This window comes from Psychrobacillus sp. FSL H8-0483 (assembly GCF_038637725.1).
Lineage (GTDB): Bacteria > Bacillota > Bacilli > Bacillales_A > Planococcaceae > Psychrobacillus.
Genome location: NZ_CP152052.1, coordinates 3,699,892 through 3,815,234, shown reverse-complemented (window position 1 = coordinate 3,815,234; position 115,343 = coordinate 3,699,892). Strand labels below are relative to the sequence as shown.

Sequence of the window (115,343 nt, the reverse complement as noted above, 5' to 3'; positions counted from 1 at the left end):
GATAAAGTTAAGGGCCAAAAAGGAGGATGCAGATATTGAAAATTAATGATGTCATCCTACGTACAGTTACTAGAATTGTCGTGTTTATCATTTTGACCTTTGGTGTGTATTTATTCCTGTCCGGTCATAATACGCCTGGTGGGGGATTTATCGGCGGATTAGTGTTAGCATCAGCCATTGTACTTTTATATTTATCAAATGATATTGAAACGGTTCAAAAAAGTCTACCATTAGATTTCAAGCTAGTTGCAGCTTTTGGTGTGCTATTAGCTACATCTACAGGCTTTGGTTCACTATTTTTCGGTGTCCCATTCATGTCTCAAACATTTGCTTATTTTGAACTACCTATATTCGGTGAAACAGAGCTAACAACAGTAACTATCTTTGAAGCAGGGGTAGCTTTGGCTGTCGTTGGAGTAGTGGTAACAATAATTTTAAGTATAAGTGAGGATGTATAGCCTATGGAAACGTTAATTGTAATATTAATAGGAATATTAGTTGCCGTTGCTACCTATTTAATCCTCTCTCGAAATATTATACGAGTAATACTAGGGACGGCTGTACTTTCTCATGCGGTCCACCTACTTATATTAACAATGGGTGATTTGAAAAGAGGAAATGTACCATTGTTAAAGGAAGCAGATGCTCCTTATACAGATGCACTGCCACAAGCGTTAATCTTAACTGCTATCGTTATTAGTTTTGCAGTAACAGCGTTTATCCTTGTGCTTGCGTATCGAGCGTATCAAGATATTGGTACGGATGATCTTGATGCATTGAGAGGAACAAATGATGAATAATATAATTGTTTTACCTTTAATAATTCCCATTATGGTGGGAGTTTTCCTCGTATTTCTTCGACCATATGTGCGTGTGCAACGTGTTATAAGTTTATTGACGATGATTGGAATTGCAGGAATCAGTGTATATATTTTAAATGCAATTCAACAAGAAGGAATTCTACGATTGGATTTTGGTGGCTGGGAGCCTCCTTTTGGCATACTCTTTGTAGCAGATTCCTTTGCTATGCTATTCGTGTTAACTGCTAGTATAGTTACGGCAATTTGTTTGATCTACGCTTTTTCTACTATTGGAGAAGACCACGAAAAGATGTTCTTTTATCCATTTGTTTTATTTTTAGTAGCTGGAGTAAATGGTTCATTTTTAACGGGAGATTTATTTAACTTATTCGTATGCTTTGAAGTGATGTTACTAGCTTCTTATGTCTTAATAACATTTGGTGGAAAGAAAGCGCAGTTAAGAGAATCTATTAAATATGTAGTTATTAATGTACTTTCGTCATGGTTTTTCTTAGTTGCACTTTCTTATCTGTATGGTACTGTTGGTACGTTGAATATGGCCCACTTATCGGAGAGGGTTGCAGAAGCGGGACAAGGTCCGTTGCTTACTACAATCAGTATTTTATTTTTAATTGTCTTTAGTTTAAAAGCAGGGTTGTTACTGTTCTACTGGCTTCCTGGATCTTATAGTGTTCCTCCAACAGCTATTGCTGCATTGTTCGGAGCGTTGTTAACGAAGGTAGGTATCTATGCACTTTTCCGTACATTTACATTAATTTTCTATCATGAACCAGCTATTACCCACACGTTAATCGGAATAATGGCCGGAATTACGCTCATTGTCGGATGTATTGGAGCGATAGCATATAAAGATGTTCGAATAATTGCTTCCTATAATGTAGTCATTGCAGTCGGGTTTATTTTAATTGGTTTAGCGGTTGCTACACCAGTATCGATAGAGGGATCGATTTACTATGTGATTCACGACATGATTGCGAAGGCTATGCTGTTTTTACTAGCTGGAACAATGATCATATTAACAGGAAAAACAAAAATTACGGAAATGAGTGGGCTAATACGAAATTACCCCTTATTTGGTTGGATGTTTTTCATTGTGACTTGCTCTCTTGCGGGTATTCCACCGCTTAGTGGGTTCGTTGGAAAAATATTAGTAGGACAAGGTGCAATAGAGTCGGGCTCCTATGTTTTATTAGCCCTTGCGTTTATCTCCAGTATTGTGGTGTTGTATTCGCTCCTTCGTATTTTCTTAAACTCTATTTTTGGGGAAACGATCATTAGTCCAGAAGATGAAGTTCCATTGAAGGCAGGAATGATTATACCAATTGTGCTACTTGGAGTAGGGACAATTTTTCTTGGACTTGGTGCAGAATTTATATCAGGTTATGTAAGTAATGCTGCACACACACTATCCAATCCAACTGTTTATATTGATGCAGTTTTAGGTGGAAATAAGCAATGGGAGAGGTGAAAATCCATGTCAGCACAGTTTTTACTTAATTTGTTTATTGCATTCCTTTGGATGCTTTTAAAGGATGAAGACGAGCTGAAGCTTACCACCTTTTTCAGTGGATTCATTGTTGGGATAGTAATTGTCTTCTTAATGCACCGTTTTTTCGGTAGTCAATTTTACTTGAGAAGATTATTTTCCATTATTAAGTTAGTTTTCATATTTATTTCGGAATTAGCTACTTCGAGTGTGCTTATCAGCAGACAGATTTTAAGTCCAAAGTTAAATATAAAGCCCGGTATTTTTACATATAAAACAGAACTACGGGGTGATTGGGAAATAACGACTCTTGCGATGTTACTTACATTGACACCAGGATCAGTAGTAATGGAAGTAAATCCTGAAGGTAATATGTTTTATATTCATGCAATGGATATAGAAAAGTCAAAAGCAGATGTCTTACGATCTCTTACAAAGTTTGAAAAAGCGATTATGGAGGTGACTCGTTAATGGTAGAAAAAATACTTTTGATCTCCCTCGCATTGTTTTCTTTATCTATAGCAATTGCCCTTTATCGAATTATTAAAGGACCTTCTATGCCAGACCGAGCAGTCGCCTTGGATGTGATAGGCGTAAACTTAATCTCGATAATTGCTCTTGTATCGATTGTATTAAAAACAAAAGCCTTTTTGGAAGCAATTCTTATTTTAGGAATTCTCGCTTTCATCAGTACAATTGCTATATCAAAGTATATTGAAAGGGGGGTTATCGTTGAGCGTAAGTCAGATAATTGAGATAGTGGCAGCTCTTACTGTATTGTTAGGAAGTATAATGAGTGTCATTAGTGCTTTTGGGATTATTCGACTTCCTGATGTGTATACTCGCTCACATGCTGCTACAAAAAGCTCTACGGTGGCAGTGCTATTATCCCTTTCAGGAGCATTTGTATACTTTTGGGTTCATGAAGGATTTATAAGCATTCGATTAATACTTGGTATATTATTCGTATTCTTAACTGCACCAGTTGCGGGACATCTTCTTATACGAGCGGCTTATCGCTCCAATGTAAAGCTTACTGAAAATTCATCTGATGATTCCCTATAAAAACCTTTTTTCAGATGAGAAATAGGTATTGAAATCAGCTAGTTACTTGGATGTAATTCCAGTAGTTGGCTGATTTTTTATGTTTTATTATTTTAATTAAAAAAATGTTCAATTAATTTAGTTTAATATATTGCATTCTACTAAATTCCGTAGTATTATCAGTTTTGATATATTGTATACAAAAGTGATGATAGAAAATCATTGTATAGCGCATGTATTTAAAACAACTAGAACAAAATACAAGAAATGATTATTTCTTATATCACAGGAGGCAATAAAATGAACAATAAATTATCATTTTCCAATCATTTAGTGATTGGAGTAATGCTATTTGCATTGTTTTTTGGAGCGGGTAATTTAATTTTTCCTGCAAGCTTAGGACAAAATGCAGGAACAAATGTATGGATAGCAGTAATTGGGTTTTTAATTACGGGAATAGGATTACCTTTTTTAGGGACACTTGCAATGGGGTTTTCCGGAAGCAAAAACTTGCAGGAGCTATCGAGTAGAGTTCATCCTAAATTTGCAGTTATCTTTACATCATTGCTGTACTTAACAATCGGGCCATTTTTTGCAATGCCAAGAACAGGTGCGGTTTCATTTGAAATAGGTATTTTACCATTTATGAATCCAGATTATGCACAGATTGGATTATTGGTATTCACCATTATTTTCTTTGGAGTTACGTTATGGTTATCATTGAATCCATCTAAAATTGTAGATAATGTAGGGAAGTATTTGTCTCCTGGTATTTTAATCGGTCTATTCTTCTTATTATTTTTTGTAGTGATAAAACCAATGGGAGAATTTGGACAACCTCAAGGAAACTATGTAGACAATGCGTTTATGACAGGGTTCACAGATGGTTACAATACAATGGACGCTTTAGCTTCCTTAGTTTTTGGGATTATTGTTATTAATGCAATACGTTCGATGGGTGTGACGTCAACGAAAGGTATTCTTGTAGCAACAGCTAAATCAGGTGCGATTGCCGTATTTTTCCTTGGTGTAATCTATGCTGGTATTGGTTATCTAGGAGCAACAAGTGTAAATCTCTTTGGTCTGTTTGACAATGGAGGTCCTGTTTTAAGTAGTGCTTCTGAGCATTATTTTGGATCCTACGGAGCGGTACTTTTGTCCGTTATTATTTTGCTAGCTTGTTTAACAACTAGTATTGGTTTATTGACTGCTTGCGGGGAGTATTTTCATACGTTAATGCCGAAGATTAGCTATAAAGCATTTGTTATTTTTTTCAGTGTATTGACTTGTGTGATTGCAAACTTCGGTTTATCTAATATTATTACGTATTCCATCCCAGTATTAATGTTGTTGTATCCTTTAGCAATCGTTATAATCTTTTTAACATTCTTGTCTCCACTGTTTAATCACGCGAGAATAGTATATGTTACTGTGGTATTCGTAACCTTTTTAATAAGCGTTGTAGATGGATTTAAATCTCTTTGCGATTCACTTGGAATAGAGTATTTCAGCTGGTTAAAACCTATAGTATCTTTTTATGATGGATTCTTACCGTTTTATGGAGTTGGTTTAGGGTGGTTAATTCCCTTCATCATTTTAACCCTTATTACTGGCTTGTTTGCAAGAATTCAAAAAGCATAATGCTAAACTTGACATTACAAACAGAAACTTGCCCTTTGACTCAACGTCAAAGGGCAAGTTTTTTAATAGCCTTCAATTGAATAAATCCAGTTAGAACGCATTACTTCTGTTAATTTTTGTGTGTCTTTTTCTCTAAATAAACGAATAATCTCCGCGTGCTGGACGATTGAGTGTTCTCTTAAGATATTACTTTCGTAATAAAATAATCTACGTACATGTGCTTGAAGCATTTCAACCATAGAAATTATGTATGAGTTGTTTGCACGGTCAACGATTATCTTATGGAATTCCTCGTCAAAATTCAGAGCAATTATATATTGTTTAGCATAAATTGCATCAGCAAACTCCTTGTTTTTTTCTTCTAATAATTGTAAAGTAGCCTCATCCATATTTGGAGTAGCAAGCTCTGCCGCAAGCGCCTGTAATACTGCTAATGGTGGTAATAAATTATGAATATCCTCTTTTTCTACTGTTGTTACTTGTGTAGCTCTCCCTGGTTGCATCGTAACAAAACCTTGGGATTCTAAAAGTTGTAGTGATTCACGAATAGGAGTTCTACTGACCCCTAATGCTTGTGCAAGTTCAATATCATTAATTTTCTCATCCGGTTGAAGTGTACCATCTATAATCCACTGTTGTATTTGATTGAACGCATGGAGCTTTGCGGTAGTACGGACAGGTTTTGTGTGATTAACTGGTATAGGCATGAAACAACCCCCCCTCAATTATCTTAATAGTTTAACAATATTATACACTAAGTTATATAATATATTGCAATTTTATAAATAAAAACTTACTCCACTAAAATTTGTAAAGTGATGGATTTTACATCTATCACAGAGTCTTCTGCCATAATGTCTTGAAGCATGACATCTTTGAAATAAGATATACTTTTTTCAAGAGGGATGTGAAGAATTTTTCTTAATGCATTCTCATACATTTTCACAAATTCAGCATCCGTATTGCCACGTTGCAGCTCTGCAAAAGCTTCATATACTTGATCTAGCTTATCAGCAAGTTCTAGTAAGCGCCCCTCAATTGTCTCGTCTTTACCCTCTTTCATACGGTCAAAAAATACAGGCTGGAACTCTTTTGGAATTTCATCTAAAATAAATTTTTCCATCATTTTTTCTTCTACATGTGTAAGCATTAGTTTCAGTTCTGGGGATGCATGTTTAACGGGTGTTTTTATGTCACCGATAAAAATTTCGGCAAAGTCATGGTTAATCGTCTTTTCGTAAAGAGACTTCCAGTTAACAGTCGCACCATTATTCTCTTCGATCGTTGCAAAAAACATCGCATATTGTGAAACCTTCCATGAATGCGCAGCTACATTATGGTCCTCAAACTTAAAACGTCCTGGGGCACGTATAATTCTTTCTAAATCGTTCATGCTCATAAAAAATTTATGAATACCCATGAATAACCACTCCTTTTTATTTTATCATACTTGAATTTACGAAAATAATGTAATGATAGTTATATTGTAAGTTAACCAAAAAATAAGGTACTATGAATGAAAAATGAAAGTAGGGGAAACAAATGTCTGAAATTCATCCGATATTAAAAAAACTTCAATGGAAAGAAACGGGAAAAGCTGTACTTGTTTTGAATGCTCCATCGTCATATGAGGAGACTACTACTACTTTTGAGGGAAGAGTTGACAAAGAAGTTGTAGAGGAAAAGTATGGGTTTGTTCAAGTATTCGGAACTTCCAATGAAGAAGTTTCAACACTTTCAAAATCAGTTGTGAATGTTTTAGAAGAAGATGGCATTTTGTGGTTATGCTATCCCAAAAAGTCCTCAAAAGCTTACAAAGGATCAGACTGTAGCAGAGATACAGTTGCAAAATTACTTGCAAATGAAGGATTTGAACCAGTTCGAAATGTAGCAATTGATGAGGACTGGTCTGCCCTTCGATTTAGAAAAGTGGAAAACATCAAAAAGATGGTTAGAAAATTTGCTCATACAGAAGCAGGAAAAAAGCGCACGAATGATCAATGAAGCGTTAAAGTAATTACGGATTGTTTGAGAAACAAACTGGATGCTATGTCAGTATCTCCTCATTTACTTGTGAACAATATAAAGTTTGATTTACATATAGGATTCAGGAACTCATTAAAAATATCGAGTTATTGTTTCTAAATCAAGATGTACATTTTGTTTTATTTCGCTGAAATGTGGGAATCCTTATATTTATGAAGGAGGAATTCTTATGACGAAATACGACAAATTAAAAGATACGTTACAAAAGCGTTTAGATGAATTGGAACATAGTATAGAGAATGATGAAGAGTTTGAAACAACCGAGTTATCCAACTACGATAATCATCCTGCAGATAATGCAACCGATTTAGCGGATAAACATACACGACTAGCATTACGAAAACATTCTGAAGATGAGATAGAAGATATTAAAGATGCTTTAACAGCAATGGATAATGGGACATACGGCAAATGTACGGAATGTGGGGCAGAAATTCCTATAGCTAGATTAGAAGCTGTGCCGAGTACATTAACTTGTGTAGAACATGCACACCAAGAGGTAGACGAGTCGATTCGCCCAGTGGAAGAATCTATTTTAAATTCAACGACGGATCAACCAGTGGAAAATGAAGATTCTAGGCTTCGCGATTATTCAAACAGCTTCGAAATTTTAGAAGAAGTTGGTTCTTCTGATACACCTTCAGATAAACAGTAATTTGGATGTCCTTTAAGTTATTTTTGACTTTTAGGACGTCTTTTTTGATGTGGCACTATTAACCCACATTGCTGTTATTTGGTGGAATTCGCTTGCTTTTCACGGGCGAACCGACAAGCCTCCGCATCAAGAATTCTCGATAAGGTGTGTTATCACAATTTTAATAAGCAATTTACTGGGTACTTTTGGTTAATCAACACGTGTGTGTGCTAAAACACAACAGTAAAATGTAACAGCGCCTTTCATATAAGATAAGAATCAACAAATGATTCGTTCTGTAGTAAACTGGAAGAAAGGGGGATTCATATGGCTGCAATTGTTTTGTTTGACGGAGAATGTAATTTTTGCGATGCAAGTGTCCAGTTTATTATTGCAAGAGATCCACTTGGGTATTTTCATTTCGCAGCTTTGCAAAGTGAAATAGGGGAAGAGCTTCAAAAGAAGCATCAAATACCCGCAAATTTTGATGGCGTTTTGGTCATTGAAAACAATACAGTATATCATTCCTCTGATGCAGCATTGTACATTTGTAAGCATTTAAAAGGAATGTGGAAGGTTTTTTATATCTTCAAGATTGTCCCAAAGACATTCCGAAATGCCTTATATAAAATTTTTGCTAATAATAGATACAAGTGGTTTGGGAAAAAAGATAGCTGTATGATTCCATCACCAGAAGTCCGAAATCGATTTTTGTAAGAATCAAATGACTATTTTGTTTAGATTCCAATAAATCTCATTAAGCCAAAGCACAATCCAAGCATTTTGGAAGTAGTGAAATAAAAAAATCCCATGTCACTAAGTAAGCGACAGGGATTAGTTCTTATTTAAAAAATGCTTTATCGATGTTATATTTTGCTTTTAAAGTATTAATTGCATATGTTTCATAAATTTCACGATCCATTGCTTCTTCCACGATACTTACGCTGATTTTGTAAACTTCATCACGATGTTTAATCATCGGTGAAACATTGTCTTCAAAATGCTTTTTAATACGTTGTCTAATTTTACGTGCTTTTCCTACGAACAATAGCTCATCATTTTTGTTGAAAAACATAAAGATGCCGCCTTTATCACGTGGGATTTGGTGGAAGTCAATAAATCCATAAATTGATGGGATTTCAAGGTCACCTTCGTTGCGTACTTGTTCACGTTGGGTAATGGTTACAGTTGGTTTTGGTAATTCAATTTTAATCAATTCGCTCACGTCCTCTTATTGTCTATCCTGTAGTCTACCATATTTGTGGATTAATATCTATTCAGAAGAAAATTGTTGGAAAGCAGGATTTCACATATGAAATAACGAAATATAACTTATAATCTAAATGGAGGAATTAACATGATAAGAAAACTGGAAGACTTTTTAACGAACTGGAAACACGAAAGTGACTCTACATTTAAAATTTTTAATACATTAACAGATGAATCATTAAAACAAAAAGTATATGAAGAAGGTAGAACATTAGGGAAACTTGCGTGGCATCTAGTTGTTACTATCGATGAAATGATTGGAAAAACAGGATTACAATTCTCTGCAACTCCTCATGACGCACCTCAACCAGCAACTGCTCAAGAAATGGCAGAAGCTTATAAAGAGTCTAGTAATGCGATGGTTCAAGCAATAAAGGAACAATGGACGGACGAAACACTTCTAGAAGAAAAAGATATGTATGGTCAAACGTGGACGGTTGCAAATATTCTACACATTCTAACATCCCATCAAACACACCATAGAGGACAGATAACTGTACTTATGCGTCAAGCAGGATTAAATGTTCCAGGAATGTATGGACCGTCGAGAGAAGAATGGTTGGCTTTTTCTGGAGAAGCACCTGAATAATGTTTAAGATTGAACCGGACACTCTTTGATAAGAGTACCGGTTTTATTTGAGGAGGACAAAAATTTGAAAGTATATGATTTGCATTGTGATGTACTGTACAAATTAGCTAGAGCAGAGTCTCCATTATCTTTTACGAATTCTTCTTTGTTACAAGCAAATAAAATTGCTTTAGAGGCAGGAGAAGTGGCTCTTCAATTGTTTGCAGTGTTTGTTTCGGAGGGCTTTCCGAAAGAAAAGCTATTTCTAGAGGCTATGCGTCAGATCGAGTTTTTTCATACAGAGATTATAGGGAAGCATGAAAATGTTGTTGCGATTTACGAGTGGGAACAGCTTGAAACATTAAAAGAGGGACAAATTGGAGCTGTATTATCTTTAGAAGGTTTAGATATGATTGACGGAGATATGCTAAGGCTTAAGTTTTTATTAGCTCATGGCGTAAAATTAGTGGGGCTAACATGGAATGGAGCAAATGAGGTGGCAGATGGTGCTTCGGAGATTTCTGGTACTGGCTTAACCTCTTTTGGAGAAGAAGTAGTAGAGTTTTTGAACGAACAAAACATTATTATTGATGTCTCTCATTTGAGTGAAAAGTCTTTTTGGGATGTGCTGCCAAAAGCAAAGTGGTTGATGGCAAGCCATTCGAATGCACGTGCAATATGTGATTCATCAAGAAATTTAACGGATAAACAAATAAAAGCATTAATCGAAAAAGATTCCCCTATTCATGTCGTGTACTATCCACAGTTTATTAACCATTTTAAAAAGCCTGTAGAAATTCAAGACTTAGTGGAGCATATTGATCATATCACTTCTCTTGGGGGGAAACATCTGATAGGATTGGGTTCAGACTTTGATGGAATCGGAGAGTTTATCACAGGACTTGAGGATGCTTCTAAAACGCAAAATTTAGTGAAGCAGCTAATAAAGACCTATTCTACGAAAGAAGTAGAAGGATTTACAGCGCAAAATTTTGGACGATTTGTAAAGCGAATTAGCAAGGAGGAACAAAATTGAGTGGCTTACCAGAATGGTTTTTTGCAGTTGCGATTGCAGTAGTTATTTGCTTCATCATTGTTTCTGAATGGTGGACTCGAAGAGGGTAGAGAGTATGGTATACTAGACAAATGAAAAACAACGTAAAGAAAGAGGAATCACATGCTAACATTTGAAGAAAAAGAAGCAATTATTCAAGAATTTCCAGAGTTAACTCGTAAAGAAGTATCCCTGAAACGAGTGAATTACCATTATGAAAAGAGTTTATATGAAAAAACAACGGTGATTTATCATCTTCATCCAAATGGGAACGGGTTTGTATATGTTGGAGATCTTCCACAATATGAAGAAGCCGATGACAAAGGGCTTTTGAATATCCGTGAAGCTTCTGCTGATGAATTAAGAAAATTGATTAAAGACTCCATTGCTTATTTAGCTACAGAGGAAGAAGAACTTGTAGATGAAGAGATTGAAGAAGAGTGGAAAAACAAAGAAGATTCGAAGTTAACATTATTACAAGAGGATACGTTATGGAATATCTATCATGGCTACAACCTAGAAGAAAGCTTTGGTTCATATGATGAAGCAAAGGCATATCTATTAGCAGAAGGTTTCCGCCGAGTTGGTATAAGATAAGGAGGTTCCAGTATGAGAGGGAAATACACTGTAGGAATAATTTTAGCAGTTCTCTTCATTGCTATTGGATCCACGTTTTATTTTATTATGCAGTTTTTCGAAGACAATCCAACCCAAGCTCAGCCGACTGGCTACATTACAGGTCTTATTGTAGATATGGAAGATAACGGAAGTATTTTAGTCGTGAGTGATTTGACGGTAGAGGAAGCAAAAGACCTTTCAGTCCAAGAAGCAATTGACACTGGAAAAGATGCAACTTGGTTTTCATTGACGATGGATCAACGGAATAAGTTAGAGCTTTATGATGAAGTGAAAGTAGGGTATGAATCACTTGCAGAGTCTTATCCAATGCAAGGGTCAGCAAAAACGCTTGAAAAACTAAATGAATAATAGTAAAGGAACCGAAATAACGGGATAACTCATTCTTGTTACTTCGGTTCTTTTCATTTATGCGCTGTTAAACGATCATGTTGTTATGGACGAAAACCTACTTGCTTTCCGCAGGAGTCTTGCGGATCTTCGTCACAAAATATATTCTTCTAAAAACAACAGCCTAATTTAACAGAGCCTACATTTAATCTATGAATACTTCTATTATTTGTGTAACGTAAGAACTAGTTAGATTTTTTTGGAGTAATAGGCGTTAGATTGTTGTTAAGAGCGTAAAACCATGTTACTCTGTTCCAAGCATGTTAGTTTTTTGAATAGGAGTAGTTATATGACAAGTGATCAAAGAAAGAAATTGTTTATACTGATGATCAATATGTTTATTGCAGTGGCGAGTTTTGGGATTATCATTCCAATTCTGCCTGCTTATCTAAAATCAATTGGGCAAGGCGGGACTGCTGCCGGGCTTATGATAGCGATATTTGCTGGAGCCCAGCTAGTAATGTCACCAATTGGAGGGAAGTGGGCAGATAAATACGGAAGAAGAATCATGATTATTGCAGGTCTAAGTGGGCTCGCCTTATCTATGTTTGTTTTTTATCTCTCCGATACGGTCAGTATTTTATATATATCACGTGTAATAGGTGGTGTTGGAGCAGCATTATTAATTCCCGCTATCTTTGCTTATGTAGCAGATATTACGACAATGGACCAACGTGCAAAAGGAAATAGTTATATTTCTGCTTCGATGTCACTTGGTATTGTTATTGGTCCTGGAATAGGTGGATTTTTAGCAGAGTACGGATTGAAAATGCCGCTCCTTATTTCGGCCATTGTAGGAGTTGCGGCTGTAATCTTTTCGACTTTCTTACTAAAGGAAAGTAAACCGGAAGACAGTCTAGTTACTGAAACTAAACCAGAGCCAATGGTAAAAGAGATCGTTCAATCATTTAAAAAGCCATATTTTATCCCGCTAGTGATTACATTAGTGATGAGTTTTGGTTTAATGGCATATGAATCGGTTCTTGGACTGTTTGTAGATAATCAATTTGGAGCGTCTCCACAAGACATCGCTTTGATGGTTACAGCTACTGGAATTGTCAGTGTAATTGTGCAGCTATTTGCTGTTGATTGGGCTGTTCGTCGATTCGGCGAAGCAAATGTATTAAGAATATTTTTAGGTATCACAGCTTTTGGATTTTTACTTTCCATTTTAGCTTCTAGCTATACATTTTTCTTTGCTATTACAATGATTATCTTCCTATCCACTTCTATTTTACGCCCTGTGCTTACGACGCTAATATCGAAGTTAGCAGGGAAGGAACAAGGATTTGCCATGGGAATGAATAATGCGTATATGAGTATTGGAAATGTATTAGGTCCATTACTTGCTGGACTATTATATGATGTGCATATTATTTATCCGTTTATTTTAGGATTAATTGTCCTGGTTATTACGATGATTGGATCGATAATGTGGAAGGGTACGAAGAATATAATATAAAAAATGGGGTTGCTTATAAAAGTCGGTGTACATTGATTTTTGTGAACAGCCCTTTATTTATTCGTCACATTTTTATCACATTTTTCTGAATGTTATACTGGTGTCTTAAAAATACGAAAAGTTATAATAGAAGTATGAATTAAGAAGGGAGAATTTATGATGGTATACCGTAAAACGCGTGTAGCCAATTTAGCTATTGCTTTTCTTCTTCTAGTACTTGTAACTAATTTTCTTTTGTATCAATCAAGCGTTCCAGACTTTTTATCTCTTCAAGTAACAAGTAGTGCTGCGATTGGCTCCCTAATAGACTTAGCAATTATAGCACCACTCCTCTTTTATGCTGCATTTAAAATCTCTATTAAACAAACGATCGGACTAATGGTCGCTTGGTTAGTAATTGCTCGGTTCTTAATTCCGTCCGAATTGTTTGCACCTTTTGCAGGAATCCTTTATGCAGGAATTGCAGTGGAGGTTTTACTGGTACTAGCAGAACTTGGGTTGTTATTTTTAGTCATTTGGAAAGTCCCGCTAATTCGAAAACAAATGACAGAAATGAATGAGGGCGCTATATACAGTCTGCTACCTACCGTAGAAAAAGTAGTAACGAAAAATATTTTTATTCGAATTGTCATGTCCGAATTTCTAATGATGTATTATGCATTTTTTACTTGGAAAAAGAAAGCACCGAGCCACGCTGGTGTAGTAACCATGCATGTAAAGACTAGTGCTGTAGCGTTCAACATAATGCTAATCCACGCAATTGTAATTGAAACAATTGGTCTTCATTGGTGGCTGCATGAAAAATCAATCGTCCTATCAATTATTCTACTTATATTTAATATATACTCGGTCTTTTTCTTTCTAGCAGGTATTCAAATTACTAGACTGCACCCATTAGAAATAAAGAATGGAAAACTCTACATTACCCAGGGTCTTACAGCTCGAATGGTTGTTCCACTCAACATGTTGAAAGAAGTAGAGTGGGGGGCGGCACTTCCAAGTAAAGATACACTACAATTTATGTACCGAGATTTTGAAGATGTAGTACCACAAGCGATTATCCATCTACATGAACCAATAGAAGCAACGATATTCATGGGAATGAAAAAAAGCGTAACAGAATTTGCTATTCGTGTGGATGAACCTCAGAAACTGAAAGAACTTCTTGCAAATAGTTGAGTCCTCTTTAATTGACCTAGAAAATGATTCACGTTATAATTATCTCAAATTCAAGATAATTAAAAGGGAGTTTTAACATGAAGCATGTTTTCTATAAAGGCCAAGATTCAACACGACCAACATTATTGCTTTTACATGGCACAGGTGGGAATGAGCATGATTTAGTAGGATTGGGTAAAGAAATAGACGGAGCAGCGAATATTTTAAGTGTTTGCGGAAACGTATTAGAGAACGGAATGCCACGTTTCTTTAAACGTCTGGCTGAAGGTGTATTTGATATGGAAGATTTGAAGTTCCGGACAGAGGAATTGAAAAATTTCATTGATGAAGCGGCAGAGAATTATGAGTTTGATCGCGATAATGTAGTAGCCATTGGTTATTCTAACGGTGCAAATATTGCTGGAAATCTTTTATTCGAATATGAGCATGTGTTAAAAGGTGCGATTTTACATCACCCAATGGTTCCGAGACGTGGTGTGGAAATCCCTGCACTTTCAGGGTCTCCTGTATTCATTGGAGCTGGGAAAAATGATTTCATGTGCCCTGCTGCAGAATCTGAGGAATTGCGTGATTTACTACAAAACGCTGGAGCAGAGGTAGAGTTGTTTTGGCATGCGTTCGGTCATCAGTTAACGCAAGATGAAGTGCAAGCAGCAAAAGACTGGTACAAAACGAAATTTTGATAATTGGGATATCCAATAAGTCGAGGAATCGCTGACTTATTGGATATTTTTTGATATCGGATGATAAACTCGCAAAATCGGATAATAAATAGGAATAATCGGATAAAAAGGGATGATAATCGGATGATTTCCTCGACGTGAATAACAAAACAGCCAAGCAGAATATCATTTCTACTTGGCTGTTCTCTATTTAATGCCATTTACTAGCTTTATATGGTCCTTTTCTAAATGGCAACCACCAATTCCATTTGCCGAGTAGCTTCATTAGACTCGGAACTAATAACAATCGAATAATGGATGCATCAATAGCAACTGCAATAGCGATGCCAATACCAATTTGCTTCACGGGCATCACATCTGTAAACGCAAAAGCCCCTGTAATCACAATCATAATCAACGCTGCTGAAGTAATGATCTTACTTGTAGAGGTAAGTCCATCAATCGTTGCGGCCGTATTATCTAGATGCTTCGAATATTCTTCTTGAATACGTGATATTAAGAACACCTCATAGTCCATACTTAATCCGAATACTAAGCTAAATACAATGACCGGTATGATCAACGCAATTGTCGTTTCCTCTATTCCAAAATGTCCATATTGAAAAATGTACACAAGTATACCAAAAGTAGAAGCAAGCCCAATCACATTCATCAGAATGGCCTTCAAAGGTATTAAAATGGAACGGAACGCAATCATTAGAATAACGAAAGTGGAGCCCAAAATGATTGCTAACAATAAGCCTACTTTATTAAAGATTTCATCGAAAATTTCTTGATTAAATTTCGGTTGACCACCAACCAAGATCTCGACACCTACATCTTTTCCCGACCATTCCCGAGCCCAATCCTGTGCTTCAGTAGAAGAACCATTTAAATTAAGTGTCACTGGAACAAGCAATTTATCTCCCTGCACAAACGATTCCATTAAAGGTGTTAGCTGAGCTTTTACTTCAGGAACTTGCATGCTCTGCTCCCATTGTTCGACAGAAGAAATTTTACTGGCAGTAAAAATGCTGTTAACCGTGTCCACATCTTTATCTGCTAATAACTGTACCTCTAATTTTTTTATTTCTTCTAGGCCTTCTGTATTGTCCCAACCTTCTTTTCGTTCCGCGATAATATATACAGTCGATTTTTCGCCTAACCCAAACTCTTTGTCCATTAATTCATACGCTTGACGAGAATCGTACGTAATTGGTAATGAATCTACTTGCGGAATAGCTAGTTCCATATCTTTAATAGGAATAATCCCAATTCCTAAAATAATAAGTGCCACAACAATTAATGTCACAGGTCGTTTCATCACAAATGCGGCAAAATTCCGCCATCTAGTAGTACCACCTGGTTTTACGCGTAGAATAGTCCATTTATTAATACGATCTTTCAATATAAGCAGGATGGATGGCAATAACGTGATAGACGCTAGCACAGCCATGAATACGACAAGCATACCACCTAGTGCAATGTTTTGGAAAATCTCCACTTTCATGACAAGCATGGCACCTAGTCCGATAAATACACAAATTGCAGAGAAAATAATAGAACGTCCTGCAGTTTGGATAGCTGTTGAAACAGCATCGTGTACGGATTGCTTCAAAAGCTCTTCTTTATAACGGTTGATCAGAAGTAGGGCAAAATCGATACTTAGTGCAAGGCCAAGCATGGGAACAATATTCATGACGAATATGGATAAATCCATCGTACTACTAAACAATGTCATCATTCCAAATGTAGAGACAACTGTTACAATTCCCACTAGTAGGGGAACAAAAGCAGCTACCACACTTCCAAAAGCAAGTAAAAGTACAATAACTGCAATGGGTAAACCGATTGTCTCAGCATTTACTAGATCTTTTTGACTTGCGCTATTAATGTCTTTATTAATTGCAGCACCGCCAGTTAATATGACTCCTTTTTCGTTATCAATTGTTTCACGTAATGTATCTACAACACCTGGCATATCCTTTGTATCGGCATTAAAATGCAACATGGCGTATGCTATATGATCTTTATATAGAGAAGGATCATCCAAAGGGGATTGAATGGATTCGGCAATATTTAGTCGCTCAATGTTTGCTAAAGTCTTTTCTATTGTGTCATCTGTTGTTTGGTCAAACACTACGAATAATGTTTCAGCTGGGAGATCAAATGTGTCTGTTAGCTCTGCCATCACTTGTTGATGCTCGCCATCTACTTTAAAACCGTCCCCTTCCAATAAACTAGGTAAACGAATAGCAAAAACGGCTAAAACAATGAACAATATTAGCCAAGCAAGAAGTATTGCTTTATAATAACGCAACACTATATTAGATAAAAACTTCACGATATTCCTCCTTAAGTGAACCTATTTATATTGTAATGCAAAAAGGAGTTAACATACTAATATAATGCTAGAATGGAATCATGATAAAAGTGGGGGGAATACACAATGAAAATAACGGCACCTAAACTATCCAGCTCTTTAATGGAACTAAATATTAGTGAGGCACTTCTAGAAGACAATTTCGTTTCTGGAGGAATCGTGACATCTTTACATTTAGACGCAGAACAAGAGGATAAAATTATGTTTGACCAAATACATTTTCAAAATATTTCAATGGAAGGGGTTCGTTTTCATCAAGTTGAATTTATTGATTGTTTGTTTGAAAAATGTGATTTGTCTAACGTAGATTTTGGAGATGCTGTGTTTCACCGAGTAGAAATCCGTGGGTCAAAGTTGTTAGGTACAAATATTTCTCAAAGTAGACTAACAGAGGTGAAAATAGAAGACTCTGTTGCAAATTATGTAAATATGAGCTTTTCTAAACTCAAAAAAGTAGCGTTTAAACAAGTAACATTAAATCGTTCTGATTTCATCGAAGCTACTTTTGACAAAGTCAGTTTGGAAAAGTGTGAGCTAGATGGCGCAAACTTCACCGAAACCCCTTTAAAAGGAATAGATTTAAGCACCAACACATATGAGCAAATCACGGTTTCTCTGGACCAACTCACAGACTGTAAAGTATCTACCGAGCAAGCGATTGGCTTTGCAAAATCTTTAGGATTAATCATAGAATAATAAAACCCCTTGTCCAAAAGACAAGGGGTTTGCTATTTAAAAGAATAAGTTAAGTACTTGGAAGATGACTCCTGCAACTAAAGCAGAAATTGGTAAAGTAATAATCCATGTTATCACGATTTTTTTAGCTACTCCCCATTTCACACCTTTCACACGTTGTGCTGATCCAACCCCCATAATTGCGGAAGAAATAACATGTGTAGTGGAAACTGGTAAATGAATGGTTGTAGCACCAAAAATAATCATGGCAGATGATAAATCCGCTGCAGCTCCGTTGATAGGACGAATCTTCATGATTTTACCGCCAACTGTTTTAATGATTTTATAACCGCCAATGGAAGTACCTAGTCCCATTGCAGTTGCAGCAGCAATACGAACCCATAACTGAATGTCGTCAGTAGCTTGCAGTTGTGCTGCAATTAACGCCATTGTGATAATTCCCATGGCCTTTTGTGCGTCGTTTGTACCGTGAGTAAATGATTGGAGTGCCGCAGTACCAATCTGGAATATTCTAAAGCGCTTATTTGTTCCGTATAAGCTACCGTTTTTAAAGACTATCTTAAATAGAGACATCATTAAGAATCCGACAGCAAATGCTAAAAATGGAGAGATGATTAGCGCTTGAATTATTTTAATGAATCCTTCCCAGTTTAATACGGAAAAACCAGCAGCAGATACAGCAGCACCGGCAATAGATCCGATTAGTGTATGTGAAGAACTGGAAGGAATTCCATAATACCAAGTGGCTAAGTTCCAAATAATAGCGGAAAGAAGGGCAGCTAGAATAATAAGCGTTCCATTTTGTAATGTAAAGGGATCAACAATATCCTTTGTAATAGTTTTAGCAACTCCAGTAAAAGTTAGAGCCCCTACAAAGTTCATAATTGCAGCCATTAATACAGCAACTCTTGGTTTTAAAGCTCTTGTAGATACAGAAGTAGCAATTGCATTAGCCGTATCATGAAACCCATTGATAAAGTCAAATACAAGGGCAAAAATTACTACTAGAATCGTTAGAATTAGAATAGAATCCATAATTACGAACTCCTATGCATTTCGCATGATAATTGTTTCAAGCGTATTGGCTACGTTTTGACAATAATCTGCGATGTCTTCTAATTGTTCATATATGTCTTTAAATTGAATAATTCGAATTGGGTCTTTTTCGTTTAAAAATAATTGCTTGATAGATGAACGAAGAACTTCATCACATTTACGTTCATATTCTTTAATTAGAATGGAATGTTCATGCATTTTTAGAAGTTTTTTCTGTGAAAGAAGTACCATTGCCTTCACGATTTCATCTGTGCTCTTTACGATATATCCCAAGAATGTGCGCATTGATTCATCAATTTCGATTAGCGAGAACATTTCTAAATGAGCAGTAAAATTGTCGATGCCATCTAAGATATCATCCATGCGAATTGCTAATTGAAGTATATCTTCCCGTTCGATTGGTGTCATAAAAGATTTATTTAACATAACGATTAATTCATGAATTAATGAATCTCCCGCCGTTTCATAATTTTTTAAATGAACACTAATTTCCTTTAAATCTGAAACAGTATTAATACGGAAGTCATCTGCATAATGAGCGCCATCACGTACGTTTTCTGCAATTTTTAATAAGGACAAGAAAAATGGATCTGGTTTTTTTGAACTAATCATAAAAGCCTCCTGGACTCTGAGAAATGTTTTTCATCGTTTTTCCTCAAATAGCATAACAAAAAAAATACAAAATCTACACACTTTTTACTCTAAAATTACGAAATTTACAATCCTGTAACATTTAATCCTAAAATAAGGATAGAAATTAACTAATTTAGGTAGAATTATGTCGATATTTATCGAAAATTGAAACAACAATGTCGTTTTTAATAGAAAAACCTTCAATTATCTAAAAAAACAAAAAATATGAAACTTTCTAACTGATTATCCGTATATATAGGTAGATGCAAAATAAGGGGTAAAGGGGTGAGAAAAATCGAGCAAATCTTTTTGTATGGATTAATAGTCATTGGGTTAATTACAATTTTATATGTGTTGTTTGCGGATGCAATAGAAGGAATAGATACAGGGATATTAAATCCGACAACAATTCTTTCCTTCTTATTATTTATATGTGCCTCCGGTTTTATACTTCTTAAGTCAACAAATTGGAATGAACAAATAGTGATTATAGTAGCACTTATTACTTCCAGTCTATTAACATTTTTACTATATTTCTTTGTACTTGTTCCAATGGCTTCGGCAGAAGTTTCGACAGCATACACAAATGAGTCGCTACAAGGCCAAGTTGGAAGAGTGATTGTCCCAATACCTACAAATGGTTTTGGAGAAATTGTGATTGAGACAGTGAATGGACTTATTTCAAAAAGAGCTGCTGGTTACGATAATGAAGAAATTGACTATGACAAGCAAGTTCTGATTATTGATATCAATAATGGCACTTTTTTAGTGAAAGAATATGTACCTTTAACATAAATTATAGGGGGTTTGACCATGGAAATGGAAATGTGGATCGTTATTGGAATTGTAGCATTTGTTTTAATAGCTATATTAGCGGTATATGTAACTAAATACAGAACAGTGGGACCAGATGAGGCACTTATCGTTACTGGTAGTTACTTGGGGTCGAATAATGTACATACTGACGACTCAGGAAACCGTATTAAAATTATTCGGGGTGGAGGTACTTTTGTATTTCCGGTATTTCAACAAGGAGAACCACTTAGCCTTTTATCTAGTAAATTAGAAGTTACTACTCCAGAAGTGTATACCGAGCAAGGTGTCCCGGTAATGGCAGACGGAACGGCGATTATTAAAATCGGCGGCTCTATTTCCGAAATTGCCACTGCAGCAGAGCAATTTTTAGGAAAGTCCAAGCAAGACCGGGAGAACGAAGCGAAAGAAGTATTAGAAGGTCACCTACGTTCGATTTTAGGATCTATGACAGTAGAAGAGATTTATAAAAATCGAGATAAATTCTCTCAGGAAGTACAACGTGTAGCTTCTCAAGACTTGGCTAAAATGGGATTAATCATCGTTTCCTTTACAATTAAGGATGTTCGTGATAAAAACGGATACTTAGATTCACTAGGAAAGCCGAGAATCGCACAAGTAAAACGTGATGCAGACATTGCAACAGCAGAATCAGAAAAAGAAACACGTATTAAACGTGCAGAAGCTTCTAAAGACGCACAACGAGCGGAAATTGAGCGAGCAACTGAAATTGCAGAAGCAGAAAAGGACAATCAGTTGAAGGTTGCTGAATATCGCCGGGAGTCTGATATCGCCAAAGCACGTGCTGACCAAGCATATGAACTGGAAACTGCACGCTCGAAGCAAGAAGTAATGGAACAAGAAATGCAAATTCGAATTATTGAACGTCAAAAGCAAATTGAACTGGAAGAAAAAGAGATATTACGTCGTGAAAAGCAATACGATTCCGAAGTGAAGAAAAAAGCGGATGCAGATCGTTATGCAATCGAACAAAATGCAGCAGCGGCGAAGTCTCGTGAAATTGCCGAAGCAGACGCAGAAAAGTATCGAATTGAAGCAAAAGCAAAGGCTGATGCAGAAAAAGTACGTTTAGATGGACTGGCAAAAGCGGATGCTCAGAGAGCGCAAGGGGAATCAGAAGCTGAAATTATACGCCTAAAAGGTCTGGCGGAAGCGGAAGCAAAACGTAAAATTGCAGAAGCATTTGAACTGTACGGTCAAGCTGCAGTATTAGACATGGTTGTTCGTATGCTTCCTGAGTATGCAAAACAAATTGCAAGTCCACTTTCCAATATCGACAAAATTACAGTGGTGGATACTGGAGGAGGAGAAGGTGGAGGAGCAAACAAAGTAACCTCGTATGCAACAAATCTGATGTCTACTTTACAGGAAACGCTAAAAGCATCTTCAGGAATTGATGTCAAAGAAATGCTTGAAAACTACTCAGGGAAAGGGAATATTCGTCCGAGCATTGAGCAATTAACAGAGGAAGTAAGAAAAGGTATCAGCGTACCATAAATAAACATATGAAAAAAGGTAGCCAAATTAATTCATTTGGGCTACCTTTTTAGGTTTAATTGTAATTACCTTAAGGATTGTATAATATAAGAATATTATGTGAAATGCATTTGAAATGCATGGAGGACAATTGATGCTTACAAAAGAACAGGTACAGGACATAAAGAAAAAGCACTATTTACCTAGAGTTGTGACAGATCAAACGATAACTTCTTATATTGGAAGTGCAAATAATATTTCTTATTCTCTTTATACATTGCTTCCTAAAAGTACTTCATGGATTTATTATAATCCAAATGATTACATAGATTATTGTGAACGTTATACGATTCTCAGTGGGACATTACAAGTTGACTGGCCGAGTGGCAAGGATGTCCTATATCCAGGTGATTACATTGATGCAAAAGTATATAATGCTTTATTGACCTGTTATGCAAAAGAAGAAGTGGAGATATTACTAGAAATGACAACTCCCTTTTTTGAGCGAGATTTTACTGAGCGGGAAATTATTCATCTTGATGCAAAGAAAATTCAAGAAGTAGATGGTTACACATATCATCATTGCTCACGAATTAGAGATTACTCGATTGGACTATGGAAAAGAATGAAGCCACAAGGTGAAGGAGTTTCTACCTTAAGTACTGGCTCCTATTTTCATGACATTGGCAAGCTTGCAATTCCAATTGATATATTAAATAAAGAAGGAAAACTTTCAGAAGATGAATGGAAAATCATTAAAATGCATACAACTTTAGGTGCTGAAATGATGCGAAATCATGAAATTGAAAAAATTCGTCACGCCGCTTTTATTGTAGAAGAGCATCATGAACGGTATGATGGAAAAGGATATCCATATGGACTAAAGGGGGAAGAAATTTCATTAGAAGCTTCCATTGTTTCTGTTGTAGACGCTTTTGATGCGATGACAACTAATCGCGTGTATCGAAGTGCAATGAAGATTGAAAATGCTATCCAAGAAATAAAAGGTGGAAGAGGCACTCAATTCAATCCGAAAATAGTGGATGAGTTTTTGAAAATGCTAGAAGAACAAAATAACGAGTGGTATTAATAAATTTGCTGGCAAAGCCAGAAAATAAATAAAAAGGAGCAAGGAAATATGTCGTATCGTATTGAGCATGATTCTATGGGAGAAATTAAAGTTCCACAAGATAGTCTTTGGGGAGCGCAGACACAAAGATCAAAAGAAAACTTTAAAATCGGAAAAGAAAAAATGCCAATTGGCGTAGTACATGGACTTGCTCTATTAAAAAAATCTGCAGCAATTGTTAGTCATTCTCTTGGCAATCTATCTGAAGCAAAAAAAGATGCAATCTTCGCCGCAGCGGATGAAATTTTAGCAGGTAAGTTAGATGCACACTTCCCGCTAGTCGTTTGGCAAACTGGTAGTGGTACACAATCCAATATGAATGTAAATGAAGTAATCGCACATCGTGGCAATCAAATCCTTGATGAAAAAGGAAGTGAAGAGCGTCTTCATCCAAACGATGATGTAAATAAATCACAAAGCTCAAATGATACATTTCCAACAGCACTTCATATTGCAGGAGTACTTGCAGTAGAAAAGCAACTATTACCAGCAATCGATGTGCTAAAGGGAACGCTTGGAAGTAAATCGGAACAATTCATGGATATCGTGAAAATCGGTCGTACGCATTTGCAAGATGCAACACCTCTTTCACTTGGACAAGAGTTTAGCGGATGGCATAGAATGCTTGAAAAATCGGCAAAGATGATTTCGCAAAGTGTGCAAGACATGAAGGAACTTGCAATTGGTGGGACGGCAGTTGGAACAGGCCTGAATGCGCCAAAAGGTTTTGGTGATTTAGTTGCAGCTGAGATTTCTAATGCATTAGGGATTGAATTTACTTCAGCTAAAAACAAGTTCCATTCCTTAACAAGCTATGACGACGTCGTGTACGTTCATGGAGCAGTAAAGGCACTTGCCGCAGATCTAATGAAGATCGCAAATGATGTTCGTTTACTTGCAAGTGGTCCACGTTCCGGTATAGGAGAAATCTCGATTCCAGAAAACGAACCAGGAAGTTCTATCATGCCAGGTAAAGTGAACCCAACACAAAGTGAGGCAATGACAATGGTCGTAGCTCAAGTGATGGGGAATGATACAACGATTAGTTTTGCAGCAAGCCAAGGGAATTATCAATTGAATGTATTTAAACCAGTAATCATTCATAATTTCCTTCAGTCTGTTGGTTTACTAAGTGATGCGATTATCAGCTTTAATAATAACTGTGCTATTGGAATTGAACCAAATCTAGAAACAATTAAACATCATGTGAACAACTCGCTAATGCTCGTAACTGCATTAAATCCATTTATTGGATATGAAAATGCAGCGAAGATTGCAAAACATGCACATAAAAATGGAACAACATTGAAGGAAGCAGCTGTCTCACTAGATTTACTAACTGCTGAAAAGTTCGATGAAATCGTACGACCAGAGAAAATGATCTAATTCGAAAAGGAAGTATATAAATGAAAAAATTAATATTTATATTGGTAAGTGCTTTACTTGTACTTTCTGCATGTGGAAAAGAAGCTACAAAAGAAAATCACGAAGGACAAAATGACCATACTGAACATATAGAAAATGGGGACATACAAGAGACAACAGCATCAGCAGATGTATTGCCAACATTTTTAGACAATCAATCCGAGGATATGAAACTTGTCTACCAAGTATCTGCAAAAGCACATGATGTGCTGAAATGGATGCCTTGTTATTGTGGTTGCGGAGATAGTGCTGGGCATATGAGTAACTTTAACTGCTTCGTTCAAGAGATTAAAGAGAATGGTGAAGTTGTTTGGGATGACCACGGAACACGCTGCGCAGCTTGTTTAGAAACTGCTGTTATGGCAATCAACATGACACAACAAGGCAAGTCCCTTGAAGAAGTTCGCAATGCTATTGATGAAGCATTTAAAGAAGGCTATGCAGCACCAACAGATACGCCAATGCCGTCATAAAAAAGTCATCCTACATTTCCCTGTAGGATGACTTTTTTATGGGGCTGTCCAATAAGCCCGTAAATTGAAGCAGGTGTAGAAAAAGGAGTCTTTTTCTACACTTGTTTTTTGTAGGCAATTGATTGTAGTGGAAGACGGCGACTCCCTTTTTTATGGGAGAATAAGCCTGAAGGCAAGATAGCATGAACGCGACAAATAACCCGTTCAAAACGACATTTCAACAAAAAGAAGCCCTTTGACTTCAAACGTCAAAGGGAAATAACTTATTTTATATAATAATCACTAATTAAATGAGACTTAATCACTTCGGTTGGAATCTCAAATGTAACGACGCCCATATAACCAGGAGCGACTTCGTATTTATCAAAAGAAATTGTCAGCTTGTGATCTTTTGTAATAGAGAAAGTTTGATCTGGACGGATAGCTTCGAATTCGAAACCTATTTCTTCCTTATCATCGATCCAATATGTTTTATCAGAATCATTTGCCATTTGTTTTGCCATTTCATCTTTTAAATAAGTAGAGATAGCTTCGATATACGAATCATCTTTAAACAAGCTAGGCAATGTAATTAAAATTTCATTTTTCTTATCAATCGTATCTGTACGCATTGTAGTAGAAGATGACCCAACTGTATTTACATTATAACGACTAATGGAAAGGATATTGTCTGTATCTGTAACAATTTCATACGTAGATGCTACACCTACATGCCCTCCACCTGCTTCTTTCATTTCTTTCATTTCTTGTTGGAAGCTTTCATAGAGCGCTTCGTTTTCTGTAATATACTTTTCGTTTAGCATTTGTTCTAATTCTTTATTTTCAAGTCCAGTTACATTAGGTGTTTTTAAGTTTGCGTTGTAGTATTCTTCCTCAACGTTTATTTCTTGTATTGTCACAACTTGAACAATTGAATCAAGCACCGGTACAGTAGAGAGTGATTGTGCTAGTGCAGGACTTACATTCACACTTGCAATAAATAGGGATGATGCAGCTGCCACACCGATTCCCCATTGTTTAAATGGTGCATTTTTTTTCTGTTTTCTTCTTGCCTCTTGAATAGACTTTTCTACTACACTTTGTAACTCACTTGGAATTTCAATATCATCATATTGTTTTTTTGCGTGTTTTAACCTCTTCATGCCTCCACCTTCTCTTCCATTTTTATTCGCAGTTTTCGAAGCGCTGCGTATAATCTCGTTTTAATCGTATTGGTGTTCTCGTTTTGAATTTCAGCAATTTCCTCGATTTTTAAATCCTCGAAATAACGTAGGACAATAATGGTTTTATAAGGCTCTTTCAATTGATCGATTGCCTCATATAAGTCATAGTCTCTTTCAACATCTCTTTGTTCTGGCATGAACGAATGAAGTACATCATCGTCCATTGCTTGCATGCGTCCATGCTTTTTGATGAAATCTAATGAAGTATTAATGACTATTCGATAAAGCCAAGTTTTCAAATAACCGATTTCATTTAATTGATCAATGGACTTCAATGATTTAAAAATACTCTCTTGTACAATATCGAGTGCGTTTTCTTTATTTTTCACATAGCTGTATGCAAGTCGATATAATGTATTTTGATTTTCAATTATATAGTTTTCAACTAGTTGATATTTTTCCTTTTTAGTCATGACATGGGTATGCTCCTTTTTTCTGTACCGTACCGCGATTACGTAACACTTATTTGACGGACAGTCTTCGTGGAAAGTTTGCATAAATAAAAATATTATTTTGCTATGTTAGTTTCTTAAGAAATTCTTCATTTTTATCCTTCCAAAATGTTAAGAAACAATGGTTACACTATGAAAGTAGCAAAACGGAAGGAGAAAACAAATGATACAAGTTCAGAATGTCAATCATACATTTCTAATAGGAAAAAAAGGGAAAGAAAAGAAGGTGCCTGTTTTAAAAGGATTATCCTTTGAAGTTGAAAAAGGTGAAATCGTTGCAATTGTAGGGAAAAGTGGATCAGGTAAGTCTACTTTACTTCATACAATAGCAGGCTTTATGACCCCGGAACAAGGCTCTATTACAGTGAATGGCCAAGAAACTGCTTTTTTAAACGAAACCGAAAGAGCGAAGTTTAGACTAAATAATTTTGGGTTCATATTTCAAAATTTTCAACTCATGCCAGGTCTAACGGCATTTGAAAATGTAGAACTGCCATTGAAATTAAAAGGAGTATCTTCGAAGATAAGAAAAGCTAGTGTGAATCAGTTACTGATGAAGGTAGGATTAGCCGACGTTGCCGACCATTATCCGAACGAATTATCAGGCGGACAACAACAAAGAGTTAGTATTGCACGAGCGCTAATTACGAATCCACCTATACTTTTTGCGGATGAGCCAACTGGCAGCTTAGATTCGGAAACAGAGCAAGATATTTTGTTATTGATTCAAGACCTCAATCAATCACTTGGAGTAACGTTTGTCATGATTACGCATGATGAAGAAGTTGCTAGTATCGCTCATCGAAAGTTCCGAATGCACGATGGAGAACTAGTGAAAGGAGATGTAGGATATGTTATTTAAAGACCAAGTAGATTTTGTACGTCAACATATTAAGAAAAACAAATTACGTGTGTTTATGACGGTGCTAGCTGCAACAATGGGGTGTGCATTTTTAATCGTACTTGCTTCGATTGGATTTGGCATACAGGACACGATGCGAAAAGAAATATTAGAAGATCAAGCCATTACCGAAGTGGAAGTTTATACAAATGATGGGGAAGAATTCGATATTTCCAAAATTGGAGCAGTCGAGCATGTAAATGCAATTGTGCAAAGAACAAATATGGACGCAATGGCAGTTTCTCAAATAGAGAATCGTTCGCTTGAAGGGAATATGCTACTTACTAACTTTGCAGAAGAAGAAAAATCAAATCTTAAACTATCCGAAGGGCGTATGCCAAAAAAGGAAAATGAAATCGTTGTAGGCTACCAGTTTGCAGAAAGCTTATTAACGGATGCGGAACGTAAAGAAATGGAACAAAGTACGGAAGAAGATGCTAAACCTATAGGAGGTTACAAAGAATCTTTAATCGGGAAAAAAGTTTCCATGTCACTTCAATCTTACGAATCGGAAGAAGCTTTCTCAGAAACATGGGATTTCACAATTGTAGGGGTAACGGAGAAACCGGCAAAGGATTGGTTTGTCGATACGAATATGTTGTTAGACGAATCATGGAAGGACAAGTTTCAAGAAGTGTACGAGGCGAATGTGGGGGGAGAGAATACTGACTTATTCTTCTCTAGCACAAAAATCTATACTTCTAGCTTAGAACATGTTAAATCGGTAACGGAAGAGTTAAAAGAAATGGGGTATAGTGTGTATTCTGTTTCAGAACAATTAGAGCAGCTAGATGTCTTTTTCATGGCATTTAAAATCGGACTTATCTTTGTTGGGACAATCGCAGTATTAATCTCATCGATCGGTATTTTTAATACGATGACAATGGCGGTAACAGAAAGAACTCGTGAAATCGGTGTGATGAAAGCGATAGGAGCTAGTCCTAAACTGATCCAACGTTTGTTTTTGATGGAAAGTGCATGGATTGGTATTATCGGAACGGTGCTTGCAGTTATCATTTCATATGCAGTGAGTTTCCTGGCGAACTGGATATTACCGATGGTAGTGGGAGCGGCACTAGATGAGGATGGATTCCAAGATTTATCGATTACCTTCTCCTTAATCCCTTGGCAGCTTGTTGTTATTGCATCTGTAATAAGCATTGGGGTTGCGATGATTTCCGGATGGAAGCCGGCGCGGAAAGCAACGAAAATTGATGTAATTCAGGCATTACGTCAAGAATTATAAAAGGTCGTCCCAATTGGGGACGACCTTTTAGTTTGCAATTGTAAAATAGGCGATAAATAGAACAAACACAACAAGTGCATTTAGTAGATTATATTTCGTTCTCGAAATTACTTGATCAAATTTCCCCGATTTATTAATAAATGTAATTCCTAAGTAAGTAATAAGAATTGCTAATAACAAAGCGAAAATCGGTAGCATTTTATATATCTGTACATTGATAAAATGCACGATGATGATAGCAATAGACATTGCTACACCATAAGCTACTTTTTTCAGTGTCGGTTCTTTCAAAATATTTTGCTCCAATCTGGTATTTAATTAAGAAAAGTATTCTTTCAATTCTTTTTCCAAAAAAGGGTTTGCATGAAGCATTTGCTTAAACTGTTTATAGCCTTCTAATTGTTCAGGTGTTGCTTTTTTTCCCGTTTTATAAGCACGTATTAAAATGTTTTTCGGTGTGTTTTCGATGTCGATAAATTCAACTAGCTGTGCTTCATAACCTACCATGTTTAATATTTCAGCTCTGATAGAGTCCGTTGCAAGTGCTGCAAATCGTTCCTTAATAAGACCATGCTTTAACATAATATCTAGCCCAGGTGCATTCAGCTGTGTATTCAGTTCATGCTGACAGCAAGGCACGCTTAAAATAACACTCGCGCCCCATTTTACCGCGCGACCTAACGCTAAATCTGTCGCCACATCACATGCATGAAGCGTTACGACCATATCAACAGAAGCTTCATCGTTGTAATCACTAATATCTCCTACTAAGAACTCTAGCTGATCATAGCCTAGATCATTTGCGATATTGGCACATTCCTCAATAACTTCTTTTTTCAGATCAAGACCGGTTACCCGAATATCGAGTCCCTTTTCAATTTTTAAATAATGATAAAGTGCAAACGTTAAATACGATTTTCCTGATCCGAAATCGAGAATTCGAACAGGTTGATTCTTTGGTAAGTGGACAAGTGTATCATCAATAAATTCTATAAAACGATTAATTTGTTTAAACTTATCATACTTTTGCTTTTTCACTTTCCCTTCCGCTGTTTGGACACCTAATCGAATTAGGAAAGGATAAGGCGTATTTTCATCTAAAAGGTAATTCTTTTTTCGGTTATGTGATAGGTCTACTGTTTTGGTAGAGATTGTTTTCTCTGATTTCCACATTACTTTGTTTTTCTTGGATAGCTGTACATGTACTTTTTCCGATGTGAAATCCGCATGAACTTGACGGAATTGCTCTAACAACTCATCCAGTGTTTTTGTGAATTCTTCTAATGGTATATTTTCATGCTTTAAAATACGTTCGTATTGATATTCTAGTTGAATATGATACATATTTTTTATTTCAATAGGCTTTAGTTTCACACGCTTTACTTCATTCGATTTAGCACGTGTTTGACTAATTGTTGCATGGATTAATTGTTTGTTTAGGATTTGCTCTAGTAGATATTCTTTCATTTCTTGAAACTCCATAAAATTCGCCTTCTTTTTCGTAAGATACTTGGAAATAGTGTATCACAACAACGCCATTTTGGAGTAGAAGAAGGAATTGACGTTTTACGTATGGAATGTTTGGAGTGTAGATAACAAATATTGTACGCAAAAAGGAAGGGAATATATGATTAGACACTGTCAAGAGAAGGACCTAAACGATATTTTGGAGATTTATAATGATGCAATAATAAACAGTACGGCTGTTTATACCTATTCACCAAGCACACTAAAAGATAGAGGTTCATGGTTCAAACAGAAAATGGAAGATGGGTATCCAGTTTTAGTGTTAGAAGAGAATAATAAAGTAATTGGGTTTGCCACATTTGGCCCTTTTAGACCTTGGCCGGCATATAAATATACAATTGAACATTCAGTTTATGTACATAAAGATTATAGAAAAAAAGGTATTGGAACTGCGTTGTTAAAAGAAATAATTGAGATTGCAAATAAGGAGAACTATGCCACACTTATTGCGGGAATAGATGCTACAAATGTTCAAAGTATTAAAACACATGAACGATTAGGTTTTACCTTTTCAGGGACGATACAAAAAGTGGGGTTCAAATTTGATAGATGGCTTGATCTCTCTTTTTATCAACTGGAACTTAAAGGTCCAGAAACGCCAACAGAATAGTAAAATAAAAAGCCTCATTACTTAAATAAATAGAATAAGTAATGAGGCATTAAATGTACAAGGCATTATTTTTCTTCGATGTAGGTCAATGTTTTTCCAGTAATACCAGTTAAAATAGTAAGTATTGGACAGAGTAAGCAGAAGAATGCAAATGGCAGGTAGTCGAACGTTGGAACAGCTAATACATTCGTGATAAATATACCGCACACACTCCACGGAACAAGTGGATTAACGACAGTACCTGCGTCTTCCATTACACGTGCTAAGTTTTTATTTGCTAAACCGACTTTTTGAAACTGTGCTTGGAATGCTTCACCGGTCAATAAAATCGATAAATACTGCTCACCTACTAAAGTATTTACTCCTATTGCAGTAAGTGCGGCTGCTGTAATGACAGATCCCACACTTTTCAATAAACTCTCCACTTTCATCAATAAGCTTTGTACAATACCAAGGGTAAATAAAAGCCCACCCATACTTAAAGCGAGTATAACGAGCCCTATTGTAAACATCATGCTATTAATACCACCTCTTGAAAGTAGGGAGTCAATTACTTCAATGCCTGTATGAGATGTATAGCCGCTAAATAATATGTTTAACACTTCTCCAAAAGTAAAGTGTTGATGGAAATAGGAAACGATTATGCCGGCAATAGATGTTAAAGCCAGAGCTATAATAGCAGGGGTCTTTTTGATTGATAGCACGATTAGTAAAACAAGCGGGAGCAATGTGTACCAATGAATCATCCCTGTTTCAAGGAGTCCTTCTTGAAAGACAGTGATCTGTTTCAGATCATGTACTTCTTTATTAGGCGATAAAATACCGTATCCAATTAGGGAAATAAAGAATGCAGGTATCGTTGTCCACCCCATATTCTTGATATGATCGAATAGATCCACATGAACGATGGCGGATGCAAGACTAGTAGTATCGGATAGTGGAGACATTTTATCTCCGAAAAAAGCACCTGAAACAATGGCCCCAGCTGTAATAGCTAATGAAATATCCATGGCACTCGCCATTCCAATAAATGCTACACCAATTGTTGCGACTGTTGTTAAAGAGCTTCCGATGGATAAACCAATGACACAGGTCACGATAAATACAATGGCGTAGAAAAAGTGTGGAGAAATAAACTGAAAACCAAGGTAGATAAGTGTTGGTATCGTTCCACCCATCATCCAGCTACTAATCAAAATTCCAATAAAGAAAAAAATGAAAATTGCTCCAAGACCTGCCTTGGATCCTTCTACGAGTCCTTCTTCTAATTTCTTGAAAGGTACTTTTTTAAAAAGCCCATAAGTGATGAGTAGAAGTATTGCCAGTAAAATAGGCATATGTGGAACTGCATTAAATTTAATGATACAAACTGCCATTAAAGTGATAATCATCAAAGTAAGCAGCACAGCCTCCAAAAATGAAGGCGTTATCGTCGACCGAATACGAAACATTGTAAATCCTCCTAATAATAATTTTTAGGAATGAAAAAAATCCTTCCAATCCCTATAGATAGGGACGAAGGAAACTCCGCGGTACCACCCTATTTGTTGAACGAATTATCTGTTCAACCACTTCATTAAAAATGAGCTTTTCAAATTGTTGTAATTCATCCGACACACTACCTGAACTTTCACCAACCGTTCAGTCTCTTTTTACTGTACACATGTGGATTACTGAGACAATCACTCATATATTCCGCTTTCGCGATTCAACGCTTTGAAGCGCTGAAGTAATTAGAATTTTACCATGTTCCAGGGATCTGTCAAGAGTGAAATTCATTTTAGAAGACGTAAAATTAAACGTCAAAATTATTTGAATATCAAGATAAAACGATGTTAAATAGTCAATCGAAAAGGGGTGGATTGGTTTGTTAAACGAAAAAACAGTTGGAGAAGTTATGAAAGAAGCAGCGAGTAAGTTTCCAGAACAAGAAGCGTGTGTATATCTAGAGCATGATATTCGAAAAAAAATATTAGAAATTTGATGAAGAAACGGGTTAAAGCCTATTGCAAAGCTAAAATATCCTTTCATAAAATATCGAATTTATCGATGCCTGCCAATGAAAAAAATTCCAGCAAAATTCAAAAGTTCCTTTTACGGGAAATGTCGAAAGAAAAGGTAGAGGTTTAACTAGTAAACGACATATTTCCTGGGAAATAGACAACGTGGATGGCGAGTAAACTCGTCATCCATTTTGCAATTGTTGTATAATAGAGGTAAAGGTAAATTATAGATATATTGAGAATTAGAGGTGCGGGCATGTACTTGGATCATATTGTTCATCACATAACCAAAAAACCAATAGAAACAGCAGAAGATTGGAAAGCCAAAGGATTACATGCAGTTGTTGGAGGACAGCATACTCACTGGGGTACGTATAATGCACTTCTGTATACAAAAACTAGCTATATTGAATGGCTTGCCCTTGAGCATGAAGAGGTTGCAAACCATGCTAATCATCCACTCGTAGATTTATTATTACATGATTTGAAGACTGGTCCAGGGTTTGGAACAATCTGCATTCGGACGACGACAATTGACGAACTATGCAAGCAACTCGAAGAAAAAGGTATAGAAACATCCGGAGTTTTACATGCTGAAAGAAAAACAACAAGTGGCTTAGTACGTAAGTGGAAAATGCTTTTCGTGAAAGAAGAAGTAAGGGATGCGTTGCCTACTCCATTTTTTATTGAATGGCAAGAAAGTGACGAAGAGCGATATCGACTGCTACGAGAAGATGGCACAATCGAAGCGAGTAATTTGGAATTGACCATCTCTTCCTGTGAGTTTCATGTACATAACCCAAGGGAAGTGATGGATAAGTGGCAAGGCTATTTTGGTATGAAAGAACATGATGGGCAAACATTGCTATTATCTAATACACAATTAGTATTTAAACAGCTAGAAACTGGAACGAAAGAAAGGCTTGCAAGCATTTATATTAGTGGATCCGATAAAGAAGAGGATATCATTTACGAACAAGCAGTTTATCGTTTTCGTTAAGAGGGGGAATCATTTTGGACGAATTAATAGAAAAAGCCGTAGTTGTTGCAGTCAAGCTTCAACAGGATGAGCATTTTGAATATGAATTAGAGGAATTGCACAACTTAGCAGAAGCACTAAATGTTCAAGTTGTTGGGGAAGTGACGCAAAATTTAACGAGAGTCACTTCCTCTCACTATGTTGGTACTGGGAAAGTGGAAGAGATTAAAAACTTCTACGAGGAAGCTGGTGCAAACCTTGTCATATTCAACGATGAATTGTCTCCTTCGCAAATTCGCAACTTAGAAAGAGATTTGGATTGCAAGGTAATAGACCGTACGATGCTAATCCTCGATATTTTCGCACGTCGCGCAAAATCGAATGAGGCGCAAATGCAAGTAGAACTTGCCCAACTTCAATATATGTTGCCACGTTTAGTCGGACTTCGTGCATCACTAGGTCGACAAGGTGGGGGAACAGGCGGAGGATTTAAAAACCGTGGTGCTGGGGAAACGAAGCTGGAGCTAGATAGACGTAAAATCGAGGACCAAATTGCCAAACTAAAACGTGAACTAGAGCATGTAAAGGACCAACGAGAAACGCAACGAAAGCAAAGAAAGAAGAGTGCTATACCAGTAGTCTCACTCGTTGGATACACGAATGCAGGGAAATCGACCATAATGAATCAGTTGCTTCGCAAAGTGGGCCAAGAAGATTCCAAGCAAGTTTTTGAAAAGGATATGCTATTTGCGACATTAGAAACATCGGTTAGACAGATTAAGCTTCCGGATCAAAAAGAGTTTTTATTAACAGATACAGTAGGATTCGTTAGTAAGCTTCCTCATCATCTGGTAAAAGCATTCCGTTCGACTTTAGAAGAAGCACGTGATGCGAATTTGCTCCTTCATGTTGTCGATGTTTCTAACGATGAGCATCGTTACATGATGGATGTGACGAATGAAACATTGCTTGCAGTTGGAGTGGAAGATGTACCGACTATCTATGTATACAATAAATCGGACCTAGCAGATTTGAAATATCCGCATGTAACAGGAGATAATATATGGATTTCTGCAAAAGAAGATGCTGGTTTAGATGAACTGCTAGACATGATCAAAAAGCATATTTTCTCTAATTACGTACATTGTTCCCTGCTCGTGCCATTTGAACGAGGAGATATTGTGTCCTATCTAAATGAGCACGCATCTGTTTTGTCTACTTCATACGAAGAAGAAGGTACGCTTGTCAAAGTAGAAGTGAAAAAAGCCGATTACGATCGTTTTCAACATTTTGTATTTGTTCAATAATAATGGAAGGCTACCCAAGTCGAAATTACATTTTCGATCTGGATAGCCTTTTATTTTTGGAAGTAGCTTCTGTTACGAGTGAGTATCGGTGCTATCCGAGGGCAATTGCCGTCATTACGAGAGCAATCACTCCAGATGCGAGAGTACATCAAATCTAAATACAGAAAAGCTGCTTCGCGTATCAGACGCGGAGCACTCTTCGAATTTAAACCTCTTGAAACTGTATATTGTGTAATCTTGCAAAAATACCATCTTGTGCAACTAACTCGCTATACGAACCATCTTCTGCGATTCCGTCTTCCGTTACGACAATTACTCTATCCGCATCACGAATAGTAGCCAGTCGATGTGCAATAATAAGTGTTGTTCGATTTTCTGCAAGCTCCATAAGTGACTGCTGAATAATTTTCTCTGTCTCAGTATCGAGCGCTGAAGTAGCCTCGTCCAATATTAAAATAGGCGGGTTCTTTAAGAACATCCGTGCAATTGCTAAGCGTTGCTTTTGTCCACCTGATAGTTTAAGTCCTCGTTCGCCAATTTGTGTCTCATATCCATCTGGAAGTGACGTAATGAATCCTTCAAGATGCGCTTTTTTCGCTGCATCACGAATTTCTTCCTCTGAAGCATTCTTCTTACCGTACGCAATATTTTCACGAACAGTTCCTGTAAATAGAAACACGTCTTGTTGCACAATCCCAATTTGAGAGCGTAATGACTTCGTGGTAATGTCTTGAATATTTAAACCGTCAATTGATATTGCCCCTTCATCGACGTCGTAAAATCGAGGGATAAGTGAGCAAATGGTTGTTTTCCCGGCACCAGATGGACCAACAAATGCAACGGTTTCACCAGCTTTGATGAATATATTAATATCTTCTAAAACGGATTTATGCTCATCGTATCGGAAACTAACATCTTCGAATGAAATGTCTCCTTTTAAATGCTGAACTTGTAGCGCATTTGGGCGATCCTTAATTTCTGGCTCCTGCTCTACAAGCTCTAGGAATCGTTTAAAACCAGCCATTCCTTTAGGATACAACTCGAGAAGTGCAGTGATTTTGTCAACTGGTTTAATCAACACGTTCACATAGAGAATAAAGCTTACAAGCTCTCCGTTAGAAAGCTTTTCTTGAAATGAAAACCAAGCTCCCACAACAAGCACGATCAGCGTCACTAATCGAGTCATCATATAAATGCTTGAATTGGTTCTAGCCATCACTTTATATGCAGCAAGCTTCGCTAACCGGAACTGTCCATTATCTGCTTGAAAACGAGCCATTTCAAAATTTTCATTTGTAAATGATTGTACGACGCGAACACCGGATACACTATCTTCGACACGCGCATTTACATCTGCAATTTTGCCGAACATGTTTTTCCATGCTTTATTCATCATGATATTCCCATATGTAGCAACAATCGATAAAAACGGCACCATAATAACTGCAATAACCGCAAGTTCTGGATTGATATTGAACATAATGATAAATGCTCCAATTAAGGTCATAATTGCGATGAATAAATCCTCTGGCCCATGGTGAGCAAGTTCGCCGATATCAAACAGGTCATTCGTAATTCGGCTCATAATATGACCTGTTTTCGTATTATCAAAAAAGCGAAAGGATTGTCGTTGTACATGGTTAAATAATTGCTGTCTCATATCCGTTTCAATATTTATGCCAAGTTTGTGACCTTGATAACTCACAACAAAATTCAGAAACGTACTTAAAATATAGACGAATAAAAGTAAAATACTAACTTGCACGATCATGTTCCAATTTCCAGTTGGCAATAACTCGTCGATAAACCATTGAACCGTTACTGGAAACGCAAGCTCTAAAACGGCTACAAACACGGCACTACTAAAATCGATGATGAATAGACGTTTATGTGGTTTATAAAATGAGAAAAACTTTTTTAGCACATTTTGCACCCCTTTCCTTTTTCCTAACGTCTAGACTATTATAACTAAAAATTTTCGAAGTCGATATTAATCAAATTCGCCAGGCTTATTTTCGCTTAGATATTATTAAGTTTGCTCGATAAACGTCTAAAAAACTGTGGCATGTACCGGAGCATTAACTTTATTCAACTGGGATTATAGAAGAGGAAGAATTCTATTCCTGTAATTTCTAATTGCAGAAAATTTAGGCTCCTGCGCAAGTTTGTCACAGAAAGTAATTGCTGAATTAAGTTAAATGGTTTTTGACATCAAAAAGAGGGAAGTAGTATAATATACTTTCTATTTAGAAAAGAGGTAAAAGTATGGTGTCAAGAGAAGAAGTAGTTAAATCGGTTCCGCAAAAGGGATTTTTTGGGCATCCCAAAGGATTATTATCATTATTCTTCACAGAATTTTGGGAGCGTTTTTCTTATTATGGAATGCGGGCAATATTAATTTATTATATGTACTACGAAGTGACCGCAGGCGGACTAGGGATGGAGCGTTCAACAGCTAACTCCATCATGGCTATTTACGGCTCGTTGGTTTATATGTCTGGGATTATTGGTGGTTGGATTGCCGATAGATTGCTTGGTACTACTAAAACCGTATTTTACGGTGGTGTCCTTATTATGTTTGGACATATCGTACTAGCGTTTCCTGGTGGAACGACGCCATTATTTATTTCGATGGCTTTAATCATTATTGGGACAGGTTTATTAAAACCAAATGTTTCAAGCATTGTCGGTGATTTATATTCAGAAAGTGATGTTCGTCGTGATTCAGGGTTTAGTATTTTCTATATGGGTATTAATATGGGGGCATTTATTGCACCTTTAATCGTAGGAACTGTGGGACTTGAGTACAACTTCCACTTAGGGTTCGGAATTGCAGCTATAGGTATGGCGTTTGGGTTAATTGTATTTTTAATTACAAAGAAAAAATACCTAGGCTTAGCAGGTTCATTTGCTCCAAATCCATTGGGGAAAGAAGAACGCAAAAAAGTTATAACCCGAATTAGTATTGCAGTCTTAGTAGTGCTAATCGTTGGTTTCATTTTGGTTCAACAAGGAATTATGACGTTCGATGTATTTACGATGACTGTTTCGATTTTAGGGATAGTTATACCAACCCTTTACTTCATCGTTATGTATAGAAGTGAAAAAACAACTGCAGATGAAAAATCAAGATTACTTGCGTATATTCCGTTATTCGTAGCAGCGATGATGTTTTGGGCTATTCAAGAACAAGGATCGAGCATCTTAGCTCAATACGCAGATGAACGTGTCGATTTAATGATCGGTTCGTTTGAGATTTCTCCTGCTTGGTTTCAATCATTAAATCCATTGTTCATCATTGCATTTGCTCCAGTTTTTGCTTGGTTTTGGGTCAAGCTTGGGGATAGACAACCATCCACACCGAAAAAATTTGCGTATGGTCTATTCTTTGCCGGTCTGTCGTTTATTGTTATGATTATTCCTGCATATGTAAATGGCACAGAATCACTGGTTAGTCCATGGTGGCTTGTGTTGAGTTTCTTCTTAGTTGTACTTGGTGAATTATTATTATCACCAGTTGGTTTATCTACTACAACTAAGCTTGCACCTGCTGCATTTGCTGCACAAACAATGAGTTTATGGTTCTTAACGAGTGCTTCAGCTCAAGCAATCAATGCACAAGTAGTTAAATTTTATTCACCAGAGAATGAAATTCTTTACTTCGGAGTCATTGGTGTCATCGCGCTTGGATTAGGATTTGTACTATTCATCTTTACTCCGCTTATCCAAAAATACATGCGAGGAGTAAAATGATTTAGCAAATAACTGAAACTTTTCTGAAATTTCTTCGTAAAGTTACTATCTGAAAAGAAGGGATGGAACTAATATGAAGAAATGGACAACGCTATTAGCAGTAGCCACATTAACATTAGGTTTAGCAGCATGTAATGAGACAGCTGCCCCAGCAAATACAGAAGTAACGGAGAAAAGCGAGCTAACGCTTAAAGAAGTGTATGAAAAATCGCTTAAAGTATCAGAAGAATTAAAAAGTGTAAAAGCACAAATTGATATGAAGCAAACGATGCATATGCCCACAGAAGATTTAAGTATAGATATTAACTCTATAATGGACATGGAATATGTAGTAGCGCCGATGCAAATGCACCAAAAAGGAACTACTTCCATGAAATCTTCTGATGAAAGTATGCCAGAAGAAGCAATGGAAATAGAAACATACATTGCAGAAGACGCCTTTTATATGTTTGAAGGAACAACTGGTCAATGGATGAAATTTCCTCAAGAAATGATGGATCAATTAATGGGTGCGACAAATCAATCTAACCCTTCCGAGCAATTAAAAATGATTCAAGAATATTTGAAAGACTTTACATTTGAACAGGACAATGAAAATTATATCCTTCGGCTAGACGCCTTTGGCGAAGAATTTACGAAGCTTGTTCAAACCCAAATAGATGAAGCAATGCAAAGCATGATAGGTGAAGGCGAAGAGTTGGATTTGGGCTTAGTTATTAACTCCGTAAGCTATTTAATTCATATCGACAAAGAATCGTTCCAAACAAATAAAGTAGATGTAGTGCTTGATATGGATATGGAAATAGACGGAGAAAAAATGAATATGAAGCAAAATGTAAAATCCGACTTCTCAAACTTCAATGAGGTTGATGAAATTGTCATTCCGCAAGAAGTTATTGATAGTGCTATGGAAATCTAAACAAATATCCTTAAAAAGACTGCTGTAATTGTTGCGAAAAATCGACAAATACAAGCAGTCTTTTTGTTTTCCAATTTTTTTATAGTAAGATTAGGTAGGTAAATAAAAAAGGATGAAAAGGCATAACGTATATTATCAATTGAAAATCATTTTCATTTAACCTTTGACTTGCTAAGGCAAGGTGCTATAATAAAAACTGTGAGTAAATGATAATGATTTTCACTATCGCCCTTTCACAAATAGAATGTTGAGGATAGTTATGAAAAAAAGATATCTTGTAATTGCACTAGTCGCACTTTCTCTCTTATCTCTTTTTGTTGGTGTTACGAGAATATCACCAATGGATTTGTTGGATTTTACTTCGGAAGAGACGCAAATATTTCTCATAAGCCGATTACCAAGACTAATTGCCATAATACTTGCAGGAGCAGGGATGAGTATTGCAGGGCTTATTATGCAGAGTCTTAGTAGAAATAAATTTGTATCCCCAACAACAGCTGGTACACTTGATGCTACTCGCTTAGGGATTTTAATCTCGATGATGGTATTCACAAATGCAACGTATATGCAAAAGATTTCGTTTGCATTTATATTTGCTTTAGCAGGAACATTGCTTTTCATGCAAATATTAAATCGGATTAAATTTAAAGATGCAATATTTGTTCCGCTTGTTGGTCTGATGTTCGGAAACATATTAGCTTCCATTACGACGTTTTTTGCTTACAAAGCAAATATTATTCAAAATATTACTGTCTGGCTACAAGGAGACTTCTCCTTAATATTAAAAGGCAGATACGAACTGCTTTACATAAGTGTACCTGTACTTATAATTGCTTATTTCTATGCTAATCGTTTTACGGTTGCTGGGATGGGTGAGGATTTTGCAAGAAACCTCGGTCTATCTTACAATAGAGTGCTGAATTTAGGCTTGGTCCTAGTTGCATTAATTTCTACCACTGTCGTTTTGACAGTTGGAATGATCCCATTTTTAGGTTTAATCATCCCAAACATTGTATCTATTTATAAAGGGGACCATTTAGAAAAAACGCTACCACATACAGCATTGCTAGGAGTCATTTTTTTGTTAATATGCGACATTTTAGGTAGGGTAATAATTTTCCCATATGAAATCCCGATTGGCATGACGGTTGGTGTAATCGGAAGTGCAATCTTCCTATTCTTGTTGTTTAGGGGGAAAGCATATGCGTAACAGAACAAAAATGCTCATACTATTGGCTTTGGTTTTGGTTTCCATCATACTTTATTTATTTCAAGGATTGAATGGAAGTTATGATTATGCACTTCCACGTCGTGCGATTAAAGTATTGGCGATGGCGCTTACAGGCGTAGCAATTGCATATTCAACCGTGATTTTCCAAACAATTACACATAATCGAATTTTAACTCCAAGTGTAATGGGGCTCGACTCGTTATACATGTTAGTTCAAACTTGTATTTATTATTTCTTTGGGTCGATGTCGATTTTAGTTATTAACAAAAATTATAATTTCTTTATATCTGTTTTAGCGATGATCGTCTTTGCACTTCTACTTTATCGCTTTTTATTTAACGCAGGGAAACGTCCAATCTATTTCTTGCTGCTTGTTGGGATTATTATGGGAACTTTTTTGGGAAGTATTTCAACTTTCCTTCAAGTACTAATAGATCCGAATGAGTTTACAAGCTTACAAAATAAGATGTTTGCAAGCTTTAATAACGTGAATGGTGATTTGGTTTGGATTGCAATGGTCATTATTGTGTTATCGATTATGTATGGATGGCGCACTATTCGAGAGTTGGATGTATTGTCATTAGGCCGAGACAATGCCATTAACCTAGGTGTGAATTACGACAAAATAGTAAAAAGAATGCTAGTTCTGTCAGCTATATTAATTGCTACTTCAACAGGGCTAGTTGGTCCGATTACATTCTTCGGATTAATCGTTGCAAACTTATCTTATCAATTCTTTAACACCTATAAACACTCAGTACTCATAACGGGAGCAAGCTTAATGAGTTTAATTGCTTTAATTGGCGGACAGTGGATTGTTGAACGTATATTTACATTCGACACAACACTTAGCGTAATTATTAACTTTCTCGGTGGGATTTACTTCATTTATTTATTATTAAAGGAGAGTCGAGCTACATCATGATCCAAGTAAAAGAGGTAACCAAATATTTTGCTAAAAAGCCAGTTGTGGACAATGTTAGCGTGAATATCCAGTCAGGAAAAATTACTTCGTTTATTGGACCTAATGGAGCTGGGAAATCTACACTTTTGTCGATGGTAAGTCGTTTAATGGACGCAGACACAGGGGAAGTTTTACTAGATAAATCAAATGTTCGTAAATGGAAATCCGATGAGTTTTCAAAACGCGTGTCCATTTTAAAGCAATCGAATTATATGAATGTGCGTTTAACCATTCGTGAATTAGTGTCATTTGGTCGTTTTCCTTATTCAAAAGGCCGTTTAAACGCTGAGGATACTAAAATGGTCGATCAAGCAATTGAGTATATGAACTTATCTGATTTAGAGAATAATTATTTAGACGAGCTTTCTGGTGGTCAACGCCAGCGTGCTTTCATTGCAATGGTTATCGCGCAAGATACAGAATATATATTGTTAGATGAGCCATTAAATAATTTGGATATGAAGCATTCCGTTCAAATTATGAAGATTCTTCGCAAGCTTGTAGAAGAACTTGGTAAAACAGTTGTAATAGTTTTACACGATATTAACTTTGCTTCCGTTTATTCGGATTATATCGTTGCATTAAAAGATGGTCGTGTCATTAAAGACGGGCCAACACATGAAATCATTAATTCGGATGCGCTTAAAGAGATTTATGATATGGATATTCCTATCCAAGAAATGAATAGCTGCCGCATTTGTGTATATTTTAATTCATAAGAAAAGGGAGTAGTTTACAAATGAAAAAGTATAAATTTTTAGCAATTATGTTTGCATTACTGTTATTAGTATTAGCAGCATGTGGTTCAAATGATGAAACAAAAGAAGATGTGTCAAATAAAGATGAAAAAGCAGCTGAAGAAACAACTGGAGGAGCAGAAGAAGCTTCCGTTTACCCATTAACAATTGCACAACCAGAGGGATATAAAGAAGTTACGCTTGATGCAAAACCAGAAACAGTTGTTGTGTTTGACTATGGTTTCTTAGATACATTAGATGCACTTGGAGTTGATGTAGCTTCGGTATCTTCAAGTAGCCTTCCGACATACTTAAGCAAATATGCAGATGAAGCTACATACAAAAATGCTGGAGCATTAAAAGAACCAGATTTCGAAGCTATCAGTATGATGAACCCAGATGTCATTTTCATTTCTGGTCGACAAGCAGATGCTTATGAAGAATTAAGTAAAATTGCTCCAACAGTTTATGTTGGATTAGATACTACTGACTATATGAACTCTTTTAAAGCTAATACAGAATTAGCTGGTAAAATGTTCGGCAAAGAAGAAGAAGCAACTGCAGCATTAGAAGAAATTGATGCAAAAGTTGCAGAATTAGCAGGAAAAACTGAAAGTATAGAAGAAAAAGCTTTAGTAGTACTTGCTTCTGAAGGAGAATTAAGTGCATACGGTCCTGGTTCACGTTTTGGTGTAATTCATGATGTATATGGCTTTAAAGCGGTTGATGAAAACCTAGAAGTTTCTACACATGGTCAAAACGTTTCATATGAATATGTGCTTGAGAAAAACCCTGATATCTTATTCGTTGTTGATCGAGATGCAGTAGCTATTGAAGGAGAATCTGGTACAAAAGCAGCGATTGAAAATGAAATCGTAAGTAAAACAAATGCCGTTAAAAATGGCAAAGTATATTACTTAGATCCAGAAGCTTGGTACTTATCAGGTGGTGGTATTGAGTCAGAAAACGCTAAAATTGATGCAGTTTTAGAGGCAATTAAATAATTGTTAATGAAGGAACTTCCCAACTTTTCGCTGACCGTTTTCATGGTGAAGGGCTTATCGAAAAGCAATCAGGCTTTGTAAAGCTTGAAGTACTTGTAAAAAAGGTACGTCGCGGTGAAGAAGAGGTTCTAGTCGTAGTGGCATGGGAATCAGAGCAAGACTGGAAAAATTGGGAAAAGAGCCCCGATCATATTATTGAATCCAGCGGCGGTCTATACGAGTTAAAAGTAAGTAAATAATAGAAATCCACGAGGAATTGATTCTCGTGGATTTTTTTGTGGATTAGGAAATTATAAGATTAATGTTATGCCAATAGTTTTCTCCAAACAACTTAAGGTATGCCACTTTTTAGAAATAATGCGTCGTAAGAAGTTTCCGCATAGGATTTCCGCTTCAGGGCGGACGCTTTCCGCCGGGTGAGCGATAAGCCATCGCCGACGCTTAAGCGTTCGCCTGCGATGGCTTATCTGTCTCACTCATCCGGCTGGAGTCGCCGCCCTTCCGCTACAATCCACCGAAATTGCATAATTATCAGTATCGACTCGCTAAAACAAAATTTTATCCAGTTTTTCAAATGCATGAATCCCAAAAAATGGCGTAGGGAAACAATTCGTTCATTGAAAGCAATCAATCCGATTCGGAAAGCAAGCAATTCCTTAATCTAACAAGTTTACTTGAAGTGAGACGGCAATGATTACGGGAGTTTATTACAATAAATGGCTGAATGAAATGAACTTTATGCTAATAAATGCTCCCCTTACTCCCCTTATTTGGAGACAGAATTTTCTAATCAGTTTGAATAAACAGTGCAATTGGATCTGATCTATTTAAATCTCTGATAAATGCAGACGCTAAATTAGCAAGAGGTACCCATTGATTGCAGCGGAGGCGGCGACTCTGGAGGGATAAAGTGAGACAGATGAGACTTCACAACGTACGCGAAGCGGCGGTGAAGGCTCATCGCTCACCCCGCGGAAAGCGTCCGCCTGTAGCGAAAATCCTAGCGGTCACATAACAGAGCTTATTAAGACGCAGTATCTCTATATGGCGAACTCATTATGCATACTTCTTTCCATTGTACATAGTTAAAATGTAGTCTATACTTTTGTCATGAATACGTTTGAAAGGAGTGGGGATACAGTGAAAAAATGGTTTTATCCACTTGGTTTGGTAACATTGTTAGGATTTGCGGCATTATTTATAAACTTTACTAGAGATGAAATAATTCAACTTGATCATAAAATGGCAAATTTATTAGGGGGCAATCAACTAATTATAGCCTTTCACTATTTAGGCGAAACAAAACTGGTTGTTGTAGTAATGCTAGTTTTACTTGTCTATTTATGGGGACGTTCAAAAAATTATCGTGGCATGCTCTTTGTTTTATTTGCTGTTGGAGTTGGAAATGTTCTGAACCAATTAATTAAAAAATGGGTTCAGCGAGATCGACCAGATGTTCCTCATCAATTAGAGAGCTTTAGTTTTCCTTCTGGGCATGCAATGGTTGGATTACTCTATGTATTTACAATCGCTTATTTTCTAACAGAGGAGCAGTCAAATAAAAAAATACGGGTGCTAATATGGAGCGGAGCAGTCATACTTACGACTATGATTGGTTTGTCTCGCATTGCGGAATATCGTCATTATGCGTCTGATGTATTCGCAGGATGGATGGTTGGTTATACTTGGTTTGTAATTGTTGCATTGTGGTATGAATATAGAAAGAGAATTTCTAAAACGAATGAAATCTAAATCCTTTCCTATATGGAGAGGATTTTTTTATAAGGAGCGACATCAAATGTTTCAATTACCTAAGGAATTAATGGAACTATGCATAAATAGAATAGAAGGATTCCCGGTAGAAGGCTTTGTGAAAGGAAAAGGTCCGAAAAAACCAACTCTAATGTTAATTGGAGAGGCACCTGGAGAAAATGAGGCGATACAAGGAGTGCCGTTTATCGGAAGGGCAGGGGAAGAATTAAATAAATCACTTACTAGCATAGGATTATCAAGAGATGATGTATATATGACAAGTGCAGTGCGAAGTCGTCCGTATGTATGGAGAGAAAAGAAGGCAAGAAACGGAGAAATAACGAAAAGAAAATATAATCGTCCTCCTACACAGCAAGAAATCGTAGCGCATGCCCCTATTCTAGATTATGAGTTACAACATATAGCTCCTATGGTAATTGTCACGTTGGGTAATGTAGGCCTGCAACGTTTACTTGGTAAAGGGGAAAAAGTATCCGAACTCCATGGTCAAATTTTGAATCGTCCTATACGACATCTAAAATCGCTCGACTCAACCGAATATGTTTGGTCTACAGAGAACTATGTTATTATTCCAACCTACCATCCTGCTTCTGTATTTTATCGTCCTTCTAATCGAGATTTTTTAACAGAAGATTGGCTGAAAATAGGGAATTATATATTCACTTCGAAAAATTAGATACTTTCTTCAGTTAAAAAAAGTTGCGCAAGGGAAACAAGTTGCGTATAATAGATTAAAATGAATATAGAAAGAAGTTGGGTCAATGGATGAAAATGTAATTTTTGCATTATTACTCACATTATTTGCTGGCCTCGCAACAGGTATTGGGAGTTTACTATCCTTGTTGACTTCCCGAACAAATACGAAGTTTTTATCTGTCGCATTAGGTTTTTCTGCGGGAGTTATGATATACGTATCCTTAGTTGAAATTTTTGTAAAGGCTAAAGATGCATTAGTAGTAGAGCTTGGAGCAACAAACGGATATTGGATGACGATCGTTGGTTTTTTTGGTGGAATGATTTTCATAGCGGCAATAGACCGTCTATTACCTAAGCTAGGTAATCCTCATGAAGTGAAGAGCGTCGAGGATATGGATGTAGAGCCAAGCAATGCTGAGTATACTAAGCTGATGAAAATGGGTGTTTTTACAGCCCTTGCAGTTGGCATTCATAACTTCCCAGAAGGCATTGCTACATTTGTGTCTGCACTGCAAGACCCTAATCTGGGGATAGCAATCGCTATTGCAGTCGCAATCCATAATATTCCTGAAGGGATAGCGGTTGCAGTTCCGATTTACTATGCTACTGGAAGTCGTAAAAAAGCATTTAAGTTATCCTTTCTATCAGGCCTTGCAGAACCAGTAGGAGCTTTTCTCGCTTACTTAATATTAATGCCGTATTTAAATGGAGTTATGTTTGGAGTTGTATTCGCTGCAGTAGCAGGAATTATGGTGTTTGTTTCATTAGACGGTTTATTACCGGCTGCTAAAAAGTATGATGAAGCACATTCTTCTATCTACGGCGTTATCGCTGGAATGATGGTGATGGCTATTAGTCTAGTATTATTAGCATAAAGAAAAGGCAGTGCAATTCTCAATGAACGAGAATCGCACTGCCTTTTTTATTTTTTGATACAACAATTCCTGTTCGATTGATCGTTACGGGTACAAGGTCAAAATCAGGGAAGATTCCGTTTAACTTGGAGACGAACTCTTCTTCTGTGCCTTTTTGGACAAGAGATAGAAGCGTAGGACCTGCTCCACTTATACAAGTGCCAAATGCTCCTGCTTTTTTGGCTTGAGCTTTTATCTCTCTACTTTGAGGAATCAGATCGAGTCGATATGGTTCATGAAATAAATCCTGCTCCATATAAATGCCAGCTTGCTCAAAGGATTGGGAAAGAAAAGCAGCTGTTAATAAGTTTGCTGTAGCACTTGCCTGTGCCGAAACTTTGCGTGTATAGCTTTCAGGTAGCACATTTCTTGCTGCTTCTGTTTTTAATTCAAAATTAGGAATGAATAAAACAAAAGATGCATCAATATGGTACGCATGAAAAACATGAATCTCTCCATTTTCTGCACTAGAAGAGATGGTAAAGCCTCCAAATATGGAAGCTGCCGCATTATCCGGGTGACCCTCCATTAGAGTCGCTACCTTTAATTTATCATGCGAAGAAAGCTCGAGCGCTAGGACTTGATTTGCTAGTTCTATTCCAGCAACAATGGCAGAAGCGCTGCTTCCCATACCACGTGCAAGTGGAATTTCACTACTCGCTTTCACATGACACGCTGGTAAAATTAGGCCGTGCATTTGAGCTGTTTTTTGAGCTGCTTGAACAATTAAATGGTCCTGTGGATTTGGGACAATAGGTAAATTTTCTGATAAGTTATCAATCTTCCATTCAACAGCTAATTCCACTTCAAGTTCTAGGTATTTATCTAATGCAATTCCGATTGAATCAAAACCAGGGCCTAAGTTCGCAGTACTTGCAGGTATTGAAATAGACCATTTTTTACTCATAGTATTCCCTCAATATATTGACGAATTGCTTCCTCGTCATTTTGTAAAGATACTAAGTCAACTGTAGAAACTTGCATTGCAGTATCCGGATCTTTTAACCCATTACCAGTAAACACTGTAACTACTTTGCTGCCAGCGGGAATTTTTCCACCGTTTACAGATTTGATAACGCCTGCTAAAGAAGCGGCTGATCCTGGTTCTACAAAAATACCTTCTCGACTAGCAATCAACTGATACGCGTTTAAAATTTCTTCATCTGTCACAGAATCAATAATACCACCAGATTCGTCACGAGCCGCTTCTGCTAAAGACCAGCTTGCGGGATTCCCAATACGAATAGCAGTTGCAACTGTTTCAGGGTTAGCAATCGGTGCACCCTGTACGATTGCAGCGGAACCTTCTGCTTCAAAACCAAACATTTTTGGTAAACCAGATTGTTTTACTTCATTATATTCTTTAAATCCTTTCCAATAAGCGCTAATATTACCCGCGTTTCCCACTGGAATACATAAAAAGTCTGGAGATGAGCCTAAGGCGTCTACAATTTCAAAAGCAGCTGTTTTTTGACCTTCTATACGATATGGATTGACTGAGTTAACAAGTGACACTGGAGTTGTTTCACTTACGTTACGAACGATTTGTAGTGCGTCATCAAAGTTTCCATCAATTTCAATAATCTTAGAACCGTACATGCATGCTTGTGCTAATTTTCCAAGGGCTACTTTCCCTTTCGGAATCACAACGATGGATTTTATTCCTGCACGAGCAGCGTATGCAGCAGCGGCAGCGGAAGTGTTTCCTGTAGAAGCACAAATAACACATTCGCTTCCTTCTTCGATTGCTTTTGCAACAGCGAATACCATTCCTCTATCTTTAAATGAACCAGTCGGATTTGCACCTTCCACTTTTCCGTAAAGCTCAATTCCAAGTTCTTTTGACAAGTTATCTAGTTTAATAAGAGGCGTATTTCCCTCGAGTAATGATAGTTTAGGTGTTTTCTCTGTTACAGGTAAATATTCTTTATACTGTTCAATAAGTCCTTGCCAAGCCATAATGTAATCCGCCTCTCTGTTCTCCTTGAATAAACATATGTATTTCTATAAAGGACATTTTACCTTAATAAAATATAAAAAACAAGATTAATTTTCTATTGTAAGTTTACTATTCAATGCGTATACTAAACATGTAAACAAAAAACATTACAGGTGTAAAGACAGGAGTAAAAAATGACAACAGTGAAGCAACAAAAACCACTATCAAAAAATAAATTACTTGGAATTGCTGGTCTTGCATGGATGTTTGATGCGATGGATGTTGGTATTCTTTCATTCGTTATCGCCGCACTTGCGGTAGAGTGGAACTTAACGCCAGGAGAGATGGGGTGGATAGGTAGTGTTAACTCTATTGGGATGGCAGTTGGTGCTCTAGTATTTGGCGTTTTTGCTGACAAAGTAGGACGTAAAAAAGTATTTATGATTACATTATTAATGTTCTCGATTGCAAGTGGATTATCTGCTCTTACCACTACCTTATTGGCATTTTTAATTTTACGATTTTTCGTTGGTATGGGGCTTGGTGGGGAACTGCCAGTTGCATCTACTCTAGTATCTGAGAGTGTGGAAGCAAAAGAAAGAGGACGTGTAGTTGTATTACTAGAAAGTTTCTGGGCAGCTGGTTGGTTAGCTTCCGCGCTTATTGCATACTTTATCATTCCGGATTACGGCTGGAGAATCGCTTTACTTATTACTGCTTTACCTGCTTTTTACGCAATCTATTTGCGTATAAAACTGCCAGATTCACCGCAATACACTTCCAAAAAAACAGAATCTAGATCGATTCTTCAAAATATAAAAGAAGTTTGGTCCAAAAAATATGCAAAACGAACGTTTATGCTTTGGATTGTTTGGTTTACGGTTGTATTTTCTTACTATGGAATGTTCTTATGGTTGCCGAGTGTTATGGTGATAAAAGGATTTACACTTATTAAAAGCTTTGAATACGTGTTAATTATGACACTAGCTCAATTGCCAGGTTACTTCTCTGCTGCTTGGTTAATCGAAAAAGCGGGAAGAAAATTTGTGTTAGTTACGTATTTACTTGGTACTGCAGCAAGTGCCTTTGTATTTGGGTCTGCAGAATCAACTACATTGCTCCTGATTTCTGGTATGCTTCTTTCATTCTTTAATTTAGGAGCTTGGGGAGCTTTATATGCATATTCGCCAGAACAGTATCCAACTGTTATTCGTGCAACAGGCTCAGGAATGGCTGCTTCTGTCGGGCGTATTGGAGGGATTCTTGGACCATTATTAGTTGGTTCACTTGTTACTGCAGGATATGAAATTGGATGGATTTTCGGGATTTTCTGTATTGCCATTGTCATTGGAGTGTTAGCAGTATTACTCCTTGGTACAGAAACGAAACAAGTTGAATTAGAATAAGTGAATAAGCCTGCTCCCTTTAAATGGAGCGGGCTTTTGTTTTGTCTCAGGATGGAAACATAGTAATATGTAAGAATGGCTAATCAAAGGGGTGTAGGGTTTGGAGCAACTGAAACATAAACGAATACTAATTATCGGTTCAAGTGGTGCTGGAAAGTCTACTTTATCAACAAAGCTTGCGGAAAAGTGGAATTTACCTCTCGTCCATTTAGATGCGCTTTTTTGGAACGCAGGATGGGTTCCTACTCCGAAGCCTGAGTTTCTGAAAAAAATTAAAATGACACTAGAAGAAGATGAGTGGATCATGGATGGGAACTTTGACTCTACTTTAGAATTAAGAGCGAAATACGCTGATTTAATAATCTTTCTAGACTTCCCAAAAGTCCTCTGTATGTATCGCATTTTAAAAAGAGCATGGGTTCACAGAGGAAAAACTCGTCCTGATATGGCACCAGGCTGTAATGAAAAAATAGACATGGAGTTTGTCAAATGGGTGTGGCGTTTTCCAAAGGATGTCCGTCCTGGTACATTAAAAATATTAAGAGAAACAAAACAAGTTGATATATGCATATTGCAAAATCCAAAGGAAGTAAAAGCTTTTCTAGATACTGCGCCAACGATTCAAACTGGGAAAATCTAATAGCAACAGGAGTGCACCGACATGAAAAACAAACAACTAACAGATAAGCAACTAATAGAATTCATTCCAAAAGATGCTGATATAATTCTCCCATTAGCAAACGGAGAACCACATAAATTATTAGATATTTTAGAGGAACATGCCGATGAATTAACTAATGTGAAGATACACCAACTATTAGCGTTACAATCTAGAAATTATATAGAAGGCGCATTCCCTGGAAAACTCAAGCATATTTCATATTTTTTAGGTGGGGCTACGAGAAAAATGTTCCATCAGGGGATGCTTGATCTTGTTCCCAACCATTTTCATGAAGTGCCGAGAATCTTGAAGAGCTCTACGAATCTTTCGATGATTATGGCGGTTGCGTCGCCAATGGACGAATTTGGCTATTTTTCATTGGGAACACAGGCGGACATCGTAAGTGAATTTATTGGATCGGTTCCCTTTATATTAGAAGTAAATAAGCATATGCCTCGGACTTTTGGGGAAAACCAAATTCACATTAGTCAAATCGCTGGTTTTGTAGAAAATAATCGTCCTTTATTGCAAGATATTGCAGCACCAATTGAAGAAAAGGATATCAAGATTGCAGAATTTGTGACAGAGACCATTCAAAATGGTGATACGTTGCAGATTGGGATAGGTTCAATACCAAATGCAGTAGTTAGTTTACTAAAAGATCATCGACACTTAGGTATTCACACAGAAATGTTTGTTGATGGAATCGTGGAGCTAGTAGAAGCTGGTGCTATTGACGGAACACATAAGTTTACTAATAAAGGAAAAATTATTGCAACGTTCGCTTTCGGATCCAACAAGCTTTATAACTTTTTGCATAATAATCCGGCAGTGGAGTTTTTACCAGTAAGTATAGTCAATGACCCACGTGAAATTGCCAAGGAAGAACGCATTGTTTCGATTAATGCTACAACAGAAGTGGATTTGTTTGGACAATGTGCATCTGAAACAGTAGCTGGAAAGTATTATTCTTCTTCTGGTGGACAAGCAGACTTTGCTCGTGGAGTGCGGTTTGCAAAAGAAGGGAAGGGCTTTGTTTGTATGACGTCTACAGCTAAAAATGATGAACTCTCCCGTATTAAGCTAAGCCTTACACCTGGTTCAGTTGTAACGACTTCTAAAAATGACGTTGATATGATTGTAACAGAGTATGGTGTGGCCAAAATGTTTGGGAAACCAATTTCTGAGCGTGCTAAGCAGCTTATATCTATTGCACATCCAAAATTCCGAGAAGAGCTTACATTCGAAGCGAAGAAAATGGGGTTTATTTAAAGTGAAACCTATTGATATGTCCTTTTTTCATCAACCAACGTTAGAGCTTGCAGGAAATTTAATCGGAAAGTACATAGTGCACGAACATACCAGTGGCTTACTAATCGGAAAAATCGTAGAAACAGAAGCGTATATGGGGGCGGAGGATAGAGCAGCACATAGCTTTGGAAACAGGAGAACCAAACGTACAGAAGTAATGTTTGGAGAGCCTGGACTTATTTACACTTATCAAATGCATACGCATACGCTCATTAACGTCGTATCTGGTGTAGTTGGGACCCCAAATGCCATTTTAATACGAGCAGTAGAACCAATAGAAGGACTAGAGCTAATGAAAGAGTTCCGCAATAATCTACCCACGAAACAGTGGACAAACGGACCTGGAAAACTAACAAAAGCGATGGCAATCTCGATGGAGTACTATGGTAAGTGTTGGAGTGAAAAGCCATTGTACATTGCAGAAGGTGAGCAAGTTACATCGATTTCAACTGGTCCAAGAATAGGCATCGAGAACAGTGGTGAGGCAGTGCACTATCCTTATAGATACTGGGAAACTAATAACACATATGTATCGAAAACAAGGTGAGGGGCTGTCCAATAAGCCCATAAATTGAAGCAGGTGTAGAAAAATTAGTCTTTTTCTACACCTGTTTTTTGTATACTTTTTATTAAACTACTATTTTTTTTAGGCAATTGATTATAGTGGAAGACGGCGACTCCAGCGGGAATAGCGTGAGCTGAAGGCCCCGCAGGAGCAAAAGCGACGAGGAGACTAAAGCCATGCCCGCGGAAAGCGTCCGTCTGGAACGGAATCAATACATTGGAAAAGGGACCATCTCTCAGTCAATGTATGACTTTAGGGACAGCCCCTTTTTGTATTAGGAAAAATGCTGAAGTGTAACATATAATCGTTAATTCGCAACATTCATTAAAATGGCCCAACCATGGTCGGTCCCTACTATACTCTTAGATTTGTTTTCCCATGTAAAATTCATCAACAATTTGATCATTTATAACAAGTGCATTCTTTCTTATGCCCTCGTTTTCAAAGCCCAGTTTTTTATAGAGCTTTTGGGCATTGATATTCTCTTTAATCACGGTAAGTTCTAGCTTTGAAATTCCCACTTCTTTTGCCCATTTCTCTCCATGAATCATGAGGGAAGAAGCGATGCCTTTTTTAGCAAACTGTTGTTTTACACCAATGACTACCGAGGCTCTATGCAAAGCGCGAGGAGCTGGTCCTCCTATGAACTTAACGTAACCAGCAAACTGTCCATTCATTATAGCTAAAAGTAAAATAGAGTTTTGAGAGTTTTTCCATGAAGTCATACTTTTTCGGATGCTTTGAACGGTTAGTTGAATATCAGACTTCCCAAACAGCATAAAGTCCGTCTCGGCAAAAATTGTTTCTTGTAAGGTAATAAAAGCGCGAGCATCTTCATGTTCAGCTTCTCGAATAACTAGAATATCCTGTTGATTGTTTTCATCCGTAATTCGTTCATCTTTCTCATGTAAGACACTATGGAAAAGAACAGATTTACCTAAAGTAACATCCTTAATAGAATATCCATGATCTACCCATGCAAAGTAATGGAGAGCAGGTGGTTTTGTTTTTTTCCACCAACTACTGCTCAAGTATGCAGCATTTGGTAAAACATGTCCTATAATTGCCTCAATTTCATCATAGGTTAAAGTAAGTTCTTTAGATGTAGATTGTTTAAAAAAAGTAGAAAGGGGTATGTATTTGCTCTCGAAGTGTTTGGACATTGTGAATATTTCACTCATTTCTTCTTTTATTAAGAATTATAGGATAATTATAGCATTTCCAAATAACTATTAATACTACTAAAAGCATAATTATACATTAAATAATTCCTATAAAAAAAACGTGTTACTCTATACAAAGTAACACGTTTTATCATATGAGAAATTTTAAACTAACTCTAATTGCATGGCAGGACCGAAGAATTCGTAGTGAATTTGTTCATTTGCAAAGCCTAGTTCTAGTAAATGATTAATCATTGCTTCCATAAACCCAACTGGTCCACAAACGTATACATCTCCACTTTGAATGGCATGAGTAGCTAATACATCTTTTGTAATAAATCCATCTTCAGTATCTGAGTAAAGCGGCACATATTTTGCATCTTCCATTGTTTCCATTAAAAAACGAATATCTTTGTCAAATGGATGTAGGCTCTCGTTACGTGCACTATAAATGAAAGAAACTTTTCGAGAAGGTTGGTTTTTCGCGATAGTTTCGAACATACTCATCATAGGAGTGATTCCAACCCCACCACTTATAAATGTTACAGGAGTTGTTTTCTCTGGATCTAAAATGAAATCTCCAGCTGGTGCAGTAAGCTCTACTGTATCTCCCACGTTTACATTGTTGTGTAAGTGAACCGAAACTTTTCCTGCTGGATCATTTTCATCTTCTTTTTTCACCGAAATACGGAAAGTTTCTACATCTGAAGCTTTTGATAAGCTATATTGTCTGTTTAGTAAATACTCTTCACCTGGAACGCTTACTCGAATTGTAATGAATTGACCAGGTTCATAAGTAGGTAGCATGTTTCCATCTGCAGGTTTTAAGTAGAAAGAAGTAATATTGTCACTTTCTTTTTCTTTATGGACAACAGTGAAATCTTTAAAGAATCTCCAGCCACCTTGTTTTGATTCGGCTGCTAGGTACATTTCTTCCTCAATACCGATGAATGCATTGGCGATTACTCCATAAGCTTCTGCCCATGCATTGATAATATCGTCTGTTGCAGCATCGCCAAGTACTTCTTTAATTGCACCAAGTAAGTGTTCACCAACGATTGGATAGTGTTCTGGTTTAATACCAAGACTTACGTGTTTGTGACCGATTTGTTTTACCGCTGGAATGATTGCAGCTAGATTATCGATGTGCACTGCTGCTGCATATACTGCATTCGCAAGAGCAGTTTGTTGACGTCCTTGTGCTTGGTTTGCATGATTAAATATATTTAATAGTTCTGGATGTGCTTCGAACATATTTTTATAGAAAGTAGTTGTAATAGCAACTCCGTGAATTTCTAAAACAGGCGCTGTAGATTTTACGATATCAATTGTTTGTTGAGATAACATATTAATACACGTCCTTTTCTTGTTTTGTTATTTACAACTATTACGATACTCCTCACGATTCTTTAAAGCAATATTTAAAATACATCTTTAAGTGCATTTTAAATTTCATGTAATAAATCAGACACATTTCTTTCACGAATTTGTCATAGTCGTTATAATGAGAAGGTAGAATGGCGGTGGCAATATGAGATTAACTATGTATACAGATTTCTCACTTCGCGTGTTAATATACCTAGGTGCAAAAGAAAAAAAAGAACTTTCGACGATTCAAGCGATTTCTGATGCGTATGGTATTTCGAAGAATCACTTGATGAAGGTCACACATGAGTTAGGGAAACTCGGTTATATCGAAACGATACGAGGAAGAGGCGGAGGCATTCGTTTAGCGATGGAGCCGGAAGCTATTAATATAGGACAAGTTGTCAGGCATACAGAGGACGATTTTCATCTAGTTGAATGCTTTGATTGTAAAACCAATAGATGTGTAATAACGCCTGTTTGTGGATTGAAAGGTGCTTTGAATCGAGCTTTGATTGCGTATATAAAAGTATTGGATGAATATACAATGGCTGATTTTTTACAGCAAAAACATCAATTAGCAAATTTACTTTTCAATGAGCAGCAGGATGTGTGATAAAATAAATTCGGAAATTGATTAACTTTTTTCAGCAGAAATCTTCCACTTCTATAAGTGTCAAGATGGATGCCAAAATGTTGACTATTTCAAACCCAGGCTGAAAAAAGTTAAAGTCTCCGGCGGATGTCACAGATTTTGAAAGGAGTATTAGAATGATGTTAGCCTAAAATCGTCGCATCCATGCGACAACGGCTAACTACGCAGGCCTAAGCTCAATTCAAAATCTGGACGCAATTACGCCGAGGCATAATTGATTAGGAGGATTATTCATGGAAAAAGTATTAGTTTTTGGACATAAAAACCCAGATACAGACACAATTACATCTGCAATCGTATACGCATATTTAAAAAATGCAATTGGCGTAGAGGCAGAAGCCGTTGCATTAGGTGTAGTAAGCAATGAAACAAAATTTGCTTTAGAAAAATTCGGTTTTGAAGCACCAAGAATTATTGAAAACGTTGCAAATGAAGCGACAAAAGTAATCTTAGTCGATCACAATGAAAAACAGCAAAGTGCAGATGGCATCGAAGAAGTGCATGTAACAGAAGTAATTGATCACCACCGTATTGCAAACTTCGAAACTGCGGATCCTTTATACTACCGTGCAGAACCAGTAGGATGCACAGCGACTATTTTAAATAAAATTTATAAAGAAAAAGGCGTAGATATCCCAGGAAATATTGCAGGATTAATGCTTTCTGCAATTGTTTCAGATACGCTACTATTTAAATCACCAACATGTACAGAAGAAGATGTTATAGCTGCACGTGAGCTTGAAAAAATCGCAGGCGTAAATGCAGAAGAGTATGGACTAGCAATGCTGAAAGCGGGAGCAGATTTAAGCGATAAAAGCTTAGAAGATCTACTTTCTTTAGACGCTAAAGAATTCGGCATGGGCGAATACAAAGTAGTCATCGCACAAGTAAATGCAGTAGATGTAAATGATGTTATGGGTCGCCAAGAAGAACTAGAAGACTTAATCACACGTGAAATCCAAGAAAAAGAGTTAGATTTGTTCTTCTTCGTCGTAACAGATATCCTTAACAACGACTCTGTAGCACTAGCACTTGGTAAAGTAGCGCTAAAAGCAGAAGCTGCATTTGGTGCGAAATTTGAAAACAACACTGCTCTATTAAAAGGTGTAGTATCTCGTAAAAAGCAAGTAGTACCAGCGTTGACAGAAGCATTATCTAACTAATTTACTCATACCAAGGGGGTTCCTTTCTCTCTTGGTATTTTTTGTGGTTTTGGATGGATACTAGTGATTATTGGAAGAATAGTGTCGAGTTTTGGATGAATGTCTCTGCGTATTGAAAGAATACTTATGAAAGTTGGAAGAATAACTTTTCTAAGCAATTATTTTGAACTCAAGTGATGGACTCTATACAATGGTAGTGAGGTGATTGAGATGAAAATTGAAGTATGGTCAGATTTTGTATGTCCGTTTTGTTATATTGGTAAAAGACGTTTAGAAGAAGCTTTAGAGCAAGCTGGTTTTGCAAGTCAAGCTGAGGTTGAATTTAAAAGCTTTGAGTTAGACCCGCATACACCTAAAACATCGGATAAGAGTATATATGAAGTGCTTGCTGAAAAATATGGTTCCACAATAGAAGGCGCAAAAGGAATGACAGCTCAAGTAGTAGCGCAAGCAAAAACAGTTGGGCTAGATTATAATTTTGATGGAATGAAGTCAGCAAACACGCTAGATGCACATCGATTAGTGAAATGGGCATCTGCACAAGGGAAAGCGAAAGAGGCAAACGAGTTATTGCTTCAAGCATATTTCATTGAAGCAAAAGAGATTGGAAAAGATGAGGTCCTTTTAGATCTGATCGAATCTATTGGATTACCTAGAGACGAAGCAGATAAAGTACTCAATTCCGATGATTATTTAACTGAGGTGCAAGCAGATATCGCAAGAGCAGGCGAAATTGGCGTTCGCGGTGTTCCGTTTTTTGTATTGAATGATAAATATGCCATTTCTGGTGCACAGCCTTTGGAAACATTCGTTGGTGCTTTGAATAAGATTGCCGAAGAAGAAAACATTTCCTCTTCCAAATAATGCTAGAAATTAGTATACGGTAACAAATCCTTATCCAGAATTAAATGAATAAAATCCTCTCCCAGTATAAATTGGAAGAGGATTTTTTTAATTTCTTCTCTCAAAGCTTAGAAATCTTGTCCCTTGAAAAGATATGATTCCAAGATCATCTTCTGCAAGCATTCCATACTCTCGGCCACTTAGTTTTAGTTCCATTCGATCTCCACTGTCTACTTGAAATGTTGCGAAATAGGAGGTAGAGGCAGAACTATTTCCAGACCCACCACTTGTTTTCGTGCGCTTTGTTACTACTTGAGCAGGTACAGATAGCTTGGGAGAGTTATTGTTTTTATTCCATTCGCCAATCCCTTTGATAAACGTAAAAATAATTAGTCCAAAAATAATCATAAAAAATATAGGTCCCATTGTACTCATTATATAAAATAAATCCATGATATCCCTCCTTTACTTCTTTTAATTTATACGATTCCAATTGAATAAAGTTTCGTTAATAGATAGACACTGTAAGAAAGGAGGAAAGATAATGCCAGACACAATATTACCGAGTGAATCACAATCATATTGGCGAGTAACAAACGATTTTCCAATGTTTCCGAAATTAAGTGAAAGTGTAGAGACAGATGTTGTTATTATTGGTGCAGGTCTTACTGGAATTACAGCAGCTTACATGCTGAGTAAAAGTGGACGAAAAGTAATGGTAGTAGAAGGAAGTAAAGTGTTAGAGGGGACAACCGGTTTCACTACAGCAAAGGTTACGGTTCAACATGGGCCAATCTATCAACAGTTGATCAATACATTCGGAGATGTGGATGCGAGATTATATTATGAAGCAAATAACGAAGCGAAACATTTCATTGAACAAACGGTGTCTGAATTAGGAATTCATTGTAACTATGAAAAGGTAGATGCTTTTTTATATGCGGATACAGCAGATGGTGTGGAAATACTTCAGAAAGAAATGGATGCCTACATCAGGCTAGGAATCGAGGGAGTAACCCTTACAAAAGATACAGGTCTTCCATATACCGTGAAAGAATCTTTAAAGTTAGAAAACCAGGGGCAATTTCATCCGCTAAAATATGCGAAGGGATTAATGGAGAAAGCGATTGAAAATGGTGTTCAATTTTTCGAGGGGTCACGTGCGAAATCGATTCATTCAAAAAATCTAGTGGAAATGGTAGATGGCAATGAAATACGTGCGAAGAAAATATTAGTATGCAGTCATTTTCCTTTTAATGATGAAGATGGTCTTTATTTTACTAAAATGTATTCAGAAAAATCGTATGTACTCGCGACTCCTACAGAAGCAAATTATCCAAAAGGAATATATATTAATGTAGAAAAACCAACTAGATCCATTCGAACAGCGTTAGGTTCTGATGGGAAAAGGTATATGCTCCTAGGTGGAGAAGGGCATATTACCGGTAGATTTCAAGGAGATACGATTGCTAATTTTGAGGCACTGGCGGCGTTTGGTCGTGAGCAATTCAAAATAAAAAGGTATGCCTATCGTTGGTCTGCACAGGACTTAGTGACACTCGATCAGCTTCCTTATGTTGGGTCTATGACATCGGGGCTGCCTGATGTATTAGTTGCAACGGGATACGCCAAATGGGGTATGACAAATAGTGCCGTAGCCGCCAAAATTATGGCAGACCATGTAATGGGGAAAGACAATCGCTTTGCGGAGCTTTATGCTCCAACGAGATCGAAAATGAAAAAAGAAGATATCACTGCCTTTGCCAAAACAAATGCAAATGTAGCAAAAGAGCTTATTAAAGGTAAAACAGAAAAGGTTAATCTTACGCTAGAGGACTTACAAACAGGCACGGGGGATATTATCAAGCTCAATGGCCAAAAAGTAGGCGCCTACAAAGATGATGCGGGCAAAGTATATTTAGTAAAACCGGTATGTACGCATCTCGGCTGTGATGTTGCATTTAACAATGCAGAAAGCTCATGGGACTGCCCTTGTCACGGCTCTAGATATACATACACCGGAGAAGTGCTGGAAGGTCCAGCATATGAGCCATTGGAGAAAATAGAATATACGGAATGAAAGACGCTCCTTATCCAAAGTGGATAGGGAGCGTTTCTGTTATATTGTGATCAACTTGTTGGAACAATTAAGATGACACTGACAATAGGAGCATTTGTATGAGAAAAAGATTCTATTTATTTTATACTTCATTAAGTATTTTTACCTAGATGTAAAAGATTCAAGAGTGAGTCAAATTGTATATAAAAGGATAAAGTGGATGGTATGAAAGTAGTGATTAAATTGTGCGTTTAAATGAGGTTTTCGACGGATACTTTCTCAACTTAAAGATGTGGCTTTTTCCATGTAAATAAAGAATAATAGAGATAGGAAATGGAGGGAATAGGAGTGATCATAATGGAGAATACGTATTCGGTAAAACTTTTATTTGAACATATTTCTTCACCAGAGTCTATTCCTCATAAAACATTTGAGGAAACGATTAATATCGTTCGAGCTACTAATATAGAAGTTGTCGAAGGATTGGTAAAAGAACATTTCAAAGAAGTGACATATACAAATGCTGATGGGGAAAAAACTAATGTAAAGCTAGTGATGGTTTTAGATATTTTTGAGTTGGTAGATAGCATAGAAGAATCCTTAGAATTTGTAGAAGTATATAGCAATCACATCAAAATGGATGAAGAGTTTTACTCTGATAGAGGTTACTGAAATTACGAAAGGGTACAAGATTCAGTTATTGAATCTTGTACCCTTTTGTTGATAAAAAAAGTATTTAACTTAATTAACGTTATAACTTGGTTTAGCAAAAGTAATCTCTGGTTTATCATTATATGCAAAGTCTACTCCATTTACAGTAGTTGCTAATAATAACCCTATACAACAAACTATACCTATTAATATTTTCTTCATAATAATTCCTCCCATCTCGATACTTTTAATTGTTTTAATTGATAATTAAATCCTAATTCATAATAAATAGTAGCTTGTTTATATTGCTTATCATTGGCTAGTTTTTTCGCTAAAACATAGCAATAAATAGAGCAATATTTATACTCTTGTTTACTCTCAAAATACTCCAAAGATTTTTTGAAAATCAAGATAAAATTCTTTTCCTCAAATAGAATTGCTCTGTATACCGCAAAATGATTATAATAAAAGGTTCTATTATTTTCAGTTAAAAGATCTAATAGTTCATGCCCTTTTTCCAACCAAATTTTCGCATTTTTAATATCAATAATTTTATGATACTCCTTCACTATGGATAAAATAGTGACTATACTGTCGTTTGGTTTAGACTTTGCATCTAAGCTACTTTGAAAGTGAAGTAATGCTTGTTTTTGATTTCCTAAAAGGGAATGACATGTCCCTAAATTATGCTCAATCATTCCATTAAATTTAGAAGACTCTATCTTAGAACTTATTTCTTTTGCCTTTTCATAAGTAGCTAATGCTTCTTTTAATACCCCAGTATCTTTTTGAGCAATACCTAAAATAACCAAACATTCAATGGAGCGTTCTATTAATATTTCTTGATTAAAATAGGATAGGGCAGACTTTACATAATCAATTGCGAGTATGTATCGTGATTCAGACAAAAGAGTTAAGCTTGATATGTAATAAAGCTCTGCCATCTCCCAGTCTTCCATACGGTAGCTTTTAATTAATGTAAACACTTGTGAGAAAATCTCTGATGCTTGCCGAAATTGATTGTTCTGATATGCTATTATACCTTGTATTGTATACAGGTAAAATAACTGTTCGGTATCCATTTCTTTTTTAAACTCTTCTAATATAGCCACATTAGTTTGGATTTCGACGGTATGTTCAGGCAGCATAAGCATCAATCTTGTTTCCATTAAAAGAAGTGTAAGTCGCTCAGGTTCAAGTGGATGTTCAACTATATAAAAGTGAATATCCTGAAGAAGCTTATTTGCTTTTTGTTTATCTCGAGAGTTTATTACCGTTTTAAAGAGTGGTTTAAATGGTAGTGATTTTTCCGGGTTTTCATCACTCTGTAATGAATCCAATGGGATATTTAACCGCATAAGAATATGCTGCTGAATATCTTCACTTGGTGTGACTAAACCATTTTCAATTCTACTTAAGTAAGAAGGAACGCAAATACCAGAAGCTAAATACTCTTGCTTCATATTCTGTCTTTGTCGCTCTAATTTAATCAGCTGCCCAAGTTTCACCTCATTACATACCTCCCCAAAAGACCTAAAAAGGAAAATGAATCGAACTTACTATTAATAATATCACAAAATTATTCGAAAGTCAGATAAATTAATTAATAGGAAAGTAAAAATAGAAAAGACTATAAAATCACCTAAATCTAATGATTACTTTCTTAAGTGTAAGTTATTAAACTATTGTAACAAAAATAACTAACGAAAAGCCAGGAAGTTAGTAAAAAGTTCCAATGAACCAAGTCAATAGACTAAAACACTAGATGTACTCAAAAGAAATAGAGAGTACTGGCGTTTTTTTTAAAAGGATAGAAACAACTGTGGCTATTATTTCACATAGCCACCATCTACCATGAAAAAAGCAAATTAATGAGCTATATGGTTTTGATTAATATTGGTTATCCTATTAATTTTCCTTTTAATAAAGTGTCAGTGGAAACAGCGAGAAAAAAGGTAGTATCGATTGATAAAGAAACGGAGAACAGTAATGCCTCTACCTCAAAATTTTACAGAAGGCTAAGAAGTTAGGGGGATGAAGAAAATCCCCACTGATTAAGTTTCACTTTACTACTGAAACGAGTCAAATAGGTTTGGTAGTTTCTCGTCAAACAAAATAGAGTGAAAAAAGCTATTTTTCTGTGTAATTCATGTAAGGGTATTCATTAAAAATAATTAAATAATAGGGTTAGAATTGAGGGATTTCGACCGATAAAAGCAGAGGGTTTCTAATATCAATAGCAGGAGCTATGTTATAAATCCCTATTTAGGAAAAGGAGTACTGTTGTATGAAAATTTTATTTGGAAGTTTAAAAAGGAAGTTGTATATTTCATTTGCACTCATATTGCTAATCCCAGTGGTTTTAGTTGGGGCATTGTCATATTCATCAGCTAGAGATTCAATAGAGAAGGAAATTCTTTTTAGTGCCAACGAGAGTGTTAAAGGATTAAATGCAATCATAGACAAAACCATCAGTGAAAAAATTAACGATATGGGTGTTTTTAGTGAGAGGATTAATTCTTCGATGTATGGACAAGGTGAAGCGTCTCTAAAGTCATCTTTTACTCAATACATGAAGTTACATCCACATGTATTGAGTATTTATGTTGGAACAACGAACGGTGAATTTATTCAGGAACCGAAATTACCAGTAACCCCAAACTATGATCCTCAAGAAAGAAATTGGTATAAAGGAGCTGTTGAGCTTCAAGGGGAGGCCTTTATAACAGAGCCATATATAGATCAAGGAACGGAAGAAATGGTTGTTACCGTTTCCAAGCAGTTAAAGGATCGTTCTGGAGTTGTAGCAGTAGATATTAAGTTGACAGACTTACAAAAAGTATCAGAGTCTATTAGTATTGGCGTGGATGGATACCCCTCTCTTTTCGATGAAAACAAAAAGGTTATTTCACATCCTACTTTAAAAGGTGGAGAGGAAGTGAAAGAGAGTTTCATTGATAAAATGTACGAGAAAGAAACTGGTACTTATGATTATGAATATATGGGTGATAAACGAATATTATTTTTTACAACGAATAAATTAACGGGCTGGAAGATTACAGGAACAATCTTTTCGGAGGAAATAGATAAAGCTGCCGAGCCAATTTTATTTACCACTTTAATTGTCTTAGCTATTGCTATTGTAGTTAGCGCTATAGCAGTTCATTTTGTCATAAAAGGGATTACTAAACCGATTCATAATTTAAAAGAAAGCGCGGTTACGATTAGTAAAGGCGATTTAACTGAAAAAGTGGTGATTACATCTAACGATGAGATTGGGCAATTGGGGCAAGCGTTCAATGACATGCAGGATAGTCTTCGAACACTTATTCACAAAGTAGAAATAAATGCAGAACAAGTTGCTTCTTCAGCAGAAGAGTTAACTGCAAATGCGGATCAAACTAGTATGGCAACCGAGCAGGTGGCTATTGCAATACAAGAAGTTTCTAGTAGTGCAGACACTCAAACAATTAATGCGGACAAGAATGCAGAAGCGTTAAATGACCTTTCAAAAGCAATTCTTCATATTGCAGAAAGTTCTTCCACTGTAACCGATCTCTCCCAGCATGCTACTAAGCAAGCAGTAGAGGGTGGGAAAGCAGTACAGGATACAAAAGATCAAATGAATTCTATACACATGTCTGTTACAGAATCTAACACGAAAATCCAAACGTTACATGAACGTTCGCAACAAATAACGTCTATTTTAGATGTCATTACAGGCATTGCTGAGCAAACGAATTTACTCTCTCTAAATGCTGCAATCGAGGCGGCAAGAGCTGGAGAACATGGGAAAGGTTTTGCTGTTGTAGCTGATGAAGTACGAAAACTGGCAGAGCAATCGCAACAATCAGCCAAACAAATTTTTGACCTAATTCATGGAATTCAAGCGGATACAGAGCAATCTGTGCTCATTATGGCTAAAGTTACAGAGGATGTACTTAACGGCTTACAAGTATCAGATGAAGCGATCGCCAAGTTTAATGTGATTATGACAAGTATGAAAGAAATTACTCCTCAAATGGAGGAAGTTTCTGCCACATCAGAACAGATGTCGGCTAGTGTGCAAGAGATCACAGCAAGTACAGAGGATTTGGCCTTTTCAGCTAAAGGAAATGCCGCTACATCTGAAGAAGTTGCAGCGTCTACAGAGGAGCAATTAGCCTCTATGGAAGAGATTAATGCATCTGCTCAAGCACTTTCACATATGGCAGATGAGTTAAAAAATCTTATAAGTCAATTTAAATATTAAAGCGTAGTACAGTGACATAACAAAGTTACTTTACGATTCTATGCGTATAAAAAAGCCGCTCCTAGTAAGTAGAATAATTAGGGGCGGTTTATATATTCCAAACTTTTCTGAAAGAAAACTTATTTTTAACTAAGTCTATTATGCTTCCAACTAATACATAACTCACAAAATGAATACAATATGCCCATTCATTGTAATGTTCGATAAAACTACCTGTTTCTTGACGTTGCAAACCGTTGTCGACCATGAAGTCGAATCTATTCCCAAATAGCATTTCTAAAATGGGATTTAACCTGAGTAGTAGATTTGCATATTCAATCCAAACTATATTACAAATAATCGAAATTAAAGCTATCGTACCGAAAGCTAATGTCACATTAAATACTTTCATTTTTCTTTTCATATACATTACCTCCTATTTGTTATTGTAGTTTGATAAGCGCTTTGTATTTCCCGATTCTTTTAGTGTCATAATATCATTTGATGGAAATGGCTGTAGATGCAAATACTATGTTATTACGTCCACTTTTTTGTTAGAATGAGTAAGGATTAAGACCAAAGAGGGAGTATAAGTTACATGATCAAGAAAAATCAAAAAAAAAAAGTAATCATTGAATATATGCAAATCATGTTGGGAGCAGCACTTGTCGGGCTTGCATACAATATGTTTCTTTTGCCAGCTAGACTTGCAGCTGGAGGAGTTTCAGGGATAAGCACCATTTTATACGAGCTTTTTCAATTTAACCCTGCATATGTACAATGGCTGATTAATATTCCTTTGCTTATCTTAGGAGTTCTAATAGTTGGGAAAGATTTTAGCTGGAAAACACTTGTCGGCACAACGTTTGTTCCATTGGTTATTTGGTTAACAACCGGTATCCATCTACCTATTGATAATCCTTTATTAAGTGCTATTTATGGAGGAATTATGTTAGGAGTAGGTCTTGGAATTGTTTATCGAGGAAATGGGTCAACAGGAGGCACTGCTTTAATCGCTCAAATACTAAAGAAATTCACTGGGATTTCGAGTGGCTTTTCACAACTGCTTGTAGACGGGCTAGTAGTAATCACGTCAGCTCTAGTATTTGACTTTGAGTTAGCACTGTATGCGATGATTTCCATCTATGTAACAAGTAAAGTAATCGATTTTGTTCAACTACAAACATCACCTACGAAATTAGTGCTGATTATTACCGATAAAGAAGAAGAAATCCAATCCATTATTAAGCATGAGATAAATAGGGGCTTGACGAAGATTAAGACGCTTGGTGGTTATTCCAATCAAGAAAAAACTATGATTTTATGTGTAGTGGAACAATCTGAAGCTGTGTACTTCAAGAAGCTTTTATTAGAAAAAGAGCCTGCTTCTTTTGTCATTTTCTTAAATGCATCTGAAATACTTGGACGAGGATTTTCAAAAGCAAGATTTGATGAAAAGGAAGTAAAATAATACGCTATTGGACAAGCATGAAATAAACACCTCTCCATGTCGTTACTTTATACGTCAGTGAGAGGTGTTTTCAATTCATTCAAGACAACCCTTGCCCCTGTGTGAATTCTTTATAAAGCTCGTGATGTGTAATAAGTTCTTCATGTGTGCCGGCTCCTGTGATTTTACCTTGCTCAAGGAAAAATATTCGGTTGGCATGAACAATCGTTGCGAGCCTATGCGCAATAATTAACGTTGTGCGGCCTTTCATAAGCCGTTCTAAGGCTTCTTGCACGGAAGTCTCCGAGCCACTGTCTAAGTTGGAGGTAGCTTCGTCCAATAATAATATTTTTGGATTATGCAAAAGTGCTCGAGCTATGGCAATTCGTTGGCGCTGACCACCAGATAGTTTGATGCCACGTTCTCCAACAAGCGTATCGTATTTGTCAGGGAGTTCTTCGATAAACGCCTCAGCATTTGCTGCTTCAGCTGCTTCAATGATTTTCTCCATTGGAGGAATGTCTGACATTCCGTATGTCATATTTGATAAAATGGTACCGCTCATTAAAGGGCTCTCCTGTGAAACGTAGCCAATTTTAGAACGCCATGCACGTAATGATAGATCGGTGATAGGTGTTTGATTAAACAAAATTGTTCCTGAATCTGGCTCATAAAACCGTTCCAGCAAAGAAAAAATGGTTGTTTTCCCACCACCGCTTGGGCCGACAAATGCGGTGACAGTTCCTGGCCGAGCTTCAAATGAAATCCCATCAATTACTTGTTTATCAGGACCATACGAAAAGTGAACATCTTCAAAAGCCACTACACCATCCGCTAATGGTTGTTTTGCTTCTAGCTCAACTGCTTCACTCTCCATATAAAATATTTCTTGAATTCTTTCCGTAGCACCCACGGCTTTTTGGAAAGAGGTAAAAAACGTGGCCATTTGGGCAAAAGGAACAATAATTTGCACTAAATAAAAAATGATCGCAACTAAATCACCGGCGGACAAGATTCCTTTGGATACTTGTAATCCACCATAGCCCAAAATGACAACTAAAATCGTCATCATGATAAGTGTCATGAAAGGGGAGATGAAAGCTTGTATTTTCGCTTCCTTCAATCCAAAACGATACAAGTTTTGGATAGCTTCATTTCCGCTAGCAGTTTCTGTTTTCTCTGCTCGGTAAGATTTAACTAGACGAATTTCAGATAACACTCGTCCAAGAAGCCCTGAAAAAGAAGCCATTTCTTTTTGTGTCGATTTCGATACCTTATGCATCATTGTGCCGAGTGGAATCATAATCGCTACACTAAGTGGAACGCTTATAAGCATGATCAACGTCATTTTCCAATCAATAAAAAATAATATCATGACGGACCCAATGATCGTAATTATTCCGGAAACAAAATTTACTAAATGGTCTGTAATGAGTGATTTTAACGTCGTAGTGTCTTGTGTAATGCGGCTCATTGTTTCGCCGCTTTCATTTTGATCATAGTAGGGGACAGGTAGATGAAGTACTTTACTCCAAAGCTTCTTACGTAAATCTGCAACAATATGTTCACCTATATAGGACAATAAATAATAGGAAAATCCACCGAAAATAGCCTGTAATAGAAATACTGCGAGTAAGACGATAATCATTTTCCAATTAAAAGCAGCAGATGTAAGTGTATCAACTAAGTCTTTTGTCACGAGAGGTACAATTAACCCGATAACAGTGCTTAAGAGAGAAAGAACAACGGCAAATATAGTAATTTTGACTGGCCAGCGAAGACTCTTGAGTAATTGGAAAAATCCTTTGGTAGATGTTTGCATAGTAAACTCCCATTTTGTTATGTAAGTTATTTCTATTGTAATGGATATAATAGGAAAATGGCGACTGTGAAGAGGAATTACAATCTGAATCTGTTGTTACGAGAGCAATCCATCTCCATACGAGACCCACTCCGAATATTATTCTCAAAAAACAAATCGTGCGGAATAAACTCTGCACGATTGTTTAAAAAGATATAGTTTTTGTTTCAGCTTGCGCACGCTTTTGTAAGTCTAAAATTATTGGGTCCGAGCTTGTCTCCAGTAAGCTTGTTTGTTTTTGCTGGAGTTCGATGCGCATCTTTTCTGTTTCTAGTAAAAAATTATCGTATTTGAGTTTTTCTAACTCTATTTCATCCTTTACAATTTGTGCTCGTGCTTTTTGTGACTTTCTTAAATGCGTTGTCCATATTGCAGTAAGTGGTATAGAAAAAATCATTACAACCGCTACAAATCCAATCCCTAGTACAATCAAATCTTCCATTAATTTCCCTCCATCCTATTTCACTTAGTATATACGAAAGTAACATAAAATAGTTTCGAAAAACTAAACTAATCGGAAAAAACAGAAAGAATTAATTGGAAAAGCAATAGTAAAAAAAGCTATCTCATCGAAGGTGATTTACCTACAATGCGATAGCCCCTAAAGCAAATTATTTATTTAAATAAGCCCAAGCATACTGCGCATAAAGTTCTGCCCCAGTAACAAGAGCATCTTCGTCAATATCGAAGTTCCCATGATGATGAGCCCATTCTGTACCTTTTGCAGGATTCCCACTTCCTACAAGCGCAAAACTGCCTGGTGCTTTCGTTAAGTAAGCAGAGAAGTCTTCAGCACCCATTGTTGGTTTTTCATCAAATACCACTTCTGGACCAAATGCTTCAGCAGCAACTTGTTGAACGAGTTTTGCACTTTCTTCCTCATTCACTACTGTATCTGTTCCACGAATATATTCGACTTCTGCAGTAGCGCCATAAATTGCAGCAACACTTTCCGCATACTGCGTAAGGCTTTTCTCGATATGATCTCTCGTTTCTGGATGGAATGTACGAACTGTTCCTTCGACTTCCGCATTTTCAGCGATCACATTAAATCTTGTTCCGACAACCATTTTTCCGATAGTAAGAACAGCAGGGCTTTGTGGGTCAATTGTTCTAGAGACAACCGTTTGGACATTCATAACAAATGAAGAAGCAACAATTGCAGCGTCGACACAAGCTTCCGGCATCGCTGCATGTCCACCTTTACCTTTGAACTTCACTTTGATAATATCGGCAGCAGCAAAAGATGGTCCTGGTGAGCAGGCGACTTTATTTGTTGGCATTTGTGACCAAATATGAATACCAAATACATTATCTACCCCGTCCATCGCACCTTGAGCAACGATTGCTTTTGCTCCAGCAGCAGCTTCTTCCGCCGGTTGGAACAAGAAACGTACATTTCCTGGAAGCTGATCTTTTATGTCATTCAAAGCCTTCGCTGCTATTAACAACATAGAAGTATGTGCATCATGTCCACAAGCATGCATTTTTCCTTCAAATTTAGAAGCATATGCTACATGTTTGTTAAGTTGTTGAATTGGAAGTGCGTCCATATCTGCTCGTAGTGCAACTGTTTTTCCGCCTGGAACTGCTTGAATTTCAGCGATTACTCCAGTAGGCTCTGTTTTACGGTAAGGAATGCCAAGATTGTCTAGGTACTCACAGATAAATGCAGTCGTTTTGAATTCTTCAAACGATAACTCAGGTTCACTATGCAGTTTACGACGTAAAGCAGTTAACTCTTCACTATTAGTTGTAATGGATTCTTTTATTTTTTGGTTAATCATGATTCATTTCCCTCCGTTAATTGTAAAACTGTTTGAAACAAAATATTCGCACCGTTCACGAGATGGCTTGGATCCGACCATTCTTCGGGGCAATGACTAAGCTAGCATCTGATCTTTGATGTAATTCCGAGCACCCAAATCTTCTTTCGAATAAGTAAGTCTTGTTACACCGACACCAGGGGTAGCTGTAAATCTACTTAATAGTTCAATATGCTGTTCGATCCTTTGTTGATTGGCATACATACTATCACTCCCATTATTGCTAGATTATAATTTACTGTTGAATTTCACTCATTCTGTTGATTGAAGTGGAGGGCGGCGACTCCAACGGGAAAAGCGCGTCCAGGTGAGACCCCGCAGGAGCGAAGCGACGAGGAGGCTCACGGACCGCCCGCGGAAAGCGTCCGCCTGTAACGGAAATCAACGGTATTGTATTCTTATAAGAATCCTACGAATATACCTGCGAGAATAACAGAAACGATTGTTACGCTGATGAATCCACCTACAAGCATTGGAGCAAGCATATGTTCCGTCAATGCTTTTCGTTCCTTTTCATCTTGCGTTAACGAGTTAATCACTTCATTTGTAATAATATAGTCTGCTGGGAAGCCATATAATGCAGTTAAAGAGATTGCGAAAGCCATATTTTTGCTTACTTTTAGCACCTTTCCAATGATGAAGGAGAAGATATACATTCCGATAACCCCTAATACAATTGTTCCGATTAGTGGATAAATAATTTCAAGGATCATAGACGGTGTAGCAGTTTTTAGTCCATCAAATACGAATAGCATTAAAACCATTACACATAGTCCAAAGCCATTTGCTTTTTGTAATACATGGCGCTCCAAAAAGCCGACGCTTTGCGCAATAATACCAAACAATAAACAAAGTACATAAGGACTAACTGTTACGATTGGTGCCAATAATGTAGAAACAAGATAAGCAAGGAAGCCTACAAGAGCAAGACGGAAAAATTTAAAGTATTCCGTATTGTATTGTTTAGGCATTTTACGGAACATTTTCAGCTCTTCTTCCGGTTCATCAGAAGAAGTGGACGCTTGTCCTGTTGCAGCTAATTCCCCTTTGCGAAACTTTGAAAGAAGCATTTTGCCTTCTTTTTTCAGTGCAATAGATGTTAATGGATAGCCAGCAAATCCTTGCATTACATAAATCACGATCGCAAAAACAGATAGAGTAGTCAGCCCCGCATTAGCAGCACCTTCCGACATAATAAGGGCAGATACAATTCCTCCAACTAAAGGTGGTATAGCCACAATCACTGTTTCAACGCCAAATAAAAATGTTCCAATTCCAAATAGAGCGGCGATAATTCCTAAAATTCCGGCAAGGGAAATTAGGATTGTTTTCCATTGTTCTTTTAATTGTTGTAAAGAAAGCAATGTACCCATATTTGTAATGAGTAAGTAAATCATCATTGTAGCTACAACTGGTGGAACCCCTGCAGTTGATACAATATCTTGTGGAAAGAAAGTCCAGTATCCAATAAGGAAAAGAATAGCGGATATAAAAACAGAAGGAATCCAAGCCTTCGTACGAGTAGAAACAAGATCTCCGATGAATAAAATAGCAATAACGATAACTAAAGCGAGCATTTGAGACATAATAATCTTTCCTTTCTGACAATAAAGAATTGTCAATATAATAACACGGATATGAAGTATGTAATATATTTCTGAATAATTAATTATTTTAATTGGAAATGTAAGTGTTTTCTTATTAAAAAGAATTTGATTCATTTTCTAAAACGCAAAAAAAGCTACCCTGTATCTAGGGTAGCTTCAGAAATATATTGATTATTGAGCTGGGTTTAATTCAAGTTCAACAGAGATTTTGATGTCTTCACCAACAAGAACACCGCCAGTTTCAAGTGCTTGGTTCCAAACTAAACCGAAGTCTTTACGGTTGATTTTAGTGTCAGCAGAGAATGCTACCACTTCTTGGCCCCATGGGTTTGTACCTTTACCACCGTATTCAGCTTCGAAAGTAACTGATTTAGTAACGTCTTTGATTGTGATGTCACCAGTTACATCGTATTCGCCATCATCTGTTTTTTTGATGTCTGTAGCAACAAATTTGATGCTTGGGAAGCTTTCTGCATCAAAGAAATCTCCAGAACGTAAGTGGTTGTCACGATCTTCGTTGTTTGTATTAATAGATTTTACATCGATGTCAAAGCTAATTGTTGCCCCGTTTAAGTCTTCTGCGTTACCTTCTAGTTCAGCGGTAAAGTTTGTGAAAGAACCTTTTACTTTTGAAACCATCATGTGTTTCACAGAAAAGTCGATACTAGAATGTGCAGCGTCAAGATTAAATTTTGTCATTTTAATTTCCTCCTTGTGATGTTTTGTTTTTTTTAGTATAAAACATAATTATTTTGAAATCAAGATGTTTTATTTCAAAATAAAAACGTTTCATTTGAATCTTATAGTTACTTTATGTAAGTTACTATAGAATAATAGTATGCTTACGTCAAGTAATTTAATTACTTTCATTTTACAAAAAAAAAAATAAGGAGTATAATCGTGACAAATAGAGGTGAATCAGATGAAGGAAACGTTATTATGTCCACGTTTATCGAAGGCGATGGAATTACTTGGGAAAAGATGGACAGCATTGATTGTTTATCAATTAATAGAAGGAGCAAAACGATTTAATGAAATTGAGTCTTCACTTCCTATTAGTGGTCGATTACTTTCTGAACGTTTAAAAGAGCTTGAAAAAGAAGGTATAGTAGAAAGAACCGTCTTTTCAGAGGTCCCGGTACGGGTCGAATATAACTTAACTGACAAAGGTCTTGCGCTAAAAGATGTAGTTGGTGAAATTGAATCTTGGTCTAAAGAATGGTTGTAATAATTTCACTTGAAAATTTAGGTGGGAGAAAGCATACTATGTAAGGGTGTAAGGTTAATCTTATTCAGCAGTCTCCCATTTCTACAAGTGGGGTGAGGAAGGATCATGATCCGCAGAATACAATGTAGTGTACAGCCGCCCGCTGAATAAGCTTAAAGCCTCCGGCGAATGCCACAGATTTTGTAGGGGAGTAAATCGTGCCAGCACGATACAAAATCAGGGCGTAAATACGTCAAGGCGTATTTGATTGAGAAAGGATTGTCTTCTTTTGAGTATACAAAAATGGTTTCAAGATTTAATTACACAGTTAGATCCTCAGAATGTAAAAATAGATGAAGCACTACACTTGCATACAATGACACGCATGGGTGGAATTGCAGATTTATTTGTCACACCGGAAACAGAAGAGCAAGTAGCATTCGTTGTTCAATATGCGTATGAAAATAAAATTCCTTTATTACTACTTGGGAATGGCTCTAATATGGTCGTTCGAGATGGTGGTGTTCGTGGTATTGTTCTTTGCTTAGAAAAGTTGAATAAAATTAAGATAGTAGGAAATAGAGTAATCGCTGAAAGTGGATCCGATATTATCGACGTTTCGAGAGCAGTAGCGAAGGAAACGCTATCAGGTTTAGAATTTGCTTGTGGTATTCCTGGATCTGTCGGTGGTGCTATGGCAATGAATGCTGGAGCATACGGTGGAGAAGTGCAAGATGTCATTCTGCAATGTACTGTGCTTACACAAAGTGGTGAAAAGCTCATTCTTTCAAAAGAAGAGTTAGAGCTTGGTTACCGAAAAAGTATCATTACAAAAAAAGGTTACTATGTATTGTCTGCTGAGTTTGAGCTTCAAAAAGGTAAGCAAGAAGAAATTGATGCTAAAGTTGCAGACTTAACATTCCAACGAGAATCCAAGCAACCGCTAGAATATCCTTCTGCAGGTAGTGTATTTAAACGACCACCGGGTTATTTTGCTGGCAAACTGATTCAAGATAGCGGCTTACAAGGAAAAGGCTTTGGTGGAGCAGAAGTTTCGACGAAGCATGCAGGTTTTATTATCAATAAAAACAATGCTACTGCTACTGATTATATCAGTACCATTGAAATGGTTAAAAAAACGGTTAAAGAAAACTTCGATATTGATCTAGAACTAGAAGTGAAAATTGTTGGCGAGAACAAAGAATAATATACAAGTGGACTTCTGAATATATATATTCGGAGGTCTTTTTTTTTATGCGATATGGAAATAAGTCTAACTAGTATTACGATCAAGAAATAAAAGCAGAATAAGTATTAATTGAGCGGCCACTTTAAGAAGAAGTGGTCCCTTTTGTGTAAAATTGGATGGTTTGACCGGAAAGTCGGTTGCTTCTGCTAAATAATCGGATGGCTATACAAATTAATCCGATGGTTCACCCACATAATCGGTTGGCTCCTCACATAAACATAAAAACATTCAAATATTTGTTTGAATGTAGTTGCATTTTGAATAGTTTGAACATATAATAACTTTAACAATCAAACGACCATTTGAATGAGGTGGAAAAATGCAAGCGAAAGATATGTGTGAAGTAACTTGTGAAGTAACGATAGTGCATGAAGAAGTGGTGCAATCAATAAAAAAACAATTGCCAGATGTTACAAAGGTTGCGCAAATTTTTAAGGCATTAGCAGATGAAACAAGATTAAAAATAGCGTATGCACTAACAATAGAAGAAGAGCTTTGTGTATGTGATGTGAGTGAAGTAATTGGTTCTTCTACAGCAACAGCATCCCATCATTTACGATTTCTTCGAGAGTTATCTCTCGCGAAATCTCGACGCAAAGGAAAATTAGTTTATTATTCATTAGCAGACCATCACGTCAATGAGTTAGTTAAAATCGCATATGAACATGCGGTAGAAAAGGGTGAGGAAAGTGGAGAACACAGTTAAAAAAGAATATCGCTTAGAAAATCTTTCATGTGCCAATTGCGCAATGAAATTTGAAAACAATATTAAAAGTCTCCCTGATGTAGAGGATGCAATTGTTAACTTTGGTGCATCTAAAGTTGCGGTCATTGGTAATGTAACTATTGATGATATTGAAAAAGCGGGAGCATTTGATGGTATTAAAGTAGCGCCTGTCAAACAACGAAAAGAAGAAAAGGTTCCTTTTTATAAACGAAAAGAAAATGTCGTGACAGTTATATCCTTTGTTTTTTTAGTAATTGGGATTATCACATCATTTGTTTATGAAGAAACGCATCCAGCGGCAATCGGTTTATTTGTTTTATCCATAGCTGTGGGCGGGTACGAAATGTTCAAAAGTGGGCTCATGAATTTATCTCGTTTTTATTTTGATATGAAAACACTGATGACGATTGCGATTATTGGGGCAGCAATCATCGGAGAATGGCGTGAAGGTGCGGTCGTTGTCTTTTTATTTGCGGTAAGTGAAGCGTTAGAAGCATACTCCATGAATAAAGCGCGTCAATCCATTAGCCAGCTAATGGATATAGCACCATCAAATGCAACGATTCGTCGAGGAGACAAATTGGTAGAGGTAGATACTGAATTTATTCAAATAAATGACTTACTAATCGTGAAACCAGGACAAAAAATAGCAATGGATGGAATTGTGTTGAAAGGTACTTCTGCCGTAAACCAAGCATCTATTACTGGTGAGTCAGTTCCGGCGATCAAAACAATTGGTGACGAAGTATTTGCGGGTACGTTGAATGAAGAAGGTTCTTTAGAAATACAAGTAACGAAACGTGTAGAAGACACGACGATTGCAAAGATTATCCATTTAGTAGAAGAAGCGCAAGCAGAGAAAGCGCCATCGCAGAAATTTGTCGATAAATTTGCCAAATATTATACACCAGTAATTATTGCAATCGCATTTTTAGTAGCAATCGTACCACCATTATTGGGAGCAGATTGGCAAACGTGGATTTACCAAGGTCTTGCAGTATTAGTTGTAGGATGTCCGTGTGCTCTAGTTGTATCAACCCCCGTAGCGATCGTAACTGCAATTGGGAATGCCGCGAAGCAAGGTGTGCTCATTAAAGGTGGCATTCACTTAGAGGAAATTGGACGAATTCAAGCAATCGCGTTTGATAAAACCGGAACTTTAACGAAAGGATATCCGGAAGTAACAGCTGTGGACTCCGAATCCAAAAAAGACTTTATTCAAAAAGTAATGTCGATTGAAACATATTCACAGCATCCACTTGGGCAGGCCATCGTGAAGTACGGAGCAAAAGAACATATACACGCAGTAGAGGTAGAAGAATTCCAATCGATTACAGGTAAAGGTGCAGAAGGAGTAATCGACGGTAAGAAATGGTCAGTCGGTAGCGTTTCTTGGATTACTTCCATTAGCACCATTTCCACAGAGGTAATCGAACGTGTGGAGCAATTACAATTAGAAGGAAATACGGTTATGCTTGCTGCAGAAGATGGTCAATACAAAGGATTTATTGCAGTTGCTGACCCGATTCGTAAAACTAGCACCGTGGTGTTACAAGATCTCAAAAAAGCAGGTATTAAGCACACTGTAATGCTTACTGGAGACGACGCTCGAACTGCAAATGCCATTGCTGCTAAGCTTGGGATGACAGACGTTGAAGCCGGTTTAATGCCCGAACAAAAGCTAAATGCGATTAAAGTATTGAAAGAAAAATATGGTGCTGTTGCAATGGTTGGAGATGGAGTTAATGATGCTCCTGCTCTCGCCGCTTCTACAGTTGGTATAGCAATGGGAGGAGCCGGAACGGATGCAGCTCTTGAAACAGCAGACGTTGCGTTAATGGCAGACGATCTAGAAAAATTACCATATACTATTCGATTAAGCCGAAAAGCATTGCATATTATTAAAGAAAATATTATGTTTGCATTAGGGTTAAAGATTATCGCACTCCTTCTCATCATACCTGGATGGTTAACGTTATGGATCGCTATCTTTGCAGATATGGGAGCGACATTACTGGTAGTGCTAAATTCCTTACGATTATTAAAAATAAACAAGTAATAGGTTCGGAGGGTTAAAGGTGAAACTTACAGAATGGACAATGGAAGAACAGGAACAACTAATTCATTTCATGACGACGAATACATGGCCATATCACGGGAACTCTCATCCCGCTAGAGAATTAATTGAAAAGACAATTGAAGAAGGCGGTTATCAATCTGATGAAGTAAAGACATTTTGGGTTGAAAATGAAGAGAGTGAACAAGTAGGTATAGTGAAAATTTATGATCTACAAGATGAGATTCCTTTATTCGATTTACGAATTGCAGATGAAGCCCGCGGGAGAGGCTATGGACCAAGTGCATTAAAACTGTTGGCGGAATATGTATTCCAATTGCCAGAAGCAAAGATACGCTTAGAAGGCCATACAAGACAAGACAACTTTGCAATGCGTAAGACATTTGAACGTGCAGGTTTTGTCAAAGAAGCACAGCTTCGTCAAGCGTGGTTTTCTCCTAAAGAGAGCTCCTACTATGACGCTGTTACGTATGGTATGACGCGTGAGGATTTTATAAAAGGAACTGCAACACCCGTAAAATGGGATGATGTTTTTCATCCAATAGAGATTTCGAACAAAGAGCGTCCTTTTTCGGAGGAGTTCTATACGGATAGACTAATTATTCGGGCACCAAAAATAGATGATGCAGAAATAGTATGGAAAGCGGTGATTGCTTCCCATGATGCCTTAAAGGAATGGATGCCATGGGCGCAATCAAAGCAAACATTAGAGCAGACAACGACTAATCTGCGACAAGCAGTTGCTGACTTTATTACACGAAAAGACCTAAGGCTTCATTTGTTTTTGAAAGAAACAGGAGAGTTTATAGGTGCTTCTGGACTTCACCGAATTGATTGGGATGTTCGTAAATTTGAGATTGGATACTGGATTGATAGCAGGTTTGAAGGAAAAGGTCTAATGACAGAAGCAGTCGAACGAATCACTAAGTTTGCTTTTGAGGAATTATATGCAAATCGAGTAGAAATTCGTTGCGATAGTGAAAATGTAAGAAGTCGATCAGTTGCGGAAAGACTGGACTATACTTTAGAAGGAACCCTCCGCCACGATTCTTTATCCGCGGACGGGAAAAAATTACGTGATACATGTATTTACGCCAAAATAAAAGGTGCTGCCTTATAGGCAGCACCATTCATCTAAAGTGATCTTCTTCCTGTTACAAGTTGAATTACAAAAATAATACCGGCAATAACTAGTAATGCGTGAATAAGTCCTCCGCCAATTTTCAATACGATTCCTAGTAACCAAAGTACTATTAATACGACAATAATTCCCCATAAAATCCTACCCATTTCTACCATCCTTTCTGCTGAAACATGTTATTATTAGAGATATCCTTTTGAGAATAGTATTAAACATTAAATGAAAGAAGAGATATAATTGCTAACAAATGTAATGGAAGAAATTGTCGATAGTATAGTAAGAGTACTTATGAGAGGCCCAGAATATCAAACCTTTTGTAAATGTAACCAGTGTGAAATGGACATTATTGCGTTAAGTTTAAATACAATACCATCACACTATGTAACAACGGATAAAGGAAGAAGTGCAGTTTTCGAGCGAATGAATACGACAGAAAACTTAGAATGGATTAATAAAAGAATTATTCACTCTATCCATGTCGTAGGGAAATATCCTCACAGAAATTAAGTAAACCTTGTCTATTATTAGATAAGGTTTTTTGTATGAATAATTAGGAATAGGAAAAAATAGCAATAATTGTGATGGAACGCTCGATGTAGTAAAATAAACAAAGTAGCGATGAAAGGAAGTTATTTATGCCAACACCAAGCATGGAAGACCATATTGAACAAATTTATATGTTAATCGAGCAGAAAGGTTATGCTCGAGTGTCTGACATTGCAGAAGCATTATCTGTGTTACCATCTTCCGTAACAAAAATGGTACAGAAATTAGACAAAGATGGTTTCTTAATATATGAAAAGTACCGAGGCTTAACCCTGACAACTAAAGGTATGAAACTTGGCAAGAGACTAGTTAAAAGACATGACTTATTAGAAGACTTCTTACGAATAATAGGGGTAGAAGAAGGGAATATCTATGCGGATGTAGAAGGAATTGAGCATCATTTAAGCTGGAATTCTATTGACCGTATCGCAGATTTAGTATTATTTTTAGAAGAAAACCCCTCACTTCAGTCCAAATTATTAGAATTACGCCAAGATATAAACGAATAGTAAATTCAGAATTAGCAAGTAAATGAGGTTTGAATGGACAAACTTCCTACAAAGCTTTTGTTTTTATTATATTAGTAAAATGGACATGTATTATTCAATCAGATAAAGCACTAATCAAAACAAGAAGGAAAAGACCAATATTATATATGGTCAGAAGGAGAGCGGTAAATTTGATAGGATCAGCATCAGGAGAAATAGTAACGTTACAAGTAATAGCGCAAGAAGGATCTAAATGGATTCTTTCTCATCACGAATTAGAAATACCATTGAATGCATCGGAAGCACCGGAAGATTTAAAAGTAGAAGATAAGCTCGAGGTATTTTTATTTGTAGACCGCAGAGGAAATTTATCTGCGACAACACAACTGCCATCCATTCAAAAAGGAACGTATGGTTGGGCGCGAGTGATTAAAGTATCTGATAAAGAAGGAGCATTTGTCGATATTGGCACGTCAAAAGAAGTCCAAGTAAAAGCAGATGACTTACCGAAGATTAAAGAACTTTGGCCAGCAAATGGCGACCATTTATACATCACACTTCGTACGGACAAAGATGGAGAGTTATTTGGACGATTAGCAACAGAAGATCGTGTGGAAGAACTGTATATCGACGCACCGACTACATTATTCAATAAAAACATACAAGCAAGACCTTATAGATTACTACCAATTGGCACGTTCCTCTTAAGCGTACCGGAAAACTACCGTATTTTCGTCCATCAATCAGAGCGTGTAGAAGAGCCAAGATTAGGACAAGACTTGACAGTGCGTATCATCGACACGAAAGAAGATGGCTCGCTAAACGGCTCCCTTCTACCACGTAGACACGAACGTTTAGGAGACGATGCAGAGTCTATTTTCCGCTATTTAAATGATGTAGGTGGCAGAATGCCGTTTACTGATAAATCTGATCCAGAAGAAATTCAAGAAATGTTCACGATGAGCAAGGCTGCATTTAAACGTGCACTAGGTAAGCTTATGAAAGAAAGAAAAATTGTTCAAAACGATGGTTGGACAGAATTGAAAATGTAAACATGTGGAGTAAAAAGAATCGATTAGTCGGAACTTTTTACTCCTTTTTACGTACTAATGGGAGAACTGATAGAAAGGGGCTTCAGACATGAAAAGATTATTTCACGTAGTGATGACGGCTATTTTACTTATGGGAGTATTTATTGCTCCATCGATTACACTTGCAGATTCAAGTGGGACAACAGAAGCGATTAATGAAAAATTTGGTGCACCAATTGTTGTATATGGAGGTAACCTTACCGAAGAACAAAAGAATAGTGTGAAAACGAGCCTAAAAATCACCGAAAACTCGGATATACAAGAAATTGAAGTAACTGGACAAGATTTAAAAAAATATTTAACAGATGGAGATGCCTCCGCTCGAATGTTTTCTTCTGCTAAAATTACACGCAAGGATGCTGGAAAAGGCTTAGTTATCGATATCGTAACGCCGGATAATATTACGGAAGTAACGGCTGATATGTATGCAAATGCGATGCTGACTGCAGGAGTTCAAGATGCATTCGTAGAAATTGCTGCTCCAAAACCGGTAACTGGTCATTCAGCTTTGGTCGGTATTTATAAAGCTTATGAAGTAAGTGGTGGAGAGCTAGATCCAGAGCGCACGGACGTAGCAAACGATGAACTATCTGTTGCTACTATTCTTTCTAAAGAAGCAGGTATAGAAGAAGCCAAAGTAAGTGAGCTATTAACAGAAATCAAAAAACAAATTGCTGAGCAGAATCCCGTATCTCGCGAAGAAGTTGAAAAAATTGTATCTGAGCAACTTGCGAACTTGAAAATTGAGCTTTCTGAAAAAGATCGCCAACTACTAATTGATCTCATGGATCGTATTCGTCAACTTGATATCGATTTTAGCAAATGGTCAGATCAGCTAAATGATTTAAGTAAAACTATTGAAGAAAAACTTGGAAGTCTTGCAGACAATGAAGGATTTTGGCAAAGCGTGAAAACCTTCTTCAATGATTTAATCGATTCCATTCGTTCTATTTTCAACTAACTATGAAACAAGGCATCCTACTTATTTATAAGTAGGATGTTTCTGACTGTAGACAAACTCAATTTTGGGTGCATAGAGTTGTATATTAAATTCGGCAAGGATCACCACTTCGCTTTCCGTGGGCTTGGCTTCAGCCTCGGGCCAACACGAGGTTGGTCATGAAGGCGTTGCCGCAAAAGTTCTTTTGCGACGAGCTTTGCGCAGGAGCAGGACGCGGCGTTCTTAGCCTTCCTTCCTCAAGCGTTCCTGCGGGGTCTTCTGCTCAAACTGTTCCCACAGGAGTCTTCGTGGTGGTCCTTGCCTTATAAACAATTCCTTATAGATATCCACTATCTTTACCATTTGTCCGTTACGTACCTACAACGCTCAAAAGATAACCAAAATTGATTTGGAAAATGAAAGAATAGCTACCTTTCTATTCGTAGTGGAAGTGCTTGAAGATGCAATTTCGGTCTATCGCTTTCTATCATGCTTTCCTTGCTTATTTTTGCAAAGTTAACATGCCGGCAATAGGCTGATGCTAAATAGAAAAGAGACACTTCTATTACAAGTAGCTGTGGAGAGAGACGGACGAACGACTACCACACGATTATCGAAAAAATGCGAAAGGGATGCGACAAAGTCGCATCCCTTTCGCATCAAGAATCTCGATAATGGTGTAGAACTCGTTTAGTTCCAAGCGCTCCAAAAGCACCTCTATATAGAGTGCCTAGTGTGTTATCACCATTTTAATAAGTAATAATTGGTAATTTTAGTTAATCAACACGTGTGATGTTTTATATATAAATTGCAATATACTATTTTATTTGTTATATTATTTTCGTATATCTTGAATTCGAGATAAAATAGGAGGGAAATATACTATGAAATTAGCTGGAATTCACCATGTATCAGCCATTACTGCAGACGCAGACAAAAATCATGACTTCTTTACACGAATTTTAGGAATGCGTTTAGTCAAAAAAAGTGTGAACCAGGACAATACATCATCCTATCACTTGTTTTATGCAGATGCAGTAGGGACTCCTGGTACTGATATGACTTACTTTGACATACCTCATGCTGGAAAAACATATCCTGGTGTATCAAGCATTAGTAATACTGGCTTTCGTGTGAAAAGTGAAGATGCATTGCTGTTTTGGAAAGAGAGATTTGTACAATTCGAAGTGCCTCACGAAAAGATAGTAGAAAGATATGGGAGAAAAACGCTTTATTTCGAAGACTTTGAAGGGTCTCGACTTATGCTTGTTGTCGATGATGGAAAAGGAATTCCTTATGGAGAAGCATGGATTAAAGATGAAATTTCTGCAGAAAATGCAATTGTGGGTTTAGGTCCAGTAAAATTAACTGTAAGAAAATCGAAGCCTACTGAAAAAGTATTGGAAGAAGTAATGGGCTTCACTTTGGCAGGATCATATCAATCAGGTGTAGAAGATTCTCCTGATATTCTTGTATATACGACGGGAGCAGGGGGACCAGCAGGAGAAGTGCATATAGAAACTCGCCCAGACTTGCCAATGGAGCGACCAGGTCGCGGAAGTGTCCACCATGTTGCATTTCGTGTTCCGTCAATGGAGGATTATCCGAAATGGGAGGAACTACTGCGTGCAAAAGGTTTTACAACTTCTGGGCTAGTTGATCGTTACTATTTCAAAGCTATTTATTTTAGAGAGCCTAATGGTATTTTATTTGAACTTTCTACGGATGAACCTGGTTTTGATACAGACGAACCGATAGAATCATTAGGAGAAAAACTTGCTTTACCACCTTTTTTAGAACCAAGAAGAGCACAAATAGAAGCGAAATTGCGTCCGTTGTCAATTAATAAATAAATATGATAAGATTCTAGAAAGGAGTGTTGAACAATGGATTTTCAATACAAAGAACTTGGTAATGATGTATTTGCCTATCAGTATATTCAAGATGGAGAAAGACTAGGGGAAATTACTTGGACATTACTTGGAGATGTTATGGTGATGGATCACACATATGTTTCTGATAAATTGAGAGGCCAAGGTGTAGCGAAAAAGTTGCTCGATACTGCCGCTTCTTATGCACGTGAAAATGATTTGAAAATGGAGGCTGTATGCTCATACGTCGTTGCTGCATTTAACAAATCCGATGAATATGATGATGTAAAAGCATAATAAAAGGCAATCCTCTTTTTCTCAGGTGGATTGCCTTTTATGGTTTGTGCATTATATTTGTGTAAAGAAGAATAAAATACCTGTTAATACGGACGCACCTGCCAGTGTATAAAAGAAATCTGACTGACTAAAGATTAATTTTTCCTCCATGAAAATCATCCTTTCTTAATTGGTGTTAATTGTAAAATTCCCTAGTAATAATATTGTTAAACAGGTTTAACTTAACTTATGCAGGGAATTTGAAAAAAAGACGAAACCTTTACTTGAAGTTTTCGTATATTAACTATGGTAAATAGTGAAAGGAAGGTAAAATTATATGTCACGTACTGGAGAAATAGTGTTAGGAGTTATAAGTGCTATTTTTAGTGTTATTTCTATTATATCGCTATCATTATTAGTTATCGGAGGAAGTGCAACATTCCAAGAAGCGGAATTTTCTAATATTTTGGAACAAGAAATATTAAATGATCCTACATTAGCTGAAGATCCTGAAGTAATTGCACAAGGAGTAGATACATTTATTAATTTGTTTACTGTATTAGGTTGGGGGTTTGTAACCTTAATTGTAATTAGTTTAGTTTTAAACATAGTAGGTATTGTATTTATTTCTAAAAACAAAAAAGCGAAACTAGCTGGTATTATGTTTATCTTAGCTGGAGTGTTCGCTGGAATTCTTTCTCCCACATCGATATTATTGTATATTGCTGCAATCCTGTGCTTTGTACGTAAACCACCAGTTCAATTGGAAGAAGAGTATTATTCACCAGAACAAACTCTATAAAGAAAACACCGACTTATTTAACAAGTCGGTGTTTTTAATAAATATACATATTTTGCAGTAGATAACGGATGTCCTTCAAAGTATTCATCAAATTCTTCTAAACACTCAAATCCGAAGTTTTCATAAAAAACACGTGCTCCATCATTTTTACTTTCTACATAAACAAACAATTGACGACCTGTATGTAGTTTTTCTAAACCTGCTTGGATTAGTTTTTTGCCGTATCCGTTTTGTTGAAACCCTGGCAATACATAGATTGCGGTTAGTTCAATATCTCCATCTTCGTCAACAGGAGTAAAATTAGCAAATCCAATTGGCCGTCCTTGATATTCAGCAAGTAAAAAAAGAGTCTTTTCTATTCGTTTAGCAAGCATCATCTTGGAATAAGCCTTCTCTAAAAATATCTTTTGTATTTCTTCTGGGATAATATCTTTATAAGTATCGTTCCAACTGATCTTTGCGATTTGTTGTACAGTTGAAATATCTTCTAACGTCGTCGCCCTAATCATTTGAAATCACCTCTAAATTCTTTTTGTTATCATAACAAAAATACGAACAATCTTCTATAAATATATAAGATAATATAGAAAACAATTTTTTATTATGTAGAAGACACGATGACCTGGGAATTAAAAATGATTCGAAATAAAAATTAAAAAAGGTGTTTTATTTTGAAATTGCGGGTATGTATAACTATAGATACACATTACAATTAACTGGAGGTAATAATTATGGCGAAAAATAAATCTCTATTATTAGCAGGTCTAGCAGCAGGTGCATATGCATATTTCAGTAAAAAAGAAAATCGTGATAAAGCTGTGATAGCATTCAATAATACAAAATCGAAAATAAATTCTTATATGGAATCTCAAAAACATAACCGTTCCGAATTAACAAAAGCAGGACACCCAGATCCACACGATATACCAGATAATAAAATGGTTGATGAAGGTGCAATGACGAGCGTGCAGTATTATAACGAGGAAATACAAGATAATACTAAAAAAACGCTTTGATTCTTTGCAGAGCTCTCAGTTCCATACAGAATTCTCTAGTATAAGATTTAAAGGTGTCTATTCCTAGACACTTTTTTTTAGAGTTGTTAAACAAATCACGGTATTGTTCTACCGATTCAAGTAAAAGTATTTGAAAATATTGTTAATTTTGATAAAGTTAATGATAGGATCCTACATATTTTTTATAGGCTCAGTTAAATTAGGCTGCTGTTTTTTAGAAGCATATATTCTGTGTTGAGAATCTGCGAGACTCCTGCGGAAAAATGGGCAGCCAATACCCCACAACAAGCTTATAGGAACAAATCCTACATTCGTTTAACAAAGTCTTTTTATTAAAAGATTAGGACTTGAACGAATGTAAAAATCCCTTTTCAACATGGAGTCAAGAATTGCATTAAAGCATAAAGTAACCACTGAAGATAATAATGCACAGTAAATATGTAAAAAAAGATAATACTAAAAAATATTTATGTATCTAAACTAAAATAGTTTTATTTTTCAATAAAATGTTATAAAATGATTCTACAGCACTAGTCAGAATGATTACAAAAGAACTACTTAAAGGAAGAAGAGGTTTTTATGAAAAGTACAGATAAGATATTTTTAGAATACTTCGCAAAATCCTATGCAAAAGAAATGGGCATTACTAATAGAGTAGAAGGATTAGACCAATTCTATGAACTAGAGAAAAAGCTATTTTTAGATATGTATTCATTTGAAATAGAAAAAGCGAAAAAAGTATTAAGAGAAATGATTGATTTAATAATTGCAACATCTGGAAAACAAATGATTTTAAATGTAAAAAACTATTATGTACAATTATCTGCTATTATGGCAAGAAAGCTTTTTGAAAATCAAGTACCTATAGATAAGGTTATGGCCTTTAATAGTGCAAGTTTAGAAGTTATTGAAACCAAAATGAATGACGCTCAATTTTTACAATGTGCGGACGAACTGGTAGAGTTTTTTGTATTGGTAATTACTGAAAGGAAAAAACCATCATTTGGACATCAAACCGTGAACAAAGTAATATTATTTATTAATGATGAAATTGAAACAAATCTCACGGTGGAAGATATCGCTCTGCACTTTAACATTAGTACAAGTCATTTATCTCGTATTTTTAGAGAACATACAGGTGTGACACTAGTGGAATATTTAAATATTCGTAAAGTTGAAGAGTGCCAGTATTTCTTGAGACATACAAATAAAGGTATTTCAGATATTTCTAATTCGTTCCATTTTTGCAATCAAAGCTATTTCACTCGAATATTTAAAAAATACACTGGGTTAACTCCAAAGCAATTTAGAGATCAACAGGAGCACCCTAATTTTAAATATAATTTTCCCAAAGAACCTAATGCAATTTAAGTTTTTACCTTAAATTTGATAAATAGCTTCATATTAAGGTATACTCGTTATAGTTTGATAATTGAAGGTGAATCCATTGAAGAAGAAAATTAGATTACTTTCTATTCTTGTGTTTGCAGCTGTTGTTCTCAGTGGTTGTTCAGGAGTAGAAAACAAAGAAGGTACATTTTATAATATATTTGTTCGACCGTTTGAATTTCTCATTCATTTCTTTGGGGAAATGTTCAATGGTAGCTACGGGTTAGCAATTATTGCAATTACCGTACTTATTCGTTTTGCCCTTATGCCGTTAATGCTTAAAAACTATAAGAATCAACAAGGCATGAAAGTAAAAATGGATAAGCTGAAACCAGAAATGGACGAAATCCAAAAGAAACTAAAAGAAAAAAACAACACAAAGGAAGAACAAGCTGCTTTACAACAAGAAATGATGGGATTATATCGTAAACACGGAGTAAATCCATTGAATATGGGTTGCTTACCAATGCTTATTCAAATGCCAATTGTCATGGGATTATACTATTCCATTTTGTATTCGACCGATATAAAGACGCATCCTTTCTTATGGTTTAATCTAGGTTCTCCTGATATTGCGATGACACTTATTGCAGGTGTAGTTTATTTTATCCAAGCAAAAGTATCGCTGTGGACAGTACCTGAGCAACAAAAACAACAAATGAAAATGATGATTTATATTTCACCTATTATGATTATGTTTATTTCCTTTAGCTCAATGGCAGCATTGCCACTATATTGGACTGTTGGTGGGCTTATTTTAATATTCCAGACATACTTAGGACGTAAATTCTACTCGAATCATCCAGAAAAAGCGGAAGAATCTGTATAACAAAAACGAAGCTTCTTATAGCTTCGTTTTTTTCATGAGAGGTGTAAGAAATGAATAGAAATTGGCTTTTTGGTTTATTAATTGTTGCAGTAAGTATTACTTCTTTAGTATTTATTATTATCGGAAATTTAAATATGGCAGTTCTGTTTATGACAGCTATATTTGCGTTAAGTAATGGACACCGTGCAATTAGCTTTAAAGAAAAAGGATTTGTCCGAGAAGCCAAATGGATGAAAGGTATGTCCATTGTCTTTGCTATACTATTTTTCGTAGTTCTAGGTCTAAACTTTTTTTAAGGCTCCGTTACATGTCAATGGTCAGAAGCTGTTACCTTCTTAAAGGTACCGGCTTTTTTTATACCTTTATTTCTGTCGAGATAGTAGAATAATTATTAATCATATTGTTTGTATTGTTTTAAGGAATAGTTAAAGGAAAAATGTTAAACTAGAAGTATCGTAATCAGAAAGAAGGAAGAGCAAGAGATGCAATCGAGATATAGTTTATTATCAAGAAATAAGAAGAAAAAATGGCCTTATTTTGTTTCGGGATCCATTGCAGTAGTATTAATAGGATTTATCGTTATATGGGTAGGAATGAATGATTGGAATATAGATAAGAGTATTGCAGCTTTAGGTATTTCCAATAAAGTTGAAGAAACTGTGATTGAAGAAAAAGTAGCAGGACCAGTAACAGAGGAAAAGGTAGAAGAAACTCCTGTAGTAGGACAACCACTTGAAAAAGTAGAGGAAATTGATATGTCAGGGGCAAAAGGATATGAAGGACATGAGACGTTACCTGAAGTACCGACATATGTGGAGGGAGTATTAATAGCGAGTAAAAAATATCCTTTACCATCCACGTACGCACCAGGAGAAAGTAAAGAAGCGAGAGAAGCATTCGAGCGAATGGCAGCAGAAGCTGCACTTTCTGGCTATGACCTCGTAGCATTCAGTTCGTATCGCTCTTTTGATTATCAAGTCCAATTGTATGAGAGATATGTAAATAATGATGGTCAGGAAGAAGCTGATCGTTATAGTGCACGTCCTGGATATTCAGAACACCAAACAGGTTTAGCGTTTGATATAGGTGAGAAACTTTTCGAAGAACATTTTGCGAGGGTAAGCTTCGGAGAAACAGAAGCTGGTAAATGGGTGGCGGCTAATGCCCATAAGTATGGGTTTGTTATGCGCTATCCAAATGGCAAAGAGAAAATCACTGGGTATATGTATGAACCATGGCATTTCCGCTATATTGGAGAAGACCTAGCGCCAAAAGTGTATGAAGCAGGAATCACTTTAGAAGAATATTTTGACTTGTAAAATATAGGAACTGTTCCGAAAGTTTGCTCGCTTTCCACGGACGAAATGCCAAACCTCCTTGGGGGAATAGGATTTTTTCCTATAAGCGGGTTACGGGGTCTTGACGGCCCGATTTTCCGTGGGAGTCTCTCGGATTTCGTTACAAAATATATTCTTTAAAAAAACGACCTAATTTAACAGAGCCAAATGATAAAAGAGAAGTTTCCATGTTCGGAAACTTCTCTTTCTATAATATAGGAGATATTAGGCGTGCCAGTGATTCTTTAAATTTAATCATTTTTGTTCTTTCCTCATAAAGCTCCCAAGTCATTTCGGTTGATAATTTCATATCTTCTTCGAAAAGCTCTGCTAATTGATGGGAAGTTTCGCGATCATATATAAATGCATTTACTTCAAAATTCAACTTGAAACTACGAACGTCTATATTAGCTGTTCCTACTGTAGAAGCCTCATCATCAATAACAATCATCTTTGTGTGTAAAAATCCATTTTCGTAAATATACACTTTCGCTCCAGCCTTGATTAATTCTCCGACATAAGAATAAGTAGCCCAATAAACAAAAATGTGATCTGGCTTATTTGGAATCATTATACGCACATCAATACCGGATAGGCATGCAATTCGAAGTGTGTCCATAAAGCTCGCATCGGGAATAAAATAAGGGGTTTGTATATAAATATATCTTTTCGCCATCATAATTAACTTAAGGTAGCCGTATTTGATTTGCTCCCATTCCGAATCTGGTCCACTTGAAATAATCTGTAAACCAACAGAACCTTTCATCGGAATGGCGGGGAAGAAACGGTCGGAATATTCGATATCATGGTCAGTCGAAGCTTGGTTCCAATCGAGAATAAACCGCGTTTGAAGAGGGTGTACGGAGCTACCCTCAATGCGTAAATGTGTATCCCGCCAATAGCCAAATTTCTTGTTTAACCCTAAATATTCATCTCCCACATTAAACCCACCAATATAGCCAATGCGTCCATCTATAACAACAATTTTGCGGTGATTGCGATAATTCATTCGTGGATTAATTAGCGGTAAGATAGCTGGGAAAAATGCTTCTACTCGACCACCTAGCTCAATTAGCTCTTTAAAATGTCTTTTTCGTAAAGATCTTGATCCTGTATCATCATATAAAATTCGAACCTTTACCCCTTGTTTTGCTTTTTCTAATAACAACTGATAGATTTGCTGTCCAAGATTATCTAAACGAAAGATATAGTATTGGATGTGAATATGATCTTTAGCATTTTCTATGTCATGAATGAGTGCATCAAACTTCTCACGGCCATCATTAAAAATCTCTACTTTATTGTCCTGGGTTAAAACGGCTTGGTTATTGTGTAAATGCATAATAATTAATTCTTTAAATTGGCTTGCGTCATCTAAACGAAAATCGAACGAATCATCCTCAATTGCTTCCATTTGGAAATCAATGAGCTTATCAATCCCGATCTGATTCTTACCTTCCCATCGAAATAGCGTTTTTCTCCGTAATTTTCTTCCAAACAATAAGTAAATTCCGAAGCCTAAAATAGGGATAAAGAAAAGAATCATAATCCATGCCCATGTAGAAGAAGCGTCTCGTCGCTCCATGAAAATTAAAGCAATCGCAAGAAAAATATTTAAAATAAGTATGCCAGAAACAACGAAACTAAAGAAACCTGTTGCCAAGTTTATCACCCCTATGCCTTTTCTTATAGTTAATCTTTAGTATAGCTGATTTAATGAAAAGAAAGAAGAAAACCACATGTCACATGCTAAAAAGAAAATAAAACCTACTTGACCGATAGGAATAAAAGTATTATTATATGATGAGAATGAGAGATGGAGGTATTTTATATGAATTTATTATTTATTATTCTCAATATTGCAGCTTTATTGCTGTTCGTTGGAATCTTAATCATAATGCAAAAAAAACATGTTACTTTTTCGAAACGAGTATTTTCGGCATTAGGGTTAGGGATAGCATTAGGTTTAGCGCTAAACTTTATTTATGGGGCGACTTCAGAAGTATTAGCCGAGTCGGCAGATTGGTATAACTTAATCGGAACAGGATACATTAAGTTATTACAAATGATAGTTATGCCACTAGTATTTATATCGATTTTAGGTGCATTTACGAAGATAACGATCGGTAAAAATTTTGGGAAGATGGCAGCAATTATTTTAAGCTTCCTTATTGGTACGACAGCTGTTGCTGCACTTGTAGGAATTGGTTCAGCAGCAATCTTTGATCTAAACGCAGATCAAATTGTTCAAGGGGATGCTGAAGTAGCCCGCGCAGAGTACTATGAAGGACGTTCTGCGGAAGTAGCAGATAAAACACTTCCTCAACAAATGCTTGATTTACTACCAGCAAATCCATTTTTAGATTTTACTGGAGCACGTGGCACATCTACGATTGCAGTGGTAATTTTTGCGGCGTTCCTAGGATTTGCTTATCTAGGTGTAGCACGTAAAGAAATAGAAACTGCTGCAACGATTAAAAAGGGAATAGATGCAGTTTACACACTTATCATGAGTGTAGTGAAAATCGTACTGAAGTTAACTCCATACGGGATTTTAGCGATTATGGCAAAAACAGTCGCAACCTCTGATTTTGCTGCAATTTTAAGCTTAGGTAAATTTGTTGTAGCATCGTACGTTGCGTTAGCAATCATGTTTGCAATACACTTATTAATCATCACACTTTCTGGATTAAATCCAATAACGTATGTGAAAAAGGCAGCAGAACCATTAATTTTTGCTTTTACATCACGTTCAAGTGCAGGTACTTTACCTATTAATATTAATACGCAAACAACTAAGCTAGGCGTTTCGGAAGGTATTGCAAATTTCTCTGGTTCGTTCGGTTTGTCCATCGGGCAAAATGGATGTGCAGGCGTATATCCAGCAATGCTAGCATTTATGATTGCACCATCACAAGGGATTAATCCTTTAGATCCTATGTTTATCCTTACTGTAGTTGCAGTAGTAGCAATTAGCTCATTTGGAGTTGCAGGAGTTGGTGGCGGAGCAACATTTGCCGCAATTCTAGTACTCTCTGCTTTAAACTTACCAGTTGCTTTAGCGGGCTTACTTGTTTCTGTAGAACCATTAATCGATATGGGTCGTACAGCTGTAAACGTAAGTGGATCTATGACTGCTGGTGTCGCGACGGCGAAAATCACTGGAGAATTAGACAAAGACATTTACAATGCTCCACTAGAAACACAAACAGTAGAAGCATAATAATAAATCAGAAAAGATGTCTTTGATGAGTCCACTGAAAAACGAACGTTTTTAAAATAGTAAATTCTTTTTAAACAAAGATCCGGCACTTCTTGTTCAAGTTTGAACAGGAAATGCCGGATTTCTTTGTTTATTTCTCCTCTTTTTCGATCAGTAATTTCAAAATCCGTTTCAGATTAACGGCGAATATCGTTGTGGCACCTCGTATTTCCATGCCAAATAAACCCGCTGAGGATTCACTTTGTTGATGGAGCGGTAGGCGGCGACTCCGGCGGGATGAGTGAGACAGATAAGCCATCACAAATGACGCGTAGCGGCAGTGATGGTTTATCGCTCACCCCGCGGAAAGCGTCCGCCTATAGCGGAAATCAACTATATGTTCGTATTTTAATGCCCCCGACACGGGCATCTGGATTTGTTAATAGCTAAATTGCATTTCGTAATCTTCAAGAACACGCTAAGAAATGATGAATAGACTTTTTCAGTGTCCTTACACTTTTCTCATGTGACTACCACTTAATTACAATGATCAAACTATACCCATCTATCCAATCTACATATTCCCTAGTATGTCTACATAAAATTTATATGTATTTTTACAAAATTTAGATACTAGTTTGATATAATGGAACTGAATTATTAACCAAATTTAGACAAAGTTCCCTACTTTTATAAGTGGTGTGATGAGTGAGTATTTGTAGGCAATTTAATAGATAAAGGAGATAGGACAATGCTACAAGCAATCAATCTTCATAAAAAATTTAAGACAAAAGAAGTGGTGCGACAAATTAACATACAATTAGATGCGGGGGAATCGGTAGGATTACTTGGACCTAATGGGGCTGGCAAATCAACAACTATTTCAATGCTCTCTTCATTAGTTGTGCCGACGAGTGGGGAAGTATTGTGGAATACAGTATCTATCAATAAAAAACCAGAGGCGCTTCGTAAAACGCTTGGTGTGGTGCCCCAAGAAATTGCCTTATATCCAGAGCTTTCTGCGCAAGAAAACTTAGCTTTTTTTGGCCGAATTTATGGGCTTAAAGGACAATTATTATTAGAACGAATAGAAGAAATATTGATGAAGATTGGGTTATCTGATCGAAAAAAAGATATTGTGAAAACTTTTTCTGGAGGAATGAAACGTCGTTTAAACATAGGAGCTGCTCTTTTGCATAAACCATCCATCCTAATCATGGATGAACCGACTGTAGGAATCGACCCACAATCTAGAGCGTATATTTTAGATACTGTCAAACAGCTAGTGGAAGAAGGGATGACCTTATTGTATACAAGCCATTACATGGAGGAAGTCGAGCTTCTCTGCGACAAAATTTACATTATGGATCAAGGGGAGATTATCGCATTTGGAACAAAAGAAGAGCTAAAATCTCTTGTTTCAGACAATCAAACAATCGAATTAAAAGGGCATCAACTGACAGCTGAATTTGAAAGAGAACTGGTGAGTCATTTTCCTACAGCAAGTGTTCGAAAAGAAGAAGAAATACTTTTGCTATCGATGCCTAAAAACGAAGAGCCGCTTGCTACTATTTTTGCTATTGCTGCTGAAAACGACGTAAATATTACATCAGCAATTGTGAAAGTCCCTTCTCTCGAAGATGTATTTCTACATTTAACTGGAAGAGCTCTGAGAGACTAGGGGGATGACAATGCTACTTACTTTAATTGGTAAACAAATGAAAATGCTCTTGCGTAACAAACAACCACTCATTATTTTATTAGTTATGCCTGTGGTACTAATTACAATTCTTTCCACTGCGCTTGCAGGCGTTATGAATAGCGGAGGAGAGCCTGCTATTCAAGCAAAACTAGTTATCATAGATGAATCTAACTGGCAACAGGAAGAGGCCTCTATCTCAAGCTTCCTGAAAGAACAGGGAATTAGTGGACCTGCTTTAAACGCTTTTAAAAACAATGATCCAATTTATATTCTAGAAAACTCTATATTGGCTTCAAAGGATGTAAATAAATATATCACGTTAGAGAAGCAGCCAGCTAGTGAACTCGAAAGCATTCGGAAAGAGAAAGACATCGATGGAATTTTAGTGGTTCCAGCTGACTTTCGATTGAATTATATAAAAGCAGCTTATTTTGATGACAATCAATCACCTAATATTGATTTATTTTTAAGCCAAGAAAATGAAATTAGGGCTTCCATAATTCAGTCTATAATCGATCAGTGGCAAAATGGTTTTTCGAAGTCCCTTGCACTTGCAAAAGCCGGAATTTCCCCAGATGAAGTTATGCAAAGTAATCAGCATGTTGAAAAAATAGAACAGATTCTAGAAGAAGGGGAACGAAAAATTCCTGCTTCCATTTATTACACAGTAGGAATGCTTGTTATGTTTGCCCTTTATATACCGTCTTTTTTATCAGGCTTTGCATTGCAGGAAGTGCAGTGGAAAGTATATGATCGAATACTTTTAGCAGGTGTGTCGGCTACTAAGTATGCTCTTTCTATTTTTGCTACAGGAACACTTGTAGCGATTATGCAGCAGATCATTATTCTGCTCTTCGGTAAATTTGTGCTAAGAATCGACTGGATGGGTTTAGAAGCAATGGCTATTATTGTTTTAAGTTATAGTCTATTTATAGGGGGGCTTGCAGCATTATTAACAACCCTTCAATTTAGAACAAAATCAGATGGAGCAGCAAATATATTTAATGGTTTAGTTGTATCAGTTTTCTCTTTTCTAGGAGGATCGTTTTTCAATATTGGAGATGTATCTAGCTTACTAGCCAATATCGGGAATTTCACACCGAATGGTGCGGCAATGACAGCTATTTTATTCATTCAAAAAGGTCAACGATTAGATGTAATTTGGCCTTATATGACCGCTTTGTATGTAGCGCTTATTCTTTGCGTACTGCTTGCTATTGTTTTATTTCCGAAAAGAGGGGTGACATCATGAAGGGAATATGGTTGGCAAGACTCCAAAACTTGAAGAGAAAGCCTCTCGTTCTTATTACGATGACAGTCATGACAGTTATTTTTGCTTATATACTAAGTGGTTCTGTTGGTAGTAAATTACCGTTATTAGTTGCCACTGACGATACGAACACGAGTCAGGAAATTCTAAAAAGCCTACAGAACGAAGAGGATTATATAGTAACCATTTTAACTGAAAAAGAGCTTCAAAAAGTAATGAAGGAAAAGCGAGACACCATCGGGATATTGCTTCAAGAAAAATCGTATTCGGTTTTATCGGATACAGAATCAGATACAGTAAGAATGCTATCACTAAAAATCGAATCAATGTATAGTGAGCTTGCATTTCGCGACCAAGTATATGCTGCAGGTGGTGAAAGTAAGTGGGAAGAAGTAGAAAAAAGGATAAGGGAAGAACAAGCTTTCCAACTAACAAAATCCGCTATGGATGAGTCAAAAGTTTTCCGATACGATGGTGCATTGCAAAGCTTATTTGGATTTATGCTCTACTTTGTTTTTTATACGATCTCTATTAATGTACAATTTATATTAGAAGATAAGCGAACTGGAATTTGGAATCGATTAAAACTCGCTTCTATTAGAAGATTCCAATTGTATTTTGGTCATCTATCGTTTAGTTATATGATTGGATTTGTACAGATGCTTTTAGTCATTTTAGTATTTCGATTCATAGTAGGGACGAATATGTACGGAGGATTTTGGAAAGTAGTAGCGATTTGTAGTTTCTATGTTTTACTTGTGATGACATTCTCCTTATTTATCATCTCGCTGGTTAAAACAGTGAGTCAGAGTAGTGTAATTATTTCATTACTCGCAGTAGCTTTTGCAATGATTGGTGGAGCATATTGGCCACTTGAAATCGTACAGTCAGATAGCTTGCTAGCAATGAGGTGGATATCACCTATCTATTATGGCATGGAAGCTTTAAAGAGAGTGACCATTTATGGGGAAACCTTAGGAAATGTCTCTATGTATTTAAAGTTGATGTTACTTCTAGCAATTTTACTGATAGCGATTGGGATTACTTTATTAGAAAAAAGAACAGAGCGGTATCATTCAAGTGAGTAGATGGGGGAGACAAGGGTGTATTGGTGTAAAATTGCGCGTACGGAAAAAGAGTTTGAAGCGATTGCTAGATTAAATTACCAAACGTTTGTGGAAGAGATTCCGCAGCACGAACCGGATCCAAGTGGAATGCGGGTAGATGCTTTCCATCATGAAAATGTGTATGTCATTGTATTAAAGGACCAGGAGCTTGCCGGAATGATTGCGTTTCGAGCTGCACGCCCCTTTTCCTTAGACCGAAAACTTGGGCCAGTAGAGGAGTTACTTCCTGAAGATGCGCTGAAGGGACTGTTGTGTGAAGTTCGATTAATGGCAGTTGATAAAGAACATCGAAATGGACGAGTATTTTATTATTTAGCACGAGCATTGTCTGATTATGCGTACGAAAATGGATACGGAGCGGCCGTTATATCTGGAACGGTTCGGGAACAAAAATTATATAACCAGCTCGGTTTTGAGCCATTTGCAGAAACAGTTGGAACAGGTGATGCTCTTTTTGTGCCGATGGTACTTACAAGAGAACGATTTGAACATTCCGTTGCGGCCCGTTTCAAGCAAAAAAGATATTCGTTTTATCCTGGGCCTGTACATCAATCTAAACCTATACAGCAAGCATTTTTAGAAAAACCAATATCTCACCGTTCGCATGAGTTTAAAGTGATGCTAGAGCGAGTGAAGACCCGACTTTTGACGATGAGTGGTGCAGCATATGTACACCTGTTAGTAGGAAGTGGAACGCTCGCCAATGAAGCGATGATTGCTCAGTTACATGTGCTCGGTGAAAAGGGACTAATTCTTACAAATGGAGCTTTTGGAGAACGTTTGGAAAAACAAGCGAAAAGATGGAAGCTTTCATATGATGTAGAAGCATATGAGTGGGGAGTTTCTTTTGACTTAGGATCTATTGAAAAAAAACTTGCAACAGGAAATTATAGTTGGTTGCTCATGACGCATGGCGAAACGTCTACAGGGATGCTAAATGATTTAAATAAGCTAGTAGAAATATGTAATCGGTATAATGTATTAGTCTGTGCAGATTGTGTGAGCTCTTTTGGGGCACTTCCTTTTCACATGGATGGGGTGTATTTAGCTACTGGAGTTAGTGGAAAAGCAATTGGCACAATGAGTGGATTAGCGTTTGTGTTTTCCAATACAGAGATAATGGCTAGTGAGAGGATTCCAACTTATTTAGATATCGGGTTATCTTCGAATAATACGGTGCCTTTTACAGTGCCATCTCCATTTGTACAAAGTTTAGAAAATGCACTGATGGCATATGATAGGGGAGTTAGGTACGACCTTTTACATAATCGGATGAAATTTATCGAAGAAGAAGTGGAAAAACATCCAATACAATTACTAGCAAATCATCCTTACCCGATGATTTTTACGTGGAAGGAAAAGAGCTTTCCGCAATTAGCGGAAGATGCGCGTATGTCGGGATTTGATCTTCATTATAAAAGTGATTATTTGCTAGAAAAAAACTTACTGCAAATTTCTTGTATTCAACCAGATTTCGAGGATGCTTGGACCAAGTTTATGAGTTGGTTTGAAAATTATCGCTCTTATCATAACGAATAATCGAACGGGTCAGAATGTGACCGGATAAAAATAATAGAACTGCATAGCAGAAAAGGCCGTATCCAAGTCGATTTTGACTTAGACTACAGGCCTTTTTCTATGCAAATCTCTCAAAAAATCCTTCTTCCGGATATCTCTTGCGCATATTGCGTAAATAAACGAGAAAAGATATTTCTACAATTAGGTAAAGAATGATAAGTAAAATAGATACTGGTAGCATTACTTCCATTGTCACATTCATTAAAAAGGATTGGATGAATAAAGAACTTAGTGTAACCGTCATATACCAATAAAACATTCGGTTCGTGGATAATAATGCACTATTGGAAGGAAGCATCTTTGAAATCTTTCGAAGTAATTCGAATAAGAAATAAACAAGAATCACTTTTAGCAAACTAAGAAGTGTTGGGTAGTATGCTAGCCAACTAATTTGTTGAATAACTTGATCACTCAAGAAGAAATTAGGTAGGGAAACGACTACTAAAATAATCGAAAGTACTTTCAATCTTTCATAGGATTGGGATGATAAAGTGGCGATTTGTTTAATGCCATTGTAAATGAAAATATAGCCAATAAAGTCCGGGAACAGGTCAACGATTATATGAATTTTAATAAATACTAAAAGGAAACCAATGAATAGTTGTTTATATCCATTTCTCATTTCTCCTCACCTCTCGCTTTCTTCACGATGGTGTTCACTTGATTTTGTGTAAGAGTTGGATCAACTTGTACGTAGATTCCATAGGAAGATTGTTGTCCGTTTATTTTTTTTCCGATCCAATTGTGCGTTGCTTCAATGTATTTTACATCTTCCACGTTATCTTTTAATTTATAAATTAGCCCTACTTTATCTCCCTCTTCTATTTGAAGTGGCCAATTGATCTCTATATCAAGGGGAGCATCGATATCTTCCCAATCAGTTTTCAATATTTTTTTTACATCTACAAAATTAGCACTCTTACTTTTGAGTAGCATTACTTTTAAATCCATATTTTCTCGAATGACCTCTGGCAGCTCAATCGGTTCCATGTTTGCGGACTCGACTACTTCAAGTAAACTACCTTGAATACCTGCATTGCTAGAAAAGCTACTAGCGTGAGAAAAAATAGATTGATCATCTTTATAAAATGTGAAATTTAACTTATCAACTTTTAGAGGAATCACTTGCCCGTTTGTAAATCGTGCAAGAACGTTGTCTGTTTGAATACTTTCATGCAGGCGTTTTATATCATCTTCACTCAATGTGAAAAGTGCTTCCTTTAGAAAATGATGTGTAAATTCTTGCTTATATGATTGGGCGGAAGGTTCTCCAAACCATGGGAAATAGTTTCGCTCATTCGAGTAAGTGTATCCATCAACTAGTAGGCTATCTAATTCCACTACTTCGTTTTTATTCGTTATATAAAGCAAGGTGAAAATCGTATTCTCCGATGAAGGCACATCTATATACGTATTTAAAATAACTGGCTCTTTTAACTGCTTAGATTCAAAGTAGATGGTATTTCCAATCCAACTTATAAAAATGATGCTAATAACTCCCCAAAACCAATTCTTCTTCAATGATTAACCCCTCTCTTTTAATTGGATAATCCTGTAGAAACGAAATCAATTAATCAATAGATAAATTAGATTGTACCTTTTCATAGGTTTCTTGGATAAACGTTTTATACGGGGTATCTGGCATGACATTTATATGGTTTAAAGCTGTTGTTGCTGCATCTAGTGCTTTTTCTTTTTGATTCATTTCCAAGTAACATAATGCAATATATGCATCCTTTCCATAGAAAATCGATAAATCAATTGGGTGATGAAGAATATCGGGAATCACAACATCATCTAGTTTGGCAATTGCTTCTTCATATTTTTGTAAACCAAATAAGGTTTTCCCTCTTTCTAGAAGAAAGAAGGGTACAAATAGTTTTTTGTTAATATCTTGCAGGGAGAATGTTTGGTATAAATAATCTGCTTCGATATACATTTTTTTAAAGGAATTCAAGTAGTGAATTTCGGCAAAATGAATGAAAATTTTCGAATCTTCGTCATCTGCAAATTCACTATATGCAAGAAGTTTTTGTAAATAATGATTCATTTTTTCCTCATCCTCAGCCATCATCGCTTGAACAGCAGCTAATCTATATAAGTTATCTACTTGCTTAAATATTTTATTTTTATTTGAATACTCAATCGCTTTTTCCATTAAACGAATAGCGTCTTCATATTTGCCAACAGCAAAATATAATACAGCTTCTAAGTAGTCATAGTCTAATCGGGAGAGGGGGTCGATCCATAATGGGTTTGCTTCCAGTTTTGCACGTTCCGAAAGGAGGATATCTAGCGCTTCCTGATAGTTGTGATTAGTAAAAGGAATGACCGCAAGTACCGTTCCTATTTCTCCACGTTTCGCTGTCAAATTTAATTGTTCATACATTGTTGCAACACGTTTTAGGATAGTTTCAGATTCTTGTTGGTTATAACGTGATAAACATCTACTGTATAACTCGAGTAAACGTGCAGCCTCGTATCCTTGTGTAAGCTTTGGCACATAAGGCTCTACTAGATGAATTAATTGTTGGTGCTCATCTGTTAAGTCATCATATTTCGTATTAAAAAGTATTTCTGCTTTTTCCAAAACCTCTCTTAATTCATGACCACTGACCTCTTCTAAAAGCTCTCTTACTTCTACACTCAATTGATCTGCTATATAATTCAAGCTTTCCATGGAAGGATTCGCTTTATTATTTTCAATTAAGCTGAGCATGCCCTTTGTAAGTTCTGTTCCAGCAAGGGTTTCTAACGTCATTTTCTGTTGTTTTCTAAGTTTGCGTATACGTTCGCCCAATGTTGGCATTTTCTTCACCTCATTTAATTAGTTTAATTATATTAAACTTTTTGTTGAAATGAAAGGAATAATATGGTATTATTTGTTTAATTAAATTAAACATTTCAAAGGGGAAATGAAAATGGAAGAAGTGTTCAAGCTTAAAAGGGCCACTTATCATTTGTGGACATTCACAATAAGCAAGCTCGTATCAAGTTTTGGGGCGCAAGTATATTCATTTGCAATTAGTTTTTATATTTTACAATTGACTGGGTCAGCAACTAGCTTCGCAGCAAATTTAATATGTAGTATCCTACCAAGAACTTTAGTTGCACCTTTTGCTGGGTATGCTGCGGATAAATACTCAAGAAAGATGATCGTTATTGTGGCACAAATTGCTACAACAATAGCGATAGGGGGACTGCTCATTGTAAGTTTAACGGCAGGATTATCGCTAGCAGCAATTTACACGACAACTGTCATCTTATCATTAACGTCTTTATTTTCTGGGGTAACGTTTAGTTCGTCTATCACTGGACTTGTAGATGAGACAAGAATTCAAAAAGCGATGTCATTAAACCAAATGTCTATTTCGTTTGCAGCAATCGGAAGTCCAGCAGTAGGTGGGTTGTTGTACGGTACCGTTCCAATGCCTGTGTTTCTTATTATGTACCTAGTGGCATCGATCATAGCGGTTATTTTAGAATCCACGATGAACTTTAATTTATTTGCGAAACGAAAAGAGATAGTAGAAGGGGAAGAAAAGGAGCCAATGCTTCAGAGTATGAAAGCAGGTTTCAACTATGCAATGAAACAACCACTTTTAAAAATTTTGATCGTCATTTCGCTTCTTATTAATTTCCTTTTTGGTGCATTCCAAGTAGGATATTCCTTTATATTAATTGAAAAATTAAAAATAGGCGCACAGCATTTTGGATTTACAGAAGGTGCATTCGCAATAGGAATGTTACTCCTGTCGATTTATTTTTCAGCTCGTAAAGAGCTTAAATATCCTTTTTTAGTTTCAAAATGGAGTATTGTTACCCTAGGGGTGATCATGGGGTCTATAGCTCTACCGTTAATAATTAATATGTCCTATGTTGTTACAGTAGGTTTTTATATTTTATTGATGTTTATTTTTGGAGCATCGATGATCGTTACAAATACGCCACTGCAAGTAATGATGCAAAAAATGATTGAAGATGATTATAAAGGCCGGGTACTTTCCATTTTAGAAACCGGTGCTATGGCATTGATGCCTGTTGGAATGGTATTGTTCGGATATTTATATGATGTTTTACCAGCGCAGATTATATTAATTGTGTCTAGCGTTTTATTAATCGGTGTTATGTTAATAATGGCGAGACCATCCGTAGTAAGATCTGCCCATCCAGAATTAGCAAAAGTAACTCCTCAACTTGAAATAAAATAGGAAAAATGCCAAGGAGACTATTAGTGAGGTCTTCTTGGCATTTGTTTTATGTTATGTCGTTAAATCATCAATCTCACGCGGCATCTTTCAAAGACTTCGTGGATTTGCGGTAGGCGAAAATCAATCCAATTGAAAGAACTGCTAGGACACCAGATAGTACATAAATATTATCTGGTTGTTTTGTAAACAACCATGCAAATAATAGTGGACCAATGATCCGGCCTAAATTATCCATCGAATACGTCATTCCAGCGGCAGTTCCATATCTTCCGCCAGATTCCTTCGAAGTAAGCGAAACAATCGTTGTTCTAGCAAGCGCATTACCCGCAGTGAATACACATAATGATAATCCCGCCCAGAAAATACTATTCGTAAATACTGTTAGGAATAGTCCGATAGCAGTAATGATTTGTGCGTACATTAGCCAAGTTGTCTCGGTACCATTTTTAATACGTCGCACAACTCCACCTTGAATGGCAGCGTCTACAAATCCACTAAACATGAATAGATAGCCTATTTGTAAAGGAGTAATTTCGACTCTCTCGATTTGAAACAGTTGGAATGTTGCTTCTAAACCAGCAAGTAAAAAAGTCACCATGAATGAAAACAGGAACAAGTATTTAATACGGTATGACCAAAGACTTGCCGCACCTTTTGGAAGAAGTGCGCGTTTATTCGCTTCACCGGAACGTTGTGGTTCTTTTAAGATGATTAATGCGTATACAAAAATTACTAACAATAAAAGGGCAGAAACTGTGAATGGAAGAGATAGGCTAACATGCCCTAGGACACCACCGATAGCAGGTCCGAAGATAAAGCCTAAACCAATGGACATCCCAAGGAATCCCATATACTTATTGCGATTTTCTTCATCTGATAAATCTGCTGCAAACCCAGTAACAGCTGCGTAAAGGGCACCAGAGAATAGCCCCCCAACTACTCGGGACAAGTAAAGCATAAATAACGAATCAACGAAGAGTGAAAATAGCCAGAAGCTTAAACTAAACCCAACTAGTCCAACTAAAATAAGTGTTTTTCTTCCAATTCGATCGGATAGCATTCCCCAAAGTGGGGCAGTAAAAAAAGATGCTAGTGAGTAAACCGTTAATAAACCGCCAACATGAATTTCATTGTAATTTTGCTGCAAAATAACCTCAGGTAACACTGGAATTATGATCCCGAAACCAAGGTAAACTAAAAATTGAATGGACATTAAAATGAAAATGGTCTTTTTCATGCATAACCCCGCTTTCTGCAAATCTTCTATTCTATATTACACGTTTCTGTTTAGTTTAACACGTTGTAATCGCTAATTGTAAAAGACAGTATGTACTCATAGCAAATATTTTCATTTATTAAATTGGCGTAAGCAACAAACTACCGCTCGAACGTGACAAAAGGAGCATCCCATTAATAAAAAAGGGATAGCTCCTATGTTTAATAATGTCTTGGTTCGGATATGCTTTCCATAGCGTTTGAAATTTCCTGGACATGTGGGAAGGGGAATGCTAAATCAGCTAAAGATACAAAGCCTACAAGCGCACCATTTTCGACCACGGGCAGTCGTCGAACTTGATTGCGTCCCATTACGGTGGCAGCCTCGATTGTAGATTCATTAGGGGAAACGGAAATAACCGATTTGGTCATTACATCTTCTACTTTACTTTTGACGTCCTTTGCAACGGACCTTATGACAATATCTCGATCTGTAATCATTCCCACTAATTTTTTATTACTCACGACGGGCAAGCAACCAATATCAAGTGTTCGCATTTGATCCGCAACTTCACTTACATAATCTTGTGGATTGCAGGTAACAACTTCTTTACTCATCACATCTTTTACATTCAATGAAATCACTCCTTTAGGAGGTAGCTTGGTTTACATTTGCTTAAAATATGTAACACAATTGAAAGGTTTAAAAGTGTGAGTAAGTGGTATAATAGGATAGAAAAAATAAAAAAATAAGAAACTTTTTTTAATATAAATCGTATTAATAATTGGGAAGGACGAGGTGGAAAGAATGGCTAAGGAAGTTGATTTAAAGAAAATTGTAAGTAATCTAGCAAAACTTGGTGTGACTGTTACAATGACAAAATCGAGACTTGACATGCTTAAAGCGTTAGCACCACCAGCACAAAGTCCTCACGTGCAAAGTTAAAAAAGGGAGACTGGAAGAATTCGTTTAAAACGAACCTTCCAGTCTCCTTTTTTTAAGAATAAGAAAGTATATAATTTTCCGTTCCAGGCGGACGTCCTCTGAAGCTTATGAGTTGGAAAGCATCTTTTCACTCATTATCCAAATACACCTTAACCTTATTCGTACTGTTGAAGGAGGGCGACGGACAGACAAACGCCATAAGATTACCGAGAAAAGAGAGGCTGGTCGTGACGTCAGTCACGACCAGCCTCTCTTAAAAAGCAATCGGTAACGATATAGCAATAAGTCTGTCCAAAGATCTCCGAAAACGATACAAAACAGGTTTTGTACTTAGAGGGCTGTTACGCTTTTCTTATGTCAGATAGGAAAGTTTCAGCTTCCCTATCTAATATCTGTTTAGCTTAATCATCTTCATTTTTAGCAAACATATACGTTTTATGATGGAACTTCATGCTAAATACTAATCCGATTGCAAGCATATTCCCCATGAGCGAACTACCGCCATAGCTAATAAATGGAAGTGGAATCCCTGTGATTGGTAGTAACTGAATCGTCATTCCAATGTTTTCGAATACATGGAATGTAATCATAGCAATTATTCCTGCACATACATACGTACTATACGCATCTTTTAACTGAAGTGTAATTTTTGTTAAATGAAAAATAAGTAAAAAGAAAATACTTATGACAATACTTGCTCCTACAAATCCATATTCTTCACCAATAACAGCGAAAATAAAATCCGTATGGTTTTCAGGAACATATACTTCCCGGCCGCCATAGCCTTTCCCAAAAATCTCTCCAGAACCAATAGCGTTCAAGGAGGTAATTAAATGCAGTCCTTCATCTGAAGCATAGGAATAGGGATCTAGCCAAGAGTAAATGCGGGCAAACTGATAAGGATCAAATCCGAATTTATCCTGCAAAAAATCTTGCATATAAAGAGCCATCCATAATAGTAGTGCTCCTAGACCTGCTCCTCCCAAAAATACCGGGAGAATTATTTTCCATGTAATACCGGCTACAATTACTAATGCAGCTGTTATTGCAAGAAACACTAAGGAAGTACCGAGGTCTGGCTGAGTTAAGATAAACGCTAAAGGAATAATTAATGTGATACCAATTTTACCCAGTAATATAAAATCAGTTTTCAATGTTTTCATTAAGTACGTTTCGTTGTGCTTTGTTATTAATCGAGCAAGTCCTAAAATATAGAACGTCTTCATAAACTCTGCGGGCTGAATATCTCCGATAGGTAAATGAAACCAACTTTTTGCACCATTTCGTGGTTCTACTAAAGCTAAACTTTCAGGCAGGATAAAAAGGATAGCAAGAAGCAGTACGCCTGCCCCGTAAATAAACCAGGACATCTTCTTATATTGTTCTGGCTCAAAAATCATAACAAACCCAATAATGACGGTTCCAACTATATACCAAAAAAGTTGTCTTGGAATAAAGTTTGTAGCATATTGACCAGATGTTTGCGCGGAAGAAATCGCCAACAAACTAATGATAAGAAATAATAATATGATAAAAGCGAGGGTCCAATCAAATCGATCGGCAAAGCTTTTTTTATTTTCCATGAGAGTCACCTATATTTCTTTCAAATTTCACCTTTCTTATTATAGCTTAAAAGATTGTTTTTTGCTTGTCGGTTATTAAAGACGTTATTAGAAAAACAGATGTTTCATTAGAAGAAATTATGCTAATATATAACATACGATGAAGGAGTGAATTCAGTGGCAAAAAAAGAGAAAGACATAGAAGAATATTTGACTCATTTATATGTCCATGTAAATGAGGTAGAGCATTTTGCTTTGTTTAGTGGTATCTCAGTTCAACGGTTTATAAGGTATTTCTCTGACCTGTCATCTCTTTTATTGCTGAAACATCGATATGAAGATGCGTCTTTTAATATGCATACACAGTTAGAATTCATAGTGCCAGAAGAATACAATCGTTTCTTAAAGGATTTTGCAGAAAGACCGACAGCCTTATGCTTCTTAGATTTCTCGGATGAACGTAAATTAAATGTGCTTTCGCCACAGGAACAAGCAGAGCTCTTATACATAGCCCATAAAAAAGAAGCTTTTCGTTCACCTTTTTATCATCATCTGCAAAACAGATTTGTCTATTTAACAGATGAAGGGGAGCAAATAACAAAAATCTATTTCCGAGATAGAGATGATTTTAATAATTTGGTGGCTAGTATATTTAATCAGCAAATAAGTGACAAAACAAAATCTACAGCTTTTTGGCGTAAAAAGAACAATATTGTCTTGCCAGAGTTATCTTCGCAAAAAGTAGAGACATATGCTGATTGCTTTGAAGATGGCGTGCTAATGTCCTTATTTAAATTAGGGAAAACAAATTATGGAATTGAAATTCGAAGCTTACCCGAGAATATATTTCCAGACGAAGTGCTAAGTGATTTAAAACATCATTTAGATAAGCAGGCAGATTTTTTAATAGAAATTTAAAAAGACGCTTTTGCTACGTTCAGTTGCAAAAGCGTTTATTATGTGGTTGAGGTGATAGAAATGGCTTGGATTTTACTAATACTTGCAGGAATGACGGAAATAGTATGGGCGATAGGATTAAAGGAAGCAAATGCTTTTACGGAGCTTCTTCCATCTATTGTAACAATTATCTTTTTAGTCATTAGTTTTTTCTTTTTTGCACAAGCGATGAAGACGATTCCTATTGGAACAGCATATGCTATATTTACCGGGATTGGCGCAGCAGGAACTGCGATAGTTGGTATTCTGTGGTTTAACGAAACGATAAGCTTCGGTAAAATATTCTTTTTATGTTTATTACTCTTTGGCATCATTGGACTGAAGTTAGTGGACGATGAACAGGAGGAAGAATAATGGAATGGCTCATTTTAGTTGTTGCAGGTTTGTGTGAGGTAGCATTCGTGGTGAATATGAAGCTATCCGAAGGATTTAAAAAGTTGAAATACACGATTTTTACGATTATTTCTGCTAGTTTAAGCTTTTTCTTATTGTCCATAGCACTAAAAGATATTCCGGTTGGTACTGGATATGCGGTATGGACAGGAATTGGAGCAGCAGGCAGTGTGCTACTCGGCATGTACTTTTTTCAGGAGAAAAAGAGTCTGAAGAAAATCTTCTATTTAAGCTGCATTATTTTCGGAGTAGTCGGCCTAAAATTATTCGGTTAATTTTAGACTGTTGAAAAATGTAGTATTTAGTCTGAAGTAACAGCTTGGAATTTTGAGTTATTATTCAACTAATGACATGGTCCGTGATAAACTAGTACTATCCAAAACATGGAGGTTATTGAACAAATGAAAATTAAATTAGGTTTATTATATGGTGGAAAATCTGCAGAGCACGAAGTGTCTTTATTGACAGCGAGAGCAGTTACACAAGCGATTAACTTTGATAAATATGAAGTCTACCCAATCTTTATCACGAAAACAGGCGAGTGGAGAAAAGGGAATGTCCTAGCAGGTCCTGCAAAAACAGTGGAATCATTGAAAATAGGGAATGAAACAAGCAAGCCAAATACGATAACGAGCTTCTTGCCAATAGAAGGAGATAAAGCTTCGCATCTGGATGTTATTTTCCCTTTACTTCATGGTCCTAATGGAGAAGATGGAACCGTGCAAGGGCTACTAGAAGTATTGAACATACCGTATGTTGGGAATGGCGTTTTGGCATCTGCTGCTGGAATGGATAAAGTGGTCATGAAGCAATTATTCGCGCAAGCAGGCTTATCGCAAGTTCCTTATATGTATTTCATTCGAAATGAGTGGAAAAAAAATCAAGCAGCCTTGGTCGATAAAATGCAAGAAAACTTGAAATGGCCTTTATTTGTGAAACCTGCAAATTTAGGATCTAGTGTAGGTATTACGAAAGCTGCAAACCGAGAAGAACTAATCAGAGCAGTGGAGTTTGCTTTTAAATATGACCGTAAAATCATTGTGGAGCAAGGCATTGTTGCGCGTGAACTAGAAATGAGTGTTCTTGGAAATGATTCACCGAGATGTTCAGTGGCGGGTGAAGTATTGCCGACAAAAGATTTCTATGATTACGAAGCAAAATATGAGGATGGTACAACGAACTATGCTATTCCAGCTGTTGTTTCTAACGAGTTATTGAAAAAGATGGAAGACGCTGCAATTCGTGCGTTTAAAGTTTTAGATTGTTCTGGGCTTGTTCGTGCTGACTTCTTTGTTACGGACAATGAACAGGTAATTATCAATGAAGTGAATACGATGCCAGGATTCACGCCGATTAGCATGTATCCAAAACTTTGGATGGAATCAGGTTTGTCTTATTCAGAACTAATTGAAGAACTGATTACTCTAGCGATCGAACGCTACGAGGAAAAACAACAGCTTGAGCATTCAAAGGATGGAGAGTGACCAAGTTGAAAAAAAAATTATCAGTAATAGCTAACTGGTTACAACTAGAGCAATTACTTGAACATAATCCCCTTGTAACAGGAGTATCGATTAATACGAGAACATTGCAGCCTGGAGATCTATTTATTCCTTTTCGTGGGGAAAGTGTAAATGGACATCAATTCGTACAGGATGCTTTTGAAAAAGGAGCAGCGGCTTCTTTATGGTTAAAGGATGAACCGAATCCTCCAAAGGACGTTCCGCTTTTATTTGTGGAGAGTGGGGAAAAAGCACTTCAGCAAATGGCGGCCGTATATCGTGCGGAGTTACAGACTGTTTTTATCGGTATAACCGGCTCTAACGGGAAAACATCTACAAAAGATTTAGTTGCAGGTATGCTTTCTCCGTATTTCCGAGTGAAAAAGACAGAGGGTAACTTTAATAATGAATTAGGATTACCTTTAACGATTTTATCGCTGGAAGAAGATACGGAGTTTGCAGTGCTAGAAATGGGTATGAGTTCCTTTGGAGAAATTGAGTTTCTCTCGAATCTAGCGAAGCCCACATACGCAGTCATTACAAACATTGGAGAAGCACATATGCAGGATCTTGGTTCTCGAGAAGGTATTGCAAAAGCGAAATTTGAAATTATCTCCGGTCTTAATGAGCAAGGGCAACTCTTCTATGATGGGGATGAACCGCTACTTCGTCCGTTTATTGAAAGCGTTCCTTCTATTAAATCGAAATCTTTCGGTGCAAAGGAAGAGAACCATTTACGTATTAGGGAAGTTAGGTTTACGAAACAAGGTAGTGCGTTCCGTGTAGAAGGGGAACTGAACGAAGAAATGTCGATTCCAGTTCTTGGAGAGCATCAAGTGAAAAATACATTAGCGGCTTTATTAATTGGAAAAGAAGTTGGGTTAACTGCTGAACAAATGCGAGAAGCCTTAAAGCAAATTGTTTTAACAGATATGCGTATGCAGGTGATAGAAGCCCCTAATGGAGGAATCTTTATCAATGATGCTTATAATGCGGCACCAACTTCCATGAAAGCAGCCATTTCCTTTTTGGAGAAATCATCTATAAAGCAGGATAAGTGGCTAGTCCTTGGTGATATGCTGGAGCTCGGTGCTAACGAAAAGCAATACCATGAAGAGATGAGTGCATCTATTTCAAATGAGGTATTTTCCGGGGTTTGTTTATTCGGACCACGAATGAAATGGTTATATAACGAGTTAACAACGCAGTTTAACAAAGAACAGCTTTTATGGGTAGAAAATGATTATGACCAACTTATTTCCTTTTTAAATAATAAAATAAATGAACAGTCCATTGTTTTAGTAAAAGGCTCACGGGGAATGAAGCTAGAAAAAGTGATTGAGCCTTTTCAAAAATAACTAATCAGAATGGGGTAGTGACAACATGAAAACGGGAGTACTTTGTATTCATGGTTTTACTGGTGGACCATATGAATTGCAGCCACTTGTAGAATATTTGGAAGCAAATACAGACTGGCAAATTGTTGTCCCTACACTTCCTGGTCATGGAGAAACGTTGGAACTTAAAAGAGTAACAGCGGAAACCTGGATGATGGCTGCTGAGCAGGCTCTTCGCCAGCTGCAAAAAGAAGTGGATCGTGTATACGTGATTGGATTTTCAATGGGTGGAATTATTGCCATATATTTAGCGCTCCGCTATAAAATAGAGAAGCTGGTTTTATTAAGTGCTGCTGCAAAATATATTTATCCTACTCAATTACTTCAAGATGTTCGAGATATTGCAAAAGAAGCAATGACAGGAACACTAGAGGACAACACACTTTATCGATTGTATAGTGCAAAATTACGAAACACGCCTATTCATGCAGCAATTGAGTTTATGCGATTAGTTAGAATGGTTGAGCAGTATTATGGGCAAATAAATATTCCTGTCTGTCTAGTGCAAGGAAAGAAAGATGGAATTGTACCATTCACAACAGCCCCATATTTATTTGATCATATAAGTTCCGAAACAAAAAAACTTATTTATTCCGAAACAGGCAAGCATCACATTTGCTATAGTGATGACTGTAACGATTGGTTTCCTCAAATTTTGTCATTTTTAATAGAGGATGAAGAAATACAAGGAACTAATTAACTAATTATTATAACAGTTGCGTATTCGTTGCAACTCATTATAAGACATGGTATACTACGTTCAGAGCAATGGATACATTTTGTGTGAAGACTCTTCAGCTTTTTATTGAAGAGTACTTTTTTTTGAACATAACGGTTAGTTATTGTAGTAGGATATTTCCTCTAATTAACGAACCGCTCGGCAAAAGACCGGGCTTTCCCTTTATATAAGACCCCTCTGATCTAAAACCACAGAGAATTTTAAGTAACGGAAACGTTCCTCGTATAGGCTCGAATTTGCCGCAATTTCATCTGAAAATGTAACCATTTGTCAAAACAGAACAAAAAGGAGATTAAATTTTGACAAATTTTTCAGAATTAAATATTAGTGCTTCTACATTAAAATCCGTTCAACGTATGGGATTTGAAGAAGCAACACCAATCCAAGAAGGTACTATTACACATGCTATGAGTGGTCGCGATGTTATTGGTCAAGCACAAACTGGTACTGGTAAAACTGCCGCTTTCGGTATCCCGATGATTGAAAAAATAGATACAAAAAACCCGAATATCCAATCGTTAATTATCGCTCCAACTCGTGAACTTGCAATTCAAGTTTCAGAAGAGCTTTATAAATTAGGATATGACAAAAAGGTTCGTCTTTTATCTGTATATGGTGGTCAAGAAATTAGCCGTCAAATTCGTGCACTTAAAAACAAACCTCAAGTAATCGTTGGTACACCTGGTCGTATTCTTGACCACATCAACCGTCGTACGTTGAAACTTGATCAAGTCCAAACACTTATCTTAGACGAAGCAGATGAAATGCTTAACATGGGCTTCATCGAAGATATCAACACAATTTTAGAAAGCATTCCTGCTGAACGTCAAACATTATTGTTCTCAGCTACAATGCCAGGACCAATCCGTAAAATTGCTGATAAATTCATGAAAGATCCAGTTGAAGTAAAAATCAAGTCTAAAGAAATGACTGTTGAAAACATTGAACAGTTCTACGTAAAAGCTACTGAGCGTGAAAAATTTGATGTTCTTTCTAGAATCTTAAACGTTCACCAACCAGAGCTTGCAATTATTTTTGGTCGTACAAAACGTCGCGTAGACGAATTAGCACATGCTCTAAGCATTCGTGGTTACCTTGCAGAAGGAATCCATGGTGATTTAAGCCAAGCTAAACGTATGTCAGTATTAAAACAATTTAAATCAAATAAAATCGACATCCTTGTTGCAACAGATGTAGCGGCACGTGGATTAGATATTTCTGGCGTAACGCATGTTTACAACTTTGACATTCCACAAGATCCTGAAAGTTATGTTCACCGTATCGGTCGTACAGGACGCGCAGGGAAAAGTGGTATTGCTGTAACTTTCGTAACACCAAGAGAAATGGGTTACTTACGTATTGTAGAAGATACTACGAAAAAACGTATGACTGCTCTTACTCCACCAAGTTCAGATGAAGCATTGATCGGTCAACAACGTGTTGCAATTGATACTTTATCAGAAATCGTGAACAAAAATGATTTAGGTGATTACCGTACACTTGCTGCGGAAATGCTTGGAAAATTTGAAGCAGTAGACGTAATTGCTGCAGCTTTAAAATCATTAACAAAAGAGCCAAACGATACACCAATCTCTCTTTCTGAAGAACGCCCATTACCAGCTCGTAGAGAACGTAGCGGTGGAGGCGGACGCAGCGGTGGCGGTGGTTACAAAGGTAACCGTAGCGGCGGCGGCGGACGTAGTTCATCAAGTCGTGGAGGAAGCGATCGCGGATCATCTTCACGTTCAGGTGGCGGTTCTCGTCCAAGCGCTAGCGGCTCACGTCGTAGCAGTGGTCCACGTGACGGCTCTACACAACGTAGCACTAGAACTCGTTCAACACGTAGCGAAAACTAATAATACAATTCAAAGGATGAATCTTACATTTCGATGTGGGATTCATCCTTTTTTTATTGAATAGGCGCGGTTAAATTAGGCAGTTGTTTTTAGAAGCATGTATTTTGTGACGAAAATCCGTGAGACTCCTGCGGAAAAACGGGCTGCCAAGACCCCAGAGCGGGCTTGAGGAGGGCACTAAAAAACTCTATTACAGAATTTTGTTCTAATAAAATTCCTAATAAATATCCGCTTATTGGATTTAGCACGGCTCTGTTCGCTTTCCGTGGTCGAGCGCCGAGCCTCCTCCTACGCTCCGCTTCGTGCGGGGTCTCGGCTGTCTCGCTTTCCCACAGGAGTCTCACGCCGCCGTGCTAAATCCTATAGTAACCACTTTTTTCAGTGCCCTCGGGCTTGCTAGTGAGAAGGCTTGGAAGTTCGTCCGCGGAAAGCGAGCGGATTTTCGTCTATATCAGCACGATCGTTTAATAGAGCTATTGAAGAAAAGAAGGATGTAACCTTGAAGTTGGAAAAATCGATTATTGTGTAATCGGATGGTTAGAGCTAAATATCGGATGGTTCACTCGAAAAATCGGATGGTTAGAGCCAAATATCGGATGGTTCACTCAAAATATCGGATGGTTTCAAAAATAATCATACAAAATTGAAACATTTTGTCGTATATTACGTATACAATGAAAAGGGAAGAGGTGGTAAATTTGAGAATTGAACCAATGAATAGAATCTCGGAAAAAGGACTACGCGTATGGCGGATATATGGGAGTCTACAAACACTTATTGCATTACTACTTGGAATTGGTGTTGGTGCAATCAATTTCTTTATTGATAACTATATGTGGATATACATAGTAGATGGATTGGTAGTGCTACTCATAGGGTATTTACTCATTTTTTTATTTCCAAAAGTAAGATGGACACGTTGGAAATATGAAGTAAGAGATCAAGAAATTGAACTGCAGCATGGCTTATTTGTTGTGAAACGTACGCTAGTACCAATGGTTCGCGTGCAGCATGTCGACACAGAGCAAGGACCGATTTTAAGAAAGTATGATTTGGCATCTATTACGATTTCGACTGCTGCTACTAGTCATACAATTCCCGCACTTGTTACTGCTGAAGCAGATGAGCTCCGTGGGAGAATATCTGTACTAGCGAGGGTGGCGGAAGATGATGTCTAATGAAAAGTATAAGCTTCACCCTATTTCTGCACTCATTAATTTTATAAAAGTGTTAAAAGACATGATTGTCCCGCTGGTTGTTGTCGTAGCAGTAAATGGATTTGGTGGCAGTGCGGATTCTGATGGCTGGTCATCTTATATAACGTATAGTATCTATGGAGTCGTTCTAATCTTTTTACTTGTTAGTGGCATTATCAAATGGAAACGATTTCGATATTGGTTTGAGGAAGAAGAACTACGAATTGAGTATGGTCTATTCGTAAAGAAAAAGCGATATATTCCTTTTGAAAGAATTCAGAGCTTGAACTACACAGAAGGTATTTTCCATAGACCTTTTGGATTGGTGAAAGTAAAAGTGGAGACTGCTGGTGGTGGACCAACAAAAGAAGCAGATGCTGAGTTAACCGCAATTTCAAAATTAAAGGCCGATCAAATCAAAAAAGAAATGATGCAAGCAAAAAATAAGCAAACGAAAGAGCTAGAGGAAACAGTCGTAGTTCAAGAACTCATCAAAGAAGAAACAAGACCAATATTCCAAATGTCGATGAAAGACTTGTTTGTTTTAGCGAGTACTTCCGGTGGGATAGGGGTATTTTTCTCGGGTCTTGCCATTTTTGCCTCGCAATTTTCAAACATTATACCTTACGAATTGATATATGATGAAATAGTTGTTTTCATTCGATTTGGTGTACTGATGGTAGCGCTAGCGGTTTTCGCTGTATTGTTAGTTGCTTGGGTTGTGTCTGTAGTACTAACGCTTATTAACTACTATGAATTTACGATTCGAGTAGAAGATGATGAAATAATTTTAACTAGAGGACTATTAGAGAAAAAGAAAATTACGATACCACTTTCTCGAATTCAAGGAATACGAGTGGTCGAAAATCCATTGCGTCAGCTCACAGGTTATGCGACTGTAATTGTAGACAGTGCTGGTGGTTCGATGGCTGAGAAAGATGAAAAAATTCGATTGCTTCCATTAATTAAAAAAACGAAAATCAATTCAATATTGGTGCAAATATTCCCAGATCTACAATTTGAACCAAGCTTCAAAAAAGTGCCAAATAGATCGAGAAAATTTTTCTATCGATTAGATTTTATATGGATGATTCCTGTTGCCGCAGCAGTTAGCTACTTTTTCTATCCATTTGGATTACTATCACTGCTTTTATTTCCATTAAGTTATGTTTTAGGTATTTGGCAAAAGAAAACAGCAGGATTTTATATAGAGGAACAACAGTTAGTAGTACGATATCGTGTTATTAATAAAGTAACCGTTTGGATGGAAAAGAAACGAATTCAAGCGATGACAGAACGAACAACCTATTTTCAAAAGAGAGCAAATGTATCGTCTATCATTACGACAATTAAATCCGGTGTAGCGGGGGCAGCAACAACGATTCCGCATATCGAAAAAGCAGATGCGGAAAAGCTTTTAGACTGGTACGAACCAATTAGGAAACCCAAAATAGACATAGAAAAAGAACAGCCTCTTACGTAAAGTAAAGGCTGTTCTTTCTAGATTAGACG

General features: G+C 36.8%; 118 protein-coding genes and 1 pseudogene (2 of these 119 only partly in view). 83 read left to right on the top strand and 36 right to left on the bottom strand.

What is annotated here, in order from left to right:
• From MHB48_RS18650 to brnQ, 8 genes are all read left to right on the top strand, one after another.
• A protein-coding gene (locus MHB48_RS18650; protein WP_342599346.1) for a Na+/H+ antiporter subunit A crosses the window boundary here: on the top strand, positions 1-46 show its final stretch. It extends 2,363 nt beyond the left edge of the window; only the last 46 of its 2,409 coding nucleotides appear in the window; its start codon lies off the left edge, out of view; the stop codon is at positions 44-46.
• Positions 36-458: a Na(+)/H(+) antiporter subunit B gene (locus MHB48_RS18645; protein WP_342599345.1), complete on the top strand. Its 423-nt coding sequence runs from the start codon at positions 36-38 to the stop codon at positions 456-458. Before MHB48_RS18650 ends, MHB48_RS18645 begins: the two co-directional genes overlap by 11 nt.
• A gap of 3 nt (positions 459-461) precedes the next feature.
• A complete protein-coding gene (locus MHB48_RS18640; RefSeq protein WP_340924249.1) occupies positions 462-800 on the top strand; it encodes a Na(+)/H(+) antiporter subunit C in 339 nt (112 codons plus the stop codon).
• Positions 793-2,289: a Na+/H+ antiporter subunit D gene (locus MHB48_RS18635; RefSeq protein ID WP_342601429.1), complete on the top strand. Its 1,497-nt coding sequence runs from the start codon at positions 793-795 to the stop codon at positions 2,287-2,289. Before MHB48_RS18640 ends, MHB48_RS18635 begins: the two co-directional genes overlap by 8 nt.
• A 6-nt stretch (positions 2,290-2,295) precedes the next feature.
• Positions 2,296-2,778 carry a Na+/H+ antiporter subunit E gene (locus MHB48_RS18630; protein ID WP_342599344.1) on the top strand — a complete coding sequence of 161 codons (483 nt, stop codon included), beginning with the start codon at positions 2,296-2,298 and terminating at the stop codon, positions 2,776-2,778.
• Positions 2,778-3,062, top strand: coding sequence for a Na(+)/H(+) antiporter subunit F1 (locus MHB48_RS18625; RefSeq protein WP_340924244.1), 285 nt, complete (start codon positions 2,778-2,780; stop codon positions 3,060-3,062). Before MHB48_RS18630 ends, MHB48_RS18625 begins: the two co-directional genes overlap by 1 nt.
• Entirely contained in the window at positions 3,040-3,372 is a 333-nt protein-coding gene (locus MHB48_RS18620) for a Na+/H+ antiporter subunit G (protein WP_342599343.1), read from the top strand. The genes MHB48_RS18625 and MHB48_RS18620 overlap by 23 nt, the downstream gene beginning before the upstream one ends.
• A 279-nt stretch (positions 3,373-3,651) precedes the next feature.
• A complete protein-coding gene (brnQ, locus tag MHB48_RS18615) occupies positions 3,652-4,992 on the top strand; it encodes a branched-chain amino acid transport system II carrier protein (RefSeq protein WP_342599342.1) in 1,341 nt (446 codons plus the stop codon).
• A gap of 62 nt (positions 4,993-5,054) precedes the next feature.
• On the opposite strand, the gene MHB48_RS18610 is transcribed toward brnQ, so the two are convergent.
• Positions 5,055-5,699: a GntR family transcriptional regulator gene (locus MHB48_RS18610; protein ID WP_342599341.1), complete on the bottom strand. Its 645-nt coding sequence runs from the start codon at positions 5,697-5,699 to the stop codon at positions 5,055-5,057.
• A gap of 86 nt (positions 5,700-5,785) precedes the next feature.
• Entirely contained in the window at positions 5,786-6,412 is a 627-nt protein-coding gene (locus MHB48_RS18605) for a YfbR-like 5'-deoxynucleotidase (RefSeq protein WP_340924237.1), read from the bottom strand.
• A gap of 122 nt (positions 6,413-6,534) precedes the next feature.
• On the opposite strand from MHB48_RS18605, the gene MHB48_RS18600 reads away from it, so the two are divergent.
• The 3 genes from MHB48_RS18600 to MHB48_RS18590 all read left to right on the top strand — a co-directional run bounded on the left by MHB48_RS18600 (position 6,535) and on the right by MHB48_RS18590 (position 8,389).
• Positions 6,535-6,996: a DUF3052 domain-containing protein gene (locus tag MHB48_RS18600; RefSeq protein ID WP_342599340.1), complete on the top strand. Its 462-nt coding sequence runs from the start codon at positions 6,535-6,537 to the stop codon at positions 6,994-6,996.
• A gap of 211 nt (positions 6,997-7,207) precedes the next feature.
• Positions 7,208-7,693 (top strand): TraR/DksA C4-type zinc finger protein, encoded by a 486-nt coding sequence (locus tag MHB48_RS18595; RefSeq protein WP_342599339.1) that lies wholly within the window; start codon positions 7,208-7,210, stop codon positions 7,691-7,693.
• A gap of 306 nt (positions 7,694-7,999) precedes the next feature.
• Positions 8,000-8,389 carry a DCC1-like thiol-disulfide oxidoreductase family protein gene (locus MHB48_RS18590; RefSeq protein WP_342599338.1) on the top strand — a complete coding sequence of 130 codons (390 nt, stop codon included), beginning with the start codon at positions 8,000-8,002 and terminating at the stop codon, positions 8,387-8,389.
• 124 nt (positions 8,390-8,513) lie between these two features.
• Here MHB48_RS18590 and MHB48_RS18585 read toward each other — a convergent pair whose 3' ends face one another.
• Complete coding sequence (locus MHB48_RS18585) at positions 8,514-8,888, bottom strand: nucleotide excision repair endonuclease (RefSeq protein ID WP_342599337.1); 375 nt, start codon at positions 8,886-8,888, stop codon at positions 8,514-8,516.
• Positions 8,889-9,029: 141 nt separating this feature from the next.
• Between MHB48_RS18585 and MHB48_RS18580 the strand changes: the two genes are divergently transcribed.
• The 7 genes from MHB48_RS18580 to MHB48_RS18550 all read left to right on the top strand — a co-directional run bounded on the left by MHB48_RS18580 (position 9,030) and on the right by MHB48_RS18550 (position 14,913).
• A complete protein-coding gene (locus MHB48_RS18580) occupies positions 9,030-9,530 on the top strand; it encodes a DinB family protein (protein WP_342599336.1) in 501 nt (166 codons plus the stop codon).
• A 64-nt stretch (positions 9,531-9,594) separates the two neighbouring features.
• Entirely contained in the window at positions 9,595-10,545 is a 951-nt protein-coding gene (locus MHB48_RS18575; protein WP_342599335.1) for a dipeptidase, read from the top strand.
• A gap of 141 nt (positions 10,546-10,686) precedes the next feature.
• Complete coding sequence (locus MHB48_RS18570) at positions 10,687-11,160, top strand: hypothetical protein (protein ID WP_342599334.1); 474 nt, start codon at positions 10,687-10,689, stop codon at positions 11,158-11,160.
• A 12-nt stretch (positions 11,161-11,172) separates the two neighbouring features.
• A complete protein-coding gene (locus MHB48_RS18565) occupies positions 11,173-11,550 on the top strand; it encodes a DUF3221 domain-containing protein (protein ID WP_342599333.1) in 378 nt (125 codons plus the stop codon).
• 328 nt (positions 11,551-11,878) lie between these two features.
• Positions 11,879-13,051, top strand: a complete 1,173-nt coding sequence (locus tag MHB48_RS18560) for an MFS transporter (RefSeq protein WP_342599332.1) — start codon at positions 11,879-11,881, stop codon at positions 13,049-13,051.
• Between the two features lie 156 nt (positions 13,052-13,207).
• Positions 13,208-14,230 carry a beta-carotene 15,15'-monooxygenase gene (locus MHB48_RS18555; RefSeq protein WP_342599331.1) on the top strand — a complete coding sequence of 341 codons (1,023 nt, stop codon included), beginning with the start codon at positions 13,208-13,210 and terminating at the stop codon, positions 14,228-14,230.
• Positions 14,231-14,307: 77 nt separating this feature from the next.
• The gene (locus MHB48_RS18550) at positions 14,308-14,913 is read left to right on the top strand and encodes an alpha/beta hydrolase (RefSeq protein ID WP_342599330.1); all 606 of its coding nucleotides are present in this window, start codon (positions 14,308-14,310) and stop codon (positions 14,911-14,913) included.
• A gap of 190 nt (positions 14,914-15,103) precedes the next feature.
• Here the strand turns inward: MHB48_RS18550 and MHB48_RS18545 are convergent, their stop codons facing one another.
• Entirely contained in the window at positions 15,104-17,236 is a 2,133-nt protein-coding gene (locus MHB48_RS18545) for an MMPL family transporter (RefSeq protein ID WP_342599329.1), read from the bottom strand.
• Positions 17,237-17,341: 105 nt separating this feature from the next.
• On the opposite strand from MHB48_RS18545, the gene MHB48_RS18540 reads away from it, so the two are divergent.
• Positions 17,342-17,971 carry a pentapeptide repeat-containing protein gene (locus MHB48_RS18540; RefSeq protein ID WP_342599328.1) on the top strand — a complete coding sequence of 210 codons (630 nt, stop codon included), beginning with the start codon at positions 17,342-17,344 and terminating at the stop codon, positions 17,969-17,971.
• 36 nt (positions 17,972-18,007) lie between these two features.
• Here the strand turns inward: MHB48_RS18540 and MHB48_RS18535 are convergent, their stop codons facing one another.
• Both MHB48_RS18535 and MHB48_RS18530 read right to left on the bottom strand, forming a co-directional pair.
• A complete protein-coding gene (locus tag MHB48_RS18535; RefSeq protein ID WP_342599327.1) occupies positions 18,008-19,006 on the bottom strand; it encodes an inorganic phosphate transporter in 999 nt (332 codons plus the stop codon).
• Between the two features lie 12 nt (positions 19,007-19,018).
• Positions 19,019-19,639 carry a DUF47 family protein gene (locus MHB48_RS18530; RefSeq protein ID WP_340924202.1) on the bottom strand — a complete coding sequence of 207 codons (621 nt, stop codon included), beginning with the start codon at positions 19,637-19,639 and terminating at the stop codon, positions 19,019-19,021.
• A gap of 306 nt (positions 19,640-19,945) precedes the next feature.
• Between MHB48_RS18530 and MHB48_RS18525 the strand changes: the two genes are divergently transcribed.
• From MHB48_RS18525 to MHB48_RS18505, 5 genes are all read left to right on the top strand, one after another.
• Positions 19,946-20,455 (top strand): hypothetical protein, encoded by a 510-nt coding sequence (locus tag MHB48_RS18525; protein ID WP_342599326.1) that lies wholly within the window; start codon positions 19,946-19,948, stop codon positions 20,453-20,455.
• 18 nt (positions 20,456-20,473) lie between these two features.
• Positions 20,474-21,991, top strand: a complete 1,518-nt coding sequence (locus MHB48_RS18520; protein ID WP_342599325.1) for a flotillin family protein — start codon at positions 20,474-20,476, stop codon at positions 21,989-21,991.
• Positions 21,992-22,124: 133 nt separating this feature from the next.
• Positions 22,125-23,060, top strand: a complete 936-nt coding sequence (locus MHB48_RS18515; RefSeq protein ID WP_342599324.1) for an HD domain-containing phosphohydrolase — start codon at positions 22,125-22,127, stop codon at positions 23,058-23,060.
• A 48-nt stretch (positions 23,061-23,108) separates the two neighbouring features.
• Positions 23,109-24,485, top strand: coding sequence for a class II fumarate hydratase (gene fumC / locus MHB48_RS18510; RefSeq protein ID WP_342599323.1), 1,377 nt, complete (start codon positions 23,109-23,111; stop codon positions 24,483-24,485).
• A gap of 20 nt (positions 24,486-24,505) precedes the next feature.
• Entirely contained in the window at positions 24,506-24,997 is a 492-nt protein-coding gene (locus MHB48_RS18505; protein WP_342599322.1) for a PCYCGC motif-containing (lipo)protein, read from the top strand.
• A gap of 263 nt (positions 24,998-25,260) precedes the next feature.
• Here MHB48_RS18505 and MHB48_RS18500 read toward each other — a convergent pair whose 3' ends face one another.
• Positions 25,261-26,139, bottom strand: a complete 879-nt coding sequence (locus MHB48_RS18500; RefSeq protein ID WP_342599321.1) for a DUF3298 domain-containing protein — start codon at positions 26,137-26,139, stop codon at positions 25,261-25,263.
• On the bottom strand, positions 26,136-26,633 hold the full coding sequence (locus tag MHB48_RS18495) for a sigma-70 family RNA polymerase sigma factor (RefSeq protein ID WP_342599320.1): 498 nt from the start codon (positions 26,631-26,633) through the stop codon (positions 26,136-26,138). Before MHB48_RS18495 ends, MHB48_RS18500 begins: the two co-directional genes overlap by 4 nt.
• 202 nt (positions 26,634-26,835) lie before the next feature.
• On the opposite strand from MHB48_RS18495, the gene MHB48_RS18490 reads away from it, so the two are divergent.
• Positions 26,836-27,534, top strand: a complete 699-nt coding sequence (locus MHB48_RS18490; protein ID WP_342599319.1) for an ABC transporter ATP-binding protein — start codon at positions 26,836-26,838, stop codon at positions 27,532-27,534.
• On the top strand, positions 27,524-28,819 hold the full coding sequence (locus MHB48_RS18485; protein ID WP_342599318.1) for an FtsX-like permease family protein: 1,296 nt from the start codon (positions 27,524-27,526) through the stop codon (positions 28,817-28,819). The genes MHB48_RS18490 and MHB48_RS18485 overlap by 11 nt, the downstream gene beginning before the upstream one ends.
• Positions 28,820-28,846: 27 nt before the next feature.
• Here the strand turns inward: MHB48_RS18485 and MHB48_RS18480 are convergent, their stop codons facing one another.
• Together MHB48_RS18480 and MHB48_RS18475 are read right to left on the bottom strand one after the other, a co-directional pair.
• Positions 28,847-29,110 (bottom strand): hypothetical protein, encoded by a 264-nt coding sequence (locus MHB48_RS18480; RefSeq protein WP_342599317.1) that lies wholly within the window; start codon positions 29,108-29,110, stop codon positions 28,847-28,849.
• 27 nt (positions 29,111-29,137) lie between these two features.
• A complete protein-coding gene (locus MHB48_RS18475) occupies positions 29,138-30,301 on the bottom strand; it encodes an SAM-dependent methyltransferase (RefSeq protein WP_342599316.1) in 1,164 nt (387 codons plus the stop codon).
• 145 nt (positions 30,302-30,446) lie between these two features.
• Between MHB48_RS18475 and MHB48_RS18470 the strand changes: the two genes are divergently transcribed.
• Complete coding sequence (locus tag MHB48_RS18470; protein WP_342599315.1) at positions 30,447-30,956, top strand: N-acetyltransferase family protein; 510 nt, start codon at positions 30,447-30,449, stop codon at positions 30,954-30,956.
• A 65-nt stretch (positions 30,957-31,021) separates the two neighbouring features.
• On the opposite strand, the gene nhaC is transcribed toward MHB48_RS18470, so the two are convergent.
• Complete coding sequence (gene nhaC, locus MHB48_RS18465) at positions 31,022-32,407, bottom strand: Na+/H+ antiporter NhaC (protein WP_342599314.1); 1,386 nt, start codon at positions 32,405-32,407, stop codon at positions 31,022-31,024.
• 808 nt (positions 32,408-33,215) lie between these two features.
• Here nhaC and MHB48_RS18460 point away from each other — a divergent pair.
• Positions 33,216-33,959 carry a VOC family protein gene (locus MHB48_RS18460; RefSeq protein WP_342599313.1) on the top strand — a complete coding sequence of 248 codons (744 nt, stop codon included), beginning with the start codon at positions 33,216-33,218 and terminating at the stop codon, positions 33,957-33,959.
• A gap of 14 nt (positions 33,960-33,973) precedes the next feature.
• Positions 33,974-35,245 (top strand): GTPase HflX, encoded by a 1,272-nt coding sequence (hflX, locus tag MHB48_RS18455; protein ID WP_342599312.1) that lies wholly within the window; start codon positions 33,974-33,976, stop codon positions 35,243-35,245.
• Positions 35,246-35,450: 205 nt separating this feature from the next.
• Here hflX and MHB48_RS18450 read toward each other — a convergent pair whose 3' ends face one another.
• Positions 35,451-37,169, bottom strand: coding sequence for an ABC transporter ATP-binding protein (locus MHB48_RS18450; protein ID WP_342599311.1), 1,719 nt, complete (start codon positions 37,167-37,169; stop codon positions 35,451-35,453).
• A 341-nt stretch (positions 37,170-37,510) separates the two neighbouring features.
• Here MHB48_RS18450 and MHB48_RS18445 point away from each other — a divergent pair, with 341 nt between their 5' ends.
• The 10 genes from MHB48_RS18445 to zupT all read left to right on the top strand — a co-directional run bounded on the left by MHB48_RS18445 (position 37,511) and on the right by zupT (position 47,197).
• Complete coding sequence (locus MHB48_RS18445; RefSeq protein ID WP_342599310.1) at positions 37,511-38,998, top strand: peptide MFS transporter; 1,488 nt, start codon at positions 37,511-37,513, stop codon at positions 38,996-38,998.
• Between the two features lie 73 nt (positions 38,999-39,071).
• Positions 39,072-39,917 carry a DUF6612 family protein gene (locus tag MHB48_RS18440; RefSeq protein WP_342599309.1) on the top strand — a complete coding sequence of 282 codons (846 nt, stop codon included), beginning with the start codon at positions 39,072-39,074 and terminating at the stop codon, positions 39,915-39,917.
• Between the two features lie 259 nt (positions 39,918-40,176).
• Positions 40,177-41,127: an ABC transporter permease gene (locus MHB48_RS18435; protein WP_342599308.1), complete on the top strand. Its 951-nt coding sequence runs from the start codon at positions 40,177-40,179 to the stop codon at positions 41,125-41,127.
• Positions 41,120-42,073, top strand: coding sequence for an iron chelate uptake ABC transporter family permease subunit (locus MHB48_RS18430; RefSeq protein ID WP_342599307.1), 954 nt, complete (start codon positions 41,120-41,122; stop codon positions 42,071-42,073). Before MHB48_RS18435 ends, MHB48_RS18430 begins: the two co-directional genes overlap by 8 nt.
• The gene (locus MHB48_RS18425; protein ID WP_342599306.1) at positions 42,070-42,831 is read left to right on the top strand and encodes an ABC transporter ATP-binding protein; all 762 of its coding nucleotides are present in this window, start codon (positions 42,070-42,072) and stop codon (positions 42,829-42,831) included. The genes MHB48_RS18430 and MHB48_RS18425 overlap by 4 nt, the downstream gene beginning before the upstream one ends.
• Before the next feature lie 20 nt (positions 42,832-42,851).
• Positions 42,852-43,853 (top strand): siderophore ABC transporter substrate-binding protein, encoded by a 1,002-nt coding sequence (locus MHB48_RS18420; RefSeq protein WP_342599305.1) that lies wholly within the window; start codon positions 42,852-42,854, stop codon positions 43,851-43,853.
• The gene (locus MHB48_RS18415; protein WP_342601428.1) at positions 43,850-44,092 is read left to right on the top strand and encodes an antibiotic biosynthesis monooxygenase; all 243 of its coding nucleotides are present in this window, start codon (positions 43,850-43,852) and stop codon (positions 44,090-44,092) included. Before MHB48_RS18420 ends, MHB48_RS18415 begins: the two co-directional genes overlap by 4 nt.
• A gap of 901 nt (positions 44,093-44,993) precedes the next feature.
• On the top strand, positions 44,994-45,605 hold the full coding sequence (locus MHB48_RS18410) for a phosphatase PAP2 family protein (protein ID WP_342599304.1): 612 nt from the start codon (positions 44,994-44,996) through the stop codon (positions 45,603-45,605).
• A gap of 46 nt (positions 45,606-45,651) precedes the next feature.
• Entirely contained in the window at positions 45,652-46,302 is a 651-nt protein-coding gene (locus MHB48_RS18405) for a uracil-DNA glycosylase (protein WP_342599303.1), read from the top strand.
• An 85-nt stretch (positions 46,303-46,387) separates the two neighbouring features.
• On the top strand, positions 46,388-47,197 hold the full coding sequence (gene zupT / locus MHB48_RS18400) for a zinc transporter ZupT (protein WP_342599302.1): 810 nt from the start codon (positions 46,388-46,390) through the stop codon (positions 47,195-47,197).
• Between the two features lie 19 nt (positions 47,198-47,216).
• Here zupT and thrB read toward each other — a convergent pair whose 3' ends face one another.
• Both thrB and thrC read right to left on the bottom strand, forming a co-directional pair.
• Positions 47,217-48,143 carry a homoserine kinase gene (gene thrB, locus MHB48_RS18395; protein WP_342599301.1) on the bottom strand — a complete coding sequence of 309 codons (927 nt, stop codon included), beginning with the start codon at positions 48,141-48,143 and terminating at the stop codon, positions 47,217-47,219.
• Positions 48,140-49,195 carry a threonine synthase gene (gene thrC / locus MHB48_RS18390; protein ID WP_342599300.1) on the bottom strand — a complete coding sequence of 352 codons (1,056 nt, stop codon included), beginning with the start codon at positions 49,193-49,195 and terminating at the stop codon, positions 48,140-48,142. Before thrC ends, thrB begins: the two co-directional genes overlap by 4 nt.
• A gap of 174 nt (positions 49,196-49,369) precedes the next feature.
• On the opposite strand from thrC, the gene MHB48_RS18385 reads away from it, so the two are divergent.
• The 4 genes from MHB48_RS18385 to MHB48_RS18370 all read left to right on the top strand — a co-directional run bounded on the left by MHB48_RS18385 (position 49,370) and on the right by MHB48_RS18370 (position 53,100).
• The gene (locus MHB48_RS18385; protein ID WP_342599299.1) at positions 49,370-50,581 is read left to right on the top strand and encodes an MFS transporter; all 1,212 of its coding nucleotides are present in this window, start codon (positions 49,370-49,372) and stop codon (positions 50,579-50,581) included.
• A 100-nt stretch (positions 50,582-50,681) separates the two neighbouring features.
• Positions 50,682-51,221: a DNA topology modulation protein gene (locus MHB48_RS18380; RefSeq protein WP_342599298.1), complete on the top strand. Its 540-nt coding sequence runs from the start codon at positions 50,682-50,684 to the stop codon at positions 51,219-51,221.
• 21 nt (positions 51,222-51,242) lie between these two features.
• The gene (locus MHB48_RS18375; protein ID WP_342599297.1) at positions 51,243-52,514 is read left to right on the top strand and encodes an acetyl-CoA hydrolase/transferase C-terminal domain-containing protein; all 1,272 of its coding nucleotides are present in this window, start codon (positions 51,243-51,245) and stop codon (positions 52,512-52,514) included.
• A gap of 1 nt (position 52,515) precedes the next feature.
• A complete protein-coding gene (locus MHB48_RS18370; RefSeq protein ID WP_342599296.1) occupies positions 52,516-53,100 on the top strand; it encodes a DNA-3-methyladenine glycosylase in 585 nt (194 codons plus the stop codon).
• Positions 53,101-53,480: 380 nt separating this feature from the next.
• Here MHB48_RS18370 and MHB48_RS18365 read toward each other — a convergent pair whose 3' ends face one another.
• Both MHB48_RS18365 and hmpA read right to left on the bottom strand, forming a co-directional pair.
• Positions 53,481-54,299 (bottom strand): GNAT family N-acetyltransferase, encoded by an 819-nt coding sequence (locus MHB48_RS18365; RefSeq protein WP_342599295.1) that lies wholly within the window; start codon positions 54,297-54,299, stop codon positions 53,481-53,483.
• Positions 54,300-54,446: 147 nt separating this feature from the next.
• Positions 54,447-55,628: an NO-inducible flavohemoprotein gene (gene hmpA, locus MHB48_RS18360; protein WP_342599294.1), complete on the bottom strand. Its 1,182-nt coding sequence runs from the start codon at positions 55,626-55,628 to the stop codon at positions 54,447-54,449.
• A 184-nt stretch (positions 55,629-55,812) separates the two neighbouring features.
• On the opposite strand from hmpA, the gene MHB48_RS18355 reads away from it, so the two are divergent.
• The 3 genes from MHB48_RS18355 (at position 55,813) to MHB48_RS18345 (ending at position 58,328) form a co-directional block, all read left to right on the top strand.
• Complete coding sequence (locus tag MHB48_RS18355; RefSeq protein ID WP_342599293.1) at positions 55,813-56,262, top strand: Rrf2 family transcriptional regulator; 450 nt, start codon at positions 55,813-55,815, stop codon at positions 56,260-56,262.
• A 272-nt stretch (positions 56,263-56,534) separates the two neighbouring features.
• On the top strand, positions 56,535-57,464 hold the full coding sequence (locus MHB48_RS18350; RefSeq protein ID WP_342599292.1) for a manganese-dependent inorganic pyrophosphatase: 930 nt from the start codon (positions 56,535-56,537) through the stop codon (positions 57,462-57,464).
• Positions 57,465-57,665: 201 nt separating this feature from the next.
• A complete protein-coding gene (locus MHB48_RS18345; RefSeq protein WP_342599291.1) occupies positions 57,666-58,328 on the top strand; it encodes a DsbA family oxidoreductase in 663 nt (220 codons plus the stop codon).
• 87 nt (positions 58,329-58,415) lie between these two features.
• Here MHB48_RS18345 and MHB48_RS18340 read toward each other — a convergent pair whose 3' ends face one another.
• Positions 58,416-58,760, bottom strand: a complete 345-nt coding sequence (locus MHB48_RS18340; protein WP_342599290.1) for a DUF2500 domain-containing protein — start codon at positions 58,758-58,760, stop codon at positions 58,416-58,418.
• A 91-nt stretch (positions 58,761-58,851) separates the two neighbouring features.
• On the opposite strand from MHB48_RS18340, the gene MHB48_RS18335 reads away from it, so the two are divergent.
• Positions 58,852-60,387 (top strand): FAD-dependent oxidoreductase, encoded by a 1,536-nt coding sequence (locus MHB48_RS18335; protein ID WP_342599289.1) that lies wholly within the window; start codon positions 58,852-58,854, stop codon positions 60,385-60,387.
• A gap of 336 nt (positions 60,388-60,723) precedes the next feature.
• Entirely contained in the window at positions 60,724-61,038 is a 315-nt protein-coding gene (locus tag MHB48_RS18330; protein WP_342599288.1) for a DUF4288 domain-containing protein, read from the top strand.
• A gap of 69 nt (positions 61,039-61,107) precedes the next feature.
• Here the strand turns inward: MHB48_RS18330 and MHB48_RS18325 are convergent, their stop codons facing one another.
• Positions 61,108-61,239 carry a hypothetical protein gene (locus tag MHB48_RS18325; protein ID WP_342599287.1) on the bottom strand — a complete coding sequence of 44 codons (132 nt, stop codon included), beginning with the start codon at positions 61,237-61,239 and terminating at the stop codon, positions 61,108-61,110.
• Positions 61,236-62,525: a helix-turn-helix transcriptional regulator gene (locus MHB48_RS18320; protein ID WP_342599286.1), complete on the bottom strand. Its 1,290-nt coding sequence runs from the start codon at positions 62,523-62,525 to the stop codon at positions 61,236-61,238. The genes MHB48_RS18325 and MHB48_RS18320 overlap by 4 nt, the downstream gene beginning before the upstream one ends.
• A 779-nt stretch (positions 62,526-63,304) precedes the next feature.
• Here MHB48_RS18320 and MHB48_RS18315 point away from each other — a divergent pair.
• Positions 63,305-65,269, top strand: coding sequence for a methyl-accepting chemotaxis protein (locus MHB48_RS18315; protein WP_342599285.1), 1,965 nt, complete (start codon positions 63,305-63,307; stop codon positions 65,267-65,269).
• A gap of 88 nt (positions 65,270-65,357) precedes the next feature.
• Here the strand turns inward: MHB48_RS18315 and MHB48_RS18310 are convergent, their stop codons facing one another.
• Entirely contained in the window at positions 65,358-65,672 is a 315-nt protein-coding gene (locus MHB48_RS18310) for a hypothetical protein (protein ID WP_342599284.1), read from the bottom strand.
• A 174-nt stretch (positions 65,673-65,846) separates the two neighbouring features.
• Here MHB48_RS18310 and MHB48_RS18305 point away from each other — a divergent pair, with 174 nt between their 5' ends.
• On the top strand, positions 65,847-66,719 hold the full coding sequence (locus MHB48_RS18305; protein ID WP_342599283.1) for a YitT family protein: 873 nt from the start codon (positions 65,847-65,849) through the stop codon (positions 66,717-66,719).
• 79 nt (positions 66,720-66,798) lie between these two features.
• Here the strand turns inward: MHB48_RS18305 and MHB48_RS18300 are convergent, their stop codons facing one another.
• From MHB48_RS18300 to MHB48_RS18275, 6 genes and pseudogenes are all read right to left on the bottom strand, one after another.
• Positions 66,799-68,520 carry an ABC transporter ATP-binding protein gene (locus tag MHB48_RS18300; protein ID WP_342599282.1) on the bottom strand — a complete coding sequence of 574 codons (1,722 nt, stop codon included), beginning with the start codon at positions 68,518-68,520 and terminating at the stop codon, positions 66,799-66,801.
• A gap of 184 nt (positions 68,521-68,704) precedes the next feature.
• Positions 68,705-69,001, bottom strand: a complete 297-nt coding sequence (locus tag MHB48_RS18295) for a hypothetical protein (RefSeq protein ID WP_342599281.1) — start codon at positions 68,999-69,001, stop codon at positions 68,705-68,707.
• Positions 69,002-69,170: 169 nt separating this feature from the next.
• Positions 69,171-70,346, bottom strand: coding sequence for an amidohydrolase (locus MHB48_RS18290; protein WP_342599280.1), 1,176 nt, complete (start codon positions 70,344-70,346; stop codon positions 69,171-69,173).
• Positions 70,347-70,451: 105 nt separating this feature from the next.
• A pseudogene (locus MHB48_RS18285) lies at positions 70,452-70,589 on the bottom strand (Zn-dependent hydrolase); the annotation flags it as partial.
• A 194-nt stretch (positions 70,590-70,783) separates the two neighbouring features.
• Positions 70,784-71,971, bottom strand: a complete 1,188-nt coding sequence (locus MHB48_RS18280; RefSeq protein WP_342599279.1) for a hypothetical protein — start codon at positions 71,969-71,971, stop codon at positions 70,784-70,786.
• Between the two features lie 192 nt (positions 71,972-72,163).
• A complete protein-coding gene (locus MHB48_RS18275; protein ID WP_342599278.1) occupies positions 72,164-72,691 on the bottom strand; it encodes a YceI family protein in 528 nt (175 codons plus the stop codon).
• A 223-nt stretch (positions 72,692-72,914) separates the two neighbouring features.
• Between MHB48_RS18275 and MHB48_RS18270 the strand changes: the two genes are divergently transcribed.
• The 5 genes from MHB48_RS18270 to MHB48_RS18250 all read left to right on the top strand — a co-directional run bounded on the left by MHB48_RS18270 (position 72,915) and on the right by MHB48_RS18250 (position 78,372).
• Positions 72,915-73,220: a winged helix-turn-helix transcriptional regulator gene (locus MHB48_RS18270; RefSeq protein WP_340924063.1), complete on the top strand. Its 306-nt coding sequence runs from the start codon at positions 72,915-72,917 to the stop codon at positions 73,218-73,220.
• A gap of 268 nt (positions 73,221-73,488) precedes the next feature.
• Positions 73,489-74,406, top strand: coding sequence for a UDP-N-acetylmuramate dehydrogenase (murB, locus tag MHB48_RS18265; protein WP_342599277.1), 918 nt, complete (start codon positions 73,489-73,491; stop codon positions 74,404-74,406).
• Positions 74,407-74,767: 361 nt separating this feature from the next.
• On the top strand, positions 74,768-75,154 hold the full coding sequence (locus MHB48_RS18260; RefSeq protein WP_342599276.1) for a metalloregulator ArsR/SmtB family transcription factor: 387 nt from the start codon (positions 74,768-74,770) through the stop codon (positions 75,152-75,154).
• Positions 75,138-77,234 carry a heavy metal translocating P-type ATPase gene (locus MHB48_RS18255; RefSeq protein WP_342599275.1) on the top strand — a complete coding sequence of 699 codons (2,097 nt, stop codon included), beginning with the start codon at positions 75,138-75,140 and terminating at the stop codon, positions 77,232-77,234. Before MHB48_RS18260 ends, MHB48_RS18255 begins: the two co-directional genes overlap by 17 nt.
• A 19-nt stretch (positions 77,235-77,253) precedes the next feature.
• The gene (locus MHB48_RS18250) at positions 77,254-78,372 is read left to right on the top strand and encodes a GNAT family N-acetyltransferase (protein ID WP_342599274.1); all 1,119 of its coding nucleotides are present in this window, start codon (positions 77,254-77,256) and stop codon (positions 78,370-78,372) included.
• A gap of 14 nt (positions 78,373-78,386) precedes the next feature.
• On the opposite strand, the gene MHB48_RS18245 is transcribed toward MHB48_RS18250, so the two are convergent.
• Positions 78,387-78,542 (bottom strand): lmo0937 family membrane protein, encoded by a 156-nt coding sequence (locus MHB48_RS18245; protein WP_342599273.1) that lies wholly within the window; start codon positions 78,540-78,542, stop codon positions 78,387-78,389.
• Positions 78,543-78,630: 88 nt separating this feature from the next.
• Between MHB48_RS18245 and MHB48_RS18240 the strand changes: the two genes are divergently transcribed.
• The 7 genes from MHB48_RS18240 (at position 78,631) to MHB48_RS18210 (ending at position 84,407) form a co-directional block, all read left to right on the top strand.
• The gene (locus tag MHB48_RS18240) at positions 78,631-78,900 is read left to right on the top strand and encodes a late competence development ComFB family protein (RefSeq protein WP_340924039.1); all 270 of its coding nucleotides are present in this window, start codon (positions 78,631-78,633) and stop codon (positions 78,898-78,900) included.
• A 128-nt stretch (positions 78,901-79,028) separates the two neighbouring features.
• The gene (mntR, locus tag MHB48_RS18235; protein ID WP_340924036.1) at positions 79,029-79,448 is read left to right on the top strand and encodes a transcriptional regulator MntR; all 420 of its coding nucleotides are present in this window, start codon (positions 79,029-79,031) and stop codon (positions 79,446-79,448) included.
• Between the two features lie 170 nt (positions 79,449-79,618).
• On the top strand, positions 79,619-80,479 hold the full coding sequence (locus MHB48_RS18230) for a S1-like domain-containing RNA-binding protein (RefSeq protein WP_340924033.1): 861 nt from the start codon (positions 79,619-79,621) through the stop codon (positions 80,477-80,479).
• Between the two features lie 88 nt (positions 80,480-80,567).
• Positions 80,568-81,479 carry a DUF1002 domain-containing protein gene (locus tag MHB48_RS18225; RefSeq protein ID WP_342599272.1) on the top strand — a complete coding sequence of 304 codons (912 nt, stop codon included), beginning with the start codon at positions 80,568-80,570 and terminating at the stop codon, positions 81,477-81,479.
• Positions 81,480-82,342: 863 nt separating this feature from the next.
• Entirely contained in the window at positions 82,343-83,311 is a 969-nt protein-coding gene (locus tag MHB48_RS18220) for a ring-cleaving dioxygenase (RefSeq protein WP_342599271.1), read from the top strand.
• Positions 83,312-83,344: 33 nt separating this feature from the next.
• On the top strand, positions 83,345-83,626 hold the full coding sequence (locus MHB48_RS18215) for a GNAT family N-acetyltransferase (protein WP_342599270.1): 282 nt from the start codon (positions 83,345-83,347) through the stop codon (positions 83,624-83,626).
• A gap of 316 nt (positions 83,627-83,942) precedes the next feature.
• Complete coding sequence (locus MHB48_RS18210; RefSeq protein WP_342599269.1) at positions 83,943-84,407, top strand: DUF4064 domain-containing protein; 465 nt, start codon at positions 83,943-83,945, stop codon at positions 84,405-84,407.
• Between the two features lie 17 nt (positions 84,408-84,424).
• On the opposite strand, the gene MHB48_RS18205 is transcribed toward MHB48_RS18210, so the two are convergent.
• Positions 84,425-84,916, bottom strand: a complete 492-nt coding sequence (locus MHB48_RS18205) for a GNAT family N-acetyltransferase (RefSeq protein ID WP_342599268.1) — start codon at positions 84,914-84,916, stop codon at positions 84,425-84,427.
• A 222-nt stretch (positions 84,917-85,138) separates the two neighbouring features.
• On the opposite strand from MHB48_RS18205, the gene MHB48_RS18200 reads away from it, so the two are divergent.
• From MHB48_RS18200 to MHB48_RS18180, 5 genes are all read left to right on the top strand, one after another.
• The gene (locus tag MHB48_RS18200) at positions 85,139-85,423 is read left to right on the top strand and encodes a hypothetical protein (RefSeq protein ID WP_340924020.1); all 285 of its coding nucleotides are present in this window, start codon (positions 85,139-85,141) and stop codon (positions 85,421-85,423) included.
• Between the two features lie 579 nt (positions 85,424-86,002).
• On the top strand, positions 86,003-86,794 hold the full coding sequence (locus tag MHB48_RS18195) for an AraC family transcriptional regulator (protein WP_340924017.1): 792 nt from the start codon (positions 86,003-86,005) through the stop codon (positions 86,792-86,794).
• Between the two features lie 76 nt (positions 86,795-86,870).
• Positions 86,871-87,641, top strand: coding sequence for a membrane protein insertase YidC (gene yidC, locus MHB48_RS18190; protein WP_342599267.1), 771 nt, complete (start codon positions 86,871-86,873; stop codon positions 87,639-87,641).
• Positions 87,642-87,691: 50 nt separating this feature from the next.
• Positions 87,692-87,937 carry a hypothetical protein gene (locus MHB48_RS18185; protein ID WP_340924011.1) on the top strand — a complete coding sequence of 82 codons (246 nt, stop codon included), beginning with the start codon at positions 87,692-87,694 and terminating at the stop codon, positions 87,935-87,937.
• A gap of 186 nt (positions 87,938-88,123) precedes the next feature.
• Positions 88,124-88,960, top strand: a complete 837-nt coding sequence (locus MHB48_RS18180; RefSeq protein ID WP_342599266.1) for a M15 family metallopeptidase — start codon at positions 88,124-88,126, stop codon at positions 88,958-88,960.
• Positions 88,961-89,186: 226 nt separating this feature from the next.
• On the opposite strand, the gene cls is transcribed toward MHB48_RS18180, so the two are convergent.
• On the bottom strand, positions 89,187-90,641 hold the full coding sequence (gene cls, locus MHB48_RS18175) for a cardiolipin synthase (RefSeq protein ID WP_342599265.1): 1,455 nt from the start codon (positions 90,639-90,641) through the stop codon (positions 89,187-89,189).
• A 168-nt stretch (positions 90,642-90,809) separates the two neighbouring features.
• On the opposite strand from cls, the gene MHB48_RS18170 reads away from it, so the two are divergent.
• The 5 genes from MHB48_RS18170 to MHB48_RS18150 all read left to right on the top strand — a co-directional run bounded on the left by MHB48_RS18170 (position 90,810) and on the right by MHB48_RS18150 (position 97,818).
• Positions 90,810-92,201, top strand: coding sequence for an L-cystine transporter (locus MHB48_RS18170; RefSeq protein ID WP_342599264.1), 1,392 nt, complete (start codon positions 90,810-90,812; stop codon positions 92,199-92,201).
• Positions 92,202-92,931: 730 nt separating this feature from the next.
• Complete coding sequence (locus tag MHB48_RS18165; RefSeq protein ID WP_342599263.1) at positions 92,932-93,861, top strand: ABC transporter ATP-binding protein; 930 nt, start codon at positions 92,932-92,934, stop codon at positions 93,859-93,861.
• A gap of 10 nt (positions 93,862-93,871) precedes the next feature.
• Entirely contained in the window at positions 93,872-95,134 is a 1,263-nt protein-coding gene (locus tag MHB48_RS18160; RefSeq protein WP_342599262.1) for an ABC transporter permease, read from the top strand.
• The gene (locus tag MHB48_RS18155; RefSeq protein WP_342599261.1) at positions 95,131-96,240 is read left to right on the top strand and encodes an ABC transporter permease; all 1,110 of its coding nucleotides are present in this window, start codon (positions 95,131-95,133) and stop codon (positions 96,238-96,240) included. Before MHB48_RS18160 ends, MHB48_RS18155 begins: the two co-directional genes overlap by 4 nt.
• A gap of 15 nt (positions 96,241-96,255) precedes the next feature.
• Complete coding sequence (locus MHB48_RS18150; protein ID WP_342599260.1) at positions 96,256-97,818, top strand: aminotransferase class V-fold PLP-dependent enzyme; 1,563 nt, start codon at positions 96,256-96,258, stop codon at positions 97,816-97,818.
• Positions 97,819-97,915: 97 nt separating this feature from the next.
• On the opposite strand, the gene MHB48_RS18145 is transcribed toward MHB48_RS18150, so the two are convergent.
• From MHB48_RS18145 to MHB48_RS18135, 3 genes are read right to left on the bottom strand one after another with little or no spacing between them, the layout of a single operon-like run.
• Complete coding sequence (locus MHB48_RS18145; protein WP_342599259.1) at positions 97,916-98,479, bottom strand: hypothetical protein; 564 nt, start codon at positions 98,477-98,479, stop codon at positions 97,916-97,918.
• Positions 98,476-99,378 (bottom strand): hypothetical protein, encoded by a 903-nt coding sequence (locus MHB48_RS18140; protein ID WP_342599258.1) that lies wholly within the window; start codon positions 99,376-99,378, stop codon positions 98,476-98,478. Before MHB48_RS18140 ends, MHB48_RS18145 begins: the two co-directional genes overlap by 4 nt.
• A gap of 49 nt (positions 99,379-99,427) precedes the next feature.
• Entirely contained in the window at positions 99,428-100,666 is a 1,239-nt protein-coding gene (locus MHB48_RS18135) for a helix-turn-helix transcriptional regulator (RefSeq protein WP_342599257.1), read from the bottom strand.
• A 112-nt stretch (positions 100,667-100,778) separates the two neighbouring features.
• On the opposite strand from MHB48_RS18135, the gene MHB48_RS18130 reads away from it, so the two are divergent.
• Complete coding sequence (locus tag MHB48_RS18130) at positions 100,779-102,068, top strand: MFS transporter (protein ID WP_342599256.1); 1,290 nt, start codon at positions 100,779-100,781, stop codon at positions 102,066-102,068.
• 73 nt (positions 102,069-102,141) lie between these two features.
• On the opposite strand, the gene MHB48_RS18125 is transcribed toward MHB48_RS18130, so the two are convergent.
• Both MHB48_RS18125 and MHB48_RS18120 read right to left on the bottom strand, forming a co-directional pair.
• A complete protein-coding gene (locus MHB48_RS18125; RefSeq protein ID WP_342599255.1) occupies positions 102,142-103,305 on the bottom strand; it encodes an MFS transporter in 1,164 nt (387 codons plus the stop codon).
• Between the two features lie 200 nt (positions 103,306-103,505).
• The gene (locus MHB48_RS18120; RefSeq protein WP_340923981.1) at positions 103,506-103,919 is read right to left on the bottom strand and encodes a CBS domain-containing protein; all 414 of its coding nucleotides are present in this window, start codon (positions 103,917-103,919) and stop codon (positions 103,506-103,508) included.
• A gap of 172 nt (positions 103,920-104,091) precedes the next feature.
• On the opposite strand from MHB48_RS18120, the gene MHB48_RS18115 reads away from it, so the two are divergent.
• Entirely contained in the window at positions 104,092-104,229 is a 138-nt protein-coding gene (locus MHB48_RS18115; protein ID WP_342599254.1) for an Lmo0850 family protein, read from the top strand.
• A gap of 401 nt (positions 104,230-104,630) precedes the next feature.
• Here the strand turns inward: MHB48_RS18115 and MHB48_RS18110 are convergent, their stop codons facing one another.
• On the bottom strand, positions 104,631-105,812 hold the full coding sequence (locus MHB48_RS18110; RefSeq protein ID WP_342599253.1) for an FtsW/RodA/SpoVE family cell cycle protein: 1,182 nt from the start codon (positions 105,810-105,812) through the stop codon (positions 104,631-104,633).
• 156 nt (positions 105,813-105,968) lie between these two features.
• Here MHB48_RS18110 and MHB48_RS18105 point away from each other — a divergent pair, with 156 nt between their 5' ends.
• The 9 genes from MHB48_RS18105 (at position 105,969) to MHB48_RS18065 (ending at position 115,314) form a co-directional block, all read left to right on the top strand.
• The gene (locus MHB48_RS18105) at positions 105,969-106,709 is read left to right on the top strand and encodes a hypothetical protein (protein WP_342599252.1); all 741 of its coding nucleotides are present in this window, start codon (positions 105,969-105,971) and stop codon (positions 106,707-106,709) included.
• A gap of 60 nt (positions 106,710-106,769) precedes the next feature.
• Positions 106,770-107,102: a multidrug efflux SMR transporter gene (locus tag MHB48_RS18100; protein ID WP_342599251.1), complete on the top strand. Its 333-nt coding sequence runs from the start codon at positions 106,770-106,772 to the stop codon at positions 107,100-107,102.
• Positions 107,102-107,416 carry a multidrug efflux SMR transporter gene (locus tag MHB48_RS18095; protein ID WP_342599250.1) on the top strand — a complete coding sequence of 105 codons (315 nt, stop codon included), beginning with the start codon at positions 107,102-107,104 and terminating at the stop codon, positions 107,414-107,416. Before MHB48_RS18100 ends, MHB48_RS18095 begins: the two co-directional genes overlap by 1 nt.
• A 126-nt stretch (positions 107,417-107,542) precedes the next feature.
• Complete coding sequence (locus MHB48_RS18090; RefSeq protein WP_342599249.1) at positions 107,543-108,625, top strand: D-alanine--D-alanine ligase; 1,083 nt, start codon at positions 107,543-107,545, stop codon at positions 108,623-108,625.
• Between the two features lie 5 nt (positions 108,626-108,630).
• Entirely contained in the window at positions 108,631-110,001 is a 1,371-nt protein-coding gene (gene murF, locus MHB48_RS18085) for a UDP-N-acetylmuramoyl-tripeptide--D-alanyl-D-alanine ligase (RefSeq protein ID WP_342599248.1), read from the top strand.
• Between the two features lie 25 nt (positions 110,002-110,026).
• Positions 110,027-110,740, top strand: a complete 714-nt coding sequence (locus MHB48_RS18080; RefSeq protein ID WP_342599247.1) for an alpha/beta fold hydrolase — start codon at positions 110,027-110,029, stop codon at positions 110,738-110,740.
• 338 nt (positions 110,741-111,078) lie between these two features.
• Positions 111,079-112,635, top strand: coding sequence for a DEAD/DEAH box helicase (locus tag MHB48_RS18075; protein ID WP_342599246.1), 1,557 nt, complete (start codon positions 111,079-111,081; stop codon positions 112,633-112,635).
• Positions 112,636-113,333: 698 nt separating this feature from the next.
• Positions 113,334-113,813, top strand: coding sequence for a PH domain-containing protein (locus MHB48_RS18070; RefSeq protein WP_342599245.1), 480 nt, complete (start codon positions 113,334-113,336; stop codon positions 113,811-113,813).
• The gene (locus MHB48_RS18065) at positions 113,803-115,314 is read left to right on the top strand and encodes a PH domain-containing protein (protein WP_342599244.1); all 1,512 of its coding nucleotides are present in this window, start codon (positions 113,803-113,805) and stop codon (positions 115,312-115,314) included. Before MHB48_RS18070 ends, MHB48_RS18065 begins: the two co-directional genes overlap by 11 nt.
• 22 nt (positions 115,315-115,336) lie before the next feature.
• Here the strand turns inward: MHB48_RS18065 and MHB48_RS18060 are convergent, their stop codons facing one another.
• Positions 115,337-115,343 carry the end of a rhomboid family intramembrane serine protease gene (locus tag MHB48_RS18060; protein WP_342601427.1) on the bottom strand. The gene runs 620 nt beyond the window's last position, so only the last 7 of its 627 coding nucleotides appear in the window; its start codon lies beyond the right edge, outside the window — the gene reads right to left on this strand; its stop codon occupies positions 115,337-115,339.

What these genes read in the sequence shown, in the direction of transcription:
- MHB48_RS18640 (WP_340924249.1), top strand. Translation starts at nt 462, where the DNA reads ATGGAAACGTTAATTGTAATATTAATAGGAATATTAGTTGCCGTTGCT.
- MHB48_RS18635 (WP_342601429.1), top strand. Translation starts at nt 793, where the DNA reads ATGAATAATATAATTGTTTTACCTTTAATAATTCCCATTATGGTGGGA.
- MHB48_RS18630 (WP_342599344.1), top strand. Translation starts at nt 2,296, where the DNA reads ATGTCAGCACAGTTTTTACTTAATTTGTTTATTGCATTCCTTTGGATG.
- MHB48_RS18625 (WP_340924244.1), top strand. Translation starts at nt 2,778, where the DNA reads ATGGTAGAAAAAATACTTTTGATCTCCCTCGCATTGTTTTCTTTATCT.
- brnQ (WP_342599342.1), top strand. Translation starts at nt 3,652, where the DNA reads ATGAACAATAAATTATCATTTTCCAATCATTTAGTGATTGGAGTAATG.
- MHB48_RS18610 (WP_342599341.1), bottom strand. Translation starts at nt 5,699, where the DNA reads ATGCCTATACCAGTTAATCACACAAAACCTGTCCGTACTACCGCAAAG.
- MHB48_RS18605 (WP_340924237.1), bottom strand. Translation starts at nt 6,412, where the DNA reads ATGGGTATTCATAAATTTTTTATGAGCATGAACGATTTAGAAAGAATT.
- MHB48_RS18600 (WP_342599340.1), top strand. Translation starts at nt 6,535, where the DNA reads ATGTCTGAAATTCATCCGATATTAAAAAAACTTCAATGGAAAGAAACG.
- MHB48_RS18595 (WP_342599339.1), top strand. Translation starts at nt 7,208, where the DNA reads ATGACGAAATACGACAAATTAAAAGATACGTTACAAAAGCGTTTAGAT.
- MHB48_RS18590 (WP_342599338.1), top strand. Translation starts at nt 8,000, where the DNA reads ATGGCTGCAATTGTTTTGTTTGACGGAGAATGTAATTTTTGCGATGCA.
- MHB48_RS18580 (WP_342599336.1), top strand. Translation starts at nt 9,030, where the DNA reads ATGATAAGAAAACTGGAAGACTTTTTAACGAACTGGAAACACGAAAGT.
- MHB48_RS18570 (WP_342599334.1), top strand. Translation starts at nt 10,687, where the DNA reads ATGCTAACATTTGAAGAAAAAGAAGCAATTATTCAAGAATTTCCAGAG.
- MHB48_RS18565 (WP_342599333.1), top strand. Translation starts at nt 11,173, where the DNA reads ATGAGAGGGAAATACACTGTAGGAATAATTTTAGCAGTTCTCTTCATT.
- MHB48_RS18560 (WP_342599332.1), top strand. Translation starts at nt 11,879, where the DNA reads ATGACAAGTGATCAAAGAAAGAAATTGTTTATACTGATGATCAATATG.
- MHB48_RS18555 (WP_342599331.1), top strand. Translation starts at nt 13,208, where the DNA reads ATGATGGTATACCGTAAAACGCGTGTAGCCAATTTAGCTATTGCTTTT.
- MHB48_RS18550 (WP_342599330.1), top strand. Translation starts at nt 14,308, where the DNA reads ATGAAGCATGTTTTCTATAAAGGCCAAGATTCAACACGACCAACATTA.
- MHB48_RS18540 (WP_342599328.1), top strand. Translation starts at nt 17,342, where the DNA reads ATGAAAATAACGGCACCTAAACTATCCAGCTCTTTAATGGAACTAAAT.
- MHB48_RS18535 (WP_342599327.1), bottom strand. Translation starts at nt 19,006, where the DNA reads ATGGATTCTATTCTAATTCTAACGATTCTAGTAGTAATTTTTGCCCTT.
- MHB48_RS18530 (WP_340924202.1), bottom strand. Translation starts at nt 19,639, where the DNA reads ATGATTAGTTCAAAAAAACCAGATCCATTTTTCTTGTCCTTATTAAAA.
- MHB48_RS18520 (WP_342599325.1), top strand. Translation starts at nt 20,474, where the DNA reads ATGGAAATGGAAATGTGGATCGTTATTGGAATTGTAGCATTTGTTTTA.
- MHB48_RS18515 (WP_342599324.1), top strand. Translation starts at nt 22,125, where the DNA reads ATGCTTACAAAAGAACAGGTACAGGACATAAAGAAAAAGCACTATTTA.
- fumC (WP_342599323.1), top strand. Translation starts at nt 23,109, where the DNA reads ATGTCGTATCGTATTGAGCATGATTCTATGGGAGAAATTAAAGTTCCA.
- MHB48_RS18505 (WP_342599322.1), top strand. Translation starts at nt 24,506, where the DNA reads ATGAAAAAATTAATATTTATATTGGTAAGTGCTTTACTTGTACTTTCT.
- MHB48_RS18500 (WP_342599321.1), bottom strand. Translation starts at nt 26,139, where the DNA reads ATGAAGAGGTTAAAACACGCAAAAAAACAATATGATGATATTGAAATT.
- MHB48_RS18495 (WP_342599320.1), bottom strand. Translation starts at nt 26,633, where the DNA reads ATGACTAAAAAGGAAAAATATCAACTAGTTGAAAACTATATAATTGAA.
- MHB48_RS18490 (WP_342599319.1), top strand. Translation starts at nt 26,836, where the DNA reads ATGATACAAGTTCAGAATGTCAATCATACATTTCTAATAGGAAAAAAA.
- MHB48_RS18485 (WP_342599318.1), top strand. Translation starts at nt 27,524, where the DNA reads ATGTTATTTAAAGACCAAGTAGATTTTGTACGTCAACATATTAAGAAA.
- MHB48_RS18475 (WP_342599316.1), bottom strand. Translation starts at nt 30,301, where the DNA reads ATGGAGTTTCAAGAAATGAAAGAATATCTACTAGAGCAAATCCTAAAC.
- MHB48_RS18470 (WP_342599315.1), top strand. Translation starts at nt 30,447, where the DNA reads ATGATTAGACACTGTCAAGAGAAGGACCTAAACGATATTTTGGAGATT.
- nhaC (WP_342599314.1), bottom strand. Translation starts at nt 32,407, where the DNA reads ATGTTTCGTATTCGGTCGACGATAACGCCTTCATTTTTGGAGGCTGTG.
- MHB48_RS18460 (WP_342599313.1), top strand. Translation starts at nt 33,216, where the DNA reads ATGTACTTGGATCATATTGTTCATCACATAACCAAAAAACCAATAGAA.
- MHB48_RS18445 (WP_342599310.1), top strand. Translation starts at nt 37,511, where the DNA reads ATGGTGTCAAGAGAAGAAGTAGTTAAATCGGTTCCGCAAAAGGGATTT.
- MHB48_RS18440 (WP_342599309.1), top strand. Translation starts at nt 39,072, where the DNA reads ATGAAGAAATGGACAACGCTATTAGCAGTAGCCACATTAACATTAGGT.
- MHB48_RS18435 (WP_342599308.1), top strand. Translation starts at nt 40,177, where the DNA reads ATGAAAAAAAGATATCTTGTAATTGCACTAGTCGCACTTTCTCTCTTA.
- MHB48_RS18430 (WP_342599307.1), top strand. Translation starts at nt 41,120, where the DNA reads ATGCGTAACAGAACAAAAATGCTCATACTATTGGCTTTGGTTTTGGTT.
- MHB48_RS18425 (WP_342599306.1), top strand. Translation starts at nt 42,070, where the DNA reads ATGATCCAAGTAAAAGAGGTAACCAAATATTTTGCTAAAAAGCCAGTT.
- MHB48_RS18420 (WP_342599305.1), top strand. Translation starts at nt 42,852, where the DNA reads ATGAAAAAGTATAAATTTTTAGCAATTATGTTTGCATTACTGTTATTA.
- MHB48_RS18405 (WP_342599303.1), top strand. Translation starts at nt 45,652, where the DNA reads ATGTTTCAATTACCTAAGGAATTAATGGAACTATGCATAAATAGAATA.
- zupT (WP_342599302.1), top strand. Translation starts at nt 46,388, where the DNA reads ATGGATGAAAATGTAATTTTTGCATTATTACTCACATTATTTGCTGGC.
- thrB (WP_342599301.1), bottom strand. Translation starts at nt 48,143, where the DNA reads ATGAGTAAAAAATGGTCTATTTCAATACCTGCAAGTACTGCGAACTTA.
- thrC (WP_342599300.1), bottom strand. Translation starts at nt 49,195, where the DNA reads ATGGCTTGGCAAGGACTTATTGAACAGTATAAAGAATATTTACCTGTA.
- MHB48_RS18385 (WP_342599299.1), top strand. Translation starts at nt 49,370, where the DNA reads ATGACAACAGTGAAGCAACAAAAACCACTATCAAAAAATAAATTACTT.
- MHB48_RS18375 (WP_342599297.1), top strand. Translation starts at nt 51,243, where the DNA reads ATGAAAAACAAACAACTAACAGATAAGCAACTAATAGAATTCATTCCA.
- MHB48_RS18365 (WP_342599295.1), bottom strand. Translation starts at nt 54,299, where the DNA reads ATGAGTGAAATATTCACAATGTCCAAACACTTCGAGAGCAAATACATA.
- hmpA (WP_342599294.1), bottom strand. Translation starts at nt 55,628, where the DNA reads ATGTTATCTCAACAAACAATTGATATCGTAAAATCTACAGCGCCTGTT.
- MHB48_RS18355 (WP_342599293.1), top strand. Translation starts at nt 55,813, where the DNA reads ATGAGATTAACTATGTATACAGATTTCTCACTTCGCGTGTTAATATAC.
- MHB48_RS18350 (WP_342599292.1), top strand. Translation starts at nt 56,535, where the DNA reads ATGGAAAAAGTATTAGTTTTTGGACATAAAAACCCAGATACAGACACA.
- MHB48_RS18340 (WP_342599290.1), bottom strand. Translation starts at nt 58,760, where the DNA reads ATGGATTTATTTTATATAATGAGTACAATGGGACCTATATTTTTTATG.
- MHB48_RS18335 (WP_342599289.1), top strand. Translation starts at nt 58,852, where the DNA reads ATGCCAGACACAATATTACCGAGTGAATCACAATCATATTGGCGAGTA.
- MHB48_RS18330 (WP_342599288.1), top strand. Translation starts at nt 60,724, where the DNA reads ATGGAGAATACGTATTCGGTAAAACTTTTATTTGAACATATTTCTTCA.
- MHB48_RS18325 (WP_342599287.1), bottom strand. Translation starts at nt 61,239, where the DNA reads ATGAAGAAAATATTAATAGGTATAGTTTGTTGTATAGGGTTATTATTA.
- MHB48_RS18315 (WP_342599285.1), top strand. Translation starts at nt 63,305, where the DNA reads ATGAAAATTTTATTTGGAAGTTTAAAAAGGAAGTTGTATATTTCATTT.
- MHB48_RS18310 (WP_342599284.1), bottom strand. Translation starts at nt 65,672, where the DNA reads ATGAAAAGAAAAATGAAAGTATTTAATGTGACATTAGCTTTCGGTACG.
- MHB48_RS18305 (WP_342599283.1), top strand. Translation starts at nt 65,847, where the DNA reads ATGATCAAGAAAAATCAAAAAAAAAAAGTAATCATTGAATATATGCAA.
- MHB48_RS18300 (WP_342599282.1), bottom strand. Translation starts at nt 68,520, where the DNA reads ATGCAAACATCTACCAAAGGATTTTTCCAATTACTCAAGAGTCTTCGC.
- MHB48_RS18295 (WP_342599281.1), bottom strand. Translation starts at nt 69,001, where the DNA reads ATGGAAGATTTGATTGTACTAGGGATTGGATTTGTAGCGGTTGTAATG.
- MHB48_RS18290 (WP_342599280.1), bottom strand. Translation starts at nt 70,346, where the DNA reads ATGATTAACCAAAAAATAAAAGAATCCATTACAACTAATAGTGAAGAG.
- MHB48_RS18280 (WP_342599279.1), bottom strand. Translation starts at nt 71,971, where the DNA reads ATGTCTCAAATGCTCGCTTTAGTTATCGTTATTGCTATTTTATTCATC.
- MHB48_RS18275 (WP_342599278.1), bottom strand. Translation starts at nt 72,691, where the DNA reads ATGACAAAATTTAATCTTGACGCTGCACATTCTAGTATCGACTTTTCT.
- MHB48_RS18270 (WP_340924063.1), top strand. Translation starts at nt 72,915, where the DNA reads ATGAAGGAAACGTTATTATGTCCACGTTTATCGAAGGCGATGGAATTA.
- MHB48_RS18260 (WP_342599276.1), top strand. Translation starts at nt 74,768, where the DNA reads ATGCAAGCGAAAGATATGTGTGAAGTAACTTGTGAAGTAACGATAGTG.
- MHB48_RS18245 (WP_342599273.1), bottom strand. Translation starts at nt 78,542, where the DNA reads ATGGGTAGGATTTTATGGGGAATTATTGTCGTATTAATAGTACTTTGG.
- mntR (WP_340924036.1), top strand. Translation starts at nt 79,029, where the DNA reads ATGCCAACACCAAGCATGGAAGACCATATTGAACAAATTTATATGTTA.
- MHB48_RS18225 (WP_342599272.1), top strand. Translation starts at nt 80,568, where the DNA reads ATGAAAAGATTATTTCACGTAGTGATGACGGCTATTTTACTTATGGGA.
- MHB48_RS18220 (WP_342599271.1), top strand. Translation starts at nt 82,343, where the DNA reads ATGAAATTAGCTGGAATTCACCATGTATCAGCCATTACTGCAGACGCA.
- MHB48_RS18215 (WP_342599270.1), top strand. Translation starts at nt 83,345, where the DNA reads ATGGATTTTCAATACAAAGAACTTGGTAATGATGTATTTGCCTATCAG.
- MHB48_RS18210 (WP_342599269.1), top strand. Translation starts at nt 83,943, where the DNA reads ATGTCACGTACTGGAGAAATAGTGTTAGGAGTTATAAGTGCTATTTTT.
- MHB48_RS18205 (WP_342599268.1), bottom strand. Translation starts at nt 84,916, where the DNA reads ATGATTAGGGCGACGACGTTAGAAGATATTTCAACTGTACAACAAATC.
- MHB48_RS18200 (WP_340924020.1), top strand. Translation starts at nt 85,139, where the DNA reads ATGGCGAAAAATAAATCTCTATTATTAGCAGGTCTAGCAGCAGGTGCA.
- MHB48_RS18195 (WP_340924017.1), top strand. Translation starts at nt 86,003, where the DNA reads ATGAAAAGTACAGATAAGATATTTTTAGAATACTTCGCAAAATCCTAT.
- MHB48_RS18185 (WP_340924011.1), top strand. Translation starts at nt 87,692, where the DNA reads ATGAATAGAAATTGGCTTTTTGGTTTATTAATTGTTGCAGTAAGTATT.
- MHB48_RS18180 (WP_342599266.1), top strand. Translation starts at nt 88,124, where the DNA reads ATGCAATCGAGATATAGTTTATTATCAAGAAATAAGAAGAAAAAATGG.
- MHB48_RS18170 (WP_342599264.1), top strand. Translation starts at nt 90,810, where the DNA reads ATGAATTTATTATTTATTATTCTCAATATTGCAGCTTTATTGCTGTTC.
- MHB48_RS18165 (WP_342599263.1), top strand. Translation starts at nt 92,932, where the DNA reads ATGCTACAAGCAATCAATCTTCATAAAAAATTTAAGACAAAAGAAGTG.
- MHB48_RS18160 (WP_342599262.1), top strand. Translation starts at nt 93,872, where the DNA reads ATGCTACTTACTTTAATTGGTAAACAAATGAAAATGCTCTTGCGTAAC.
- MHB48_RS18155 (WP_342599261.1), top strand. Translation starts at nt 95,131, where the DNA reads ATGAAGGGAATATGGTTGGCAAGACTCCAAAACTTGAAGAGAAAGCCT.
- MHB48_RS18145 (WP_342599259.1), bottom strand. Translation starts at nt 98,479, where the DNA reads ATGAGAAATGGATATAAACAACTATTCATTGGTTTCCTTTTAGTATTT.
- MHB48_RS18135 (WP_342599257.1), bottom strand. Translation starts at nt 100,666, where the DNA reads ATGCCAACATTGGGCGAACGTATACGCAAACTTAGAAAACAACAGAAA.
- MHB48_RS18130 (WP_342599256.1), top strand. Translation starts at nt 100,779, where the DNA reads ATGGAAGAAGTGTTCAAGCTTAAAAGGGCCACTTATCATTTGTGGACA.
- MHB48_RS18125 (WP_342599255.1), bottom strand. Translation starts at nt 103,305, where the DNA reads ATGAAAAAGACCATTTTCATTTTAATGTCCATTCAATTTTTAGTTTAC.
- MHB48_RS18115 (WP_342599254.1), top strand. Translation starts at nt 104,092, where the DNA reads ATGGCTAAGGAAGTTGATTTAAAGAAAATTGTAAGTAATCTAGCAAAA.
- MHB48_RS18110 (WP_342599253.1), bottom strand. Translation starts at nt 105,812, where the DNA reads ATGGAAAATAAAAAAAGCTTTGCCGATCGATTTGATTGGACCCTCGCT.
- MHB48_RS18100 (WP_342599251.1), top strand. Translation starts at nt 106,770, where the DNA reads ATGGCTTGGATTTTACTAATACTTGCAGGAATGACGGAAATAGTATGG.
- MHB48_RS18095 (WP_342599250.1), top strand. Translation starts at nt 107,102, where the DNA reads ATGGAATGGCTCATTTTAGTTGTTGCAGGTTTGTGTGAGGTAGCATTC.
- MHB48_RS18090 (WP_342599249.1), top strand. Translation starts at nt 107,543, where the DNA reads ATGAAAATTAAATTAGGTTTATTATATGGTGGAAAATCTGCAGAGCAC.
- MHB48_RS18080 (WP_342599247.1), top strand. Translation starts at nt 110,027, where the DNA reads ATGAAAACGGGAGTACTTTGTATTCATGGTTTTACTGGTGGACCATAT.
- MHB48_RS18065 (WP_342599244.1), top strand. Translation starts at nt 113,803, where the DNA reads ATGATGTCTAATGAAAAGTATAAGCTTCACCCTATTTCTGCACTCATT.